General features: G+C 56.9%; 92 protein-coding genes, 5 tRNA genes, 1 other RNA gene and 3 pseudogenes (1 of these 101 running past the window's edge). 44 read left to right on the top strand and 57 right to left on the bottom strand.

Annotation, left to right across the window (positions count from 1 at the left end; all coding sequences use genetic code 11):
* The 4 genes from glmM to rlmE all read right to left on the bottom strand — a co-directional run.
* A protein-coding gene (glmM, locus tag IFT47_RS16800; protein WP_192173467.1) for a phosphoglucosamine mutase crosses the window boundary here: on the bottom strand, positions 1-627 show its beginning. Its footprint begins 717 nt before the window's first position; only the first 627 of its 1,344 coding nucleotides appear in the window; its start codon is at positions 625-627; its stop codon lies beyond the left edge, outside the window.
* Between the two features lie 16 nt (positions 628-643).
* Positions 644-1,495, bottom strand: a complete 852-nt coding sequence (gene folP / locus IFT47_RS16795) for a dihydropteroate synthase (protein ID WP_192173308.1) — start codon at positions 1,493-1,495, stop codon at positions 644-646.
* A gap of 8 nt (positions 1,496-1,503) precedes the next feature.
* Positions 1,504-3,414, bottom strand: a complete 1,911-nt coding sequence (gene ftsH / locus IFT47_RS16790; protein WP_192173309.1) for an ATP-dependent zinc metalloprotease FtsH — start codon at positions 3,412-3,414, stop codon at positions 1,504-1,506.
* 189 nt (positions 3,415-3,603) lie between these two features.
* Positions 3,604-4,254 (bottom strand): 23S rRNA (uridine(2552)-2'-O)-methyltransferase RlmE, encoded by a 651-nt coding sequence (rlmE, locus tag IFT47_RS16785; RefSeq protein WP_065987607.1) that lies wholly within the window; start codon positions 4,252-4,254, stop codon positions 3,604-3,606.
* Between the two features lie 107 nt (positions 4,255-4,361).
* Between rlmE and IFT47_RS16780 the strand changes: the two genes are divergently transcribed.
* Positions 4,362-4,670, top strand: a complete 309-nt coding sequence (locus IFT47_RS16780; protein WP_074888472.1) for a YhbY family RNA-binding protein — start codon at positions 4,362-4,364, stop codon at positions 4,668-4,670.
* A 169-nt stretch (positions 4,671-4,839) separates the two neighbouring features.
* Here the strand turns inward: IFT47_RS16780 and greA are convergent, their stop codons facing one another.
* The 7 genes from greA to grpE all read right to left on the bottom strand — a co-directional run bounded on the left by greA (position 4,840) and on the right by grpE (position 14,952).
* Entirely contained in the window at positions 4,840-5,316 is a 477-nt protein-coding gene (greA, locus tag IFT47_RS16775) for a transcription elongation factor GreA (RefSeq protein ID WP_122535420.1), read from the bottom strand.
* Positions 5,313-8,534 (bottom strand): carbamoyl-phosphate synthase large subunit, encoded by a 3,222-nt coding sequence (gene carB / locus IFT47_RS16770; protein WP_192173310.1) that lies wholly within the window; start codon positions 8,532-8,534, stop codon positions 5,313-5,315. The genes greA and carB overlap by 4 nt, the downstream gene beginning before the upstream one ends.
* A 122-nt stretch (positions 8,535-8,656) precedes the next feature.
* Positions 8,657-9,793, bottom strand: a complete 1,137-nt coding sequence (gene carA / locus IFT47_RS16765) for a glutamine-hydrolyzing carbamoyl-phosphate synthase small subunit (RefSeq protein WP_192173311.1) — start codon at positions 9,791-9,793, stop codon at positions 8,657-8,659.
* 300 nt (positions 9,794-10,093) lie between these two features.
* Positions 10,094-10,900: a 4-hydroxy-tetrahydrodipicolinate reductase gene (gene dapB, locus IFT47_RS16760; RefSeq protein WP_192173312.1), complete on the bottom strand. Its 807-nt coding sequence runs from the start codon at positions 10,898-10,900 to the stop codon at positions 10,094-10,096.
* 10 nt (positions 10,901-10,910) lie between these two features.
* The gene (dnaJ, locus tag IFT47_RS16755; RefSeq protein WP_192173313.1) at positions 10,911-12,041 is read right to left on the bottom strand and encodes a molecular chaperone DnaJ; all 1,131 of its coding nucleotides are present in this window, start codon (positions 12,039-12,041) and stop codon (positions 10,911-10,913) included.
* A 322-nt stretch (positions 12,042-12,363) separates the two neighbouring features.
* Complete coding sequence (gene dnaK / locus IFT47_RS16750; RefSeq protein WP_192173314.1) at positions 12,364-14,283, bottom strand: molecular chaperone DnaK; 1,920 nt, start codon at positions 14,281-14,283, stop codon at positions 12,364-12,366.
* A gap of 102 nt (positions 14,284-14,385) precedes the next feature.
* The gene (grpE, locus tag IFT47_RS16745) at positions 14,386-14,952 is read right to left on the bottom strand and encodes a nucleotide exchange factor GrpE (protein ID WP_065987614.1); all 567 of its coding nucleotides are present in this window, start codon (positions 14,950-14,952) and stop codon (positions 14,386-14,388) included.
* A 276-nt stretch (positions 14,953-15,228) separates the two neighbouring features.
* Between grpE and recN the strand changes: the two genes are divergently transcribed.
* Positions 15,229-16,902, top strand: a complete 1,674-nt coding sequence (recN, locus tag IFT47_RS16740) for a DNA repair protein RecN (RefSeq protein WP_192173315.1) — start codon at positions 15,229-15,231, stop codon at positions 16,900-16,902.
* A gap of 113 nt (positions 16,903-17,015) precedes the next feature.
* On the opposite strand, the gene fur is transcribed toward recN, so the two are convergent.
* Entirely contained in the window at positions 17,016-17,423 is a 408-nt protein-coding gene (gene fur, locus IFT47_RS16735; protein WP_065987616.1) for a ferric iron uptake transcriptional regulator, read from the bottom strand.
* A gap of 98 nt (positions 17,424-17,521) precedes the next feature.
* On the opposite strand from fur, the gene IFT47_RS16730 reads away from it, so the two are divergent.
* Positions 17,522-18,046, top strand: a complete 525-nt coding sequence (locus IFT47_RS16730; RefSeq protein ID WP_074888447.1) for an outer membrane protein assembly factor BamE — start codon at positions 17,522-17,524, stop codon at positions 18,044-18,046.
* An 87-nt stretch (positions 18,047-18,133) separates the two neighbouring features.
* Here IFT47_RS16730 and IFT47_RS16725 read toward each other — a convergent pair whose 3' ends face one another.
* From IFT47_RS16725 to IFT47_RS16715, 3 genes are read right to left on the bottom strand one after another with little or no spacing between them, the layout of a single operon-like run.
* On the bottom strand, positions 18,134-18,454 hold the full coding sequence (locus tag IFT47_RS16725; RefSeq protein ID WP_192173316.1) for an RnfH family protein: 321 nt from the start codon (positions 18,452-18,454) through the stop codon (positions 18,134-18,136).
* Positions 18,447-18,881, bottom strand: coding sequence for a type II toxin-antitoxin system RatA family toxin (locus IFT47_RS16720; protein ID WP_133776812.1), 435 nt, complete (start codon positions 18,879-18,881; stop codon positions 18,447-18,449). The genes IFT47_RS16725 and IFT47_RS16720 overlap by 8 nt, the downstream gene beginning before the upstream one ends.
* Positions 18,882-18,888: 7 nt before the next feature.
* Entirely contained in the window at positions 18,889-20,283 is a 1,395-nt protein-coding gene (locus IFT47_RS16715) for a sodium-dependent transporter (RefSeq protein WP_192173317.1), read from the bottom strand.
* Between the two features lie 127 nt (positions 20,284-20,410).
* Between IFT47_RS16715 and smpB the strand changes: the two genes are divergently transcribed.
* Positions 20,411-20,893: an SsrA-binding protein SmpB gene (gene smpB / locus IFT47_RS16710; protein WP_065987620.1), complete on the top strand. Its 483-nt coding sequence runs from the start codon at positions 20,411-20,413 to the stop codon at positions 20,891-20,893.
* Positions 20,894-20,974: 81 nt separating this feature from the next.
* Here smpB and IFT47_RS16705 read toward each other — a convergent pair whose 3' ends face one another.
* Positions 20,975-21,742 carry a GntR family transcriptional regulator gene (locus tag IFT47_RS16705; RefSeq protein WP_192173318.1) on the bottom strand — a complete coding sequence of 256 codons (768 nt, stop codon included), beginning with the start codon at positions 21,740-21,742 and terminating at the stop codon, positions 20,975-20,977.
* A gap of 428 nt (positions 21,743-22,170) precedes the next feature.
* On the opposite strand from IFT47_RS16705, the gene IFT47_RS16700 reads away from it, so the two are divergent.
* From IFT47_RS16700 to IFT47_RS16675, 6 genes are all read left to right on the top strand, one after another.
* Positions 22,171-23,877, top strand: a complete 1,707-nt coding sequence (locus IFT47_RS16700; RefSeq protein WP_192173319.1) for a lactate permease LctP family transporter — start codon at positions 22,171-22,173, stop codon at positions 23,875-23,877.
* A 68-nt stretch (positions 23,878-23,945) separates the two neighbouring features.
* On the top strand, positions 23,946-25,091 hold the full coding sequence (lldD, locus tag IFT47_RS16695) for an FMN-dependent L-lactate dehydrogenase LldD (protein WP_192173320.1): 1,146 nt from the start codon (positions 23,946-23,948) through the stop codon (positions 25,089-25,091).
* Positions 25,092-25,164: 73 nt separating this feature from the next.
* Positions 25,165-27,975 carry an FAD-binding and (Fe-S)-binding domain-containing protein gene (locus IFT47_RS16690; RefSeq protein WP_192173321.1) on the top strand — a complete coding sequence of 937 codons (2,811 nt, stop codon included), beginning with the start codon at positions 25,165-25,167 and terminating at the stop codon, positions 27,973-27,975.
* 211 nt (positions 27,976-28,186) lie between these two features.
* Entirely contained in the window at positions 28,187-28,477 is a 291-nt protein-coding gene (locus tag IFT47_RS16685) for a hypothetical protein (RefSeq protein WP_192173322.1), read from the top strand.
* A gap of 113 nt (positions 28,478-28,590) precedes the next feature.
* Positions 28,591-28,982, top strand: a transfer-messenger RNA (tmRNA) gene (gene ssrA, locus IFT47_RS16680).
* A gap of 185 nt (positions 28,983-29,167) precedes the next feature.
* Complete coding sequence (locus tag IFT47_RS16675; protein ID WP_192173323.1) at positions 29,168-30,424, top strand: integrase domain-containing protein; 1,257 nt, start codon at positions 29,168-29,170, stop codon at positions 30,422-30,424.
* A 424-nt stretch (positions 30,425-30,848) separates the two neighbouring features.
* Here IFT47_RS16675 and IFT47_RS16670 read toward each other — a convergent pair whose 3' ends face one another.
* Together IFT47_RS16670 and IFT47_RS16665 are read right to left on the bottom strand one after the other, a co-directional pair.
* Positions 30,849-31,901 carry a hypothetical protein gene (locus IFT47_RS16670; RefSeq protein WP_192173324.1) on the bottom strand — a complete coding sequence of 351 codons (1,053 nt, stop codon included), beginning with the start codon at positions 31,899-31,901 and terminating at the stop codon, positions 30,849-30,851.
* Positions 31,902-31,979: 78 nt separating this feature from the next.
* The gene (locus IFT47_RS16665) at positions 31,980-32,180 is read right to left on the bottom strand and encodes a DUF7740 domain-containing protein (protein ID WP_192173325.1); all 201 of its coding nucleotides are present in this window, start codon (positions 32,178-32,180) and stop codon (positions 31,980-31,982) included.
* 975 nt (positions 32,181-33,155) lie between these two features.
* Between IFT47_RS16665 and IFT47_RS16660 the strand changes: the two genes are divergently transcribed.
* A complete protein-coding gene (locus IFT47_RS16660) occupies positions 33,156-34,124 on the top strand; it encodes a DUF932 domain-containing protein (RefSeq protein WP_192173326.1) in 969 nt (322 codons plus the stop codon).
* Between the two features lie 110 nt (positions 34,125-34,234).
* Here the strand turns inward: IFT47_RS16660 and IFT47_RS16655 are convergent, their stop codons facing one another.
* Both IFT47_RS16655 and IFT47_RS16650 read right to left on the bottom strand, forming a co-directional pair.
* Positions 34,235-34,480 (bottom strand): hypothetical protein, encoded by a 246-nt coding sequence (locus IFT47_RS16655; RefSeq protein WP_192173327.1) that lies wholly within the window; start codon positions 34,478-34,480, stop codon positions 34,235-34,237.
* An 88-nt stretch (positions 34,481-34,568) separates the two neighbouring features.
* Positions 34,569-34,916 carry a helix-turn-helix domain-containing protein gene (locus IFT47_RS16650; protein ID WP_192173328.1) on the bottom strand — a complete coding sequence of 116 codons (348 nt, stop codon included), beginning with the start codon at positions 34,914-34,916 and terminating at the stop codon, positions 34,569-34,571.
* A 275-nt stretch (positions 34,917-35,191) separates the two neighbouring features.
* Between IFT47_RS16650 and IFT47_RS16645 the strand changes: the two genes are divergently transcribed.
* From IFT47_RS16645 to IFT47_RS16615, 8 genes and pseudogenes are all read left to right on the top strand, one after another.
* Complete coding sequence (locus IFT47_RS16645; RefSeq protein WP_192173329.1) at positions 35,192-35,815, top strand: hypothetical protein; 624 nt, start codon at positions 35,192-35,194, stop codon at positions 35,813-35,815.
* 111 nt (positions 35,816-35,926) lie between these two features.
* Complete coding sequence (locus IFT47_RS16640; protein WP_192173330.1) at positions 35,927-36,517, top strand: hypothetical protein; 591 nt, start codon at positions 35,927-35,929, stop codon at positions 36,515-36,517.
* A 479-nt stretch (positions 36,518-36,996) separates the two neighbouring features.
* Positions 36,997-37,229 (top strand): annotated as a pseudogene (locus tag IFT47_RS27660) (transposase); the annotation flags it as partial.
* A 1-nt stretch (position 37,230) separates the two neighbouring features.
* A pseudogene (locus IFT47_RS16635) lies at positions 37,231-37,814 on the top strand (IS5 family transposase); the annotation flags it as partial.
* A 169-nt stretch (positions 37,815-37,983) separates the two neighbouring features.
* Entirely contained in the window at positions 37,984-38,907 is a 924-nt protein-coding gene (locus tag IFT47_RS16630; RefSeq protein WP_192173332.1) for a DUF4007 family protein, read from the top strand.
* Entirely contained in the window at positions 38,867-42,229 is a 3,363-nt protein-coding gene (locus tag IFT47_RS27655) for an ATP-binding protein (RefSeq protein ID WP_244655963.1), read from the top strand. Before IFT47_RS16630 ends, IFT47_RS27655 begins: the two co-directional genes overlap by 41 nt.
* Entirely contained in the window at positions 42,222-43,064 is an 843-nt protein-coding gene (locus tag IFT47_RS16620) for a phosphoadenosine phosphosulfate reductase domain-containing protein (protein ID WP_192173333.1), read from the top strand. The genes IFT47_RS27655 and IFT47_RS16620 overlap by 8 nt, the downstream gene beginning before the upstream one ends.
* 168 nt (positions 43,065-43,232) lie before the next feature.
* Positions 43,233-44,069 carry a hypothetical protein gene (locus IFT47_RS16615; protein ID WP_192173334.1) on the top strand — a complete coding sequence of 279 codons (837 nt, stop codon included), beginning with the start codon at positions 43,233-43,235 and terminating at the stop codon, positions 44,067-44,069.
* Between the two features lie 163 nt (positions 44,070-44,232).
* On the opposite strand, the gene tnpC is transcribed toward IFT47_RS16615, so the two are convergent.
* The 12 genes from tnpC to IFT47_RS16555 all read right to left on the bottom strand — a co-directional run bounded on the left by tnpC (position 44,233) and on the right by IFT47_RS16555 (position 64,691).
* Positions 44,233-45,759: an IS66 family transposase gene (gene tnpC / locus IFT47_RS16610; protein WP_192173335.1), complete on the bottom strand. Its 1,527-nt coding sequence runs from the start codon at positions 45,757-45,759 to the stop codon at positions 44,233-44,235.
* Between the two features lie 61 nt (positions 45,760-45,820).
* Positions 45,821-46,156 (bottom strand): IS66 family insertion sequence element accessory protein TnpB, encoded by a 336-nt coding sequence (gene tnpB / locus IFT47_RS27650; protein ID WP_192173336.1) that lies wholly within the window; start codon positions 46,154-46,156, stop codon positions 45,821-45,823.
* A complete protein-coding gene (gene tnpA / locus IFT47_RS16600; RefSeq protein ID WP_197983943.1) occupies positions 46,153-46,485 on the bottom strand; it encodes an IS66-like element accessory protein TnpA in 333 nt (110 codons plus the stop codon). Before tnpA ends, tnpB begins: the two co-directional genes overlap by 4 nt.
* Before the next feature lie 199 nt (positions 46,486-46,684).
* Positions 46,685-52,096, bottom strand: a complete 5,412-nt coding sequence (locus IFT47_RS16595; RefSeq protein WP_192173337.1) for an FtsK/SpoIIIE domain-containing protein — start codon at positions 52,094-52,096, stop codon at positions 46,685-46,687.
* Positions 52,090-53,643, bottom strand: coding sequence for a hypothetical protein (locus IFT47_RS16590; protein ID WP_192173338.1), 1,554 nt, complete (start codon positions 53,641-53,643; stop codon positions 52,090-52,092). The genes IFT47_RS16595 and IFT47_RS16590 overlap by 7 nt, the downstream gene beginning before the upstream one ends.
* Positions 53,640-55,715: a hypothetical protein gene (locus tag IFT47_RS16585; RefSeq protein ID WP_192173339.1), complete on the bottom strand. Its 2,076-nt coding sequence runs from the start codon at positions 55,713-55,715 to the stop codon at positions 53,640-53,642. The genes IFT47_RS16590 and IFT47_RS16585 overlap by 4 nt, the downstream gene beginning before the upstream one ends.
* Positions 55,716-56,463: 748 nt before the next feature.
* On the bottom strand, positions 56,464-58,137 hold the full coding sequence (locus tag IFT47_RS16580; protein WP_192173340.1) for a DUF262 domain-containing protein: 1,674 nt from the start codon (positions 58,135-58,137) through the stop codon (positions 56,464-56,466).
* 272 nt (positions 58,138-58,409) lie between these two features.
* Positions 58,410-61,085: an ATP-binding domain-containing protein gene (locus IFT47_RS16575; RefSeq protein WP_192173341.1), complete on the bottom strand. Its 2,676-nt coding sequence runs from the start codon at positions 61,083-61,085 to the stop codon at positions 58,410-58,412.
* 350 nt (positions 61,086-61,435) lie between these two features.
* Positions 61,436-61,885, bottom strand: a complete 450-nt coding sequence (locus IFT47_RS16570) for a hypothetical protein (RefSeq protein WP_192173342.1) — start codon at positions 61,883-61,885, stop codon at positions 61,436-61,438.
* Between the two features lie 85 nt (positions 61,886-61,970).
* Positions 61,971-62,633: an inovirus Gp2 family protein gene (locus tag IFT47_RS16565; RefSeq protein ID WP_192173343.1), complete on the bottom strand. Its 663-nt coding sequence runs from the start codon at positions 62,631-62,633 to the stop codon at positions 61,971-61,973.
* Positions 62,634-63,040: 407 nt separating this feature from the next.
* A complete protein-coding gene (locus IFT47_RS16560; RefSeq protein WP_192173344.1) occupies positions 63,041-63,262 on the bottom strand; it encodes a helix-turn-helix transcriptional regulator in 222 nt (73 codons plus the stop codon).
* A gap of 52 nt (positions 63,263-63,314) precedes the next feature.
* On the bottom strand, positions 63,315-64,691 hold the full coding sequence (locus tag IFT47_RS16555) for a hypothetical protein (RefSeq protein ID WP_192173345.1): 1,377 nt from the start codon (positions 64,689-64,691) through the stop codon (positions 63,315-63,317).
* 244 nt (positions 64,692-64,935) lie between these two features.
* On the opposite strand from IFT47_RS16555, the gene IFT47_RS16550 reads away from it, so the two are divergent.
* Positions 64,936-65,739: a hypothetical protein gene (locus tag IFT47_RS16550; protein WP_192173346.1), complete on the top strand. Its 804-nt coding sequence runs from the start codon at positions 64,936-64,938 to the stop codon at positions 65,737-65,739.
* Positions 65,740-66,196: 457 nt separating this feature from the next.
* Positions 66,197-66,541: a hypothetical protein gene (locus IFT47_RS16545; protein ID WP_192173347.1), complete on the top strand. Its 345-nt coding sequence runs from the start codon at positions 66,197-66,199 to the stop codon at positions 66,539-66,541.
* Positions 66,542-66,640: 99 nt separating this feature from the next.
* Here IFT47_RS16545 and IFT47_RS16540 read toward each other — a convergent pair.
* Positions 66,641-68,127: pseudogene (locus tag IFT47_RS16540) on the bottom strand (MFS transporter).
* A gap of 142 nt (positions 68,128-68,269) precedes the next feature.
* On the opposite strand from IFT47_RS16540, the gene IFT47_RS16535 reads away from it, so the two are divergent.
* Complete coding sequence (locus tag IFT47_RS16535) at positions 68,270-69,190, top strand: LysR substrate-binding domain-containing protein (protein WP_192173348.1); 921 nt, start codon at positions 68,270-68,272, stop codon at positions 69,188-69,190.
* Positions 69,191-69,295: 105 nt separating this feature from the next.
* On the opposite strand, the gene IFT47_RS16530 is transcribed toward IFT47_RS16535, so the two are convergent.
* On the bottom strand, positions 69,296-69,499 hold the full coding sequence (locus tag IFT47_RS16530; protein ID WP_192173349.1) for a DUF6021 family protein: 204 nt from the start codon (positions 69,497-69,499) through the stop codon (positions 69,296-69,298).
* Positions 69,500-69,891: 392 nt separating this feature from the next.
* On the opposite strand from IFT47_RS16530, the gene IFT47_RS16525 reads away from it, so the two are divergent.
* From IFT47_RS16525 to IFT47_RS16510, 4 genes are all read left to right on the top strand, one after another.
* Positions 69,892-71,070 carry a sugar transporter gene (locus IFT47_RS16525; protein ID WP_192173350.1) on the top strand — a complete coding sequence of 393 codons (1,179 nt, stop codon included), beginning with the start codon at positions 69,892-69,894 and terminating at the stop codon, positions 71,068-71,070.
* Positions 71,071-71,103: 33 nt separating this feature from the next.
* On the top strand, positions 71,104-71,379 hold the full coding sequence (locus IFT47_RS16520; RefSeq protein WP_192173351.1) for a hypothetical protein: 276 nt from the start codon (positions 71,104-71,106) through the stop codon (positions 71,377-71,379).
* Between the two features lie 69 nt (positions 71,380-71,448).
* Positions 71,449-71,730 carry a hypothetical protein gene (locus IFT47_RS16515; RefSeq protein ID WP_192173352.1) on the top strand — a complete coding sequence of 94 codons (282 nt, stop codon included), beginning with the start codon at positions 71,449-71,451 and terminating at the stop codon, positions 71,728-71,730.
* A gap of 238 nt (positions 71,731-71,968) precedes the next feature.
* Positions 71,969-72,241, top strand: coding sequence for a hypothetical protein (locus tag IFT47_RS16510; protein WP_192173353.1), 273 nt, complete (start codon positions 71,969-71,971; stop codon positions 72,239-72,241).
* Positions 72,242-72,283: 42 nt separating this feature from the next.
* Here the strand turns inward: IFT47_RS16510 and IFT47_RS16505 are convergent, their stop codons facing one another.
* The 5 genes from IFT47_RS16505 to IFT47_RS16485 all read right to left on the bottom strand — a co-directional run bounded on the left by IFT47_RS16505 (position 72,284) and on the right by IFT47_RS16485 (position 80,161).
* Complete coding sequence (locus IFT47_RS16505) at positions 72,284-74,569, bottom strand: Orn/Lys/Arg family decarboxylase (protein ID WP_192173354.1); 2,286 nt, start codon at positions 74,567-74,569, stop codon at positions 72,284-72,286.
* Complete coding sequence (potE, locus tag IFT47_RS16500) at positions 74,566-75,975, bottom strand: putrescine-ornithine antiporter (protein WP_192173355.1); 1,410 nt, start codon at positions 75,973-75,975, stop codon at positions 74,566-74,568. Before potE ends, IFT47_RS16505 begins: the two co-directional genes overlap by 4 nt.
* A gap of 420 nt (positions 75,976-76,395) precedes the next feature.
* Complete coding sequence (ampE, locus tag IFT47_RS16495) at positions 76,396-77,232, bottom strand: regulatory signaling modulator protein AmpE (RefSeq protein WP_192173356.1); 837 nt, start codon at positions 77,230-77,232, stop codon at positions 76,396-76,398.
* 15 nt (positions 77,233-77,247) lie between these two features.
* Positions 77,248-77,796, bottom strand: a complete 549-nt coding sequence (gene ampD, locus IFT47_RS16490) for a 1,6-anhydro-N-acetylmuramyl-L-alanine amidase AmpD (protein ID WP_192173357.1) — start codon at positions 77,794-77,796, stop codon at positions 77,248-77,250.
* 124 nt (positions 77,797-77,920) lie between these two features.
* Positions 77,921-80,161 carry a DUF1631 domain-containing protein gene (locus IFT47_RS16485; RefSeq protein ID WP_192173358.1) on the bottom strand — a complete coding sequence of 747 codons (2,241 nt, stop codon included), beginning with the start codon at positions 80,159-80,161 and terminating at the stop codon, positions 77,921-77,923.
* A gap of 384 nt (positions 80,162-80,545) precedes the next feature.
* Between IFT47_RS16485 and nadC the strand changes: the two genes are divergently transcribed.
* Complete coding sequence (gene nadC / locus IFT47_RS16480) at positions 80,546-81,394, top strand: carboxylating nicotinate-nucleotide diphosphorylase (protein WP_192173359.1); 849 nt, start codon at positions 80,546-80,548, stop codon at positions 81,392-81,394.
* Positions 81,395-81,701: 307 nt separating this feature from the next.
* Here the strand turns inward: nadC and IFT47_RS16475 are convergent, their stop codons facing one another.
* The 4 genes from IFT47_RS16475 to IFT47_RS16460 form a co-directional block, all read right to left on the bottom strand.
* The gene (locus IFT47_RS16475) at positions 81,702-82,886 is read right to left on the bottom strand and encodes an oligosaccharide flippase family protein (protein WP_244655969.1); all 1,185 of its coding nucleotides are present in this window, start codon (positions 82,884-82,886) and stop codon (positions 81,702-81,704) included.
* Positions 82,887-83,129: 243 nt separating this feature from the next.
* Positions 83,130-83,205: transfer RNA gene (locus IFT47_RS16470), tRNA-Thr, on the bottom strand.
* The gene (locus IFT47_RS16465) at positions 83,196-84,656 is read right to left on the bottom strand and encodes an O-antigen ligase family protein (protein ID WP_192173361.1); all 1,461 of its coding nucleotides are present in this window, start codon (positions 84,654-84,656) and stop codon (positions 83,196-83,198) included. The genes IFT47_RS16470 and IFT47_RS16465 overlap by 10 nt, the downstream gene beginning before the upstream one ends.
* Before the next feature lie 125 nt (positions 84,657-84,781).
* Positions 84,782-85,192 (bottom strand): pilin, encoded by a 411-nt coding sequence (locus tag IFT47_RS16460; RefSeq protein WP_192173362.1) that lies wholly within the window; start codon positions 85,190-85,192, stop codon positions 84,782-84,784.
* A 220-nt stretch (positions 85,193-85,412) separates the two neighbouring features.
* Here IFT47_RS16460 and pilB point away from each other — a divergent pair, with 220 nt between their 5' ends.
* Genes pilB through yacG form a run of 5 tightly spaced genes read left to right on the top strand, consistent with a single transcriptional unit; the run spans position 85,413 to position 90,022 of the window.
* A complete protein-coding gene (pilB, locus tag IFT47_RS16455; protein WP_192173363.1) occupies positions 85,413-87,107 on the top strand; it encodes a type IV-A pilus assembly ATPase PilB in 1,695 nt (564 codons plus the stop codon).
* Positions 87,108-87,109: 2 nt separating this feature from the next.
* On the top strand, positions 87,110-88,327 hold the full coding sequence (locus IFT47_RS16450) for a type II secretion system F family protein (RefSeq protein ID WP_192173364.1): 1,218 nt from the start codon (positions 87,110-87,112) through the stop codon (positions 88,325-88,327).
* A gap of 2 nt (positions 88,328-88,329) precedes the next feature.
* Positions 88,330-89,202 (top strand): prepilin peptidase, encoded by an 873-nt coding sequence (locus tag IFT47_RS16445; RefSeq protein ID WP_192173365.1) that lies wholly within the window; start codon positions 88,330-88,332, stop codon positions 89,200-89,202.
* Positions 89,199-89,819, top strand: a complete 621-nt coding sequence (gene coaE, locus IFT47_RS16440) for a dephospho-CoA kinase (protein ID WP_192173366.1) — start codon at positions 89,199-89,201, stop codon at positions 89,817-89,819. The genes IFT47_RS16445 and coaE overlap by 4 nt, the downstream gene beginning before the upstream one ends.
* On the top strand, positions 89,819-90,022 hold the full coding sequence (yacG, locus tag IFT47_RS16435) for a DNA gyrase inhibitor YacG (RefSeq protein ID WP_074888353.1): 204 nt from the start codon (positions 89,819-89,821) through the stop codon (positions 90,020-90,022). Before coaE ends, yacG begins: the two co-directional genes overlap by 1 nt.
* A 100-nt stretch (positions 90,023-90,122) precedes the next feature.
* Here yacG and IFT47_RS16430 read toward each other — a convergent pair whose 3' ends face one another.
* Positions 90,123-90,767, bottom strand: coding sequence for a hydrolase (locus tag IFT47_RS16430; RefSeq protein WP_122535388.1), 645 nt, complete (start codon positions 90,765-90,767; stop codon positions 90,123-90,125).
* Between the two features lie 153 nt (positions 90,768-90,920).
* Here IFT47_RS16430 and IFT47_RS16425 point away from each other — a divergent pair, with 153 nt between their 5' ends.
* Positions 90,921-91,820, top strand: a complete 900-nt coding sequence (locus IFT47_RS16425) for a LysR family transcriptional regulator (protein ID WP_192173367.1) — start codon at positions 90,921-90,923, stop codon at positions 91,818-91,820.
* Positions 91,821-92,337: 517 nt separating this feature from the next.
* On the opposite strand, the gene IFT47_RS16420 is transcribed toward IFT47_RS16425, so the two are convergent.
* The 4 genes from IFT47_RS16420 to IFT47_RS16405 all read right to left on the bottom strand — a co-directional run bounded on the left by IFT47_RS16420 (position 92,338) and on the right by IFT47_RS16405 (position 96,337).
* The gene (locus IFT47_RS16420; RefSeq protein WP_192173368.1) at positions 92,338-93,291 is read right to left on the bottom strand and encodes a 2-hydroxyacid dehydrogenase; all 954 of its coding nucleotides are present in this window, start codon (positions 93,289-93,291) and stop codon (positions 92,338-92,340) included.
* A gap of 31 nt (positions 93,292-93,322) precedes the next feature.
* Positions 93,323-94,087 (bottom strand): SDR family oxidoreductase, encoded by a 765-nt coding sequence (locus IFT47_RS16415; RefSeq protein WP_192173369.1) that lies wholly within the window; start codon positions 94,085-94,087, stop codon positions 93,323-93,325.
* 50 nt (positions 94,088-94,137) lie between these two features.
* On the bottom strand, positions 94,138-94,827 hold the full coding sequence (locus tag IFT47_RS16410; RefSeq protein WP_192173370.1) for a fumarylacetoacetate hydrolase family protein: 690 nt from the start codon (positions 94,825-94,827) through the stop codon (positions 94,138-94,140).
* A 193-nt stretch (positions 94,828-95,020) separates the two neighbouring features.
* Positions 95,021-96,337: an MFS transporter gene (locus tag IFT47_RS16405; protein WP_244655970.1), complete on the bottom strand. Its 1,317-nt coding sequence runs from the start codon at positions 96,335-96,337 to the stop codon at positions 95,021-95,023.
* Positions 96,338-96,685: 348 nt separating this feature from the next.
* On the opposite strand from IFT47_RS16405, the gene IFT47_RS16400 reads away from it, so the two are divergent.
* The 4 genes from IFT47_RS16400 to IFT47_RS16385 all read left to right on the top strand — a co-directional run bounded on the left by IFT47_RS16400 (position 96,686) and on the right by IFT47_RS16385 (position 100,423).
* Complete coding sequence (locus IFT47_RS16400) at positions 96,686-97,588, top strand: helix-turn-helix transcriptional regulator (RefSeq protein ID WP_192173372.1); 903 nt, start codon at positions 96,686-96,688, stop codon at positions 97,586-97,588.
* A 116-nt stretch (positions 97,589-97,704) separates the two neighbouring features.
* The gene (locus IFT47_RS16395; RefSeq protein ID WP_074888345.1) at positions 97,705-98,334 is read left to right on the top strand and encodes a DUF1780 domain-containing protein; all 630 of its coding nucleotides are present in this window, start codon (positions 97,705-97,707) and stop codon (positions 98,332-98,334) included.
* Complete coding sequence (locus tag IFT47_RS16390; protein WP_192173373.1) at positions 98,331-98,870, top strand: MOSC domain-containing protein; 540 nt, start codon at positions 98,331-98,333, stop codon at positions 98,868-98,870. Before IFT47_RS16395 ends, IFT47_RS16390 begins: the two co-directional genes overlap by 4 nt.
* A gap of 254 nt (positions 98,871-99,124) precedes the next feature.
* The gene (locus IFT47_RS16385; protein WP_192173374.1) at positions 99,125-100,423 is read left to right on the top strand and encodes an NAD(P)/FAD-dependent oxidoreductase; all 1,299 of its coding nucleotides are present in this window, start codon (positions 99,125-99,127) and stop codon (positions 100,421-100,423) included.
* A 98-nt stretch (positions 100,424-100,521) separates the two neighbouring features.
* On the opposite strand, the gene IFT47_RS16380 is transcribed toward IFT47_RS16385, so the two are convergent.
* On the bottom strand, positions 100,522-101,922 hold the full coding sequence (locus IFT47_RS16380) for a diguanylate cyclase domain-containing protein (protein ID WP_192173375.1): 1,401 nt from the start codon (positions 101,920-101,922) through the stop codon (positions 100,522-100,524).
* A gap of 212 nt (positions 101,923-102,134) precedes the next feature.
* Here IFT47_RS16380 and pstS point away from each other — a divergent pair, with 212 nt between their 5' ends.
* On the top strand, positions 102,135-103,169 hold the full coding sequence (gene pstS, locus IFT47_RS16375) for a phosphate ABC transporter substrate-binding protein PstS (RefSeq protein WP_192173376.1): 1,035 nt from the start codon (positions 102,135-102,137) through the stop codon (positions 103,167-103,169).
* Positions 103,170-103,271: 102 nt separating this feature from the next.
* Here pstS and IFT47_RS16370 read toward each other — a convergent pair.
* From IFT47_RS16370 to rluD, 7 genes are all read right to left on the bottom strand, one after another.
* A tRNA-Pro gene (locus IFT47_RS16370) sits at positions 103,272-103,348 on the bottom strand.
* Positions 103,349-103,442: 94 nt separating this feature from the next.
* Positions 103,443-103,518, bottom strand: a tRNA-Lys gene (locus IFT47_RS16365).
* 6 nt (positions 103,519-103,524) lie between these two features.
* Positions 103,525-103,601: transfer RNA gene (locus tag IFT47_RS16360), tRNA-Pro, on the bottom strand.
* 20 nt (positions 103,602-103,621) lie between these two features.
* Positions 103,622-103,697 (bottom strand) — tRNA-Asn (locus IFT47_RS16355).
* A gap of 350 nt (positions 103,698-104,047) precedes the next feature.
* Positions 104,048-106,612, bottom strand: coding sequence for an ATP-dependent chaperone ClpB (clpB, locus tag IFT47_RS16350; protein ID WP_192173377.1), 2,565 nt, complete (start codon positions 106,610-106,612; stop codon positions 104,048-104,050).
* A gap of 176 nt (positions 106,613-106,788) precedes the next feature.
* Positions 106,789-107,517: a peptidoglycan editing factor PgeF gene (gene pgeF, locus IFT47_RS16345; protein WP_192173469.1), complete on the bottom strand. Its 729-nt coding sequence runs from the start codon at positions 107,515-107,517 to the stop codon at positions 106,789-106,791.
* 8 nt (positions 107,518-107,525) lie between these two features.
* Complete coding sequence (gene rluD, locus IFT47_RS16340; RefSeq protein WP_065987655.1) at positions 107,526-108,488, bottom strand: 23S rRNA pseudouridine(1911/1915/1917) synthase RluD; 963 nt, start codon at positions 108,486-108,488, stop codon at positions 107,526-107,528.
* A 151-nt stretch (positions 108,489-108,639) separates the two neighbouring features.
* Here rluD and IFT47_RS16335 point away from each other — a divergent pair, with 151 nt between their 5' ends.
* The 6 genes from IFT47_RS16335 (at position 108,640) to IFT47_RS16310 (ending at position 114,086) form a co-directional block, all read left to right on the top strand.
* Complete coding sequence (locus IFT47_RS16335; RefSeq protein ID WP_192173378.1) at positions 108,640-109,662, top strand: outer membrane protein assembly factor BamD; 1,023 nt, start codon at positions 108,640-108,642, stop codon at positions 109,660-109,662.
* Between the two features lie 148 nt (positions 109,663-109,810).
* Positions 109,811-110,050: a PP0621 family protein gene (locus tag IFT47_RS16330; RefSeq protein ID WP_274598112.1), complete on the top strand. Its 240-nt coding sequence runs from the start codon at positions 109,811-109,813 to the stop codon at positions 110,048-110,050.
* Positions 110,040-111,632 (top strand): ATP-binding protein, encoded by a 1,593-nt coding sequence (locus tag IFT47_RS16325; RefSeq protein ID WP_192173379.1) that lies wholly within the window; start codon positions 110,040-110,042, stop codon positions 111,630-111,632. Before IFT47_RS16330 ends, IFT47_RS16325 begins: the two co-directional genes overlap by 11 nt.
* Before the next feature lie 2 nt (positions 111,633-111,634).
* Positions 111,635-112,975, top strand: coding sequence for a sigma-54-dependent transcriptional regulator (locus IFT47_RS16320; protein WP_192173380.1), 1,341 nt, complete (start codon positions 111,635-111,637; stop codon positions 112,973-112,975).
* Positions 112,976-113,055: 80 nt separating this feature from the next.
* Positions 113,056-113,625, top strand: a complete 570-nt coding sequence (locus IFT47_RS16315; RefSeq protein WP_192173381.1) for a nucleotidyltransferase domain-containing protein — start codon at positions 113,056-113,058, stop codon at positions 113,623-113,625.
* Positions 113,626-113,639: 14 nt separating this feature from the next.
* Positions 113,640-114,086: a hypothetical protein gene (locus IFT47_RS16310; RefSeq protein WP_192173382.1), complete on the top strand. Its 447-nt coding sequence runs from the start codon at positions 113,640-113,642 to the stop codon at positions 114,084-114,086.
* Here IFT47_RS16310 and thiO read toward each other — a convergent pair.
* Positions 114,056-115,159, bottom strand: coding sequence for a glycine oxidase ThiO (gene thiO / locus IFT47_RS16305; RefSeq protein ID WP_192173383.1), 1,104 nt, complete (start codon positions 115,157-115,159; stop codon positions 114,056-114,058). The two genes, IFT47_RS16310 and thiO, sit on opposite strands and share 31 nt — an antisense overlap.
* Positions 115,160-115,343: the final 184 nt, after the last annotated feature.

Genomic DNA, 115,343 nt, shown 5'->3' with positions numbered 1-115,343 from the left:
GTTGGGGGCCGCCGACAGCACGGTCACCTCGGCGCCAAGCTCACGGAACACGTTTGGCGCCACTTTGTACGTGGCGCCATGGGCGCAATCGACAACGAGCTTCAACCCGTCAAAATCAGTACTGGTCGGAACACTGCTCTTACAGAATTCGATGTAACGGCCCGCGGCGTCATTGATTCGCGACACCTTGCCAAGCTTTTCGGACTCCTCGACGGTCATCGGTGAATCAAGCAGTTCCTCGATCATCAGTTCGATTTCATCAGGCAGCTTGGTGCCCTGCCCGGAGAAAAACTTGATGCCGTTATCGTAGTGCGGATTGTGCGACGCGCTGATCACGATGCCCGCCTCGGCATGAAACGTACGCGTGAGGTAGGCAATCGCAGGTGTCGGCATCGGGCCGAGCAGCATCACATCCGCACCCGCAGCGGATAACCCGGCTTCAAGCGCCGACTCGAACATGTAGCCCGAAATGCGAGTGTCCTTGCCAACCAGGATTCGGCACGCGCCCATTTTCCGGAACGCCATCCCTGCTGCCCATCCCAACTTCAGCATGAAATCAGGGGTGATAGGGAATTGGCCGACACGTCCGCGGATACCGTCGGTACCGAAGTATTTTTTAGAGGTCATGGGTGCTCCAGATTTCTTATTTTGCTGATTCAACAGCAGCAATCATACGCACTACGTCAACCGTCTCCGAGACGTCGTGCACACGTAGAATTTTTGCGCCTTTGACCATGGCCATGGCGGCAAGCGCGAGGGCGCCATGCAGACGCTGATCAACAGGCTTGTCGAGCACCTTGCCAATCATGCTCTTGCGAGAGACACCGACCAACAGCGGACGGCCCAGCGCATGAAGTGCTTCCATGTGCTTGAACAGACTTAGATTGTGCTCGAGGGTCTTGGCAAAGCCGAATCCTGGATCGAGGATGATCATCTCGGGCGGAATTCCCGCCGCGACGCATTGCTCAAGGCGCTCGCGCAAGAAGGCACTGACCTCACCGATCAGGTCAGTGTAGTGGGGATCATTCTGCATGTCCGTAGGCTCGCCGCGCATGTGCATGAGGCAGACCGGCAAACCCGTCGCCACAGCGGCGTCCAGTGCACCGTCACGACGCAGCGAGCGAACATCATTAATGAGCCCTGCCCCCAGGCGCGCAGTCTCACGAATGACGGCCGGCGTGGAGGTATCCACCGAAATGATCACGTCCAGCTCGGCGCTGATCGCCTCGACGACAGGCGCCACACGCTCCAGCTCTTCGACAGGAGAAACAGATCGCGCACCGGGACGCGTTGACTCGCCCCCTACATCGATCAAGGTCGCACCCGCCAGCATCATCGCTTCGGCATGACGCAGCGCCAGGTCGCGCTGCGCGAAACGGCCGCCGTCCGAGAACGAATCGGGGGTGATATTGAGGATCCCCATCACGTGCGTGCGGGATAAATCAAGAACCCGGTTGCCGCAAGGCAACCGGGTCGGGTGAAGCGCAGAAGTCATGTCAGACCTTAGTGTTCAGCAGCTGGGCCGCCAATTGGCGATTCCGGACGCGGACCTACAGGTGCGATCGGGGTGCCGGAATCTCCGGAACCGCCTTCCCAATCGCGGGGCTCGCGGGGTGTGCGGCCTGCCATGATGTCATCGATTTGCTCGGCGTCGATGGTTTCGTACTTCATCAGCGCGTCGGCCATCGCTTCCAGCTTGTCACGATTATCCGTGAGGATCTGTCTGGCCGTGCCGTAGCACTGATCGATGATGCTGCGCACTTCAGAGTCGATGAGACGTGCCGTGTCACCCGACAGGCTGGAGCTTTGACCGCCACCGCCACGACCGAGGTACCCGCCGTCGTCTTCGTCCGAATACATCAACGGACCCAGCTTCTCGGACAGGCCCCACTTGGTGACCATGTTTCGAGCGATCTGGCTGGCCCGCATGATGTCGTTAGAGGCGCCGGTGGTCACGCCATCGAAGCCCAATGTCATTTCTTCCGCAATTCGACCGCCGTACAGCGAGCAGATCTGACTGATCAATGCACGCTTGGAAAGGCTGTAGCGATCTTCCTCGGGAAGGAACATGGTGACACCCAACGCACGACCGCGCGGGATGATCGACACTTTGTAGACCGGATCATGCTCAGGTACGACGCGACCAACAATTGCATGACCGGCTTCGTGATAAGCGGTGTTGCGCTTCTCTTTGTCGGACATGACCATCGATTTGCGCTCGGCGCCCATCATGATTTTGTCTTTCGCCAATTCGAATTCTTTCATCTCGACGATGCGCTTACCGGTGCGAGCCGCGAACAGCGACGCCTCGTTGACCAGGTTTGCAAGATCAGCACCAGAGAAACCCGGAGTACCACGCGCAATCACGCCTGGCTGAACGTCGTCACCCATTGGCACTTTGCGCATGTGTACTTTGAGAATCTGTTCACGACCGCGGATGTCGGGCAAGCCCACGACCACCTGACGGTCGAAACGGCCCGGACGCAGCAGCGCAGGGTCAAGGACGTCTGGACGGTTAGTAGCGGCAATGACGATGATGCCGTCGTTCATTTCAAAGCCGTCCATCTCAACCAGCAACTGGTTGAGCGTCTGCTCACGCTCATCGTGACCGCCGCCCATGCCGGCGCCACGGTGGCGACCTACAGCATCGATCTCGTCGATGAAGATGATGCAAGGCGCATGCTTCTTGGCCTGCTCAAACATGTCACGGACACGGCTTGCACCAACACCGACGAACATTTCAACGAAGTCGGAACCGGAAATCGTGAAGAACGGCACCTTGGCTTCACCCGCGATGGCCTTCGCCAACAAGGTTTTACCGGTACCCGGAGGGCCTACCATCAGCACGCCGCGAGGAATACGACCACCCAGCCGCTGGAACTTGCCCGGATCGCGGAGGAACTCGACGAGCTCGCCGACTTCCTCTTTGGCTTCGTCGCAACCGGCAACGTCAGCCAGTGTTGTTTTCACCTGATCTTCGGACAGCAGACGCGCTTTGCTTTTGCCAAAGCTCATCGGGCCGCCCTTGCCGCCTGCGCCACCTTGCATCTGGCGCATGAAGAACATGAAGACGGCAATGATCACGAGGATGGGGAAGCTGGCGACCAGAAGCTGAGTCCAGATGCTTTGCTGCTCAGGTTGCTTGCCTTCGATCACGACGTTGTTATCGACGAGATCGCCAATAAGGCCGTTATCCTGGATAGCCGGTCGGATGGTCTTGAAAGAGTCGCCATCGCTGCGTTTGCCGGTAATGACGTATCCGTCAACGGCAACTTTCTCGACCTTGCCGTCCTTCACCTGCTGGATGAATTCGGAATAGTTGAGGGTCTGCGGCTCGTTAGGACTGGAGAAGTTGTTCATCACGGTCACGAGAACCGCCGCGATGATCAACCACAGGATCAAATTCTTTGCCATATCGTTCAATTAGCTACCCTCTGAAGCAAGCTCCACGCTGGAGCGTGCCTCGCATGATATTTACCGGCCTAACGTACTACAGATCCTACAGGCGTGGCAGGCGGCGTCTGTAACCCTTTGTGAAACTTTGACTACGCGATGTTGGTTACGCTCCCTTGATTAAGCTATTTGAAAAAAGCTATCGCTTGATCAAAGGCGCTCATCGCTCGCCGATCCTTCTATGCCGCGAAACCCGCGACCCAACAAATACTGCTCCCTGGAACGGTCTCGTGACGACAACGGTTTGCGCATCTGCACCTTGTCGAACAGCTTGCGGATGTCCTTGTGGTACACATCGAAGCCCTCACCCTGGAAGACCTTGATCAGGAAATCGCCACCAGGACGCAGCACGCGGCCGGCCAGATCCAGCGCCAGCTCACAAAGGAACATTGCGCGCGGCATGTCCACGGCGCTCAATCCACTCATATTGGGGGCCATATCGGAAATCACAAGGTCGACCTGCGTATTACCAACAGCTTCGAGGATCTGAGCGAGCACTTCGTCCTGGGTGAAATCACCCTGGATGAAGGTCACGTCGGGGATGCTGTCCATTTCCAGGATGTCCGATGCAATCAAACGGCCCTGACCACCAATCAGACGACTGGTCACCTGCGACCAGCCACCTGGCGCTGCACCCAGGTCGATCACCGTCATGCCAGGACGGATGATCTTGTCCTTCTCCTGAATCTCGAGAAGCTTGTAACTGGCGCGGGAACGGTAACCGTCCCGCTGCGCCATTTTGACGTACTTGTCGTCGAAGTGTTCTTTAAGCCAGTTATGGCTGGTTTTGGAACGTGCCACGGAGCACCTCAAAAAATTAGGACGAGTCGCGATTAACCGGGCGGTCCCGGACTCGCTCGGGTAAACTGGCCGCCGCTTTTTACAAGATCAGACGCAGAGGTCAGATTATGCCGCTCACTCAAGAGCAGAAGAAACAATACAAATCCATTGGTCACCATCTGAAACCGGTGTTGATGGTGGCGGACAATGGTCTGACTGAAGGTGTGTTGGCCGAACTGGAGCGCGCGTTGGGCGATCACGAGTTGATCAAGATCAAACTCAACATCCTCGACCGCGAGAGCCGCCTGGCAGCCATCGCTGAACTGTGCAAAGTCGGTAAGGCCGATCTGGTGCAGGTGATCGGCAAAATGGCGCTGATTTACCGCAAGAACCCGAAGGTAAACAAGCAGCTTTCCAACGTCCACCGCTTCAACTGATCCTGTCGGGTCAGGGCGAATAAGCGCTGACCTTCCGACTCGGCGCTCACCTGGAAAGATGAGCGCAGACTCGGTCAGACCGGACATGCGACCGCCGGTTCGAAAGGTCAGTCAATGACCTTCGAACCCGCTGGCTGAATCACCACCCGCGCAAAGCGGGTGTCGATCATCAAACGTGACGCACTTCCACGATTTCGTACTCGATCACACCGCTCGGTGTTTTCACAGCGACGACATCGCCTTCTTCCTTGCCAATCAACGCGCGAGCAAGCGGCGAACCCACCGAGATCTTGCCCAATTTGAAGTCAGCTTCGTCCTCACCCACGATGTGGTAGGTGACGCGCTCGTCCGTCTCAACGTTCGCGATTTCGACAGTGGTGCCGAAGATCACTTTGCCGGTGTGAGGGATCGTAGTGACGTCGATGATCACCTGATTCTGGATTCGGCCTTCGATGTCGCGAATGCGCGCTTCGACCATCCCCTGCTGTTCGCGGGCGGCATGGTATTCCGCGTTTTCCTTGAGATCGCCCAGCTCACGCGCAGTCCCGATGTCCTGGCTGAGTTTGGGACGAACGACCTTGGTCAGGTGTGCGTGTTCTTCTTCCAGGGCGCGAGCGCCCTGAACGGTCATTGGGTACTTGATCATGCTTTGAGTCCTGCGTGTAGATCCTGCAAGCGGCGCACGGTTTTTTCAGGGCCGAACTTCAGCGCTTCACAGATGGCCTCGCCCGCGGCAATGGTCGTGGTGCAGTAAATCTTGTGCTGCAGGGCATTGCGGCGAATAGAGTAGGAGTCGGCGATCGACTGACGACCTTCAGTGGTGTTGATGATCAGCGTGACTTCGTCATTCTTGATCATGTCGACCACGTGTGGACGGCCCTCGGTCACCTTGTTGACGCGGCGAACTTTCAGACCAGCCTCTTCGATCAGACGTGCAGTGCCGGCGGTTGCAACGATGTCGAAGCCCAGCTCGATCAAGCTGCGTGCAACACCTGCCACCAGGGGCTTGTCGTCATCACGCACGCTGATGAACGCCGTGCCGCCAGTTGGCAGCACTTCGCTGGCGCCCATCTGGGCTTTCGCGAAAGCTTCGCCGAAGGTGTCGCCAACCCCCATGACTTCGCCCGTCGACTTCATCTCTGGGCCGAGGATCGGGTCTACACCCGGGAATTTGGCGAATGGGAACACTGCCTCTTTCACGCTGTAGAAGTTCGGGATGATCTCTTTGGTGAAGCCGAGTTCTTTCAGGGTTTTGCCGGCCATGACACGAGCCGCAATCATCGCCAGCGAGACACCAATGCACTTCGAAACGAACGGTACCGTACGCGAGGCGCGCGGGTTCACTTCGATAACATAGATGTCTTCACCCTGCAATGCCAACTGCACGTTCATCAAACCGACAACGCCGAGCTCGAGGGCCATTTTCTTGACCTGCTCACGCATTTCGTCCTGGATGTGGGCAGGCAGCGAATACGGTGGCAGCGAGCATGCCGAGTCACCCGAGTGAACGCCGGCCTGTTCGATGTGCTGCATGATTGCGCCGATTACCACGTCGGTACCGTCGCAGACCGCATCGACGTCCATCTCGATGGCGCAGTTGAGGAAGTGGTCCAGCAGCACCGGGCTGTCGTTGGACACTTGAACCGCTTCACGCAGGTAGCGCTTGAGTTCGTCTTCTTCGTAGACGATCTCCATCGCACGGCCGCCCAGTACGTAGGACGGACGAACCACCAGCGGGTAGCCGATCTTCGCCGCGGCCCGAATGGCTTCGTCTTCGCTGCGCACGGTAGCGTTTGGCGGCTGACGCAGGTTCAGTCGCTCGACCATTTGCTGGAAGCGCTCGCGGTCTTCTGCACGGTCAATGGCGTCCGGGCTGGTGCCGATGATCGGCACGCCTGCGGCTTCCAGTGCGCGCGCCAGTTTCAAAGGCGTCTGGCCCCCGTACTGGACGATCACGCCTTTCGGCTTCTCGACGCGGACGATTTCCAGCACGTCTTCCAGGGTCACCGGCTCGAAGTACAGACGGTCGGAGGTGTCGTAGTCGGTCGATACGGTTTCCGGGTTGCAGTTGACCATGATGGTCTCGTACCCGTCTTCACGCAGCGCCAGTGCAGCGTGGACGCAGCAGTAGTCGAACTCGATGCCCTGGCCAATGCGGTTCGGACCGCCACCCAGAATCATGATCTTGTCGCGATTCGTCGGGTTGGCTTCGCACTCTTCCTCGTACGTGGAGTACATGTACGCGGTGTCGGTCGCGAACTCGGCAGCGCAGGTGTCGACGCGCTTGTAGACCGGCAGCACGTCCAGCTTGTGACGGTGCGTGCGCAGGTTTTTCTCGGTCACACCGACCAGCTTGGCCAGGCGTGCATCGGAGAAGCCCTTGCGCTTGAGGCGATACATCAGATCGCGATCAATTGCCGACAGACCGAGGGTCTTGACCTTCTCTTCGTCCTTGATCAGATCTTCGATCTGCACCAGGAACCAAGGGTCGATCATGTTCATGCCGAAAATTTGTTCAACTGTCATGCCGGCACGGAAAGCGTCGGCGACGTACCAGATGCGCTCGGCACCCGGAACCGTCAGTTCGCGCTTGAGAATGCTCATGCTTTCCGGATTGCTCAGGTCCAGCTTCGGATCGAGACCGCTGACACCCACTTCAAGGCCGCGCAGTGCTTTCTGCAAGGATTCCTGGAAGGTCCGGCCGATGGCCATGACTTCGCCGACCGACTTCATTTGTGTGGTCAGACGCGCATCGGCCTTGGCAAACTTCTCGAACGCAAACCGTGGCAGCTTGGTGACAACGTAGTCGATCGATGGCTCGAACGACGCCGGGGTCTTGCCGCCGGTGATTTCGTTCTGCAACTCGTCCAGCGTGTAGCCGACAGCCAGCTTGGCTGCCACTCGCGCGATCGGGAAGCCGGTAGCCTTGGAGGCCAGCGCAGAAGAACGAGAGACACGTGGGTTCATCTCGATCACGACCATGCGGCCAGTGTCCGGGCAGATACCGAACTGAACGTTCGAGCCGCCTGTTTCGACGCCGATCTCGCGCAGGACCGCCAGCGAGGCATTACGCAGAATCTGGTATTCCTTGTCGGTGAGCGTCTGCGCCGGCGCGACCGTGATGGAGTCGCCGGTGTGGACACCCATCGGGTCGAAGTTTTCGATGGAGCAGACGATGATGCAGTTGTCCTTTTTGTCGCGGACAACTTCCATTTCGTATTCTTTCCAACCGATCAGCGACTCGTCGATCAGCAACTCTTTGGTCGGCGACAGGTCGAGACCGCGGGCGCAGATTTCTTCGAACTCTTCACGGTTGTACGCGATGCCACCACCGGTGCCGCCCATGGTGAAGGACGGACGAATGATGCAGGGGAAGCCCAGCTTTTCGAGGACCGCATTGGCCTCTTCCATGCTGTGGGCGATACCGGAACGCGGGCACGCCAGGCCGATGGACTTCATGGCCTTGTCGAAACGCGAGCGATCTTCAGCCTTGTCGATGGTGTCGGCATTGGCGCCGATCATTTCAACGCCGAACTTCTCCAGAACGCCTTCGCGCTCCAGATCCAGTGCGCAGTTCAGTGCGGTCTGGCCGCCCATGGTTGGCAGCAGCGCATCAGGGCGTTCTTTTTCGATGATCTTGGCGACGGTCGCCCATTTGATCGGCTCGATGTAGGTCGCGTCCGCCATGGCCGGGTCGGTCATGATGGTAGCCGGGTTCGAGTTGACCAGAATGACGCGGTAACCCTCTTCGCGCAGGGCCTTGCAGGCCTGGGCGCCGGAGTAGTCGAATTCGCAGGCCTGGCCGATCACGATCGGGCCAGCACCAAGAATCAGGATGCTTTTAATGTCTGTACGTTTTGGCATGGGTTGTCACTCGAATCCTGTGTCAGTCGGCAAGCCGTCTTGAACATCTCAGGTGCCGGGCGGGCTGTCGGATCTGATCCGGCCCGCCGCGGTCACCTGCTCGCTACAGTCGCAAGGCAGCCTTAGCGGCGCTTGTCCATGGCTGTGATGAAGCGATCGAACAGAGGCGCGACGTCAGTCGGGCCCGGGCTCGCTTCAGGGTGACCCTGGAAGCTGAACGCGTCTTTGTCGGTGCGCTCGATGCCCTGCAGGCTGCCATCGAACAGCGACTTGTGAATCGCGCGAACGTTGCTTGGCAAGGTCGCTTCGTCCACCGCAAAACCGTGGTTCTGGCTGGTGATCATGACCACTCCGGTGTCCAGGTCCTGGACCGGGTGGTTGGCGCCATGGTGGCCCAGATCCATCTTGATGGTCCGAGCGCCGGAAGCGAGCGCCAACAGCTGGTGGCCCAGGCAGATACCGAACACCGGAATGTCGGTCTCGAGCACATCCTTGATCGCTTGAATGGCGTAGTCGCAGGGTTCCGGATCGCCAGGGCCGTTGGAGAGGAAGATGCCGTCAGGCTTGAGCGCCAGCACTTCACTGGCAGGGGTTTGCGCAGGTACGACCGTCACACGGCAACCGCGCTCGACCAGCATGCGCAGGATGTTCAGTTTGACGCCGTAGTCCCAGGCAACCACGTGGTACTTCAAGTCCGCTGCGGCGACTTCGGGACTGCTGTCGGACTGCAGGTTCCAGACCGTGGAGCGCCATTCGTAGGTCTCTTTGGTGCTGACTTCCTTGGCGAGGTCCATGCCCTTCAGGCCAGGGAATGCTCGCGCTGCTGCAATAGCGGCTTCTTCGGAGATGTTGTCGCCGGCCATGATGCAGCCGTTCTGAGCGCCCTTCTCGCGAAGAATGCGCGTCAGGCGGCGGGTATCGATGCCCGCGATCGCAACGGTTTTATTGGCCTTCAGATACTCGGCCAGTGGCATCTTGTTGCGCCAGTTGCTGGCAACCAGCGGCAGGTCGCGAATCACCAGGCCTGCCGACCAGACGCGGTCAGACTCGGCATCTTCCGGCGTTGTGCCGGTGTTGCCGATGTGCGGGTAAGTCAGGGTGACGATTTGCTGGGCATAGGAAGGATCGGTAAGAATTTCCTGATAGCCGGTCATTGCGGTGTTAAACACCACTTCACCAACGGTTTGACCGTCGGCACCAATGGCTTCGCCGCGAAAAATGCTGCCATCAGCAAGGGCGAGTATGGCTGGCTTAGTCAAGAAGACCTCCCGTAATAAAGCCTGAAAGGGCGATCGCAGGTTGTAAAAAAGCGGAATGACGTATAGACACGTCACCCCGCTTTTTTCGTAGAATTATCTGCGCGCTTTTAGTGGACACACTAAAGCTGTAGCTTACAGAAAGAGGTCTTTTTAATCCACCGCTAAAATTGCCCTGAGGGCTGGGGAGTGCGACGGACGTCGCGTAGCGGGTGCGTAACGGCTAATAACTGCGGGCAGGATACAGGTAAAGCCCTTCTCCTGCCCGCATTGGCGCTTGTCACATCTCGGACGCCGAAAGACTCAGCGCAGATCAAGTACATCCTGCATGTCGTAAAGACCCGGCGCCTTGCCATCTAGCCACAGCGCGGCACGCACTGCGCCCTTGGCGAAGGTCATGCGACTGGACGCCTTGTGCGTAATCTCCAGACGCTCACCCTCGGCGGCGAACAGCACAGTGTGATCACCTACGACGTCACCGCCGCGGACCGTGGCGAAGCCGATCGTCTCGCGCTCACGAACACCTGTGTACCCCTCACGACCGTAGACGGCAACCTTGCTCAAATCACGCCCAAGGGCATTGGCAACCACCTCACCCATGCTGACCGCCGTACCCGACGGCGCGTCGACCTTGTTGCGGTGATGAGCTTCGATGATCTCGATGTCCGAATCTTCACCCATCACTCGCGCCGCCAGATCCAGCAGCTTGAACGACAGGTTCACACCCACACTGAAGTTGGACGCGAAAACCACGGGAATTTCCCGACTCGCTTCCACCAGCAGATGCTTTTGTTCGACGCTCAAGCCGGTGGTACCAATGACCATCGCCTTGCCCGCCTTACGGCAGAACGCCAGGTTTTTCAGCATGACGTCCGGCAATGTGAAGTCGATCAAGACGTCGAACTCGTCGGCAACCTGCTCCAAATTACCGGTCAACTGAACACCGATGCGCCCCAGCGACGCGAGTTCGCCGGCGTCGGCACCAATCATCGTGCTGCCGGGACGAACGATTGCCGCTGTCAGTCCGGTGAGCGGCGCACGGTCCTGCACCGCCTCGATCAGGTTCTTGCCCATGCGCCCGGCGGCGCCCATCACAGCAATGCGTCGCATGCCCTGCCCCTTAGAGATCGCCGAAGAAGCGCTTCACGCCTTCGAACCAGCCGCTGGCCTTGGGCGAATGAGAACTGTCGCCTTCAAGGGTGGCGCGGAACTCTTCGAGCAGCTCGCGCTGGCGACGCCCCAGGTTCACCGGAGTCTCAACGGCCACACGGCACATCAGGTCGCCGGCGCCGCCACCACGCACAGGGGCTACACCCTTGCCGCGCAGACGGAACTGCTTACCGGTTTGCGTGCCTTCCGGGATCTTCAGCTTGACGCGACCGTCCAGCGTCGGCACTTCCAGCTCGCCGCCCAGTGCAGCGTCGGTGAAGCTGATCGGCACTTCGCAATACAGATGCTTGCCGTCGCGCTGGAAAATCGCGTGTTCGCGTACATTGATGACAACGTACAGGTCGCCCGTTGGACCACCTTGCGTCCCTGCCTCGCCTTCACCCGACAGACGAATACGGTCGCCGGTATCGACACCTGGCGGCACCTTGACCGACAGCGTCTTGGACTCTTCGACACGGCCTTCGCCATGGCAGGAGTCACAAGGGTCGGAAATGATCTTGCCGTTGCCGTGGCAACGCGGGCAGGTCTGCTGAACAGAGAAGAAACCCTGCTGCATGCGCACCTGGCCGATGCCGCCGCATGTCGGGCAGGTCACCGGGGACGAGCCCTTTTTAGCGCCGCTGCCATCGCAAGGCTTGCAGTTGACCAGTGTCGGTACACGGATGCTGACAGTCGTGCCGCGCACTGCTTCTTCAAGATTCAATTCGAGGGTATAGCGAAGGTCGCTGCCACGCTGGGCACCACCGCGACCACCGCCGCCGGCGCGACCGCCGCCGAAGAAGTCGCTGAAAACATCACCGAAGATGTCGGAGAAGTTGGCGCCACCGCCGCCGAAACCGCCGCCGCCCATGCCCTGATCGACACCGGCATGGCCGTATTGGTCGTAGGCCGCGCGCTTGCTGGCATCGGAAAGCACTTCGTACGCTTCGTTGGCTTCTTTGAAGGCGTCTTCCGAAGCCTTGTCACCCGGGTTGCGGTCAGGGTGATATTTCATGGCGAGACGGCGATACGCCTTTTTCAGGTCCGCTTCGCTGGAGCCACGCTCCACGCCCAGTACTTCGTAATAATCACGCTTTGACATAAATTTTCCGCACTCTTGAGGACGTCCGGCATGACCCTCCTGAGTCTGCCGAACTCGTTGAGCCCCTTTCAGGCCCGGACCCAACTCACGTCAATTCAACGATCCTGGTCTTGGTTCAACGGCCTTTGATCGACCGAGGAAAGCGGCTGAACAAGCCGGAGTGCAGGAGCATCCGGCTTTGCCACAAAGCCCGCGATACGGGATCGCGCGCTTGAAATTTTGGGTGTTCCAGACACGCCAACGCGGGAGCAAGCTCCCGCGCGGCGACATCCTACCAGCGACCACCAGAAAGCGGTCAACCGGCGATCAAGTGAGCCTGCGCTTACTTGTGGTCTTTTACTTCTTCGAACTCGGCGTCAACGACGTCGTCAGCAGGCTTGCTTTCTTCCTGAGCGGCCTGAGCACCGCCTTCAGGTTTTTCGGCCTGCTCGGCGTACATCTTCTGAGCAACCGGCGCGGAGACCTTCGACAGCTCTTCGATCTTGGCGTCGATGGCAGCCTTGTCGTCGCCTTTAACAGCGGCTTCAAGAGCAACCAGTGCAGCTTCGATAGCGGTCTTCTCTTCCGCGGTGACTTTGTCGCCAGCGTCGGAGATCATTTTGCGAGTCGAGTGAACCAGCGCATCGCCCTGGTTGCGGGCAGAGGCCAGCTCTTCAAACTTGCGGTCTTCGTCCGAGTTCGCTTCAGCATCGCGAATCATCTGCTGGATTTCTTCGTCCGACAGACCAGAGTTGGCCTTGATCACGATCGACTGAGTCTTGCCCGTCGCCTTGTCTTTCGCGCCGACATGCAGAATGCCGTTGGCGTCGATGTCGAAGGTCACTTCGATCTGAGGCACGCCGCGTGGTGCTGGTGGAATCTCGGCCAGGTCGAACTTGCCCAGGGACTTGTTCTGAGCCGCTTGCTTACGCTCGCCCTGCAGCACGTGAATGGTCACTGCGCCCTGATTGTCGTCGGCAGTCGAGAACACCTGCGATTTCTTGGTAGGAATCGTGGTGTTTTTCTCGATCAGCGCGGTCATCACGCCACCCATGGTTTCGATACCCAGCGTCAGCGGGCTGACGTCCAGCAGCAGAACGTCTTTCACGTCGCCCGCCAGTACTGCACCCTGGATAGCTGCACCCATGGCAACGGCTTCGTCAGGGTTGACGTCTTTACGCGCTTCTTTACCGAAGAACTCGGTGACCTTCTGCTGAACCAGCGGCATGCGGGTCTGACCGCCGACCAGGATCACGTCGTTGATCGCGCCGATGTCGATACCGGAGTCTTTCAGCGCAATGCGGCAAGGCTCGATGGTGCGCTGAACCAGGTCTTCAACCAGCGATTCCAGCTTGGCGCGCGAGATCTTCACGTTCAAGTGCTTAGGACCGGTGGCATCTGCAGTGATGTAAGGCAGGTTCACGTCGGTCGAATTGCTCGAAGACAGCTCGATCTTCGCTTTCTCGGCAGCTTCTTTAAGACGCTGCATCGCCAGCGGATCACCTTTCAGGTTCATGCCGGATTCTTTCTTGAATTCGTCAACCAGGTAATCGATCAGGCGGATGTCGAAGTCTTCACCACCCAGGAAGGTGTCGCCGTTGGTGGCCAACACTTCGAACTGGTGCTCGCCGTCAACTTCGGCGATTTCGATGACCGAAACGTCGAAAGTACCGCCACCCAGGTCATAAACGATGACGGTGTGATCGCCCTTCGCTTTGTCCATACCGTAAGCCAGCGCAGCTGCGGTTGGTTCGTTGATGATGCGCTTCACATCCAGACCGGCAATACGACCGGCGTCTTTGGTGGCTTGACGCTGGCTGTCGTTGAAGTAAGCCGGAACGGTGATGACCGCCTCTGTAACAGCCTCGCCGAGATAGTCTTCGGCGGTTTTCTTCATCTTCTTCAGGATTTCAGCCGAAATCTGAGGAGGGGACATTTTCTTGTCGTTGACTTCAACCCATGCATCGCCGTTGTCAGCCTTGGCGATTTTGTAAGGCACCATCTTGATGTCTTTCTGCACGACTTCTTCGTCGAACTTACGGCCGATCAGACGCTTAACCGCGTACAGGGTGTTGTGCGGGTTGGTCACTGCCTGACGCTTGGCCGATTGACCTACAAGGATCTCGCCATCGTTGGCATACGCGATGATCGAAGGGGTGGTACGAGCGCCTTCGGCGTTCTCGATCACCTTGGCTTTACCGTTTTCCAGAACCGAGACGCAGGAGTTGGTGGTCCCCAGGTCGATACCGATAATCTTGCCCATTTTTGACTCTCCCGAAACTTAAATTTGGTTGCCGCAACTGCATTTACAAATTGCGGTAATTCTTAAACGCTTGGCCTGTAAATGGGGGCCGCTCAGCTAATTTCAAGCCTGCTCGTCAATAGACGGCGAAACAGGCGATGGCGCCTTGCTGACCACGACCATGGCCGGGCGCAGCAAGCGGCCATTGAGCTGATATCCCTTCTGGAACACCTTGAGTACGCTATTCGGCTCCACGTCAGCGCTTTCCTGCATCGCCATCGCCTGATGGTGCTCGGCGTTGAACGGCTGGCCATGAGGGTCAATGGCTTCAAGGTTGTAGCGTTTGAGCGTGTCGTAGAACATTTTCAGCGTCAGTTCGATGCCTTCACGCATCGGCCGTATGCTCTCGTCATCCGAGTTGGACAAGTCCAGACCACGCTCAAGGCTGTCAACGATCGGCAGCAGATCGCTGGCAAACTTCTCAAGCGCAAATTTGTGCGCCTTCTCGACGTCTTGCTCGGCACGGCGGCGGACGTTCTGCAGATCCGCAGCCACACGCAGAGACTGGTCCTGCGCCGCTTTCAGCTGCTCTTCAAGCACTTGCACACGCGTTGCCAGATCATCTTGAGAAGTCGCCGTGTCGGCAGCCTGATCCTGAGCCTGCATGTCCGGGTTCTGTTCGTCAGCCATAAATTCTCTCCTTCTAATTACATCCGTGAGCTCAACTCACGCCTCTGCCCGGCTATATGGGGTCGTAATTCTCGGGTTCAAGGGTTTAGGTGCAGGATCGGCTGAATAACCCTACAAATGTTCTGACATGGGTTCGGTGGCCACGCGCGATGGCGAAAAGCAGGATTGATGCTAAAAATGGGCGATGACCTTTCAAATCGAGCTAAGGCCGGGCATTGTCAGCCCAAAGCAAAACACTGTATAAATAACCAGACAAATTGTTTGGGAGCCGCTCTGATGCTGGTCCACCTGTCCATACATAACTACGCCATCGTTGAACATCTCGATCTCGAACTTGATCGCGGCATGAGTGTGATCACCGGGGAAACCGGGGCCGGCAAGTCGATCATGCTCGACGCGCTCGGCCTCACGCTGGGCGATCGCGCCGACAGTGGCGTGGTAAGGCCAGGTGCCGACAAGGCAGACATTCTGGCGACCTTCGACGTGTCGGATATCCCTGAAGCCAGCGCATGGCTGAAGGAGCGAGACCTCGAAACCGACGGTCCCTGCATTCTGCGCCGCGTCATTACTGCCGAAGGCCGATCACGCGCCTATATAAACGGGACGCCTTGCCCCCAGGGGGACCTGAAAGCCCTTGGCGAGCTGGTGATCGATATTCACAGCCAGCACGAGCATCAGTCGCTGCTGAAGACCGATACCCATCGGCGCTTGCTGGACGAATACGCGGGCGCCACCGACCTTGCACGTCAAGTGCAACTGGCCTCCCAGCGCTGGCGGCAAACGCGCCAGGAGCTTGAGCGCCTTTCCAACTCCGGCGACGAGCAGCGTGCCAAGCATCAGTTGCTGAGCTACCAACTTGAAGAGCTGGAAAGCCTGAGCCTCGGCGAAAACGAGCTCGAACGGCTGGAACAGGAACACACCACGCTGACCAATGCCGAAAGCTTGCTGGGCATCTGCCGGCAAGTTGTGGAGCTGTGCAGTGAAAGTGACTCCGGCAATGCGCTGAACGCATTGACCGCCAGCCTTAATCGACTCAGCAGCGTGAACAACACGCCAGATGCGTTGAATGAAGCGACCAACCTGCTCTCCAGTGCGCAGATTCAGGTTGAAGAGGCTGTCGGCGAGATCAATCGTTTCCTCGATCGCTTCGAAGCGGACCCCGCCCGCCTGCAGCAAATTGAAGAACGCCTCGACACCATCTATACGCTGGCACGCAAACACCGCGTGCAGCCTACTGAAGTTGCAGCGCTGCACCAGAAGTTGCTCGACGAGATCGAAACCCTCAACGCCAACGACGAAGCGATCGAGAGACTGGAACACGAGGTAGGTTCCTATGCGCGGCATTATCAAGAGAAGGCGCGCGAGCTGAGCGACCTGCGTCACCGTGCTGCGCCGGAACTGGCCCACAAGGTCGAGCACGAAATTCAGCGGCTGGGTATGCCGGGCGGACGCTTCAATATCGAGCTGCGCGAGAACGTAGACAAAGAGCTGTCACCCAACGGGCTGGAGCAGGTTGAGCTGCTGGTCAGCGCCAACCCGGGTCAGCCGCTCAAGGCGCTGGCGAAGGTGGCGTCGGGTGGGGAACTCTCTCGGATCAGTCTGGCGATTCAAGTGATCACCGCACAGACATCTCGGGTTCCGACGCTGGTGTTTGACGAAGTGGACGTCGGTATCGGCGGCCCTACCGCTGAAATCGTCGGCCAATTGCTGCGTCGTCTTGGCGAACGCGGCCAGGTCATGACCGTTACGCACTTGCCGCAAGTCGCCGCTCAAGGGCATCAACACCTTTTTGTACATAAAGTCCGGGAAGCAGACGTGACGCGTACAGCGGTGTCCAAGCTGAGCAAGAACGAGCGAGTGGAGGAAGTGGCGCGAATGCTGGGCGGTATCGATCTGACCAAAGAGTCGCTCGCACACGCCAAGAAGATGGTGGTCGCGTCCAAATCTTGATGATCTTTACGGCTTAACCCGGGCGGCGCGGATCTGGCAGCATCCCCTGATCGCAAACTGCAGAAACAACAAAGGCGACCCGAGGGTCGCCTTTGTCGTACTTCACAAAAGGCTTACACCTTTTGCTTGCGTACGTAGAGCACCAGATTGTGGTCAACCAGCTCGAAGCCGTGCTTGCTCACAATGGCTTTTTGCAGCTTTTCGATTTCCTCGTCGAAGAACTCGATGACCTCACCGGATTCCACGTTGACCATGTGGTCGTGGTGGCCTCCGTCAGCCAGTTCGAATACCGCGTGGCCGCCGTCGAAATTGTGGCGAACCACCAACCCGGCTGCTTCGAACTGAGTCAGAACTCGGTAAACCGTTGCCAGACCGACGTCTTCGTTGGCCTCCATCAGCGCCTTGTAGACGTCCTCCGCGCTCATGTGACGCTGCTGCGCAGAATCGAGCATTTGAAGGATCTTGACCCGCGGCAGGGTCACTTTAAGTCCGGCTTTGCGTAGTTCGCTATTTTCAACCATGGTCAGCTTTCTCGCAGACGCTGCTTCGCAGCTTCTCTTAATGCAGGTATGATCGGGGTTTACGTTGTCCCAGCCAAGATAGTGGAAGTCGCCCACCGATGCAAAACACCAAGCTCTTGCTAACCAGTTTCACCTTCGTGGGACTGCTCGCACTCGCCGGTTGTTCATTCCCCGGGGTTTATAAAATCGACATCCAACAGGGCAATGTCGTCACGCAGGACATGATAGACCAGTTGCGCCCGGGAATGACCCGTCGGCAAGTAAGGTTTATCATGGGCAACCCCTTGCTGACCGACACCTTCCACCCTGAACGCTGGGACTATCTGTACAGCCTGCAGCCTGGTGGTGGCGAACGCCAGCAGGAACGCGTCAGCCTGATCTTCAATGGCAATGACCAGCTGGCGAGCCTGTCCGGTGACTTCAAGCCGGGTGTCAGCCGCGACGAGGCCATTCTCGGGAAGAGCAGCGACACGACTGTCACCCCCGAAAACCAAGGGACGCAGCCGCCGAAGGAAGAGCCACCGAAGCCTGGCTCATTGCTTGAGCAGATTCAGAACGACGTCGACAAGGTCGAAACCGTGCCCGTTCCTTCCCAGGAACCACTGGACACAAACCCGCGCTGATTCACCGCTTCCTTCTGAAATCAGCCTTATAAAAAAGCCCGGAAATTCCGGGCTTTTTTACGTCTCTCAATCAAGCCGATGAGAAAATTAAATCGGTTTTTGCGCCTTTCTCGCCTCCGCTGCTTTTAAAGCACGCAGACGGCGCACCTCTTTCGGATCAGCCAGCAACGGGCGATAGATCTCAACCCTGTCGCCGGCTTCCACCTCACGTTGCTCCGAATCGCCCACGAGCTTGCCGAAGATGCCCAACGGGCACTGCACGATGTCCAGCTCAGGAAAGTGCTCGGCCATGCCCGATGCAATAGCCGCAGCGCGTACCGATGTTCCGACGGGCACGTCCAGCGCCAGCAACTCCTGGCGGTCGACGGCGGCATAGACCACCTCGACACGAATCGTCGGCTCAGCCATGCAGCTCTTTGGCTCGCTGGCAGAAAGCATCAACCAAGGTGTTGGCGGCCTGATTGAACAGCGGACCCAGGGTCGCGCGGACAATCGAACCGCTGTAGTCGAACGACAGGTCGAGGCTGATCTTGCAGGCCTTTTCATTCAGGGCCTTGAAGGTCCAGACGCCGTGAAGCTGACTGAAAGGCCCCTCCTCCAGATTCATCTCGATGGTTTGCCCCGGCGTCAGCGTGTTGCGAGTAACGAAGTGCTGGCTCAGGCCGCCCTTTGCAATCTCGACACGCGCACGCATTGAGGTATCACTCTGCTCAAGCACGGTGCCGGCGGAACACCACGGCAGAAACTCGGAGTAGCGACTCACGTCGTTGACCAGGTCGTACAGCGCCTGGGCGGGATATGGCAAAAGGGCGGAACGTTGAATATGCGTAGTCATGTCAGCGTCATTTCCAAAGCTGAGCGGCAAAGACAACCACAATGCCGATCGGCGCCACATAGCGCATCAAAAAGAACGTTAAAGCGAACAGAACCGGGCTGCGTACCGACAACTCGTCGCGCACCGCACCGCGTCCCATCACCCAACCTGCGAATACCACAAAGCACAATCCACCCAGCGGAAGCATGATCCGCGAGGTGAAGAAATCGATGACGCCGAAGAAATCCAGCCCCGACGACGCTCCCCACTGATAGAGGTGGAAGCCGCCGCCTTCGTTCACGAAGAATTTGGCCTGCTTCCAGATGTTGAACGAGAAAACCGTCCCGAGGCCGACGAACCAGCAGATGAACGATAGCCAGAACGTCACCCAGCCGCGGCGAACTTTTGTGCGCTCGACCAGATACGCGACCATGGGTTCGAGCAAGGAAATGGCCGAGCTCCAGGCCGCGACCGCGACAAGGATAAAGAACACCACGCCCATGACCGTACCGAAGGCGACGTTACCAAATGCATACGGCAGCGTAACGAACATCAGGCCCGGCCCTTCGCTTGGGTTCAGACCCGCCGCGAACACAATCGGAAACAAGGCGAGGCCCGCCAGCAGCGACACGAAGGTGTCGAGCAATGCCACGCCCACCACCGTCGCGCTGATCGAGGCCTCTTTGGTCATGTAGGCGCCATAAATCATGATCGAACCGACGCCCACACTCAGCGAGAAAAACGCATGACCCATGGCCGGGAGCAGGCCATCAAGGAGCTTCTCGGGGGTGAAGTCGAACATGAAATGCACGCCTTCCATGAAGTGCCCGGTGGTCAGGCTATAGCCCAACAGAATCACCATCAGCACAAACAGCAACGGCATCAGGCTGCGCTCGAGGCCGGCGTTCACGCCCTTGGCGATGGTGATTGCCGACAGCAACATGAATAACGTATGCCAGCCGACCAGACGCCAGGGATCGGCAATCATCTCGCCAAAATAGGCACCGACACCGTCAGGCGTTACGCCTCTGAAGTCGCCCTTGCCGACATCGATGATGTACTCGAGCGACCAGCCACCAACGACGCTATAAAAAGAAAGGATCAATAGCGCGGTGACCATGCCGGCGAAAGCGCCCCATGACCACTTTGACGAATGCCCCGCTTCCAGGGCCAGCGTACGCAGCGCGTTGGCCGGACTCTGCCGTGCGCGTCGCCCGATAAGCGTCTCGGCGATCATCACCGGAATCCCGATCAGGGCGATGCACGCCAGAAACACCAGCACAAACGCGCCGCCGCCGTAGACGCCGACCATGTAGGGGAATTTCCAGATGCTGCCCAACCCTACGGCAGAGCCGGTGGCCGCCAGGATAAACACCCAGCGACTGGCCCAACTCCCGTGAACCGAAACCTTGTCCGTCGACATCGTTGACACGTCCAACACGCAAAAAAGATCGCGCATTGTCCGGGATTCACTCCACCTGCTCAAGCACACAGCTTCAGCGCGCGAGCCCATAGCCGAGACGCCCGTTGATCCCTATAATGCGTCGCCTATGGCTAAGCTCAAGAAACATCCCACAGGGACCATCGCGCAAAATAAAAAGGCGCGTCACGATTACTTCATCGAACACAAGTTCGAGGCCGGTCTGGTCCTGGCTGGCTGGGAAGTAAAAAGCCTGCGTGCCAACAAGGTGCAGCTGGTTGACAGTTACGTGTTGCTCAAAGACGGTGAGGCCTGGCTGATGGGTAGCCATATCTCGCCACTGACGACAGCCAGTACCCACGTCATCGCTGACCCGACACGCACCCGTAAACTGTTGCTCAACAAGCGCGAGCTGGAAAAGCTGACGTCGTCTGTTCAGCAAAAAGGCTATGCCTGCGTGGCCCTTGCCCTTTACTGGAAGCAGCACTTGATCAAGTGCGAGATTGCTCTGGGCAAAGGCAAGAAGGAATACGACAAGCGCGATACCGAGCGCGAACGCGACTCCAATCGCGAGCTGCAACGCGCAGTGCGGAACAAGGGCAAGGAAGACTGATTCAGTCTCTCCGGCCGCTTAGAAACGCCGCTCTAACCGGTGGCGCACGGTCCGCGATGGGTCGGGCGCCGTGCAGCGTCTTTAAATCCGGTTGCGCCGTTCAGCCCGCGCAGTGCGCTGCACTTGCTGGCGCACTTCCTCCAGCACCTCCTGCACGTATAGCAAATGACGGCTCGACACTTCTCGAGCATCGTCTGCCCGCCCTTCGATAATCGCCAGGTACAACTCACGATGCTGATCAATCAGCATGTCGCGGGTTTCTGCGCGCTGTTTGTACATGCCGCCGATGTTGGTGACCACGCTGCGCCGCAGCAGATCGAACAGGCCGCGAATGGTGTGCAGCAACACAGCGTTATGGCTGGCTTCGGCGATGGCGAGGTGGAAACTGGCGTCTGCTGCGCCCTCCTCCGCACGACTCACTTCCTCCGCGCGGCTGTAGCAGTCCTGCAGAGCATCGAACGCCTCGCGCAGCCGCAGCCGATCAACATCCGTCGCGCGTATGGCTGCGTAGTAGGCGCAGGAGGCTTCCAGGGTATGGCGGAACTCAAGCAGGTCGCGCTGGGCGTCCGGGCTGCTTTCCAACAGATGAAGCAGTGGATCGCTGAACGTGGACCCAAGACTGTCGACCACGTAATTGCCGCCGCCTTGACGGCTGATCAACAGCCCTTTGGCCGTCAGCTTTTGTATAGCCTCACGCAGCGAGGGGCGCGATACGCCGAACTGCTCGGCCAGCGCTCGCTCAGCCGGCAGACGACCGCCAGAGCGCAACGTGCCCTCCAGAATCATCCTTTCCAACTGCTCGACAATATCGTCGGACAAGCGGCGCTGACGCACCTGATCAAAGCCCATAACCCTTCACTCCACAACCCGGCTGCCCCGCCTGACTTGGCCGCGGGGCGCATATTCTCGCTGATCGCGATCAGACATTCACCCGGCAGATGTAGGAGAAATCTCCCTCTCAGGCGAAGTGCAGATGAAATCCGGGCGAGCTGCTACGAAAGTTTACGCGTCATAAATTGACACACCGTCAGCAAGGCTTCTAACCTAGCGCCAAGACATTGTAAATTGGTATTACCAATTTACAATGCCGGCGAGGGACGGCTTATCGCTGTCCCACGTTGCAGGCACTTCCCGACGGCGGAACGCTTGAGCTGGTGAGCTGTGCGACTCGTTCGTCAGCGCCGGCAGGCCGACAGATACGTAGTTGTCACCTGCAGGAGCCGCGCACGTAAGACATGGACACCGGGCCTAACCAAAAACAATTAGGGGCCTCATACATGCAAACCTGGCAACAGCTCTACACACCTCTCGGCGGCTTGGGCCTTTCGGCGCTGGTGGCTGTCATTCCGATCGTTTTCTTCTTTCTGGCGCTGGCGATCTTCCGGCTCAAGGGGCACGTCGCGGGGGCCATCACGCTGCTGCTCGCCGTACTGATCGCTATCTTCGCGTTCCAGATGCCTGCCGACATGGCCGTCGCGTCCGCCGGCTACGGTTTCCTCTACGGCTTGTGGCCCATCGCGTGGATCATCATTGCGGCCGTGTTTCTCTACAAACTGACGGTCAAAAGCGGCCAGTTCGAGATCATTCGCAGCTCGGTCATGTCGATCACCGATGACCAGCGCCTGCAGGTCTTGCTGATCGGATTCTGCTTCGGCGCCTTCCTGGAAGGCGCGGCAGGCTTCGGCGCACCGGTGGCGATCACCGCAGCGTTACTCGTAGGTCTGGGATTGAACCCGCTGTATGCCGCCGGCCTCTGCCTGATCGCCAACACCGCACCGGTGGCGTTTGGCGCATTGGGCATCCCGATCATCGTGGCCGGTCAGGTGTCCGGTCTCGACCCGTTCAAGATCGGCGCCATGGCCGGTCGTCAATTGCCACTGTTGTCGGTGTTCGTGCCGTTCTGGCTGATGTTCATGATGGACGGTGTGAAAGGCGTCAAGGAGACCTGGCCAGCGGCTCTGGTCGCGGGCGGCAGCTTCGCCATCGTGCAATTTCTGACCTCTAATTTCATTGGCCCGGAACTGCCCGACATTACCTCGGCGCTGGTCAGCCTCGTGTCCCTGACCTTCTTCCTGAAAGTCTGGCAGCCAGCCCGCGCGGCCGATGCAAAAATCGTCGGTGCGTCCGGCGGTGCTGCGGTCATGGGCGGCGGCGCCGGTAATGCGGGCGGTTTTGGTCAGCCGCGCACCACCAAAAAATCGCCGTACTCGGCAGGCACCATCATCAAGGCATGGTCGCCGTTCCTGATCCTGACTGTCGTCGTGACGATCTGGACGCTGAAGCCGTTCAAGGCGCTGTTCGCCGCGGGCGGTCCATTGCAGGCACTGACCATGAACTTCCCGGTGCCGCACCTGGATCAACTGGTCATGAAGATGGCGCCGATTGTCGCCAACCCGACGGCCATGCCGGCGGTGTACAAGTTCGACCTGCTCGCGGCATCGGGCAGCGCGATTCTGATCTCGGCGATTCTGGCGATGATCGTGCTGCGCATTACACCTAAAACAGGTTTGGTCACGTTCAAAGAAACGCTGATCGAATTGCGCTGGGCCATCGTGTCCATCGGCATGGTGCTGGCCTTCGCCTTCGTCATGAACTACTCCGGCATGTCCTCGACGCTCGCATTGGTCCTCGCCGGGACTGGCAGCGCCTTCCCGTTCTTCTCGCCATTCCTCGGCTGGCTCGGGGTGTTCCTGACAGGCTCCGACACCTCGTCGAACGCCCTGTTTGGCTCGTTGCAGGCCACCACGGCACACCAGTTGGGCGTCAGTGACGTGCTGATGGTTGCGGCGAACTCCAGCGGCGGCGTGACCGGCAAGATGATTTCCCCGCAGTCGATCGCGGTGGCCTGCGCGGCGACCGGGTTGGTGGGTAAGGAATCCGACCTGTTCCGCTTCACCCTCAAGCACAGCATTTTCTTCGCCACGATCGTTGGCTGCATCACTTATGCCCAGGCGTACTGGTTCACCGGCATGCTGGTTCATTAATCAGACGAGCGCCGGGCGTGCTGCTTGCGCGCCCGGCTGTGGCCCCGCTCACTCATCTGCGAGATCCCATGATCATTTCTGCCTCCACCGACTACCGCGCCGCCGCCCAGCGCAAGCTCCCGCCCTTCCTGTTCCACTACGCGGACGGTGGCGCTTACGCCGAGCACACCCTGCGCCACAACGTTTCCGACCTGGCCAGCATTGCGCTGCGCCAGCGCATCCTGAAGAACATGTCCGAGCTGAGTCTGGAGACGACGCTGTTCGGTGAAACCCTGAGCATGCCGATGGCACTGGCTCCGGTTGGCCTGTGCGGCATGTATGCCCGCCGTGGCGAAGTACAGGCCGCCCGCGCCGCAGATGCCAAGGGCATTCCGTTCACGCTCTCGACCGTGTCGTTGTGCCCGATTGAAGAAGTCGCGCCGGCGATCAAGCGGCCGATGTGGTTTCAGCTGTATGTGCTGAAGGATCGCGGTTTCATGCGCAACGCGCTGGAGCGAGCCAAAGCCGCCGGTGTGAAAACACTGGTGTTCACCGTCGACATGCCCGTCCCCGGCGCCCGCTACCGTGACGCGCACTCCGGTATGAGCGGCAAAAGCGGGCCGATGCGCCGGGTCTTGCAAGCCATGACCCACCCGCAATGGGCGTGGGACGTGGGCATCAACGGCCGGCCCCACGACTTGGGCAACGTGTCGGCCTATCGCGGCAACCCTACTGGTCTCACCGATTACATCGCCTGGCTGGGCAACAATTTCGACCCGTCGATCTCATGGAAAGACCTGGAATGGATACGCGATTCCTGGGACGGCCCGATGATCATCAAGGGCATCCTCGATCCTGACGACGCACGGGATGCGGTGAAATTCGGTGCCGACGGCATCGTTGTGTCCAACCATGGCGGCCGCCAGCTTGATGGCGTGTTGTCCAGTGCCCGTGCGCTGCCCGCCATTGCCGACGCGGTAAAAGGCGATCTGAAGATTCTCGCCGACTCCGGCATTCGCAGCGGGCTGGATGTGGTGCGCATGATTGCCCTCGGCGCAGACACCGTGCTGATCGGCCGTGCGTTCATCTACGCCTTGGCCACCCACGGCGAGGCCGGGGTGAAGAATCTGCTGGATCTGTTCGAGAAGGAGATGCGCGTGGCGATGGTCTTGACCGGCGCCAAGTCGATCAGCGAGATCACCCGCGATTCGCTGGTCCGCGAACTGGGCGCCTGACCCGCACTGATCCCGACCCATGCGGCCTGACAGAGGCCGCAGCGCCACCGAGATGCACCCACGAGGAAATCGCATGACCTTGCCCGCCGCATTTCTGGCCGGTGTGAACAGCCTCATTCCTGCCGGAAGACGCTTCGACGACCCGCTCTCGACCTTGGCCTTCGGCACCGACGCCAGCTTTTATCGGCTGATCCCCAAGCTGGTCATCCGCGTCGAATCAGAAGACGAAGTCGTGGCGCTGTTGAAACTGGCGCAGGCCGATAAAGTCCCGGTGACCTTCCGTGCGGCCGGCACCAGCCTCTCGGGCCAAGCCATCAGCGACTCAGTGTTGATCGTGCTCGGCGACAACTGGAACGGCCGTGAAATACGCGAGCAAGGCGCGCAGATCCGTTTGCAACCCGGCGTTATCGGCGCACAGGCCAACGTCTGGCTTGCGCCATTTGGACGCAAGATCGGTCCAGATCCGGCGTCCATGCACGCGGCAAAAATCGGCGGCATCGTCGCCAACAATTCCAGCGGCATGTGCTGCGGCACGGCCCAGAACACCTATCACACCCTTGCTGGCATCCGCTTGGTGCTCGCCGATGGCGCCCGCCTGGACACGGAAGATGCCGCCAGCGTCGCTGCATTTAAAGTCAGCCACGCCAAGCTGCTCGACCGCCTCGCGCAACTGGGCCGTGAGACGCGCGCAAACACCGAACTCGCCGCGAAGATTCGCCACAAGTATCGCCTGAAGAACACCTGCGGCCTGTCGCTGAACGCCTTGGTGGATTTCGACGAGCCGCTCGACATCCTCAGTCACCTGCTGGTGGGTTCGGAGGGCACGCTGGGTTTCATCAGCGCGGTGACGTACGACACGGTGCCCGATCACCCGAGCAAGGCGACGGCGCTGATTGTTTTTCCCGACATCGAAACCTGCTGCAACGCCGTGGCGGTGCTGAAAACCCAGCCGGTCGCTGCCGTCGAACTGCTTGACCGGCGCAGCATGCGCTCGGTGCAGGACAAGCCGGGCATGCCGGCCTTCGTTCGTGAACTGTCGGACGGCGCCTGTGCACTGTTGATCGAAGCCCGCGCTGCGACGCAGCCGTTGTTGCACGAGCAACTGGCGCAGATCATGGCGTCCATCGCGCACTTTCCGGTCGAGAAGCAGGTTGATTTCACCGAAGACGCGGCCGAGAACGCACGGCTCTGGGCCATTCGCAAGGACACCTTTCCTGCCGTCGGCGCGGTGCGTGAGACGGGTACGACGGTGATCATCGAGGACGTGACCTTCCCCGTCGAGCAACTGGCCATCGGGGTTCGGCGATTGATCGAACTGTTCGAAGAGCACCGCTACGACGAGGCGATCCTGTTCGGCCATGCGCTGGAGGGCAACCTGCACTTCGTCTTCACCCAAGGCTTCAACGATCCGCAGGAGATTGCGCGTTATTCCGCGTTCATGGATGACGTCACGCAACTGGTGGCCGTGGAGTTCAACGGTTCCCTGAAAGCCGAACACGGGACTGGCCGCAACATGGCGCCGTTCGTGGAGCTTGAATGGGGCAGCGAGGCGTACGCGCTGATGTGGCAACTCAAACGGCTGCTCGACCCCACCGGCATTCTCAATCCGGATGTCGTGCTCAGTGACGATCCGCGGGTGCACCTCAAGCACCTAAAACCCATGCCGGCCGCAGATGGGATGATCGACAAATGCATCGAGTGTGGTTTCTGCGAACCGGTGTGTCCATCGAAGGGCCTGACCCTGAGCCCACGGCAACGCATCGTCATGTGGCGTGACATTCAGGCCAAAAAACGCGCAGGCACCGACACCACTCAGCTGGAGCGCGACTATCAGTACCACGGCATCGACACCTGCGCGGCCACCGGCTTGTGCGCGCAACGTTGCCCGGTCGGCATCAACACGGGCGAGCTGGTGAAGAAGCTTCGCGGGGAGCAAGCGCATCACGACAAGGCCGCTAGCTGGATCAGTCAGCACTTTGCGACGGCGTTGAAGGGCGCGCGATTTACGCTGCATGCCGCCAATGGCGCCCGCATGCTGTTGGGCGCACCGAGGCTGGAGAAGATTTCCGGCGCGCTGAGCAAAGCGTCTTCAGGCCGCGTGCCTCAGTGGACGCCAGCCATGCCGCAGCCCGAGAACGCTATTCGGTTCATGCCGCTGGTTGAAGATCAGCGCCCTCGCGTGGTCTATCTGGCGGCCTGCGTGTCCCGCGTCATGGGGCCTGCGGCGGGCGATCGCGAACAGATGTCGCTGATGGACAAGACCCGAGGGCTGCTGGAGAAAGCCGGTTATCAGGTGGTATTTCCGGAGGACCAGGACAGTCTGTGCTGTGGCCAGCCTTTCTCCTCCAAGGGCTACGCCGAGCAGGCGGAAGGCAAGCGCCAGCAGATGCTTGCTGCGCTGACCAAGGCCAGTCGCGGCGGGCTCGATCCGATCTATTGCGACACCAGTCCCTGCACGTTGCGCCTGGTTCAGGACCTCAAGGAGACCCGGCTCGAACTGTATGACCCGGTACGTTTCATCCGAACCCATCTGCTGGACAAACTGGTGTTCACCCCGCAGCAGGCGCCCATCGCGGTTCACGTCACTTGCAGCACGCAACACCTGGGCGAGAGCCAGGCGCTGATCGACCTTGCACGAATGTGCAGCGTGAATGTGGTCGTTCCCGAAGGCATTCATTGCTGCGGCTTTGCGGGGGACAAAGGCTTTACGACACCCGAACTGAATGCCCACGCGCTACGCTCGCTGAAAGAGGCGGTCCAGTACTGTGATGAGGGGATTTCTACCAGCCGGACCTGCGAGATCGGGCTCACGCAACACGGTGGTATCGACTACCACGGCCTGGTCTATCTCGTGGATCGAGTGACTCAACCAAGAACCGCTTGATGCACACAAATGGGGCGGAGATCGCCCCATAATCCCGAAACATCCAGCGACGTGGCTTTTTCACAGCATTGTGAAAAAAATATAGAACCCCTGCGATGAGCGGCAGTCCATCTCTTTAAGCGCCACAACTCATTCGGCGCTTTTTTCCTCTATCTCGGGCACCGGCAAAATCGGCCGGCGATACCGAGTCAACAGGCTCAAGGAGATACACATGAAGCGCACTGCACTGACTGGACTGTTTCTTACCGCTGCACTGTTGGGTTCCCCGGTTTTCGCTGCTGATGACCTGTGCGGCGCGAACATCGCAGCGCTGAAAAATGCTGAGGCGTCGACCGTTACCAACCTGACCGGCGACAGCAAAACTGACCTTGAAAAAACCGTCGCTGACGCTACTGCCGCGCAGAAACGTGGCGATGACAAGGAGTGCATCTCCATCACTACCAAGAAAATCACCGAGCTGAAAACCGGCGGTGACGGCAGCGACGGCGGTGCCGCGAAGTAATTGCCGGATCGCGACTGGTCCAAGCCCGTCGCGAGCGGAATGTCAGGCGGACGGTCGACGTATCTCATTGATTCGGGTAGACTCCGCCGCCTGACTGCTAGAGCAGCAGAATTGGGGCCGATTAGGATTCGACGCCGGTGATGAAACTCTAGGGGCATGCCGACTTGGTAACAGAAGTCGTAAATCCACTGTTGCAACTTTCTATAGTTGCCAATGACGAAACCTACGGGGAACAAGCTCTCGCCGCGTAAGCGGTGCTAGCCTTCCTTCTGGTAGCTTCGGCTCCAGCAATCACCAGGGGATGCCTGTAAACCCAAAGTGATTGTCATATAGAACAGGATCGCCGTGCAGTACGCTGTGGACGAATCGGCTAAAACTTACACAGCTCGCCCAAAGCACCCTGCCCGTCGGGTCGCTGAGGGTTAACTTAATAGACACGGCTAAGCATGTAGGCCCGAAAGCGGAGTACTGGCGGACGGGGGTTCAAATCCCCCCGGCTCCACCAAATTTACATCTAAAGACGTCCGCGGACGTCTTTTTTTGTGCCTGAAATCCAGCAAAATCAAGGCTTTAGGGTCTATTAGCGTCCAAATACGTCCGGCACAATCCAGGACATCGGGTATTCCAGATGGTATTCCAAGCCCTTCGGTGGTAATTTTTGGAATACCAATTGATGTCATGGAATACCTTATGTGCGCTCAAGCCACCCGCCTCTCTGACCGCCAGCTCAAAGCGGTAAAGCCGAAAGACAAAGACTATGTCCTCAGCGATGGAGACGGCTTACAGCTGCGCGTGAGGGTCAATGGCTCTACGCTCTGGAACTTCAACTACCGGCAGCCGATCACCAAAAACCGCATCAACATGGGACTCGGCACCTACCCAGAACTTTCACTCGCGCAAGCCAGGAAAAAAACGGTCGAAGCCAGAGAGCTTCTCGCCCAAGGCATCGACCCGAAAGAACAACGTAGCGCGTTGGAGCAGACAAAAAAGCAGGCAACCGAGCACACGTTCGAGAACGTGGCCTCTGCCTGGTTTGAACTGAAAAAGGATTCTGTGACCACGGCTTATGCCGAGGACATCTGGCGATCGCTCACGCTGCATGTTTTTCCATCTCTGGGAACAACACCTATCTCGCAGATCAATGCCCCAAGGGTCATCGAGCTGCTGCGCCCTTTGGAAACGAAGGGCAGTCTGGAGACAGTGAAGCGACTGACACAACGACTCAACGAGATCATGACCTACGGCGTGAACTCGGGGATGATCTTCGCCAATCCGCTCAGTGGCATCCGGGCTGTTTTCAAGAAACCGAAAAAGCAGAATATGGCAGCCCTTCGCCCTGAGGAGCTGCCAGAACTGATGATCGCCATCGCCAATGCAAGTATTAAAAGAACAACGCGCTGCTTGATCGAATGGCAGCTCCACACCATGACCCGCCCCGCTGAGGCCGCCACGACCTCTTGGGCTGACATCGACCTAGACAAGAAAACCTGGACGATCCCAGCGGAGCGTATGAAAAAGCGCCGTGCTCACGTCATACCGCTGACCGAACACGCACTTGCGCTGTTGGAGACGATCAAACCTTACAGTGGACACAGAGAATATGTGTTCCCGGCCGACAGAGACACTCGGGATCATTGCAACAGCCAGACAGCAAACATGGCGTTGAAACGTATGGGCTTTGAAGGGCGATTGGTAAGTCATGGCATGCGCTCCATGGCGAGCACCATCCTGAACGAGCAGGGATGGGACCCGGAGCTGATTGAGGTCGCACTAGCGCACGTAGACAAAGATGAGGTGCGCAGCGCCTACAATCGTGCGGATTACATTGAGAGAAGACGCCCGATGATGATCTGGTGGAGCGAACACATCCAGCACGCCTCTACAGGCAGCTTGTCGGTCTCCGCCATTCAGGGAACGAGGGGCCTGAAAATAGTATCGATGCGCTGAACCACACCTCAATTAATTTAGTGCAACAGAAGCGCGTGGAATGGGTGACCGGATAGCGTGGAATACGCACATGTGCGGCAAGGCAAGGCAAGGCAAGGTTGAGTCGGTCTATATTTGCGGAGATCTGTTTGAGAAGCGTCAGACCATGATGTCGCATTGGACTGCATTCGTGACTAAGCCTTCTGGGTGAGTAAATTGCCCCACTCCAAGCGATCTCCTGCATCGACACGTAATGCAGGAGATGTTTTTTGCCCGAGCGATATTTCGCGCAGGGAGCAAGCCCGATGCAACTCCCCTCCTAATGGAACGCAGTCGTTGTTCTCGGCACGCTTTAAGTGGCGACGACTTCGCATACCTTAGCCTGCAGTCGTAAAGGAGCGCGAAACATCGCGCTTTTTTGAAAGCCGTTAAGTTAAAAATTCAATCAAACAAGCTCAATTGCTAATCCGAGACCGGGCAAGCACCACTGCTGCCATGCTTCATCCAAGACCAAGCGCTCCTCTGGTTTAGCACAAAACTCCTTAGCCAACTCGAACAACGTAAACGCTCGTTGCGCAATCTCCTTCTTCGTGCCACGGCTCCGGATCTCAACCGACTTCACTACTTGCTCGATTTTAGTGCCCAAGGACTCCTCTAACCCTTCCGAATAAATGGTGAAGCAGGTTCTCTGGCTCTCATGAAGCAAGGGCGGCAGGACACGCAAGATCAACCGGTGTAATGCTTTATCGCCCGTCACCACCGCTGGCGTTCCCACAAACGAATACCTCTGCTCGCGTAATGCAGGAAGCGTTAACCACAAATTTAGATCACCAGCGCGATTGCGCAGATAAGGTATCGTCATACGGTCGATTTCATCCTTTTTTCCAGGCTGAAAAGCCAAAAAGGACTCCATGTACGAGTACGCCGGCTTCGTATCACCGTCTAGCTTCAGAGCCTGTCGACTCTTCAGGACAACGCCAAGCGCTGTCAACATCAGGCAGGATGTGAAACGAGGAATATCGGCCTGTCCAAGACTGTCAAGCTGCGCAATTGCCACATCAACTGGCGTTTTTTTTGAGAGCAGTGACTTCATGATCGCGACATAGGGAAATATCAGACTGAACTGCGTTCTCAAAGCAGCCTCATTCTTTTCCAACAGCGCAACCTGATCCCGGACAAAATTTCGACGAAAAATGAACCCCAGCTTGGCCAGTTTCTGGACCATTTCCTCTATCTGCGGGATAGGGTTTTTGCGGAGCTCCGGGTTAGACAACCATTGCTCCAACAAAGCAGGCAGCGGATTGAGAATGGACTGCCGACGTATCTCCATCGGTAGCTGGCAAGCCCAGTCCACATTGATGAGAGCATTGGTATCTAGGAAGAGCTCGTAAGGCCCGCTATCTTTTTCCGCATTCAAAAACGGCCATACCACACTGGTACCACTTGGAGTGCTCACACAACGCTCTACGTACGGAACAGCAAAACCAAGTTGTTGCATAGAAAAGCCACCTCGTCGTTATGTCTCATACCTTTTTAGAATTCAAATCAAGCGTCCAGACAAGTCACCTTCCGAACTCTAGTCATCCAGGTCCAGATTCTCGGCCATCAATGCCACCAGTTCCATTGGGCTTCGACTGTTGATCACGCTGTAGACTAGGTCGCGTTTGCCACGCGGTAATTTCTTCACGCAGCTCTTCGCCGACGCCCGCACAGCTTCGTCTGTACCATGTATACGAGCGGCCAGCAGCAGGATGAGGACAACGTCGGAGAGATTCATCAGAAACGGACTCGAACAATTTAGACAGAAATTTATCGGCGGAGCCTGGGTTTTCTCCACTGCGGCTTCACCGCTGGCCTGAAGTATTCCCCAACTGCAGGAACTGACCTTCTCACCTATCCCTCCGCGGTACTCCTAGAACACCATGTCCTAGGTCGCGAAGAGGTCGAACCCAAAATGGGACTCAAGCGCGTATCTATGCGTTGATGCGTGCCTTCCTATCGGCTCATCGCCTGCGGCCCAAGGCGACGGCAATACCACAACTCCCGCCCCCAAGTTTGTTGCGATTTCAAATATCGGTGCCAATCGAATTGCACTCGACGAATTCGCAGTCATACATCACTAACCTGCACCCATCCGCATTAGGCATAGCTTCACAGTTTCCGCAGCCCCCCCATAAAGCAGATCGCCTAAGCGACCTGCTTTATGGGTCTATGCCTGTGCAATGACCACTTCTCGACTATCTCTTTATAGGAAACCTCTCATGATCCCTCAGTGTCCCCGCTGCCGTTCCACTTCAATATCAACCAAAGACACCGCAAGGAAAATCGGTGCCCTCATCGGCACTGTTGGTGGCGCCGCCCAAGGGGTCACCGGAGCCGTGGCCGGGGCCGAGGTTGGTGCTGTTATCGGTGTCATCGCTGGCCCCCCAGGGGCCGCCATTGGTGGGATGGCAGGCGCCATTCTCGGTGGTTTAGCCGGAGCCGCAACCGGATGTATCGCAGGTGCAAAACTCGGTGAGGTCATCGATGAGCGAGTTTTGGACAATTACCGTTGTCTCGACTGTGGATTGTCTTTCAGCGGACGTCATCACGCTTGATCCCCCCGTTTCAGCCAACCTACCTAGCTTGAAGCAACTGCATTTTCACGTCTGATCCACCACTAACCCCCCTCGTCTATCCAACCGAGCACGCCGGCCGATCCCTGCTGAACACTCAGCGGCTTCGTCGTGCGCGAATGAAAAGGAAGCTCTCCATGGCACACCTCATCGAACAAATGGCTTACGTTGGCGCTACTCCCTGGCATGGCCTGGGAAGTCAGCTCTCTCCCAAACAACCGCTGGAAGTATGGCAGCAAGAAGCGGGCATGAGCTGGCAGATCCAAGAATCGCCGGTACATTTCATGGCTGACGCCGCCGGCCATCTAGGCACCATCCATACCTTTCCCGAACAAAAAGTGCTGTATCGCTCAGATACAAAAGCCGCGTTATCCGTAGTCTCGCAACGCTACCAGGTAGTCCAGCCGCGTGATGTCCTGGAGTTCTATCGGGACCTGACCGAGCGTTCGGGCTATGAGCTGGAAACTGCTGGCGTGCTGAAAGGCGGGCGCAAGCTCTGGGCACTTGCGCGGACTGGGCAATCCGCCGTGCTCAAGGGCAATGACGTGGTTAATGGCTATCTGCTGTTGGCGACTTCTTGCGACGGCACGCTGGCCACTACCGCGACGCCGACCACCATCCGCGTCGTCTGCAATAACACCCTGACGATTGCAGTCAATGGCGCCAGTCAGGCGATCAAGGTGCCGCACAGCACGCGCTTCGATCCACGTGCTGTTAAACAGCAGTTGGGCATTACCGTTTCTCAGTGGGACGACTTCATGTATCGCATGCGCACGCTCGCCGCCCGCCCCGTCAAGACCCATGAAGCCAAGGACTATCTGCGTAGCGTGCTTTGTGAAGCCTTGGCAGCTAACCCAGAGCGGCCCGGCATTTCGAATGAAAGGGCCTTAACCAAAGTGCTGAGTATGTATGAAGGGCATGGCCGAGGGGCTGAACTGGAAGCAGCCAAAGGCACCGCCTGGGGCTTGCTCAACGCGGTCACCGAGTATGTCGATCACGAACGCCGCGCTCGCAGCAACGAGTACCGGATGGACACAGCATGGTTCGGCAAAGGTGCCGCCATCAAACAACGAGCGCTTAACACCGCCCTGCAACTGGTGGCCTGAGGAGTTCACAGCATAAAGGGAGGCTCATGCCTCCCTCATGCGACGCATTATCTCAGTGGTTAACCCTTTTACGGAGCTACACCATGCCCCTACGCTGCCTGATCTGCGAGTCAAAGGCTGTACTGTCCAAGGAGGCCGACAACACAGCCGTCCAGCTCATCGGAACCATTGATAACTTTCTGCTCGGCGTTCGCCAGGTATACATCCAAGCTTAAGGAATCGACTCGGAAATCAAATACAAAAGCCTGCTCATGCAATTGCTCGACCTGATCGGTGAGAGCGCCTCCAGTGCGACATCTGGCTACACCGCCATGGCAACCTTTACCAGGGACGTGCAGAGATATCAGTTCGGCCATTATGACTATCTCTGCTTACGCTGCGGTGCCAAGTTCGATCAGAACGCTGGTGCCTGAAAGCACAGAGCTAAACTAGTCGCCTCGACGATCAAGCTTTCCCTAGCCGTTTCGTCAGGTGTTCAACCAGGTCCACGATCAGCTGCCGATCCTCCTGACTCAGTGGTTTCAATAACTGACTAATACGGATCGCCTGATCGTCCGGGCGTGAACTCGCCTCGGTCAACAGTTCTGCCGCCTCACAGTTAAAAATTGCCGCAAACTCAATCAGACGCGAAATGTTGGGAATCACCACGCCTCGCTCGATACGCGAAACCGCTTCATTGCCCACGCCCAGCCGCTCGGCGACCTCCTCCTGAGTCAGTCCGCAACGTATGCGCTGCTTAGAAATGGCACGCCCTACCCGGCCTGCTAGATGCTGCTGATGGATCTCTGTCACGACGCCCTCCCAATCCGACCTAAATGGTTGGGCATCACCTCATTGACATGAAGAACTCAATAGGTTGAGAATCAACCTTTAGGGTTGCTTTCCAAGCATTTATATCCGCAGCACAAAAAGAGATTTCTCATGCAAAAAAATGACAGGCTGCTAGCAATGATCTACGACGATAAAGAAGGTGGATGGCGAGATAGATCTGCAGCAGTTCATCGCCAAACACAGTTTGGCTTACGTCAGCCCGACCTTTCCCGTAACTCGTCATGTTAAGGGTGAATATGTTTCCCTACATTTTGAAACAGCTTGAGGATGCAGAATCACTGCTAATCGAGCTTGGGGCTACGGGGTCCGACCTGAGCGCAAAGATCGAATCGATAAAGCATGCCCTAGATCCAGACACAGCTAACAAGCTAATGGAAGCAAGCCATGCAGTTAAGCTGTCTCCGGAATTCTTTTCAGAAAGCGACATTGACGATTTGGAAGCGGCCATCGGCCAAGCGTCCAACGCATTAAACAAATACGTACTCGATAAAAACACCAAGGAGCTTAAAGAGCAACTTGAAAAAAACAACTTCCCTGGGCCAAATATGCTCGAACGAATAAAAAAGATTTTTGTCATCGACCCGTTGGCGCAAAGTAGGAAAATGGAGCCATCAAAATTAATCCTGATAAACTTACTGAAACGATATTCGCTTTCTTGCGACAGATGTAACAGCCTATCCGCACCTATTCTCGATACAGCAGACCGTTACAGATGCGTTAAATGCGCAAGGCAATTCATCAGCGCAAAACACCATATTCGACAAGTAGCCCTAGACCATTTTAAAAAAGATTTTGCGGCGCAGCGTTTTATTTTAAAATATTACGACGAATGTATTGATCGAGTTAGCCACCAAGCGTAGATAGCCATCGGCCGTGCTATCTAAATAATACCGCTGTCCGCGCAACTAAGTGCATAATTTATATTGACTTCAGCCTCAACAACCCCAAACTTACAGCTTAGCGAGACTGCAATGAAAATCAAATATTGGATTTTAGCTATGATGCTGTTCGGAAATTTTTTTTGCGCGACAGCCGCCTATTCCTGGCAATTAAAAGAAGTACAAGATTGTCCGATTAGCCAACGGAATAAAAATTGGTTGGACTGTACGGTGGCAGACGTTCCTTCTCGACTGCCTTACAAGATGGATGACGGCAGCACGAAGCTTCTGGATAGCCGAGCAACTGTTATATGCCGCCAAGGCATGTGCGACTTTGAGACACAAAGCGCGAGCGGCCTCTGGAATTCAACTGGAGAGTATGCGGGACAAATTCAGCAGATGGATTCAACGCCTGTGGTTATACACCGGGGCTACTATCTAGGTAATGCCGCAGATGGGAGAGTGGTTGCGTATCTTAAGGGGACGGGGCCAGAAAATGGCGGACCTATTGCTCCCGCCAAGACCTCCACCTCTTCCAACTCAATAGATTCAAAGGTTGACCAATGTGTTGACGATTGGGTCAAGGCATATCGAAAGGATGCCGGCGAAGACCCCTTAATATCTAATGATCAACTCGATGAATGGGAAAGCCGGTGTAGAGAAGCGCGCCGACCTATCGAATGACATTACCACCTGGAAAGCATTCTGTACCAACCCATGTCAAATTGGGCTGGGATAGAATGAGAATTATTTATCTATTTTTTAAATTACCAATATGCTTAACCCAATACTATTTGTCGCTTCGATTGATTTTTACCAGATAACATGCAACGCGGCTTCGATCATGAGGCATGTCCTGTTACGCCCGAGACGAACCGCTTTAAAGAGAGCCGAATTGGTCACGCCCACACCGAACTCTTTAATATAACTGCAGTGACGCAGTGTACCTCCATTTGCCAAAATTCTATTATCAAGCTATCACCTTCCAAAGCGCACCTAGCGCTACCTTAAGAGTTCTATATCGTGACGGCAGCATGGCGCGGGCGACTGAGTCAATCCCGTGACTGCGGTAAAAGGCATCCCTTCTATGCAGTGAAATCTAGGGTTTGTCTGAAAAGTCGCTTTCGCTAGAATGATGCCCTCTGGTTGCCAGGAGAGCCGTCATGACAGGCCGTTATGAAATTTCATCTGAGCATTGGGCGATCATTGAAGCCATTGTTTCCCCTCCTCAACGCATGGGGCGGCCAAGGCGCGATGATCGTCAAATGCTTGATGGAATCTTCTGGATTTTGTGCTCTGGCGCCAAATGGCGGGATCTTCCAGAACGTTTTGGGCCTTGGAAGACCGTTTACCAGCGCTTCAGGCAATGGCGTGACAACGGTACGTTCGAGCAGGTNTTCATCGATCTGGATACCTGGATGGTCGATTCCACGTCAATCCGGGCCACCCGGGCTGCCAGCGGTGCTGGAAAAAAAGGGGCCCTCAGGAACCGCAACACCACTGTCTCGGCCGAAGCAGGGGCGGACTGAGCACCAAAATACACCTCGCCTGCGACAGTCATGGCTTCCCGCTGGCCATCATGCTGTCGCCCGGCGAGCAGGCTGACTCGCGCCACTTCATGCCGTTGCTGGATCAGATCAGCCTTCCTGGCAGCAGGGGTCGCCCGCGCAAGCGTTGCCGTTACGTGCTTGCCGACAAGGGTTATGACAGCCAAGTTATACGTCAGTACTGCGATCGCTACGGCATGCAGCCGGTGATTCCGCTGCGCAAGATGCATCGCAAGCCTCGACCCGGCTTGCCTCGGCTATTTGACAGGCCTCAGTACAAAAAACGCAACGTTATTGAGCGGGTGTTCAGCTGGCTTAAGGAAAAACGTCGGATCTGTACGCGTTACGACAAACTGGCCAGCAGCTTTAAAGCCATGGTCACACTGGCCTGCATCGAAAGATGCTTGCGGGCTGACTTTTCAGACAAACCCTAGGTGCAGGGGCCTACTGCTTTTTGCAGCGTGCTCTGCCTATCCAAAATTAGCACCCCACTGAGGCTTTGAGCCGGTTGCGGACATCAGATCAAAACTGTATAAATATACAGCCCCACATGACAGAGTCTCCAACTGGAGTAATCCACCAGTTCGCGGTAAGCTTGATTCCATGAAAAATACAAACCCCAAACCAAGCCGAATAGCATCCGTTCAGCTCTCCGGACATGAGACGTTTCCTCTTCGCCAAATGTGGCTTAAGAAAGCGTTCGATCAAGCGAGCAATGACGGGTTGATTCCCAAATCAACGTTCACCGATGAGTCTGCAATCGCAGCCTTCGGCGTTGGTAAAAACATGGTCTCATCAATTCGGCATTGGGCATTGTCATGCGGAATCATGGCCGAAGAGGGAGATGCGTTCCGCGTAAACAGCTTGGCAATGGAGATACTGCAAAATGGAGGTCTTGACCCCTATGCGGAAAACCCGTCTACGGCATGGCTTGTACATTGGCGCCTCGCCGGGAGGCACCACCGATCGACCACATGGTATTGGCTTTTCAACCACGTGACAGCGCCGACTTTTACACGCCAAGAGCTCGAAGAACCTTTGGCCCTGTATGCCCGAAGCCTAGATCCCAAGCACCGACTTTCCACCGCAACTATTTCGCGTGATTTGGAGACATGTCTGCGTAGTTACGCGCCACGCGCAGCAACCGGCTCACCTGAGGACTTTGCCGAGCCTTTACTCGGGGAGTTGGGGCTCCTGCAAGAAGTACACAAAGGCCAATATGCATTCCGACGTGGTCCCAAGGCTGCACTTCATGATGGCGTCTTCACTTATGCACTCATGGATTTTTGGCGCAGAACTGCGGACAACCAAAGTTCGCTAGCTTTCGAAACCATCGCGTACGCAGAAGGTTCCCCAGGTCGAGTCTTTAAACTCGATGAAGAATCGATAGCACAGCGTTTGATCTCTTTGGCAGATCTGACCGGCGGTCGGTTGGCGTGGTCCGACTCTGCTGGGCTTCGCCAGGTCCACAAAAAAAACCTCTCTGATGAAGATCGACAAGAAATGGTTAGGCGCTCATATGACTGAGGCAAGAGAGGCAATGCTCGCAGACATCGTCCAGATTTCGCACCAATACCAACGCTCAATCCGTATTGATGCAGACATCGGCCGATCCGACGCACTCGACGGGTATATCTTCCATACGACCGCAGCGACCGTGATAGATGGCGTGAGTAGGCAGCTTGCCGCAACCAATCAGCGCAGCTTTACTTGGACAGGTCCCTTCGGTGGAGGCAAATCATCTCTGGCAGTAGCGTTGGCGAGCGCCCTTCATACTGATAAGAACATTCGCACGAAAGCTCGAGCCACACTCGACCTGGACTCGAAACCAAACTTTGATAGCGCTTTTCCAGTTCAGAATGGGTGGCTAGTCATCCCAGTGGTTGGCCGGCGTGGAAGTGTCGTCAAGGAATTGGACCTGTCCCTTCGCAAGGCTCTAGGCAAAAGTTTTGATGGTCGCAACAAACCCAATGCACAGGGCGTCATCAATGAACTGATCGCCGAAGCCAAAAACCGCCCGAACGATGGCGTCTTGGTGTTCATTGATGAGATGGGCAAGTTCCTTGAAGCCTCAGCCTTAGGCGTGGGCGACGATGTCTACTTCTTCCAAGAGCTCGCGGAAGCATCTGCTCGTGCTGAAGGTAGACTTGTTGTGATTGGAGTCCTGCATCAGTCTTTCGCGCAGTACGCCAACCGTCTTGGCATCGACACTCGTGACGACTGGAGCAAGATTCAAGGCCGTTACTTGGACCTCCCTTTCGTGGCTGCAAGCGATGAGGTTGTCGAGCTTATCGGCCGTGCAATTGATGCAAATGGGCGCCCCGAATGGATACGGGGAGCCTCTGATTCTGTTGCCGATGCCGTCAGGTCACGTCGCCCAGCAGTCGGCAACGATTTCGCTGTTGCTTTGGAACGCTGCTGGCCGCTGCATCCAACCATGGCTGCATTGTTAGGCCCAATATCAAAGCGACAGTTCGGTCAAAATGAACGCAGCACCTTTGGTTTCCTATCTTCAATCGAGCCGCATGGGTTTCGCGCCTACCTACAATCGACTCCGCTGAGCCAATCGACCTGGTATCGCCCTAGCGACTATTGGGAATATCTGCGTGCGAACCTAGAGCCCGCTATCCTAGCCTCTGCAGATGGGCACCGCTGGTCCCAGGCTGTCGAAGCCGTGGAGCGCGCTGAGGCCAAATCTGGTGACTCGCTGCAGGTGGCCCTGATTAAAAACATCGCCGTCATAGACCTGTTCCGCACCGGCTCAGGGCTTTCCGCCGATTTACCAGTCTTGTCGACCCTTTTTCACAGCGTGCCACAGGATCAGATAGAGGCTGCACTGAAGAAACTGGCCTCGCTCAAAGTGGCACTGTACAAGAGCTATACCGGAGCTTGGTCAGTTTTTGAAGGTAGCGACTTTGATATCGATGCAGCTATCGCCCAAGCTGTAGCCTCATCACCAGGCATTGACTATGCCAAACTATCCCAGCTTATGGGGATGCATCCAGTAGTCGCCAAGCGGCACTACCACGAAACGGGATCAATGCGCTGGATGGAAATCTCTCTGCGAAGCATTGAGCAAGCGGAAAAGATCACAAGTACTTACGAACCCCAACGGGGAGAGTTCGGCCAGTTCATCCTTGCTCTTCCCAGCAGAGATATGCCTCTTCGTGAGGCTCGAAAGCGAGCGCAGGCCTGCGCTTACGAAGAACCTTGGCCAATGCTAGTGGGCATCCCAGATAATTATGCCCGAATTGCGGAACTGTCGACCGAATTGGTTGCATTAGAGCAGGTAAAGGAACGCCACGAGCTCGGAGGAGACCCAGTCGCCCGCCGCGAAGTATTCGCGCGCTTGGCCGCTACGCGGTCCGACCTTGAGGACCAACTTCAAGCTGCTGTTTCACTGTGTAAATGGCATGACGGTAGTGACCAGGTTATTGAACTTGGTGCGAAACTATCACCTATAGCTTCAGACCTCGCCGATGACCTCTATGAGCATTGTCCACGAGTGTGGAGTGAGCTAGTTAATCGCGATAGTGTGTCGAGTAATAGCGTCAAAGCCCGCCGTGATCTGCTACACGCGATGATCAACGCCGAAGGCCAAGAGCGGTTAGGCATTGAGGGCTTCCCTGCCGAGCGCGGCCTTTTCGAAACTTTGCTCGTAGCATCACACTTATACCGTGAAGAGGGAGAGGCATGGCACTTCTGCGAGCCATGCGAAGCCTCTCCCAAAGGCTTTTCAGAGTTCTGGACGTTTACCCAACAACTCTTTGCCGATACCGGTGCCCGCGTAAGCGTTAGCACCATCTATGACCATTGGAGCCTACCGCCGTACGGCTTGAAGCGGGGCATACAGCCAGTTTTTCTGACAGCATTCTTGTTGGTGCACAAAACCAACATCGCCGTATACAAGGAAGGGATGTTCATCTCTCGGCTCAGCGATGCTGACATCGACGAATGCCTCCAAGATCCGACACGCTTTACGCTCCGCTGGATCGCAATTGATGAGGATAAGAGCCGAATACTAGATGGCATCTCCCATCTCCTTGAGGAAGTTGGCGAAATAGGAGGTGCTTCTGATCCTCTAGAGGCGGCACGTAGCCTTGTGGCGTTAATTTTTAATTTGCCGGAGTGGTCTCGGCGCACGCAGCGGCTGGGTGAAACTGCGAAAGCAATACGTGACATGCTGCTCAAGGCGAGCGACCCACACAAAGTACTGTTCGTCGACTTACCAACGCTGTTGGAAGTAGCGGATGGCAAAGCCTACGTCAATGCTCTACGCGCCCCCCTGAAAGAAATCGCAACAGCTTATGCGAAGATGCTCTCCGAAGTAGAAGCCAAGATGCTTGAAGCGCTCGATGCGCCTTTCGACAACTTGGAATCACTCCGTGAAAGAGCGCGAGCTGTAGCAGGCGTTTCAGGAAACTTCAGGCTCGATGCATTCTCCACAAGACTAACGTCTTACGATGGCAGCCGTTCCGTCTTGGAAGGTATTCTGAGCTTAGCTGCGGATAAGCCGCCGCGCGATTGGGTTGATCGCCATATCGATGCTGCGGTGCTCGAACTTGTCCAGTTTGCAAGACGCTTCCGTGAGGCGGAGGCCTTCGTCGCTGTCAAAAATCGTCCAGCACAAAGTGAAGCAATTGCAGTTGTCATTGGCGCAGGAGCGGAAACAACGACGATTTCTAGATCATTTTCGATTTCAGAGCGTCATCGTAAAACAGTAGAAGAAAAGGCGAATGAAGTCGCCAAAATGCTGCAGGATCAAGGTCTTGATACTGACATCTTACTTGCCATCTTGGCCAAAGTCGGAATGAATCTGGTTATCGAAAAGGAACAGATGGATGGCTGAGCGACACGTACTGGGCTTATCTGGAGGAAAAGATAGCGCTGCTTTGGCAGTGTGGATGCGTGACCACCATCCCGAGCTGAATATCGACTACTTTTTTACGGATACAGGCGAGGAGCTTCCCGAGGTCTATGAGTTCCTGGGACGACTCGAAGGCTATCTAGGCAAGCCCATTGAGCGACTCAATCCTCGTCGGGACTTCCGCTTTTGGCTGCGAGAATACAATCATTTTCTTCCCAGCGCACAGACTCGCTGGTGTACGCGTCAACTCAAACTGGCACCGTTCGAACAGTGGGTCAAACCATGGCTGGTCGCAGGAGATAAAGTTTTCTCCTATGTAGCGATTCGGGCTGATGAAGAGTACCGCGAGGGTTACTCAGCAAAAGCCGAAAACATGCTTGTGAAATTTCCCTTTCGTGAGGCCGGCGTTGATAAAGCTAGTGTCGTCGATATTCTCGAGTCCTCTGGATTGGGTTATCCAAAGTACTACGAATGGCGCTCTCGCAGTGGGTGCACATTTTGCTTCTTCCAACAGAAGATCGAATGGGTTCGCCTCAAAGAGCGCCACCCCGAGGATTACGAAAAGGCAAAGGAACTAGAAAAAGATGCATTGGAGCATGGTTCTCCGTTTACCTGGTCTAAGGGGGAGTCACTTTGGGATCTAGAGAAGCCCGCTCGGATTATCGAGATAAAAGCTGAATATGAAGTCCGCCGCGCGCGCCTTCGCAAAAATCTCCCCGTAAACCCACTACGCCCAGTGAAAGCCTGCCCTGAAGATATCGATGACGTTTACGGGGCGGACGAAGGTAATAGCTCGTGTCTCATCTGCCACAAGTAATGCTTGGAGAACAGCGATATGAGCGCAGATGATCCTACCCTCAATGCTCCGCAGCCCTGCTCAATCTGCTCCGAGGTTCGAGCACTATCCGAGCAGCTAATTGAACTAGGACTCGCGGCCAACTACCTAGGGAATAGGTCCACTTACACAAGTGAACACGGCACAGCGATGATTCAGACAACGACGATCGGAGATTGGCTCCAGCTAGCCGCACAACTAGAAAACGTTGAAGTCAATACATGGAAGTTTGAATCTCCCGATGCCGCCATTTACTGTGGAACTTGGGCAGATAACATCGACGACCATTCGAAGCACTATACGAAGCACGCTACAGCACTCACGCGCTTTATCTTTGTTTGCAATGCACTGGAAGAGGCTTATCGCTTCATTGACTACCTCTATAGCCCAATGGCAGCCCTTAAGGGTATAGCCAAAGGCCGGCTCAAGAAAACAAGCAGCTTGCGGGCGGTGGTGCTGCTGGATGATCTGGTTGGAAGAATCGGCGCCGCAGCGGTCCCTCGGAACTTCGAGCACCATTGCGAAAACTTTATCAAGCTCTTCAATCAATACAAAGCGGAGCACAGCGGCACTGTAAGCGGAATCGATGCAGGTGCGGAAAATCTCCCGACTTACGCACTCCAACTCGTGCGCAACCTTCGAAACCATGTCGCGCATGGCACCTTTCCCCTTGGCCCCCCTCAGGACTACGGGGGTTATGAGGACAGCGAAGAACTAGTGCTTATGCTCAGGCATGCGTGTCGAGTATCGGCTCTCTATATACAGATTATACTCAGGTGGTTCAGCACAGGATTTGAGTCCTGCGACTACAACTCCATCCGGAATGCCCACAGCAAAGCATTCGATCGTTTTCTAGAACAGTGCACTCTAGAATATATTTTGGATCTACATCTGAAAAGCGATTTCGCCCTTCACCAGGACCCTTATGTTTACGACGAGGAAGAGGAAGATGACGACATCGGTATTGTCTTATATCGGCCTGATTAAAATCAGACTTAGCGCGACTTATCCGACCACGATCACGCTCAACCTCTTCCAATTGCCGCAACCAGGCATTAGTCCTCGATTAACTTGGCGGCGGCCTCTCCGTCCAACGAATAGTTGCGCTGGTAGTAGGGGAGTAAGCGTCCGGGCATCACGCCTTGCGTGATTAAATCGGTCGCCACTTATGCGGCAGCAACTGATCGATTTCACTCGCCCGCTGCGTCGGCAGCCGCGTAAGAACATCCTTCAGATATGCATACGGATCATGGCCATTCAGGCGCGCAGACTGGATCAAACTCATGATCGCTGCCGCTCGTTTGCCGCTGCGTAACGATCCTGCAAAGAGCCAGTTCTTACGCCCAAGAGCCCATGGTCGTATCTGGTTTTCCGCCCAGTTGTTGTCTATGGGTACAGCCCCGTCATCGAGGTAGCGCGACAGCGCTGCCCAGCGTTTCAAGCTGTAATCGAGTGCTTTGCTGATGGCTGAGCCTTCGGGCACAAGATCGCGCTGGGCGCTCATCCAGGCGTGCAGCATGTTCATTATAGGGACGGCCTTTTCTTGCCGTATTCGACGCCGTAAATCCGGTTCCAGGTCGCGGACTTCACTTTCGATTTCGTACAGCAACTGGATATAACGCAGGGCTTGCTCTGCAAGCGTGCTTTTATTCGTAGCGTGCAGTTCGAAGAATTTGCGCCGTGCATGGGCCATGCAGCCAATCTCGGTCACGCCAAGTTCGAAGCTGGCTTTGTAACCGCCAAAATCATCGCAGACCAGCTTGCCCCTCCAGTCTTGCAGGAAGTTGCGAGCATGCTCTCCGGCGCGGCTGGGGCTGAAGTCATAAACCACCGCTGCCACGTCCGAAAACTGGCTGGTGGCGTAGGCCCACACGTAGGAACGGTGAGTCTTCTTCGTTCCTGGCATGAGCATCTGTACTGGAGTTTCATCAGCATGAATAACCTGCTGCCCGAACACCACGTCGCGCAGCGCATCGACCAGCGGCTGCAACTGAACACCAGTCACACCCAGCCATTGAGCCAGGGTTGAGCGTGGAATCGCCAAGCCCGCTCGACCAAAGATCGATTCCTGACGATAAAGCGGCAGATGGTCAGCAAACTTGGCGATCATGACGTGGGCCAGCAGGCCGGCGGTTGGGATGCCCTTATCAATAATCTGTGCCGGAACCGGAGCCTGGATCAGCGTTTCGCAGTCGTCGCAAACCCATTTGCCACGTACATGGCGTTCAACGGTAAATACGCCTGGCGTGTAGTCCAGCTTCTCGCTGACGTCCTCGCCGATGCGCTTGAGGGCACAGCCACATGAACAGTGAGTGTTGTCAGGTTCGTGATGGATCAGCGTGCGTGGAAACTCAGCCGGTAATGCAGTGCGCTTGGGCTTCTGCTTTTTCTCGGTCGCCGCTGGCATTGTTTGCAAGGCCTGAAGCTCTGCTTCAATCGCTGCGATATCGGTATCGATCAGGTCATCGAGCAAACTGGCTTGCTCGGGATTCATGTGCTCGCTGCGTTTGGCAAACTTCAAACGCTTGAGCTGGGCGATCTCGAAGGTCAGTTTCTCGATGACTGTTTGATCACGGGTGATTTTCTTGCCCATCGTGTCGACTTGCGACAGCAACTGCGCTGCCAAAGCACGCAGTTGGTCGGGGGACATTTGGTCGAGATTGGGAGAAGAAGTCATGCGCCGGATTTTGCCAGAGCAGGCGCTTCGCGGCGATAAACCGATAGGCTAATGGCAGCCGTTAAAGCAGTGTGATCGAGCCTCTAGAACCTGCGCGCTGCCATGGCAGACCCAGCACCAATGCCTGAAGTTGCTCGGGATCCAGTTCCATTTCAGAACCATGGCGAATGCAAGGCCAGTGGAACTTGCCTTGGTTTAACCGGCGCGCCGCCAACCATATCCCGAAGCCGTCATGTACCAGCACTTTCATGCGATTGGCGCGGCGGTTGGCGAACAGATAAGCACAGTGCGGCTGCGCCGCACCGAACACCGCGATCACCTTGGCCAATGCCGTCTCGGTACCGGCGCGCATGTCCATCGGCTCGGTGGCGAGCCAGATGGCGTCGATGCGAATCATCGCAAAAGGTCTCGAAGAAAGGTCGCGCAGGCAGCAGCATTTTCAGTGGGCCAGTTCACTTTGACGGTGCCTCGCGGGTGCTGTATTTCAACGCAGATGTTCGATGATGACAGGTGGGATTTCGCCCCAGCCAGCGACACGGGCAACGGAATAAAGGCAGGTTGCAGCGCTGTGCTTTTCTGCGCTTGCAGCCGAATCCATTTGTGGACGAGATTTGCATTGAGGTTATGGCTGAGTGCGACGCTGGCAATCGAAGCACCGGGCTGGGCACACTCTTGAATGACTTGGGCTTTGAAGGACTTGGAGTAGGAACGGCGTGTTGGCTGCATGAAATACCCGCTTAAAAGGCTAGAACTGGTGCCCACTTAAATTTAAGTGCACACCATGTCTTGGCTTTGCGGGGCTGGGTAGATGACTTGGCCGGACGCTTACGTAGGGGACGTAAAAGCCGCACCAGCTTTGGGAAAAAAGGTCGAGCAGGCTTGCTGCATCGTGTTTGAATGGCTGAGCCACGAATATCCCCCTGAATTAATTATTTGAGTTTTCCAAACAAATAGCGGCTACTGCAGCCTCGATATCTTGGTCGGAAAGGAATGGGGCTTGGGCGAATACCAGTCCCTGCTCGCCATTGAGCTTTGCTGCAAGATGCCCCCTACCTAGCAGGAGTTCCGCGCCGGGTCTATCGAGAGCGATCTTCGAAGTGGCTTCGCTGGAGACTTTCAGGATCAAACGATTACCCAAGTTTTCTCTAAGCTGCATCGGCATCACGTCTTTGTCTGGGCGCTGCGCGGCGAAAATTAGGTGAATTCCCGCCGCACGCGCCTTTACACCCAGTCGCTGAACTGCGGTACCGACTGCTGACTTATAAGCATCATCAAGCATCCAGTCAGCAAATTCGTCGTGGACCAGAAAGACCATCGGCAACCGCTCTTCGGTCGATACTTTCGAATTATAGGTCGGTAAATCACGAGCTCTGGCTTTGGCAAATGCACGGTAGCGGCCCTCCATCTCTTCAACTAAAGCGTCGAGAACCTCAGCGGCTTTTTCCTTGGTGGTCACGATTTCCTCCCGCATATGCGGTAGATCGGCCAATGGGGCGTAGTCCACCCCCATCTTAGGATCGATCAAGATGACTTGGGCCAGCTCCTTAGGATTGGTCGCAGCGATGTCTAAAATAAGAGCCTGGATGAGCACCGATTTGCCACTACCCGTACCGCCAGCCACCAATGAGTGAGGTTCATGCGATGAAAGCCCACCAAACTCTGCACCCAGATTCAGATATAGCAACGCGCCATTAATCTCCTGGAGCCCCAGAAGGAATGAGGTGTTGATACCCGCAACATTTCTATTGAGCTCTCTGCGCGACCAAAGCTCCCAAAGCGATACAGCCTGCCTCTTTGCACCAGCGACCGTAACCACGATCTCGCCTGGTTTAGGTTGGACGGTTACGAGGTTGATGGCGTGAGTCGTGAGGAGTTGTGTTCGTTTGTTTTCGATGTCCTCGACACGCAAGCGATCTGACCCTGCCAGACGGACGAGACAGCCGTTTGGAGTCAATCGAGTGCCTAGAATAGCCGCTTGAAGACCGTAGCTATTGAGCGCAGATTTAAGCTTCTTTGTGACCTCTTGAGCCCATTCCTCCCGTTCGACATCGGCTTGCGCACTACCGGAGAACTTTGACGCGACCAGATCAGAGAGGCCGCCTCCGAAGCTGGATTTAGTAACTGAAAGCTGATCTGAAGTTGAATCTGCAATAGCTTCGGATGCAAGAACCGGCTCTTCTGTCAGTACTGGAGGCGCAACCACTGGGCAACTCGGCGCAGTCATTTCGTCATCTTCGCCTAACGAGGCGGCCTCTTCAGCAAAAGTATCGATCGGCCCACTTGATAGCTGACCTATTGCGGCCAACCATGGCACTCGCGGGGCGGGCAATTTAAAACAGTGCCCCTCCCAAGGCTGCTGTGCGCCAATCCCTGATCGAATCTCGTGACCTCCGGAGCCTTTAGCATAAGCTTCGGCGAGTTTTCGCAAATCCGGCCGATCGAAAACCTCCTGCCAAGCCATCACTCCCTCTGACTCATCAAGAAGCTTCTGCTCAGATGCCGAGGCAGACCCTGCGTCCGAAGTGTGAACATAAACGTGCGAGTACCCGCGCAGGGAAATCTCTACATCGCCCTCTCGTAACTTGGCGCGAGCACGCTCCATCAAACCCGTCATACCGGGCGGGATGTCAGCATCTATAAGCATATCGGCCAAACGGGCCAACCAAATATCCCTATCAAGACGACCAGGATCACCGAAGAGCGCCTCACGGAACATACCTAATGTTGCTAGCAGCTGATCCTTGGAGCCTCGCTGCGCTTGAGCCACCCCATCGGCTCCAACATATTTCGCCTCAACAACCGAAATGACGACGCGGACAGTTTCCTCGTGCTCCTCAACGTTGAGTGCCAAAATATCCGCGATGCGGCTTTCCGGTTGAGATAGCCAACTCGCGTAATCGTCGAGCAAGAAATAGGCGGTCAATATCTGCCTACCATTCGCTGAGGCCTGGAACTCCTCGGCGAGCAAGTAACGACTTAGCACAAGGCCCAGCATCTCTCCGGCAGATACACCCCGCTTTGCTGCACGCAGTACGATATCTCCGGATATTGAAAGTGCGTCGCGCTTAGCCTTGTCGACAGCGACTTGGATCTCATCAGATCCAAGCTGAAGATTCAATTCATCCAAGCGTCTACGAACCAACACGCTCAACAACCGAAGCTCCGAGGTGGAGCTGACAATCATATTGCGGCCATTGGTAGAGCCCCTCCGGTAGCGCACCACCGTGATGTTGTTATGCTGAAGCTGGCGCTTATCGAGAAGCTCGTCGTAGGTGGCTACCCATTCAGCCAGCTCGTGAGCGTCCTTAATTATTGCAGCCAGAGCTGGGCTTTGTAAGGAAATGCGGCGTGCAGGTAGGAATCGCTCACCTGGCATAGCGTCCGTCTGCCGGCAAACCGCGGCTACAGCCGATACGTACGCCCAGCCTGATGCCGTTTGCCATGGGCAAACTAGGAACGTGGTCGACTTCAGCTCGTTTTCACCTGACATGCTTCGATAAGACCAGCGCGAAGGGGCATGATCCAAGTTCGGCCGGTCGTTGGTCCACTGTACTGGGAGCCATTCTGTTTGGGCCTCTCGGGCGACCACGTCATGCAGGAAAGCCACATCGAAAGCCTTGAAACCTAGCGCACTCTCTCTTGGAGTCGCCGAGAGGGGCATCACAGAAATACGTAGCTTCGAGATGAAGTTGTCGCTCGTCTCGCTGACTACTGGCAGATCAGGATCGTCACCAGCCTTGTTGACCAGCTCACCATAGACTCGTCGTAGCTTTCCTGGATCTGAGTGGCGTACCGAAACGCTGCATTGGAGCTTGCCATCCTCTTGTATCGAGGAAAGCTCGCGCACTGTGGCCAGCGGAAGCTCAGCTGCATCAGCATTATAAAGCACGACACTAAGGTTGTTTGCCTCATGAGGCTGCAGCCCAACATAACGCTCCAAAAGCTCGCGCGCCTGTTTAGCTGCAGCCGTAGGGTCGACATCGGTCATGGCTTCCTCAGCGCCACGCGTCGGTGATTCCAAAAGGCTATAACCGTTAACCGTGCTGCTCTCAGAGACAAGCGCCAAAGCGCCGCCCCGATTGAGAACTGCAATCTCTGGATAGAACGGGTGAGCAATCTCGTCGGCAAGTTCCCGCATAAAAATCTCGCGGTCGCCATAGAGAATGTTAGTGCTGGAAAGTAAGTGGGTAGCGAAACCGGCAACGCGTCGCGTTTTTACCGCAAGAGCCTTCATTCTTTCTGGATGCCAAGGCGGGATGATCACTGCAGGGTTTTCGCCGGCAACACGTACCGTTCCGACCGATAGTATTTCAGCGACCAGTCGCGAGCGACACACGTCACCACGAGCATTTACCATCAGGGTGTTCAAAAGTTCGGCGTAAGACTCCGCTTGACGCATAACGGCATCGCCATGTAGCCCAGTCGTAACGAAGTCCTCCATCGCCTTGATGTAATCCTCCTCGAACTTATCCCAAGATAGCTTTACCTCGTTCTGCTGATGGGCCGTCAGCCTACCCTGCTCGGCTAGCTCTTTGATCCGGGTCTTAATCACATGGCGCAAGCTTTGGAGCTTGCTAGCCGAAGAAACCAGCGATCCCGCATCGGTCGAGTAAGTCGCCTCCAACGTCCCGGTGTCGAGCAATGAGACATTTTGTACTCCACCCTTCTTGCTCACTAACTTGCGGGGAACTTCGGTACAACCTACCGCACCCTTCTCCAAGAGACGCCCCATGTCAGCGACCATCGTCAGACCAATCGACGTGGGTTTGTAGCTCCAGAGGAGCTGCGTCTTAGCTAGCACTGTCTCTTTGTCTCTAGCGATTTGGATCAAGGCAACATCAAATTTGATCTGCAAGGCTAAGCGCGATAGCGACGGGTTCGGACGAACCTTGCTCTTCTTATCATTGCGAAGCTCCTTCTCCTTAGCGAAGAAGGCCTCATAGTCGAAGAGGGGATCGGGTAAGTTTGCATTGCCCAACCGCTCGACCTTCCATTCTACCTTGGAGCCCATGAGCTCCTTTAAGCCGCGATACATAGCCGAGAAGTAGCTGCCGGCGTCGTAGTTAAATCGCTCGCGCCACTCCTTACGACCTTTGGTCACCGTGAACCGTAGGATCCGCTCTCCTTCCGAATCACGCAGGCCGGCATGGAGGCTGTTAACCACCCGAGCGAACCCTTCGAAGAAATCATTGCAGTCAATGGGCTTGCCATAGAGAGCTTTTTCCCAGCGCGAGCAAAGTTTGCTGTCTTGCTCCAATAGCCTTCGCTGCTTAACGAAAAATTCTTCGTCCTCCTCCGTGAAGTCAGAGCGACGCTCACGCCCCTTCAGGTCCTCCAATAGCTTGCGGCCCTCCGTATCGAGTGAGTCCTCCTGGTCACACTCATGATCGAAGAAACGGATCGTGGACTCCACTAAGCCAAGTTGCTTTTCTTTTGGTTTGTCAAAGGCAAGATATACGCCATCGCTTTCCCACTCGAATTGGGCGAGGGCATCTGATGCCTCTTGATCTCCAGCAGGCGCTGCTGCGAAGGCATCAAGAGCTTGGCGGGCGCCGTCTGAAATTTCTGCAGCATTAGCCTCGACCCGCTCAGTGATCTCCTCAGAGTCAAGAGGCTGGCCATTCTGGCGCAGTTTTTTGAGTAGCGGTGCACGCTGAGCAAAGAGCTTAGCGAAAGCTTTGTGCCATGGTTTACGCAACGCTGAGAAAGTTTTGGCATTCGAGAAGAAGGCGCTGTCTCTAGGGAGTCCCGCGCATGGTAAAGCGTAACCAACCGCATCACGGATGGGCAGCCCGCGCGTGGCGATAGCCTCGACAATTGCAGAACAAAACTCGCCAAGCTGCACTAACGAAAGTTCCGAGGATGCTAACAACCCGGCTAGGGCTGAATAGAATACTAACCGGTCGTCAGGGACTGGTGAAATGCCGCCCGAGTGAAGCGTGGCATCAACCCACGGATCAGGGTCAGCCCGCATCTCCTTGGCGCCTATGGCCATGACGTGACCCAATGTGTCCGCGAGGTTGTGCTCGTTGCCATTGGCAGTAAGGATCGCCGCCTTGGCGGTCAAAGCGTTATTGCGCACATAGCCAGCGTTATGTGGAATCAGAATGTCAGGCGGTAGGCCTTGGCCTTCTACCAAAGTCTCAGGAATCATGAGATCTACGCGGGCAAGCAGATCCGGATTGGCAAGGATAGCTCGTGCGACTGCCGCGATCTGGTTGGACGAAAGCTTGTCTAACCTGAAGAGCGCTGCCAAATCACCAGACTGGCCAGGATTAGATATGCGCTGGGCGATAATATTCGCGCCGACACGCCCAATAATGCGATCAGTCAGCATGCGGCATCTCCCTGAAATGCAAACGGGTTTTCTACAAATGAGCAGGAGTCGGAAAGCCTACGAACCAAGCCCAAACTGACGAGACGGGCCTCAAGATTGTTTCGGTTCTCGCTGAGTTCTTCTTGGTCAACTAACTTGGCGCCGACTAGGCGCGCACCCTCTGCGTCACCAATTACCAGGCCATATCGGCACTTGGCTTCTGCGAGAAACTCATCGAACTGCATCCTGTCTTCCACGATGGAAACCACAATCGACTTGAGTAACCTATCGTTCGGCGCATAGCGGGTACGTCTAGATAATCTGCGTGAGCTGAGCCCGATGGCACGCGACCATGACGCATGAATCTTGCCGACATGCTGCTGATGGCGTGCCAAAGCATTCTCAGCCAGTTTGGTAACCAACTCATCGGGACTCTTATCAGCGGAGTCCTCGTCGTCGCCACCATCAGTCGGCGGCCACTGGAAGCGGTCACGCATGAGTTTTACACGCTCAGCATCCGGGAACTCTGCAGATTCAGCTGCAGCCCATTCAACATTCAAACGGATCGACTCAACATGAGCCCGCACTGCCTTTGCTGACAGCCCTTGATTGAATTGATAGCTATCGCCGGAAAGCGCTCGCACTTTCGTACGCTCTTTGGATACGATTTCGCAGATAATCTCGACCGGATCGTCATCACCTGCAACCCGCTTAGCTCGCTCCAAGAAATAGAGCAGCATGTTCAGGCCAGTGATCGCGATCAAATGCTCCAAGGCATCATAGATCGGCATATCCCTGTCCAAGATCGACAACCAGTCGTCGCAGATCTGATCGAAACGATCATTGGAGATTTGGGGTAGATAACCCGACAGCCGGGGCTCTTCGACACCCTGTGGCGCACCTTGCAGAGCCCTAACCAAACGATTCATCGTTGCTTCGTTATCGAATAGGCGCTTCACGAGGCTGTCACCGAGCTCCGCTCCACGCTTAGCCCGTGTGAGCATGAGGTAGAGCAGCTCGCCCGTACGAGCAAAGAAGCGACGATCGTTGCTCATATTTCCTTTTGCATTGATCGCCAAGTCCTCATAGAGAGCGTCGGGACCAAAAGGAAAGACGAACTTGGAACTCCAGCGCTTGTTACTTCGAGACTCGAATGACGAGGAGCGCAGCAGTTCGATAGCCTTTGCGAAGTCATCAAAGCTAGTGAATGAGCGCCGCAGATAGGTCATGTCTTTATCACCATTACCTGTGGCTCCCTGTTTAAAGCGCTCAAACCACTGCTTCCACTTCTCTTCATCAGAAGCGGCGCTCTCCGCAATTGATTCGACGTATGGGTTGTTGAAGAGCAGCCCACGCAAACGGACTTGCCGCTGCGGTTTGAACAGAACTGAGCCACCCTGATCCTGGTGAGGCCTAAGCGGCTGATCCAAGTTCGAACCAAGTACGCCCAAGAACTCCAGAACAGTCAGGTGAGGAAGCTGCTCGTCATAAAGGCGATGCCCCCAAATGTTCTCGTCGACGCAAAAGTCGACGCTTTTAATCTCAGGCCTCTTGTTGATTCCACTCATTCCGAGACCCTCACCGTCACAGGACGTGAAAAGCCGCGACCACCTGGCTCAATATCGATGAAGTTGAGTGTCAGCATAGCGCTCTCACCACCTACTTCATCATCATCTTCTGCTAGGCTGGCTTTTTTGACGATCTCTGCCTTCCGCAAGAGCTTCGCCTTGAAAGCCAGCAGATCTTCGAGGCACTCATTGGAGAAGCTCGCTGGCAAAGCCCCCTCAGCCACACGCGATAGAAACTCATGACGGATAGGGGTCAAGTCGAAAGCAACCGAATTACCCGGGCCCGCAGCGAGCGAAACGTCGAGCCGAGGGCGGCCCGTATCCCCTACAAGCTTGATCGCCATGCCTACGCCGCCCTGCCTGCGGGATAAGGTCTCGAAGTCACAAAGCACGCTGACTCTGCTTTGAGTGAACCCGCCCGAACTAGCGATGAAGATGCGATCTTCGTTTCCGAGAAGGAGGCCTGTTAATACTCGGTTTAGGCCCTTAGCAAGACGACCGCGGACTATCTCGCTTACGGGCTTCAGTGCCTTGAGCGCTTCGATGATTTCCAAGTAGTCACCAGCAAAGCAGAATGCTGTCATCGACCAATGCGGATAACCCCCCTCCCCATCCGGAAGCGTGAAGAAAAGCCTGCGTCGCTGGTCTTCAAGCATCGAAAGGAACTCGGTCGCTCCTCCTTCCAAACGGGCCCCCTCATACCCTTCCAAATAGGCATCTTGGGCAGCGCGGAAGGCAGTCGTGGCCCCATAGATTGGGTCGCTCGCGACCAAGCGGCCGAAGTCAGCTTGCAGTCGCAAGTCATCCTTCCCATAAACCAGCAACCCATCTGCGGCATTGGTGGACTCATCGCCCACGCCAAAGCTGGACATCGCTTTGAAGATGGGGCGGTCAGAGGTCCTTCGCTTAAGGAGATTAGCTCCGAACGCGTTGGCATAGACACTTGCCGTTCCAAGATTGCCTCCTTCCTGGATCTTCACGACATCGGCACAGGTCAGCAGGTTGTCCTTTGCCTGCTTTGCATCGGAGCAACCGAGGACCATATTCGAACAAAGCGCAAGTAAGTCGCGTATAGGTAGATGCAGCCCATTGTGCCTGGCGATTTCAACCAAATCGCCCAAGCGACGAGAGAGCTGGCCGCCATCCGCCCCACCCAGAAGCCTGCGGCGATTCTCGTCGATGGGACAAACTTTACCGTCGGCTTGAAGTGCGCACCGTTTGCAGTTGTCCCACTCGGGATGGCCCGCCACAGCCATAGCCACCTCATTTAACGTTTTGCGGCTAGTCGAGCGACTGAGATCGAAGACCCTAAGTCGCTCAGGCGCTGGCCCAGCCTGCAAGAACCGTTCTTGAAGCGGCTTGCGAAGTGGGTGATCACGCTCTTGGCGGCGGCCTAAATCACGCAAACGATCCAGAATTTGGCCATGGTTTGCGGCAAGGATCACTACTTCGGAGTCATCGCCATCTAGCACCGATCTTTCCAGTCGCAGCAATGGCAGATCACTCTCCTCGCCATTTAGCTCAGAAAGATCCTTGATAAAGACAGCCAAGCGTCCATCTGCAATACGTAACTCTTTCACGTTACCTTTGACGGCCCAAGCATTAGGATCCCCCCCAATCCGCTCCCACAGGGCACGGCAATGGTACGTCTTACCATCACCCGCTGTTCCCGCGATCAAGATAGACCCTGATGCCTTCGATTCAATGTGCCGCACCATGTCCTCCAATAGAGGTGTTGAAAGGGTAATCGGCTTGACTCCCGCCTGCGCCAAAGCCCTCGACACATACTCGTCGAACATCGCCAGATTGCTCGACGACGGCCCATAGCTACGCAGGAATTGAACCCAAGCGCTTGCCGGTGGAACGTCAACGTCAATACGGCGCACAGAGCCGCCACGACCTTTACCGGCCTGCAGCACCCCTTGCCCAATAAGTGCGTCACGCGTCTGCCAATAAAACTCATCTCCCAGATGTGGAAACTGAATCCTGAGTTGCTCTAGCAACGACTGGTTCCCAATACTGGAGCCATCGGAGGGAACGGCGGCCAGCAAGGCCTCAACCAACTCATTCATGCACCAAACTCCCTCTGGCACCTGTCTTGACAGGGCACCATCCAAATCAAACATCGACTGTGAATAATCTATCGGGGATCAGAGGGTAGGTGCACTGTAAGTCTGCGGTAGCAGCGCACATTGAGGACCATCCCTGCGATATCGCGACCTTCCATTTGCTATGCCCGTCACCTTATCTACTGACCGAGCGCGGGTAAAGACACGCCCTGTGTTTTTGGCGGTCTACTCAGGTAGCTGGCACGCAGTTAAACCTATGGCGTGCTCTGCCGCTAGCAAATGTCTCACTATCTAAAAATGTGCTGATGCGGCTGCCGACGCGACGAGCCAGTGAAATTGAACAATTAAGGCTCTCTTCGCGATCAACAGCCTATGCGATAATCGCTCCATGACTCAGCGCCGACCAATGACAATACCGTTGTCGATACGACTCTTCGATGACTCAATGCCATTCCCAATTGTTGGGAGGTAGTGCCCGGCATGACGACCTGGCCATCGGCCGTTTGCCTGCAATACCGCGTTCCAAAGTGAAACCTGGAGCGCTTCGCTTGCTGGCGACCAATGTTGGTTGATGGGCATTCTTTTTTGGCCAGTCTCCTGCAGGGGTCGCGGTAGGGATGGTTATTACCTTCCCCCTGCAAAGAATCATGCGCGACTACCGCATACGGCCCCTAAGTTAGGTACTTGCCCCACCAATGATCCCTAAGGTTGTGCCTGATTTTTTATGGATTGATACTCATCGAATATCGACTCACGCCAGCCTCCAACTGCGCTGAAGCACATCCAGCAGCGCGTCCTGTCGCGCAGCCACTACCGTCGGTGTCCAGCCATCCGTATGCAGCACCTGACTAGTTAGCGCATATGAGCAAACCCCACTGGTACCCACGAAATACGCTGACTTCTTCCTATCGAAGTCATAGTTCAATGCTTTGGAATTGCGCGCTCGGTTGAGCGGCACTAGGTTGGCCAAGCGATGTAGCCAGAGTGCGCGCTCGTCGACATCCGGCCAGTTCTGTGCCCACTCGCTGGCTGCGTCCACGGTCTGCGGCAGGACATGCTCTATAGTCAGCACATTGGGCATGTAGTTGGCCGCTTGATCAGAAACGTAGGAGTCCAGACGCAGAATCAAATAGTTACGCCGACGTGCGGTCATTTCATAGACGTTGCCGTTCAATGCCCTGAGCATCTCGTCACATTCTGCCGGTGTCAGTTCGATATGGTCGACTAGAACACTGTTTTGGAGATCCTCTAGGGCCAGGGCGTAGCGCTCAATCCGCTGGTTTACGTTCTTGGCGGTGACATGCAGATAGGCCGCCAAACGCTCCAAGCGAGTGAGGAAGTCCAGCACTACATAAGCAGCGCCACCATGACGGGCAAGAAACGCAATCGCGACCGGCAACCAGTCAGAGTTGTCGATCCTATTTAGCCAAGTGAACAAATCGTTGATTTTCCCAGCATCTGAGGAAGACACGTATTGTGCATTCTTTGCTACCAAGTAAGCCTCGGCATACGGAGCAACAACCTGCTCAACCAGCGCCTCGGATGAACTCACTTTGTTCAACACATGGTCACGGAACTCCTCCAGCAGCATCCGCCTCGCTTTGAAGCGGGCGTAGATCATGCGGATATGACTGAACAGCTCACTGAAGCCATCACGCCCAGTAGCAACCTCAAGATCCTCCCAGCGATCATTGAAGGCCTCTCGCTTGTCCTCAGGCAACTTGCCGATCACTTCCGCCTTGATGATGTCTGTGGGCAGAAGATCGAGACCGCGATTGTTTAACACGGAAAAAACCCGAAATGCCGACTGCTGGCTTGGCGTCGTTACCACAACTAAAAAACAACGCATTAGCAAGAAAGAACCGAAATCGACGATGCTCGCCTCGTCGCTGGCGAACTTCGCTGCGAGTCGCTCCAGCAGCAGCCGAGCATTACCCTGGATATTACGTTGCGACTCATTCTCCAGTTGCGCCGGATCAATCAGCGCAAGACTCTCAAACTTGAGCCCTTGCACAAATTGCGTAAAGAAGACCCGGTCCCGTTCACGCAGCGCCAGGCGCGGCTTGGAATTCAGCTTCAAAGCTACGTTTCCAGGCTCGCGGATGAAGCTGTAAAAAGCTGAGTGATTTTCTCCTGTCAGCAACGATGTAATCGTTGCCAGCAGGATAGTCAAAGTGGTCAAACGCTGCTGGCCGTCAATCACCTCAGCCAGGGGCTTGCCCTCGTCCTTGATCAATACAATGGAACCCAGGAAATAACTGTCCTCCGCCTCCTTCTCGAAGAAGTCGTATAGATCGTCGAACAGTTCACCCGCCTGGTCTCGTGTCCAAGCATAAGGTCGCTGATACGGGGGAATCACATAGTCGAACTCGGAACTAAAGATTTTCGCAAGCTGGTACTCGGCGCCACTGATTTTCTTGCTCATCCTGAATAACTCACTCATCACTTCCCGCAGCCTGCAGGAACCAGATTAAAAATCGACACTACGCACCAAGTATTTCCCGCTTTATGGAGCTCTATGTCTGGATTGTTCCGTCGCTCACGCTTAGGGCCATCATGCCCTAGTGCGGCCGTATCCCGGCGGGGTAGGAATGGCAGTTACCCCCAACGCCAGCCCAACCCAGCGAACTCTGGCCGCCAGAATGGGGTGGGTATTTACCCTATCGCTATTGCGGGATATCAGTAGTAGCTTAAAAATCAGGTCCAGGTTTGCGCGAAACGCTCGCGGAGACTTTCAAGGGGAGCGGGCAACTGCCCGCTGCAAGTCAGGCCCAGGTAAGTTGCCGCACGAGTGAAGCCGACATAAAGAAATCTCTCGAACAGCTCCGGCATGCGCTGCGCCAGAGTATCGACATCGACGAAGAACACAGCCTCAAACTCCAATCCCTTGATATGCTCAACAGCAAATACCCGCACATTGTTCTCCCCGCCCAGGGCCTGCCCACCCAGACAGGCATCGACCTTAATGCCATAATCCTCCAGATCCTGATTGAGCAACCTGGCCAGCGCTGTCACCTGCTCATCGTCATGTACCAGCACCGCGATTGTTGGCAATGCCTTGAGCTGCAGTTCGATTGCAACAACTGCCTTCGCCAACCAGGCACTTACAACCCCAAGATCACCAGCTTGCTCCAGTAGGATCGGCGCAACATCTTCGTGCGCCATGGCATTGGGCAGCTCAGCGGTGGATTCCTGATCACTACCGCTTAGATGCAACAACTCACCGGCCAGATCATTAAGCAAACGACTTTGGCGATATACGGTGTTGATAGGCCGAATCTCCAAACCGTTGGCCGCCCACTGCAACTGTTCTTTGTTACGAATACCGATGCCGGTGATGCGCTGATTGAAATCACCGCAAGCAAAGAAGGAGTGGGTATTGAGCGAAGTTAGGCTGTACATGGCTGCCAGCTGCAAGGGGGAAAAGTCGGTGGCCTCATCCACCAACACTTGATTGCAGAAATTGGAGGCAATAGTGGCCAAATATTCCGGCAGATTGCCTTGGCGGCTGAGGGTGAGTGAGCGGTTTCCAAGAAGCTCGCGGGCATTGCGCAGACTGAGCAGCACCAGCGCATCCAGTTCGAAACTCGATAGGTGCCTTACATTGATACCGTTTACGCGGTACAGCGTCTGTTCGGCCTGGTACAACTTGCGGAAGGCTTTGTAGCTTGCAGCTACATCCGTTACATAACGCCGGTGGGCGTTTAGGAAGCGCCGCAAGGCGTTCTGCAGAGCCGCACGCTGGCCTATTTCCAATAAGGCTTCCTCATCAGGCAAGCGTTCCCCCAGCCAAGCGACGATAGTGTGCGCTCGCCCGGTAACGGATAGGCGCTTCTTCTGAAAACGTGAACGCGCCAAGGCCACAATTGCTTTCTGATACTCCTTGAGCGCCTCCGGATTTGAGACTTTACCCGTGGAAAGAGGGGACGGCTGCAGATCCTCCTCTTCGGCATCAAAGACTTCGTCCTCATCCTGCTCATCGGCAGCGCCAAGCCCTGTCAAAAAATCGACCAACAGGACGAAAAACGTCTTGTCCTTGTTGTACTCAGCTTTGACCAACGCTTTTGCACTGCGATCGGTTTGCTGCTTTAAACCATCGAGAGTGTCTTTAATGGCGAGCTCTATGGGGGCAAGCTCGGTATAGAGTGGTACCAGCGCCTCAGGCCTGGCTTGCGCCATAATTGCAACAAGTTTCTGTATCACCACGCCACCGGTAGTATCACCCAGCTTGCTCAGTTGCTCAGCACCGACCTGTAGTTGACTGAACAGTCGCTGACGATGGAAAGCTGACACTTGCTCGTACCAGGTCTGCGGTGAGGTCAGCACACCATCGCTGAGCACCTCAAGATCTTGCTTGAGCACAAAAGCACCACGCCCATCCCCGGTTTGCAGCAGATTCAGCACATTACGCGCCAGCGCGCGACGACGGTTTTCCCAGGTCAGAATGCGCTCATCCGATGCAGGTACATCCTCTCGACTGAACGCTTCCTTAAGGTAGTGTTTCAGCAGTTCTGTAGGAGTGAACATCACCCAGCTATGGACGTGAGTCTTGCCGGCAGCATCATCCACGGCCAGACGTTTCTCTCGTTCGTCAAGAAACTCAATTTCAAGCTTTTGGCTCAGCCGCTTGATCAACGTAGTGGTCTTACCAGTGCCCGGTGGTCCCATGATCATCAATTGGCTGTCGAGAGGTAGACGGAAAATCTCGTCCTGAAACTTGTCGAGGATCGGCTGATCGCGTAGAGCCATGGATTGACGGATACGATGCATCAGCCCTTGATGGATATGCTGCTCTGTAGCTCCAACCTCCAGCATTGCATCAAAGTCATCCGCCACCTCCGCGTCCAATGCACGCAACAAGGCCCGAAGCGAATCGATGGTGCAGGCACTCAATTCCTCATGATCGAAGCGGGTATCCAGCGCATCCCAACCCACCTCATCCAGCTTGGGCTTGAAATACGCGGATTCGATCACTGTGTACTCATGGCCGTTGACCTCTAGCGCATCGCCCACCGGCAAAGAAGCCAGCCGGCCCTTAGCTGAGTGATAACTGGCTAGCTGCGCATCGTTTTGTAGAGATACCTGGAACTTACGCGTCACGTAAAGCAGCTGTTGATCGCCCTGCTCATCTTCCAGTAACAATCTCGCAATAGCAGGCTCTCTGATCAGCGACGCATAACCGTCGTGGTTCTCGCGGTTGATAATCGCAAGGGTTCGTGACGCGCCTGTATCAGTGAATGTGTTGGCGTTGGCAAAGGCACCAGCATCGATACCGTGCACCGCCCTCTGTTTTTGCTGAGCCAGTTCGACAATATGCGTAAAGGTGGCCAACGTTTCTTGAGCCAGCTCTACCAGATGTTGATCCCGTTTCATCAGTGCAGCACTCCCTGTCCTGTTTGCCCAAAGCCTCTAACGCTACATTCTGGGTAGGGTAGATAACTGGTTTGTTTTGGTCGTAGCTTTGAAAATAATTATCCAACCCCTTCAGCTACGAACTCACCAAGGCGCTCACTGGATGGTTTCTCCGCCATCTTCACGATGTTTATCGCCTCGGCCATAAATCCCTCGGGCTGTTCGTATCGAACAAAATGGCGCTAGTGCGATGACGGAGCGGCTGATGGCACAGTAGACACGATGGCTGAACTGGCTACAAGGTGGTCACTCTTCCGACATTGCTGGCTATCGCAAACTGGCACACCGCGTGCGCAAGACAAGTCTGTGGGCTATCTGTGCATAGTCCGACGCTGAGTCGGACCGGCGATCATCTCGTTTTGTTCTGTGGCCTCATCCACTTCCTGACAGCTGATCCGCAGCCGAATCCTATCGACCAGCGCATTCATCGCTTGAGCGTTGGTCAAGTAGCCTGTTTCCATACTGTTCATGCAGATCAGCCCCAATGGGCTGTCTTCGAGCCCAATCTCTCGGTAAGCCATCCAGAACAAGTCTTGGTGTTCATCGTCGCAGTGGTCCGCGTACGCCTCATTAATCCGTGGCACGTTTTGGCAGAACTGAGAGAGCGATGTCAGCGTCACCTGCTCACCACCTACCGCATCCAGGGTCACACAGTAGGCCGGACTGTCCGTGTGGGCGACAGCTCGCACCAGTCGACCAATAACGATTGCAGCGTGTGATTTAGATAAAGGAAGTCGTGCATTGATGTATGGAAGGAGCATGACCGTGCCTGCTGGGTGATGGATTAATTGAGGACGGGATGAGCTAAGCCGCCCATCCTTGAATGCGAAGTTCAGTCGAGCTGCTTCAGCCTCTGCTGCAACCAAACGCCCGGCATCGACTGCCGTAGTCCTTGGTAGCTGCCTTGCAGAGGTAACTGGCCCGATGGAAGTAATCCTCCATCTCCACATGGTCATCTTGAGAAAGGTGGTATTGAGGATTGATAGGAACATGCACCAGCCCGCCAGCGTCTTCGAAAGGAAATCTCAGTGCGCTCGCCCATGCAGATTGAAGGCGGCTGTACAGATTCTCCCTTCCTGAGTGGAAGCGCCCCGCGGTGTGGTACGCATCCTTGTTGAGCAGTAACACGAAGTGATAATGCGGTCGTCCCTCCTGACCTATCTCCCTTACCCAACACCATCGCACCCGTGTCTGATGTGCAGCGCCATTCAGGCGCCTGGAGCGTTCCCGTGCGGAGTCAATCCTGGCGGTCAAGGAATCGACAAACCTGGATACGACAGCGTTCCCTGATGAAGGTTGCAGATAGTCATCTGGAAAACGTAGGTCGAAACGTAGCGCGAACACTCTGCGGTGATCGCTCAGCGCCAACTGAGTGGTTTCATAAAGCCGCTCTAGGTATTCAGTAATGAGGGGGCCGCGAAACGTCATCACGGGCAAACCTTTAAAGGTGCTCTCGCGATGCAGGTGGAGGTTGCTGTTGCCGGAGTGACGCTTGGATAGGTGGGCCATGGGGACGATCCGCTGAGTGAGTTCATAAACTCAGTGGACTGGGTATTTATTTACGATTCGATCTGCATCCGAGATGCGGACCTTGGCTCAGCGTATGGCGCTGATCTTGTCACCCATGTAGCGCCAGCGCAGTCGGTGATGGCACCTTGCTTTTTGAGAGGGTAAGCATTCTGGGTTTTATGAGTTAACAGATGAGATAGCTAGACTGTATAAATAATACTAATACCGAAGCCTGCCACCCCACTCCCTCGCAGGAGTGGGGTGGCAAACTGCCAGAGAACACGGGAAGAATAGGACCGGTTCGATGACTTGAATACTCTGGAAATAAATCACTGCTTGGAGCCACCCAGTCAGCACCGGCACCGGCACCGACCGCATACTGGGAGCGAGCTCAATCCATCAGCTGATCACGCTGCCTTTAGCTGTGACACCGCAGTTAGAGACTCGTGTATATCACGCGCCTCAATCCTGGCCATGACCCAGCTGGTCACTTCGCTTTCAACCCAGCCAACAGCCCGGTCGCCCAACGACACGGGCTTCGGAAAGCTCCCCTCGCTGATGTATTTGTAGATCGTGGACCGACCGAGACCGGTGACGTGCTTAACGTCTTTCAGGCGAATAATCCTCATGAACTGACTCCTTTATCTGTTCAGAGGATGGGCAAGCTCTGTAAGAAAATACCTACGTGCTCTTCACCTTGCTGCCTGTCTGGGTCAGCAACCCGACTCGGGATCGATCCTTAAAAGGGATCTCAGCCTCGCAGGAAAAGGCCTGCGGTTCGGCATATGGTTCAACGTACAGATAGCCACGCCAGCTACCCGAATCATGGGGCCGAGCAAGCAAAGTGACGCTGCGACAACCACGCATCAGGGGTTGAGGCATGATGACGAAATCCATCGTATCAAACGAAATCTCAGAAGCTTGGCAAAGCAGATTTTTGATCTTTTTTGCCAATGCGTAAGCCCCATAATGTAGGTCACTTATCAATGCAGCGTATCGGTCTTCGTCGATTTTCTGCAGATGATCACCGCCCACGCTGGGCAGCAGCTTGGGGAACCGAAAGTCTTTGCGGATGAGCGCCTTCCACTCTTGAACATGAGTCCATTTACTTGAAGCGCTTTGATCCAGATCAGACCAATGCCTGGATAGCATGTCAGCAGCGTATTTTTCCAGCATGACCTGTAGCAGGTGAAAGAATGAGAGAGGCTGACTCTCAAAGAATCTAAGACGCTGTTCTTTTTCATCCCCAAAAACCGTGGGATTACGCTTGAGAATGACGATATCGCTATAGATCTGGTGCGCATGCGGCACGGACTCTGAGGGATCGGCGGACATTGCGCAGACCAGAACTGAAGTAGTACCGCCTTCGACCGATAGCTCAGGATGATTCAGGTTGAGAAAGTAGGTACTTTTCATTTTGGCGGAAAGAACCGTACTGGTTGCACCTGGCACATAAGCCCTAATAGTCCCCAGATCAATGAGACGCTGCACCCTGTGCTTCAACCCTTCCTTACTGAGGCCCGTGACCTTGCACAGCGCTGACGAGCCCAGATCTCTAACCACGCCGATACGGTCGGCATGGCACAACAGCACGCTCAACAACAGACGATTCACTGCGCTCAACTGATCGGGCTGCCTTCTGCCCCGCAGACTGGCTAACGGAGCCAAATCCTCCTTTGTCTTTTTAGATTTATCGCTTCTTACGCCAGCCTTCCGATTTTCGTGCATCAGCAGACTGTGCACAATTTCATCGTGCTGCGTCGCGGGCTGCGCGAATGCTTTATTGAGATTCTTGAGAAAGCTATCCGTCAATTGATAGCACCTCTTCGGTCGTCCCCTACCCTCAGGGATAGATGAAAAATTCAATACATCGCATGCAACCAGCGCTGCTAATACTTCTGACACTTGCGGATCAGAAATCCCGAACCGCTTCGCCAGATCTTTCACTTTTAGTCCCGTCACCGCCGTGCTTCCAAAGCACTGGACGAAACGCACCAAGAAATATTTTCCCAGCGGTTCAAGTCCTTTCACCTCACTAAACAAAGCAGCTAAAAACACCTGGAAAACCCACAGTCGAAGAATGATACGCCTTATTATATCTCAATAAAAATAGCCTGTATTTTTATCGAATCTATTACGCATAATTTATTAAATATGAATCAATTATTCATAACGAATTAAAAAATAGCAAAAACCTATCGATCGCTAGAAATCAATTATAAATTCAAAATATTACGCATAATTTTTATGATCCATTTACGCTCCTTGGCAAGCACCAAGAAGACAAGAGAGGGTCACGGAAATGCGCCAGAGATTGCGAGGGCTAACATGGCTCGACGGCCACAATTCCCGGCAGCGAGAATGGGCTCACAATTACTTGAGAGAGAGAGGGCTGATCGTCGGAAATCGTCAATTCTCAACACGTGACGAGCTTCTGGCTGTCGGCGAGACCCTGGAGGCACCCGAGCGACAGCCGAATGGGCAAAAGACCATTCAGAGAATGAGAAATGCCTGGCAGCAGGCGAAATTTAGAGCTCCGGACAAGGACCGGAAGGCATGTACCTTCAAACTCAAAACCAAGGTAAAAAAAGACCTTGCGGTGCTAGCCAAAGCTAACAACACCAATGAAACCGACATGCTAAATAGGTTGATCGCTGAGGGCGTGGCAGCCAGGACAGAGCTGGGCGAAAAGCTCAGGGACGCAAAGGAGGCAGCGCGAGAAACGAAAGAACGGCATACGAAGGAGATAGATAAGCTTAAAAGGGCGATCAAAAACTCCGATTGGCACAGTGATGATTTAATGAAGTTTTTAGAAGTCAGCGTGGAATTGCTGTGTCGAGACGAAGTCCTGCTGCAAAGCGCTTCGATTTCGACGAGGTACATTCCCGACGCTCAGCAGCGCGAGATTGAAAGGCTGCGCAAGCAAACAATGAAAGAAACCAAGAGAGCACTAGCAGGCAAGATGAACCTCCGCCCTACAGGACTCCTTGAGCTCGCCATAGCAGAGAAAATATCCGCCAGTCGCAAGAAGGAGGCGGTAACGAAAGAGGCAGCGATTGGGCGTAACCTACGCTCAACGAGAGCCCACATTCCAGCAAGCCGATAATCAATGTTCACCCGTGGGCGATAAGTCGTTCAGGCTCGAATCCTACAAGGGGCACCACGGGCGTAATCAAATCAATTGAGCCGACACGCCAACGACTAGGACATGATAGGAATAATGGTATTCCAAATAGTATTCCAAGACGAAAAACAAACTGACAATACCTATTAAAATCAAACCCTTATTAAATTGGTTCAGATTACCCCGGCCCACCAAACACGCAATACAAATCAAGCACTTAGCGTTTATCGCAAGTGCTTTTTTTTGTGCCTGAATGGGCGGTTTGGTCTGCTCCCGGTGTGACATCGGGCAGTAATGAGCGTGCAAGACCACGCTCATCGACTCATTAGTGAGGAACTGCGCCCTCCCTGTGAGACTTTGCTGTCTGACGCACCGTGTGTTGAAACACTGGCTGATTGCCGGTATTTATCAGATCTATAGCAGCACAGGGAGTAGAGGCGTGGATTATGGATCGGGCATTTTTGCGGTAGTAAGCATCTCGCTGACCTTGCTGATCAGACTCCTGTTCAGTCTGCGCAGTACCAAGCAATGGGAGTCTGACGTCAGTGCAGACTTCGAGGCGGCGCTTAGCGGTATGGGCATCAGTAGCCATACCTTTCTCGTGGATCGAACAGTCGTCCCAAGCTATGACGCATCGGGAGGTGTCTACCGGATTCTGCTCGATCAGGAAGGTCGGTACTTTCTGTACATGTCGGCGGATGGCACTACAGGATTGATCACATCGCTCTCCAAAGAGCGCGCACTGATAGCCGCCAAGATGAACGGATACCAGACAGAGAGCTAATCAAGTCACCAGCGTGGCTGGAGGCCCGGGCGATGCCCGCCAGGATCAGCGCCGTAAAGTGTGTGTTAGCCGACATCAAGCATGGCTCCAGAACAGCTTTCAGGCATCCGATGAGAAGCGAACGGCATCGGGCGCGGGCTCAGCGCTGACTTCGCTTTGTCGTCCCAAGAACAGAAAGACCACGGCGGCTGTGACTAGCGTGAACATCGCCAGCAGTTGCAACAACGTGCTGAACCCTGCGGTATAAGCCGAGCGCAACAGTGTCATCGAAATTTGGCTGGCCTCGGTACTCGCGTGCTGGATATCACCCATGACCAGGCGCTGCGCGATAGTTGAATAATCAACAGGGGACAGTTTGACCGAGTCACTGATGCTCAGATGGTGAGCGACCAGCGCCGTCAGCACAGCAACCGTGATTGCCAGGGCGACCCCTTCGCTGGCCACCCGTGTTGTGTTGAAGATGCCAGCGGCCATCCCTGCCCGCTCTTTTGGAATCACGCTGATCGACAAACCATCCATCAGGCCCCAGGGCAGGCCTGTACCAATGCCGGTCAGCAGCATGGCTGCGATAATCTGCGCGTGTCCACCGACCGGGATCGTGCTCAGCCAGTACAGACCGGCCGCTGCGATCACGAAGCCGATGGCGCAGAGCACGCCCGCCGATAACCAGCGAGTCAGCGATGCGGCAATGATCGGGACAATCAGCATCGGAGCGGAGAGTGCCAGCATCATCAGCCCCGCTTCAAAGGCACTGGCTCCTTCCACGCCGACAAAGCGCGGAAACAGAAACAGTCGCAGTTCCAGCATGGGCTGTTTCGCCCGATTTTCAACAGTGATGAACAGCAGTAGAAACACCACCGACGCACCCAGTAGCACATGGATAACCGGTGAGTTCCAGCCTTGCTCAGGTGCCAGAATCACCGCAGTGGTAAACATAATCAGCAGGCCGGAGAACGTCATCACGCCAGGCGTGTCCAGACGTCGTGCGTGCGGGTCGCGGCTCTCGCGCATTTTCGGCACGGCAAATATCAAAGAAAGGATGGCAATCAGGGCGGTGCAAAGAAAAATGGCGCGCCAGCCCATGTACTCGATCAACAATCCCGATAACAAAGGACCGAAGGCCAGGCCAACCCCGAAAGTGGTGCCCAGAAGACTGAAAGCACGTGTCCTGGCATGTCCATCGAACTCTTGCGCAAGTGCCGCTGACCCGCTGACCCGCTGGCCAGGGCCGCTGCCGCAGCAATGCCCTGCACACCCCGCAACAGGTCCAGCCAGATAATATTGGGGACCGCTGCCAGCAGGACTGACACCAGCGCGAACAACGCCATGCCGCACATGAATAACCGCTTGCGTCCGTAAAGGTCGGCAAGGGTGCCGGCCGCCATCAGCAGGCTGCCGAAGCTGAGCATGAAGGCATTAGTGATCCAGGCCAACTCCATGGGATGGGCATTAAACGTTTGACCAATGAATGGGGTGGCCACTGCCCCGCCGGTAAAACTCATGGGCAACACCAGGGCTGCCAGGCAAATTGCAGCCAGGATGGAATGCCGGCCATGGGCCGGGTGCAGTTGGGTGTCTGGGTTCATTAAGTCATTCCCTGCATGTCGTAAGGTATCCGTGCTGCCCTGGCCAAGGCGCGTGAACGTTTGCACACTCTAGTTAGGATACAATCGAAGATAAACGGGCTTTTATTCCACTTATAGCGAACCAAAAGGATGTAATCGATTTGTGGACAGTCTTAGTGGTGTGCCCTCATTCGTGAAAACTGCGGAGGCGCTCAGCTTCATCAGCGCCGCCAGAGCATTAGGGATATCTGCTTCGGCAGTGGGCAAAAACGTCGCAAAACTCGAAGCATCGTTGAATGTGCGTCTATTGCACCGCAGCACCCGCAAAGTCAGCCTGACGGCGGAGGGACAGTTGTTTTATGAACGCTGCCGAAAGATCCTCGACGATCTTCAAGATGCCCGGGCGATGCTTTCCCATGCCACACAGGAGCCCCGTGGAAAGTTGCGCGTGAGCTTGCCCACCATCGGTTATCGCTTTCTCTTGCCTCATATGACGCGGTTCCGCAAAACCTATCCGGAGATTGAGCTGGAACTGGACTTCAACGACCAGTTGGTCGATGTGATCGATGAAGGCTTTGACGTGGTGATTCGCAGCGGCGGCCAGGCCGACTCCAAGTTGATGGCGCGAAAACTGGGGCCTTTCAAGTTCGTCCTGTGCGCATCGCCTGACTATCTGCAGCGTAAGGGACGACCCGTCACTATCAGTGACCTCGAACATCACGAGTGCCTGCGTTACCGATTTGTCACGACGGGTAAAATAATGGACTGGAATATGTCTTCGGACCCACAGTTCACGCAGTTGCGCCTGCCAACCGCCCTGACATTGAACAATATGGAAGCCATGCTGATGGCGGTGGTGGATGGGCACGGTATCGCATTTGTCCCGGACTTCCTGGCGCGCGAAGCTGTCGCTCAAAGGCGGCTGGAAACGGTGCTCGACGGCCACAGCGAAGACCAAGGGCAGTTCTGGGCGCTATGGCCCTCAAGCCGCCATCTTTCACCGAAAATCCGCGTCTTCGTGGACTTCGCTGCCGAGCATCTATTTGCTGTTTCACAGGTAGGCATCGAATCCTTTAACACCTGAGAACCCACGACGACCTGCAAGCACAGCGTCTCAGCATCTCGCCAACATTCAGCATTAAAAAGCCCCGCTTAAGTCAGCAGGGCTTCTGGATTCAGCGCGAGTCGGTCAGACCCCGCCCTTCCCCGGCAGCGGCTCGTCATTACCGCGGCGAGTGGTTGGCTCTTCAGTCACCGGATCGTTCTCGGTCCGCGCGGGTTCGGTCGGGTCTACCTGCGGATCGGAAACATCGGGCGACTCTTCATTGAAGCCAAGCTCTTTGTCCGGATCCGTGTGCGTGGAGGTCCCTGTAAGCGAAGTGTCGTTAGCCATGATTCAATCTCCTCGTTTACGTGCGAGTTATCCGCACCATGACCATCAGAATCCCCTGAGCCCGCCAAGTGCCCCGGATTAGACGGGCGGTTTCGTTCGCGGCGCCTCAGGTTGAAAGCGGATCTCATCACGCCCCACTTCTGTCGCCGCTGCTCAACGCAAGCGCTGCACCACGACTGCGACAAATGAACGCCCCTCTCAACCCGGGCCTGCGTTGTGACAACGTTTACAACGGCGTAGAATCCGCAACATCTCGTCGCATCTCCCCATACTCATAATATTCAGCTGACCGCATGCACCGCCCAGGCAAACGCCTCGAGCGGTCTTCCTGCTTGTCGGCGTTTTTGTTGGGGACGCGGCCAACCGAATTCTTCAGGAGGGCATTCGTTTTAATGAATACCACTAACGCACACACCGGAAGTTGGCTAAGCGTCATCGCGCTGGCCCTGGCGGCCTTCATTTTCAACACCACCGAATTCGTGCCGGTGGGTTTGTTGAGTGCCATCGGCCACAGCTTCGACATGACCACCGCGCAGGTTGGCCTGATGCTAACGGTGTACGCGTGGATCGTGTCCCTGACCTCGCTGCCGATGATGCTGCTGACCCGCAACATCGAGCGGCGCAAGTTGCTGTTGTTTGTGTTTCTGACGTTCATCGCCGCTCATGTGATGTCGAGCCTGTCGTCGAGCTTCGGCATGCTGCTGGTCAGTCGCGTCGGTATCGCAGTGGCCCACGCTGTGTTCTGGTCGGTCACCGCATCGCTGGCTGTGCGAGTGGCGCCGGAAGGCAAGCAGGTTCAGGCCCTCGGCCTCCTTGCAACTGGCACCGCCCTGGCGATGGTGCTCGGCATTCCGCTGGGGCGCATGCTGGGCGAAGCGCTGGGGTGGCGCGCAACGTTCCTGGCGATTGCCATTGCCTCGGGCCTTACGGTTCTGGTGCTGATGAAATCGCTTCCGCTGCTGCCGAGCCAGAACTCGGGTTCGTTGCGCAGCCTGCCAATGCTGTTCAAGCGCCCGGCCTTGATGTCGCTTTATCTGTTGACCGCTCTGGTGGTCACGGCGCAGTTCACGGCCTACAGCTACATCGAACCGTTCGCACAGATCGTGGCGAAGATGAATGGCGACATGACCACCGTGATCCTGTTGCTATTCGGCGGTGCCGGGATCGTGGGGTCGGTGATCTTCAGCCGTTACAACAACCGTTACCCGCGCGGCCTGCTGATCACCGCGATCGGCGCGCTGGCGGCGTGTCTGATTCTGCTGCTGCCGCTGTCTGGCAATGCCTCGTCAATGGGTACGTTGAGCGTGGTCTGGGGCATGGCGATCATGTGCTTTGGTCTGGTGATGCAGTCCAAGGTGCTGGCGATGGCGCCGGATGCCACGGACGTGGCAATGGCACTGCATTCGGGCATCTACAACATTGGGATCGGCGGCGGCGCACTGCTGGGCAGTGTGGTCATCAGCCAGCTCGGCGTGGCCAACATCGGCCTGGTGGGCGGGATGGTCGCGATCAGTGGCTTGCTGCTGGCGTGCCTGGCGACGCATCGGTATGGCGAAACCATCCGGGCGTAGTGACAAACCGCAGGATTAAAGCAGCAGACACACTTGAGTGCGTTTGCTGCGTCCACCGCGCTCCCCTCCATCATTCCCATCGATAACCAACATTCCCGCGAATGCCTTCCGCTCAAAGCTCATGGGCGTACCATCGCCCTCACACCCAAACACGAACCGAGGGCAGGAAAAATGATCGTTCATCTCCTTACTTGCTTGACGCTCGCAGCGCTCACCAGCTACGTCGTCGCCCTCAAACTCTTCGATCTGGGATCGGTCGTCATGACCGCGGACGAAGAGGATCATCGTGTTGTGGCACAGGCCAACTAAGGCCAAGTAGCTGACACTTATCAGCACCTTTCACGCTTTCAACTTTCTGTTAGATGCGGAGCAATCGACATGACCCGAGACGTCACTTTGCACGTTAGCTTTCCCAAGTTCGGGAAGAACTATTACTCACAACATGTCATCGCCCTCAAGAACAGCCACGGTCTCGTTGAGGACAATCGCTTCGGCGGCTTCATGATGCCTTCGGCCGAGAACCACTTCAGCAATGAGGTGGTGGGCTTCAACGATCAGTTCCGGTTTTTGACTGACGTACTGGCCATGCACTTGCTGGAAGTTGAACAGGCCCGACCTGCACGCCAAGCTCGACAGTCAGCTCAGTCGCGCAGCTTGTAAATAGAGTTTTTTGCACATTGCCACCCCTGCAGCCAGGTAACCCCGACCTTGGCGACACGGGTGGCTTTTCTTTTTGGGCATCTGCCTGATCCCTGCCGCGGACGCCAATCGGAGCTTATGTCGGCAATCGATAGTCGCGTTTGCTTCGGCACCCACTGGCGGAAATCCGGAATCTGAGGTCTGATGCGGAAAGCTCGTACAGATAACGAGCCACACACTTACCTCTGCGGAAGCCAACATGAAACACGCCCTGCTCGCCGGCTTGCTCCTGACTGCCTGTGCCCTGCCCTTCGCGGCAACTGCCAACGACGACAACAATCAGTGCCAGATGAACCTGAGCAAGGTTCGTGACGCGAAAGTCGCCAACCCCAATCTCAGCGACGCGGTCAAAAGCGATATCGACACCACCGTGCACCGCGCCGAAGCAGCCTTGGCGCGGCACAACGACGATGGCGGGCGTGAGTGTGTGGCGCTAACGCAGCAAGCGCTGCAAAAGGCGCAGAGCAACTGAGCCGGAGGTGCGCCAGCCGGCCCACCTCCTTCAGCGCTGAAGCTATTTCAACACCAGCATTCGATAAACCCCCGCTTCGCTTTCAATCCCGTGGGTGTCATGGGTGAAGCCGGGGAACGACCGATCGAAGCTTTCCAGCGCCCGAAGATAGGCCAGCAACGGCCCGTCCGCAGGCCCTGCGTTTTCCCCAGGCATCAGCAGCGGGATGCCTGGCGGATAAGGCACGATGCCCGTCGCGGCAATACGCCCGGCGGCCTCCTCCAAAGTGACCTGCTCCACCTCGTTCTTGACCAATTTCTCGTACGCTTCCACCGGGCTGAATTCCGCCTTGGGTAACGTGCCGAACGCCTTCGACATGGCCGCCGTGGTCTTGGTCTCTTTCATCGCGGCAAAGATGTCTTCCGCCAGATCCTTCAGCCCCATGCCGGCATAGCGCTGCTGATTCGCGGCCAGCAACTCGGGCAGGCAAAGCTCCAGTTCCAGGTTGTTGTCGTAGTCGCGTTTGAAGTCGAGCAACGCGTTTACCAGCGTGCCCCACTTGCCCTTGGTGATGCCGATGGAGAACAGGAAAAGGATGGTGAAGTCCGTAGTCTTCTCGACGACGATGCCCTGATGACCCAAATAAGCGCTGAGCACGCAGGCCGGAATGCCGAAGTCCATCAGGTTGCCGTCATCGCCCATGCCCGGGCTGAGGATGGACACCTTGATCGGGTCGAGCATGCAGTAGCCGTCTTCGATGTCGCCGAAGCCGTGCCATACCTCGTTGGGGTGAAGGACCCAGCAATTCGGATCGGTCTTGAGCCGCACCGGATCGACTTCGTGAAACGGAATCGCCGTAGCCCCGACCTGCACTGAGGGCGGCTGCCAGCAGGAAAAAAACCAGTCGTCCTGGCTCAGCATGTCGGTTTGCATGCGTGAAATAACCTGACGGAACGCCACCGCTTCTTCGATGGATTCGTTGGTCAGAATCTGTCCACTTGGCGCTTCCATCATCGCCGAGCTGACATCGCAGGACGCCATGATCGCGTAATTGGGCGAGGTCGACGCGTGCATCATGTAGGACTCGTTGAACCGCCCGTGGGGAATCGGGTTGCGGCCGTTACGGACATGAATCATCGACGCCTGAGACAGCGCCGCGAGCAGCTTGTGGGTCGACTGCGTGGCGAACACGGTGGGCTTGGACGGATCGTGATCCTCCGGGCGGCCGTGCATGGCGAAGCGGTCCTTGTACAGCGGGTTGAACCGCGCATAGCCGTACCAGGCTTCGTCAAAATGCAGCCGGTCAACGCTCTGCCCCAGCAGCTCTTCGACGCGGGTGACGTTATAGGTCAGGCCGTCGTACGTGGAGTTGGTGACGATGGCATGCACCGGCGTCGGGTCGATGTGGCTTTTGACCAGCGGGTTGCTGGCGATGGCGGCTTTGACGCTCTCGGCGCTCAAGGTCCGCGGCAGGATCGGGCCGATGATGCCGAAGCGGTTGCGCGTCGGAACCAGGTAGGTCGGGATCGCACCGGACAGCGTCATCGCGTGCTCGGCGGACTTGTGACAGTTGCGGTCGCACAAGGCGATCTGGTCGCGGGTCACGCTGGCCATCAGGATCACGCGATTGGACATTGAGGAGCCGTTGGTCACGTAGTACGTGCGGTGGGCGCCGAACACCTTTGCCGCATAACGCTCGCCTTGGCCGATCGGGCCGCTGTGGTCGAGCAACGAGCCCAGTTCGCCGACGGAAATCGACAGGTCCGAGCGCAGCAGGTTCTCGCCGAAAAACTCGTAAAACGCGCGGCCTGCGGTGCTCTTCAGAAACGCCGTGCCGCCAGCGTGGCCCGGGGTGTGCCAGGAATATTCGTAGCTGCGGGCGAACTTCAGCAGCGCGCCGAACATCGGTGGCAACACCGCCTGACGATAGCGTTCGATGGCCGCCATGATGCGTCCGCTGAGGAAGCGGCTGGTGTCTTCGGGCAGCCAGATGAAGTCATCGGCGTGCTGCATGACGATCAACGGCACACTCGACGCCGTGCTGCGATCGCTGATCAGAAACACCGGCACACGGGTGTTGCGCTCACGCAAGGTGGTGAGCAGATCGATGCATTCCTTGTGGTCGTCGCTGCTGTCCATTTCCCAACTGAGCAACACACACTGGATCGCCGGATCGGAGCTGAGGATCGACTTCGCATCGCTCAGGCTTTCGGAGGTCAGCACGCTGATGGCGCGGTCTTCCACGTCGCTGATCAACTGGATCAGGGCCCGGCCGAACACGCTGCGTTTGTCGGGCTGGCTGCTGACCAGCAGCGCCAGCATGCCCAGCAAGTGTCTGTTGTCGCTCATGGTCGAGTCTCCAGGTTGGCCATCTTCAGGTTATTGACGGGGATCGGCTCGCCGACGATGTGCTGCGCCGCGACGGTCTGGGTGGGTACGCTGTTGTTCAGCGCTTCGAGCCGGATCAGGCGGGTGTTGACGTAACCGAACAGGGTGTAGCCGACGATGGTCGCCACCCCGCCAAGCATCAACGCTTCGGCGCCGGAGCTGTACAGCGCCAGATAGCTGTACGCGGTCGCGATGCCGGCCACGATGTTTGTGATGAGGGCTTTTTGCGGCGGCACGTTGGAGACCTTTTGCAGGGTCATCAGCGTCGCCATCGACAGGATGTACGGCACCAGATTGGTGACCACTGCAAGATTGACCAGGGTGTCGAATTGCTTGGCCAGGTCGGGGCTGATGGTCAACAGCGCCAGAGCGGTCTGGATCGCCAGCAGGATCAACATGCTGATGATCGGCACTCCGTACTTGTTGGCTTTGGCGAAGATCGGCAGGAAGTATCCGGTGTCCGCCGAGCTTTTGAACACCTGTGCCACCGTGAACTGCCAGCCCAAGAGCGAGCCGATGCACGCGAGGACCATGAGCCCCATGATGATGTCGCCGACCATGGGGTTAAACATCTTGGCGAACACCAGCCCGAACGGCGCGGTTGAAGAAACCAGTTCCGCGTTGTCGACGATGCCGGCGATGACGTTGGTCGACACGATGTAGATCACCGCTGCGCCGAGGGTCCCACCGAGCACTGCGATGGGCACGTTCTTCTCGGGGTTTTCCACTGCATCACCGTTGGCGCACGCCGACTCCAGACCGAGGAACGCCCACAAGGTAATCGCCACCGAAGCGCCCGCGGCCTCGTACCAGGTCTTGTCGTGGGGGTTCCATCCTGCCGCATAGGTGCTGCTCTCAAACCAGAACCAGCCAATGGTCGAAACCAGCACGACGGGCGCAATAACGCCCCATACGGTTACTGCGCCAATCTTGCCGGTAATACTCGCGCCGCCGAAGTTGGCGAACGTGGTGATCCATAACAGCGCGATGGTGGCGAGACCGACTTCAAGCGAACCCAACTTGATATCGAACAGCGTCTGAATATATCCAACTGCGGTGATACTGATGGCCACGTTGGCAATCAACAAAGACAAACCGTAGGTGTAGTTGGTGATGTAGTTACCCGACTTGCCGAACGTATATTCCGCGTAACCGCCCATGCCGCCGGTCTTGCGACTGAGCATGCCGCACCGCGCGAAAGCGTAGGCCAGAGCCAGCGACCCGGTGGCCGTGATTAGCCACGAAAGAATGGAAATGCCGCCGACCTCGGCGAGTTTGGTGGGCAACAACACAATGCCGGATCCCAGCATGTTGACCGCAGTCAACATCGTGAGCTGACCCACGCTCATTTTCTTAGCGACTGACATTCCGTTGCCCTATTTGGAAGAAGTGAGAGGGTTTAGCTATAGCAAAGGATTCTTGTTAATCAAGAAACAGCCGGCCGCTAGTTGCTGGCGACAAGCCATCTTTGCTTGGGCTAGTTATGGTTTTGGAAGGTTGAATAACGTTGGAAAGAACTGTTAGTTCAGAGGGATGGCGGCGTCTGACCGGAGGCAAAAGAGGATAGCGTCAGAAACAAGAGGGGCATTGATCTATATCAATCGGATGACGAATAACATCTAGGTCATGAATATCATTTTTCATGATCAGGGATTGAATGGCCTCACTTTGCAGACGCTAATTTGGAGGCCAATCGAACCATGGGAGCCAGCTTGCTCAATCCCCCCTAAGAGGCGTTGGCTGCGCGACTGCGCAGCTGCCGGGTAAACGGAGAATCTGGCACGGCTTTAAACAAACAACGTGATCAGCGCAAAGCCGACGTACCAGACGATGGCCGAGCGGATGAGCAATTCCCACAATACATCCAGGCTGTTGACGCCCTCGACGCCCACCACTGGCGCGGGGACCTCACCGGCGACGCAGCCGACTTTGCTGATCAGGTGAGAAGCGCTGATGTTCCAGTTGAGCAGTTCACTGAGCATCACCCGGCTGACCGCGACGAAGTTTCCGACCAGCGCAAAGCTGGCCGCCAGCAAGCGCACCGGCACCCAGTCAAATGCGTGCCTTGCCTGAGTCGCACGTTCGACCAGCGCCGGGGTTTTGCCGTGTTCCGAAGCAAGGGCCAGCAGGCGGTACGCCAACGCGGCAACCGGGCCGAGCACGAAATACCAGAAAATCACTGCGAAGAAGCCTTGGTAGATCTGCCACAGCAAATACGTTTGAGCGCCGCCCAATAGCTGCTCTTCGTTCTCGGCCAGGACACCCAGGTCACGTTCGGCAACCAGCACCGCTGCTTCCTGATCGCCCCGACGGCAGGCGTCTCGAAATGAGCCGAGGGTGGCTTTCACGTCGCCACGGCCCAGGCTGTAAATCAGCACCAGCAAATGGATCGGCAGCGCGAGCCAGCCATAGGCCACCGAGCCGACAATCAACAATACCAGGGCGAGGACCACCAAAGGCAGCACAACCGTCACCATCAAAATCCACCACGGCCGTTTGGCCGAGCGTGGGTTGGATTCCAGCCGGCTCAATTGAGTGAGCCATGGCCCGTCGCGCTGAATACGCTGGCGCAGGGCCGAGAACTTCTCGACCCAGACCGCCAGCAGCAAAACCAGAAAACTCATTAGCTGTTCCTCACTTCAAACGTCCAGGGCGGCACGAAACCGCGCCCAGTCAAAACACGGACCCGGATCGGTCTTGCGCCCCGGCGCGATGTCGCTGTGACCGCATATGCGTTGCGTCGTAATCGCCGGCCAAGCCGTCTGCAATTGGCGGGTCAGCTCGATCAACGCCTCATATTGCACGTCGGTGAAGGATTGATCATCAGTGCCTTCAAGCTCGATGCCAATGGAAAAATCATTGCACGTCTCGCGCCCCTCAAACACCGACACACCCGCATGCCAGGCACGATCCAGACACGACACGAATTGCGTCACCTCGCCGTCGCGCTCAATCAGGAAATGCGCAGAGACCCGCAGCTCGGCGATGCCTTCAAAGTAAGGGTGTTCTGTGACGTCCAGCCGGTTCTGGAAGAACGCCTGGACCTTGCCGGTCTTGAACTGCGCGGGCGGCAGACTGATGTTGTGGATCACCAGCAACGAGATTTCGTTTTCCGGCCGGGCATTGAAATTGGGTGAAGGGCAATGCTGCGCGCCGTGGCACCAGCCGGTGGCAGGGTCCAGATGCATGGGAAGTCCTTAGGGCGTGAAACGACAGCGCGCAGTATGCCCGCGACTGGAGAGGATGTGGATGGCGAATCAGCCTGGAGGTCACGCAGATTCGCAGGCAGAAGTCGTAGGACCGATCTGGCGCTTAGCCCTTGAGCTTGCGCAGATTACCCAGTACCGACTCCAGCGCGCGGTCGAACAGCAGTGCGTCGTCGAGAACACGAATCGTGCCGCGACGGAATTCCACCGCAAGGCCCATACGGGTTTTCTCAAGGACCTTCATGCCGGTGCGATTGACGAACACGTAGCGCCCGCTCGGCTCGACGATCGCAGCCAGCTTGCAACGCAGCTTATGGGATTCGTCTTCCTGGATCTCTACCCAACTGCCCAGACGAAGCTTTTCGACCTGCAACAAACCTTCGTCGTCAGCAGGCAGCTGCGTCGACGGTTCGCTCTGAATTTGCTCGCCCGGCCCAACCAGCACGATCTCCTCCACCACCGCCATCATCGTGGGGCCGTTAGCGGACTGCGGCTGATCGCCTTCCGCATCACCTTTTGGCGTCCGCGCTACATGGCTGAACGCCTGTACGTGCAACACTTCGAGCTGACTGAAGAATTCGCTGGTGGCAAACGGATCAAAAGCAGCGCTGCTCAAGCCGTCGCGCAGGGACTTCAGCAGCCCCGGCACCAGCTCGAGCAAACGCTGTCGCGCTTCCGGCTCATCATGGGGCTCGACGCTCCAGATCAGATCGTCCATGGCCTGGAGGCCTGAAGCCCACTCGCTCGACTGATCACCGTGCTTCAGGCACGTCAGCAACAGGACCTTGCTCCAGGCCTCCTGCAACAGGCGAACAACTACCTGCGGCAGGGTCTTGCCGAGCAGGCGATCGTTCAACGCCTGCTGCACGCGCTGCCGGGCCAACTCGGCCAATGCGCGACCTTGTTCGGCGTCGCGGGTGCGCTGTTCAAGGAGTTCGCTACGACGACGTTCGTCACTGGTAAAGGCCAGGAAATCCACCAGCAGTTCAGTGAAGATCGCCGGGTCATCGACAAAGTCGTGGAGCAGGCGCTGGACGATCTGATCGATGCGGGCGTAGAGCGAGTCGCGCTGGGTGTCATCGCGACCACCCCAGCCAAGCGCTGCAGAGGCGATTTCGTTCAGCAGCCGGCGCGCAGGGTGGCTGCCACGGCTGAAGAAACTCTTGTCGATGACCGCAACCTTGAGCATCGGAATCTGCAAACGACCGATCAACGCACGCAGCGAACTCGGCAGGTTGCGGTCGTCGAGGATGAACTCAAACAGCATCGAGATGAGGTTGATAACGTCCTCATCCATTGTGCCGACGACGCGAAACTTACCGCTTCTCGCGCTGACCCGGCTGATCAACTGCTCAAGCTGAGCGCGCAGATCGAAATCGTCGCTCTCCTCAACTTTCGGGACGTACTGTTGCAAGTGGGACAGTAGACGCAGCAAGTCCTGGCTGGAAATTGGGCGCGCATCGGTCACCGAATCAGGGCGCGGCGTCAGATGACCACGCACGTGCACCAGTAACTCCTGCAGCGCGGAAAACACGTCCTGCACGCTTTTATCGAGGCTTTCGGTCGCCTGCAGGATGGCGGCGTTGTCGGCACGCACGGCTTCGCTCGAAAGCGGCACGCTGGCAATACGATCAGTCGAGCGGCGGGACGGCAATGCCTTCAATTCCGGCAATACACCTGCGGAAATTAACAACTGGTTGGCTTCCTCATAAAGCTGATCGGCGTTGCTCAAGGCGTACTTCTCAAACAGCTTGAGAATGATCAGCTTCACCTTGATTTCAACGCCCAGACTGCGCCCGGCTTGCAGGAAATAGTCGCACAGCAGCGTCGGGCCCAACGGATTGGTCTCGTCGGTCAACGGCTGGGGGATGAGTACGTTCAAACGTGTGGTCAATTGACCGAGGGCGATACCGTCGCGACTCATGACCTTGACCACCATCGCGTCAACCGCAACGGTGCGTTCGAGATCATCGTTATGGACCAGCGCGAGCTTGTCGTAGGAAACGGGCTCGGGCATTGGAGGCTCGGCCACTTCGTATTGGCCCAGGCGCAGGAATGCTTCAAAGAACTTGTCGAGGAAATTGCGCTCGATGCTTTTGCGCTTCAGACGCAAGTCGCGCATGGCTTCAAAAAAAATGTTCTGCTCAGCGTTGTTGTGAGCACGGTCGGCCATTTCGAAGAGCGTGTCGTCGGCATTGTCGAACAGCGTCTGCAGGCTTTCCTTCAGTTGCTGGGCGGCCCGGTCACGAACCTGAAGCAGAACGACGGGCAGCCGAGCGACAGGCGAAGAACCGGGATGATCCGCACCTGCCTTCAAGGGCACCACTTTGTTACCGTCGTTCTGCATCAAGGACTCCTTCACACCGTCGACACAACTGCTTTAACAACAGCTACACCCCGCGGCGAACGAAGACTCGACTCCATTCGGACGGATCTCAAAATTTTATCCCTGGGGATGTCGCAGGCTAACGTCAACGCTATGACGTCAAATACAAGGCGAAAGTATCAGGTAAATCAGGGCCGCTCGCCAGCGGACTCTTCGCCTTAATTGGAATAATAGAAGGCGGCGAAGGGACATGTGCAGCGATAGACCATCAAAATCACAATCTGTCGCATAATCGAGGAAAAAACCGACAAAGTGCAGGTTATGCATTCGAGTGGACACCTGGCGTACGTAGGTTGGTACACGCGTCTGCCATATACTCTGCGCACTTAGTCCGTGGAGCCTGATATGCCAAACCTACGTCTTGACGCCCTCACTGCCGAAATCGAAGCCAACGTGCGCCGTGCGTTGCTGGAGGATGTGGGCAGTGGCGACATCACCGCGCAGCTGATTCCGGCGGAGCGACTGGCCAAAGCCACCGTCATTTCCCGGGACGCTGCAGTGATTGCAGGCACGGCGTGGGTCGATGCTGTTTTCCGTCAGCTTGATCCGCGCGTCGCCGTGCATTGGCAGATTGTTGACGGCGATCGCGTGCAGCCCAATCAAGCGCTGTTCCACCTGGAAGGTCCCGCCCGTTCCCTGCTGACGGGCGAACGCAGCGCTCTCAACTTTCTGCAGCTGCTGTCAGGCGTTGCCACCCGCGCGCAGCGCTACGCCGACATGGTTGCCGACACTCAGGTCAAACTGCTCGACACTCGCAAAACCCTCCCGGGCCTGAGAATGGCGCAGAAATATGCCGTCACCTGCGGCGGCTGTCATAACCACCGCATCGGCTTGTTCGACGCCTTCCTGATCAAGGAAAACCACATCGCCGCGTGTGGCGGTATTGCCGAAGCCATTACCGCCGCGCACAAGATCGCGCCGGGCAAGCCCGTGGAAATCGAAGTGGAGAGCCTCGACGAACTCAAACAGGCCCTCGATGGCGGCGCTGACATCATCATGCTTGATGAACTGAGCCTGGACGACATGCGCGAAGCCGTGCGCCTCACGGCGGGTCGCGCCAAGCTGGAGGCCAGCGGGGGTGTGACTGACGCGACGTTGCGCACCATTGCCGAGACTGGCGTTGATTACATTTCTATTGGGACGCTGACTAAGGATGTGAAGGCTGTGGATTTGTCGATGCGACTGAGCCTCTGAGGTTGTGGCAGCGTCTTAAAGGTTGAACTGCGCCGGTTTCTCGGGCTCTGCTTGTTATGGGCTCGAGATCCCTAAGATCGAATTGGTGATTAGACGAATGAGGAGATGACTATGGCTGACGAGAAGCAACCTGTCGAACCTGAAGAGGATGTCCCGGCTCATTCGACTGAAGAGGAGAAGGAGCGATTGAAGGATTTCAATAAGGACGGGATACCACCGGGGATTTGTTGATCGCTTTTTGACCCTCAGCGCCCTATTCCCCTGGGCGCTGTGCATTTTAAGGCATGACTCCGTCGGCCTTAAATAATCAACTAAACAAGGTCCGGCGCAGCTTCAAGCAAAGCGCAGAACATAGGCATATCTCAGTCAGCACAGTCGCAAGCGCCGCGCCATCAACGCCCATGACCGGAATCAATATCAAGTTCAGTGCGACGTTCACTGTAACGGCAATAATTAAGCTCTTCGCAAACCATCGTTCCTGCTGGGTGGCGATGGCATGCTGCTCCATCACATAGTTTGGAAGCGCAAAAATCAGTCCGGCGAACAGCAGACGAATGATGGTGTGGGCCCCATCCGAGTAATCGCTTCCGAACAAGAGGCCTACTACCCAAGGGCCAAGTACCCATCCGCCCACCGCCAAAAGCAAACCAACGAACGCCGCTCCAACTACTGAGTTGCGGCTGAATCGGCTTCCCTCGTCGCCATCCACTGCCAGTATTCTCATCCTCCGAAATAGCATCAGAGCCACCGGCGTAGCCAGCGCCATCAGGCCGTCCTGGATCCGCGTCGCTACCGCATACTGACCAATCGCAGGCACTTCTCCCAACAGGTGCCGGAGAATGATGATGTCAATGTGGTGATAGAGAGTGGAAGCAAGGCCGACCGCGAAGAAACTCAACGAACTGCGGTAGGCCCAAACCGGCACCTTCCACTCGATTCGGCGCAGCGCTGGGAAGTGCTTGAAGTGACACGCGAGTGTCAGCCCGAGGCCAAGCCCCCAAGCAAGAAAAATCGACACCGGGGCAGCGCCAGCGATGAGCACCGATCCAAGTACAAGCAAGGCGCTTACGGTTCTGCCATAGAAAAGAAACTGGGCATCTCGTTCAAAATTTCCGGCGCCCTTAAACCAAGAGGACTGCCATTGAGTGAGAGTTATCATGGCGAAGCAGAAGATGCCGGCCATGAGAGCAGGCCCGTCTACCCAAAGGTGCAATGCGCCAGCCAGCAACAGAAAAACTGAAGTTGTTAGCAGCAGGTGCATCAGCGCAGTGCTTGGTAGTTCTGAGTAACGTGTGCTTAGAGCAGCGGATGGCGACGCACGCTCCCGCATCAAGAGCGTGTTGAAACCTGCATCCTGCATAAGCACAAGAACGCTCACCAGCACATAGATGTAGGTGTAATGCCCAAACGAGCTTGAACCCATACTGCGCGCGAACAGGACCGAAAGGCCCAACGAGACTGCAGCGGAGTAAGCCGTCACGCCCCACTGCATTGCCAAGGGAGCCAACTGCTTGATGAGTGATGCTCTCGGCGCTAGCTCCATTGCAAATACACCTTCTGGCAGGAACCGTGATGCTGGCGAGTCGGGCAGATTGGAGAGATGGAGCTATTCGATGGAGGTAACACGAACCGACCTTTTTATAACTACGGAGGAAGGTCGCGAGACCGGAGTGATGCTCGGGTTGACGCTTATGCTCGTTGAGCTTTGGGCTTCTATGTGAACGCTGATGAGAAATGGTGCCGAAAATAGGAATCGAACCTACGACCTTCGCGTTACGAGTGCGCTGCTCTACCGACTGAGCTATTTCGGCGTTATTAATGGTGCGAAATTAGCAGTATTTGTTTGCTCCAACAAGCGGCCACCGGGCTGCGCAATGACTCCCTGCATCCAGAACCGAGGTTGGAATCGCCCTCCATGCTCCTGGATGTAAACCTGCTCGCGCTGCTCAAGATTTGGGGCATCGCGAACGGCTATATAGCCCAGATATGCGACCGCCAATGTCAATATGGCAACCCATCCTCTTTGCCCAATTGTCCGAACCGCCGTGGGCGCAGGCGAAAATTCATGGATGCCGATCAGCCAGCCCACGACAATGGCGAGCCACAGCTGCGAGTAAGGCATTACGATAACGCCATCGACCATTGACTGAGTCAACGCGCCAATCAAACTCGCGAACAGACAGACTCGCAATAAGTCCACAGACTCAGTCGACCTGTGGTTCGCGCGAATCAAACGGAACGTAGCCCATAATCCTTTAGAGACGAGCCACATTACCAAAAGTGTAGAAGGGATCCCCCATTCGCAGGCCCACTGCAAGATAGCTTGATGGGGATGTGCCGCTACGGGATTAGGGATGTCAGCGAAGTGCATAGGGCCGAACCCTAGGAGCGGCCGCTCCTTAATCATTTCCCACGCTTGGTGCCAAATAATTTCACGGGCGGAGAGCGATGTGCTTAGCCTGTCGCCTGCGAAATTCACAACTTCAATATCCAACTTGCTCGGCAAAATGTTGAAGAGCAACCAGAATAATGTCAGGCCGGCAAGCATCGCGAGCACCTGCCAGCCGACCCAGCGCCGACCTTGAATACCACAAAGCGCTAGCACTGCAGCGGCGCCCGCCATGCCCATCCACGTGCCCCGCGTCCCGCCCGAGATGGCGACCACCCACCAGCAAGTGAGCAAGATAAAAGCCCACTTTTTTTCCGCCGGCCTAGTAATAGCTAATAACGAAAACGCTAGTAGAGGAAGCGTAAACGTCTGAAACTGCCCATAAAAACGTTTGTTTGAGAAGCCTTCCAGCAGAATATCGGTATCCAAAGTTTTGAAACCGCTTGTGAATGCTGCTAGCAACCCCGCACCGAACTGAACGCACTTGACGGTACAGAGGATGATTACAAGAATCCAAAGTAGCCGATCTAATCGATGCCCCAGGTCACGCCGTCTTTCGGCGATTATCAAGCTCGACCCAATACAACTCGCAATCAAAGCTAACTCTGTTAAAGCCCACTCCGGTTGGTGCGCAAGTATTACCGAGTTTGAAGCCAGCACGAACAACGTAATACTGACTACTTGGACGGATCGCAAAGAGAGAAGTTGCTGGGGACGGACCAAAGTACCGAAAAGAGTAATCACCAACAAAACCAGAACAGTAGCAATCTGGAAAACGCGTTGCGAATCATGCCCCACGAATGCATGCAGAGTAACGGGTGCAATTAATAGAAAAAAAAACAAGCTCACAAAAAAAACAAATCCTCTATTCATTGCGTCTCGCATCGCAACCTCAACCCAACAAGTACCCTAACAAGCATTAAAAACCCGGCGTATAAAGGCCGGGTTCATTTGACGCACCGACCGCTATAGTAACAGGTCGTAAATTGCAGAGTTTATCAGGTACCAGTGCCCGCGCAGCCCGACACAGAGTACTTAGTGGTGTTTGTACAGCTCCAGACGCCAGCAGTGGTGCGCGAAAGTGTTACTGCCTTGTTGTTCACTGCCGGGTTCCCCTTAATTGCGCAAGAAATGCTGGCGGTGCCGTCGACAGCAACCGATGCAGTGGTTGCGCAGCGGGTAGTCGAAGCGGTGAGGCCGATATCAGTGACAGATGTAGTCGCCGCAGCGCCTTCGTTGATTCTTGTCTCAGCCAATGTTTTGCCCGGATTGATCTCAGCAAGCGCCGCCCCTAACTGCGATTTACCTGTGTAATCCTGATAAGCAGGCAGCGCGATTGCCGCCAAGATGCCGATGATCGCGACCACGATCATCAGTTCGATCAAAGTAAAACCTTTCTGTGAGTTCATCACGACTTCTCCACCGTCAATTATTAGATCACGCTTAGGGATCAAGCATTTGCCGTGCCAACAAACGCTATAGCAAAGATTGAGCCGTTGCTATGAATGAAAAGTACGTAGGGTCTGGATTCTGGGCAGAATGTGACATTTATTGTCACTAGCAGGAGGTTGATTGGCAGCCTTGCCTGACTGCGCTATAAACAAGCCTTGTCCGTATCTGGTGGCTGTAATGACTGATGTCGTCCTAACCGGTTTAGCTAAACAGCTCGTCGTCGCTGAATTACTCGACGAAAAAACAGCTCAGCAGGCGTACCAGCAAGCACGAAAAGACCGGCTTTCGCTGGTGAGCTACCTCGTACAAAGTAAGCTCGTCAATAGCCTGGTTCTTGCGGAAATGGCCTCCGACCAATTCGGCCTGCCTTTCTTGGATTTGACCAACCTCGACAAAGATAGTCAGCCTAGAGGATTGGTTAGCGAGAAGCTGATCCGCCAGCATCATGCTCTGCCACTGTGGCGGCGCGGTAACAAGCTATTCGTAGGGGTTTCGGACCCTACCAACCACCAAGCGATCACCGACATTCAGTTCAGTACCGGCCTGACCACTGAAGCTATCCTGATTGAAGACGATAAGCTGACGGCGGGCATTGACAAGTTTTTCGATACTAGCACCGGCCTCGGCGAGATGGCCGATGTTGATCTGAGTCTAGAGATTGAGACTACCTCCGATAGCAAGGAGACGATGCTCAGTGAAGTCGACGCTGAGGATGCGCCAGTCGTACGCTTCGTGAACAAAATGTTAATGGACGCTATCCGGCTAGGTTCGTCGGACCTACATTTTGAGCCATACGAGAAGATCTTTAGAGTACGTCTACGTACTGACGGTATTCTGCATGAGGTGGCAAAACCACCGACCCAGCTGGCAGGTCGCATCGCCGCGCGGCTCAAAGTAATGGCGGGATTGGATATCTCAGAGCGCCGCAGACCACAAGATGGCAGAATAAAGCTCCGTATATCAAAAAACCGAGCCATCGACTTTCGAGTAAATACCCTGCCTACGCTATGGGGCGAGAAAATCGTAATGAGGATCCTAGATCCCACCAGCGCGCAAATGGGAATTGATGCGCTTGGCTATGAACCAGAACAAAAGGCGCTGTATCTGGAGGCGTTGAGCAAGCCGCAGGGAATGATCTTGGTAACGGGGCCGACGGGTTCTGGCAAAACCGTATCGCTCTACACAGGGCTTAACATCCTTAACACCACAGATATCAATATTTCCACCGCAGAAGACCCAGTGGAAATCAACCTGGAAGGTATTAATCAGGTCAACGTCAACCCCAGACAAGGAATGGATTTCTCTCAAGCACTCCGAGCATTTTTACGTCAGGATCCTGACGTCATCATGGTGGGCGAAATCCGTGATTTGGAGACTGCCGAGATAGCGATAAAAGCGTCGCAAACCGGCCACATGGTCCTATCCACGCTGCATACCAACAGTGCAGCCGAGACCCTGACCCGCCTGCATCATATGGGCGTTGCGGCATTTAACATAGCCACCGCCATTAACCTAATCATTGCCCAGCGCCTTGCTCGAAAGTTATGCCCTCACTGCAAGAAGGAAATTTCGGTACCGCGGGATACTTTGCTATCTGAGGGATTCCCCGAGGACCGTATCGGCAGCTTCAAGCTTTACTCCCCGGTAGGCTGTGAGCATTGCAACGCAGGATACAAGGGGCGAGTCGGCATATATGAAGTCGTGAAAAACACTCCTGCACTGGAACGCATCATTATGGAGGAAGGTAACTCGATTGATATCGCGACACAAATGCGCAAAGACGGTTACAACGACCTGCGTACCTCCGGGCTTCTAAAGGCCATGCATGGGCTGACCAGCCTGGAAGAAATCAATAGGGTAACCAAGGACTAACGATGGCGATCAAAGCAGTAAAAGTCAGCGTCTTTACTTGGGAAGGGCTCGATAAAAAAGGCAACAAGGTCAATGGCGAGCTCAACGGACATAACCCTGCGCTCGTCAAGGCCCAGCTGCGAAAACAAGGAATTAACCCTACAAAGGTTCGAAAGAAATCTATTTCAATACTTGGCGGCGGGAAAAGAATAAAACCGTTGGATATCGCGTTTTTCACGCGTCAAATGGCAACCATGATGAAAGCCGGGGTACCCCTATTACAGTCGTTTGAAATCATCGGAGAGGGTTCGGAAAACCCGAAAATGCGAAAATTGCTGGACGACATCAAACAGAGCGTCGCCTCCGGCCACAGCTTAGCGACATCGCTTCGTCAAAAGCCCGAATACTTTGATGATTTATATTGCAATCTTGTGGACGCGGGTGAACAGGCTGGCGCACTGGAGACGCTGCTCGATCGCGTAGCAACGTATAAAGAAAAAACAGAATCTCTTAAGTCAAAAATCAAAAAAGCAATGAGTTACCCCATTGCGGTTGTTGTGGTCGCTTTCGTCGTAACCGCTATACTTCTCGTAAAAGTTGTACCGCAATTTCAGTCTATATTTGAAGGCTTTGGCGCCGAACTTCCCGCATTCACATTGATGGTTGTTCACCTTTCAGAGTTCGTACAGGGCTACTGGTATATAATACTCGCCGCTTTAGTAGCACTTTATCTAGGTTTGAAGCGAATTCATAAAAGCTCAGAAAAATTTCGGAATTGGGTCGATCGTGCCGTACTCAAAATTCCAGTGATCGGTCCGCTACTCTATAAGTCTGCAGTAGCTCGCTATGCAAGAACCCTTTCCACGACCTTTTCCGCCGGCGTGCCGCTCGTAGAGGCCTTGGATTCCGTATCAGGGGCCACGGGCAATATCGTATTTAAAAACGCAGTTAATAAGATCAAGCAAGATGTGTCCACCGGCATGCAGCTAAATTTTTCTATGCGTAGTACTGGGGTGTTTCCCATGCTTGCGGTGCAAATGACTGCTATTGGTGAGGAGTCCGGGGCTTTGGACTCAATGCTAGATAAGGTTGCCACTTACTATGAGGAAGAAGTCGATAATATGGTCGATAGTCTTACCAGCCTCATGGAACCCCTGATCATGGCTTTTCTTGGTGTCATAGTCGGTGGGCTTGTTATCGCTATGTACCTCCCAATCTTCAAACTCGGCAGCGTCGTCTAACCATGCCCCTCCTCGACCTCCTGGCCAGTTCCCCGCTGGCCTTTGTTTTATGCGCACTCGTCTTGGGCCTGCTCGTCGGCAGTTTCCTCAACGTCGTCGTCTATCGCCTGCCCAAAATGATGATCCGCGACTGGAAAACCCAGTCCCGGGAAATGCTCGACCTCCCCCCCGAGCCGCAACTACAAACCTTCAACCTCATCCTCCCCCACTCCCGCTGCCCGCATTGCTCACACAAAATCCGCGCATGGGAGAACATCCCCGTCGTGAGCTACCTGCTTCTAGGCGGCAAGTGTTCCCAGTGCAAAGCCCCCATCAGCAAGCGCTACCCCCTCGTTGAATTGGCGTGTGGCTTACTCTCGGCCTTTATTGCCTGGCATTTCGGTTTCGGCTGGCAGGCAGGGGCAATGCTGGTACTTACGTGGGGACTGTTGTCGATGAGCCTGATCGATGCCGACCACCAGCTTCTGCCGGACGCAATCGTGTTGCCGCTGTTGTGGCTGGGCCTGATCGTCAACGCGCTCGGGCTGTTCACGTCGCTGACCGACGCACTGTGGGGCGCGGTCGCCGGGTATCTGGTGTTGTGGTGTGTGTTCTGGCTGTTCAAGCTGATCACCGGCAAGGAAGGCATGGGTTACGGCGACTTCAAGTTGCTGGCCATGCTCGGCGCGTGGGGCGGGTGGCAGATTCTGCCGTTGACGATTCTGCTGTCGTCGATTGTCGGGGCGGTGTTGGGCCTGATTCTGCTGCGTTTGCGCAATGTCGAAACCAGCACGCCGATCCCCTTCGGTCCTTATCTGGCGCTCGCGGGGTGGATCGCTTTGCTCTGGGGTGATCAAATAACGACTTCGTATTTGCAGATCGCCGGTTTCAGATGACTTCTCCTGCGTCAAAACCCTGGATTCTCGGCCTCACCGGTGGCATCGGCAGCGGCAAGAGTGCGGCGGCTCAGAGCTTCATGGAGCTGGGCGTGCACTTGGTGGACGCCGATAACGCTGCCCGTTGGGTCGTCGAACCCGGGCGCCCTGCCCTGACGCAGATTGCCGAGCACTTCGGCGCGAGCGTGTTGCAGGCCGATGGCGCGCTGAATCGCTCGGCGCTGCGCGAGCTGATTTTCAAGGATCCGCAGCAGCGGGTCTGGCTCGAAGGTCTTCTGCATCCACTGATCCGCGAAGAAATCCGTCAGTACTTCGCACGCGCTGAGTCGGCTTACGCGATTCTGGTGTCGCCGCTGCTGCTGGAGACTTCTCAGCACCAGATGGTGCAGCGGGTGTTGGTCATTGATGTGCCGGAGTCGGTGCAGATAGAGCGCACCGTGCTGCGCGACAAGACCAACGAGGAACAGGTGCGGGCGATTCTCAAGGCGCAGGCCAGTCGCGAGGAGCGCTTGAGCCGGGCCGATGATGTGATCGTCAATGACCGTGACCCAGCCTGGCTGAAAAGCGAAGTCGAGCGTCTGCATCACTTTTATTTAACTTTGCGTGGAGGCCAATGATGAGCCAACCAATGACCGTCGATTGCCCAACCTGCGGAGCGCCCGTTGAATGGACGCCGGAGAGTAAATTTCGGCCGTTCTGTTCGGACCGTTGCAAGCTGATCGACCTGGGCGCCTGGGCGTCGGAAGAACATGCGATTCCGGTTGCGCCGGACGCTGAAGACGAGCTGTTCTCCGGTGACCTTGACCCTCGTCAGCATTGATACAACCGAGTGGCCGAATGGCCAGCAACCTGCAACAAATCGCAAAAAACAAAAAAGCTTCGCGACCTTAATCGCGAAGCTTTTTTTGTGGCCGAGGGTTTTAGCCCAACTTACGCTGCGGCGCGCCGTGAACCATGGTGTAGGCGTAGTCGACGCCCATGCCGTAGGCCCCGCTGTGTTCCAGGACCAGTTCCATGACCGCTTCGTAGGTTTCCTTGTGAGCCCAGTCGCGCTGGAATTCGAGCAGCACCTGCTGCCAGGTCACCGGCACTGCGCCTGCCTGAATCATTCGCTGCACCGACATGTCGTGGGCTTCTTTGGTCGTGCCGCCGGAAGCGTCAGTGACGATGTACACCTCGTAGCCTTCAGCCAATGCGTCCAGCGTCGGGAAGTTCAGGCAGACCTCGGTCCAGAGCGCGGCGATGATCAGCTTCTTGCGGCCGGTCGCCTTGACCGCTTCCACCAGCTTCTTGTCTTCCCACGAGTTCATCGAGGTGCGCTCGATCGGCTGCTGATCCGGGAACACCGCCAGCAGTTCAGGCCAGATGAAACCGCTGAAGCTCTTGGTTTCGACCGAGGTGTAGATGGTCGGCACGTTGAAGATCTTGGCGGCTTTGGCCAAGCCGACGGTGTTGTTCTTCAGCGTCTGGCGGTCGATCGACTGAACGCCGAAAGCCATCTGCGGCTGGTGGTCGATCAGGATCAGAGCAGCGTTGGTTGGGTTCAGCAGCTCGCGAATGGACATGGGTAGATTCCTTAGTAGTCAGCAGTGAGTTCGATATGGGTTAGCCGCTGCGCTGGTTGTTTGGCGGCTGGCTTGGGAGTGAATTTACGGACTGGCTGCTTAAGGAACAATCCCATAAAATCGGGACTCATTGTTTCCAATTCAGGGACGGTCATGGATCGCATCGAATGCATGCGCGCTTTTGTTGCCACGGTGGGTGCCAATGGCTTTGCCGCCGCGGCCCGCGCGCTCGACGTACCGCGCTCGAAAATCAGTAAGCAGATTCAGGCGCTGGAAGAGGCCATCGGCGTGCAGTTGCTGCAGCGCACCACGCGCAGCCTGCATCTGACGGAAGCGGGCGCTGAGTACTACGACGCGTGTCGGGATGTCATCGCTTCGCTGGACGAAGCCGAGCAACGGGCGCGGACCGGCATGGATGAGATACGCGGCGTGTTGCGGGTCAACGCGCCGATGTCGTTTGGGCTGAGACGTCTGGGGCCGCTGATTCCGCGCTTCAACGAATTGCATCCGAACGTCGAGCTGCAAGTGGTGTTGAGCGATCAGCAGGTGGATCCGGTCAAGGGCGGTTTTGACGTGACGATTCGTATCGCCAGCCTGCCGGATTCGTCGATGATCGCGCGCTCACTGGCCCCGGCGCCGAGGATCATGGTGGCCTCGCCCGATTACCTGGCGCGCGAAGGCACGCCGCAAACGCCGAAGGATCTGGCACACCACAAGTGCCTGAGCTACGGCTATCTGCAGAGCGGCGTGAGTTTGCAGTTGTGCAACGGCAAGGAAACCCAGCGGGTGACGGTGAGCGGGCCATTACACGCGAACAACGGTGACATCCTGGCGCAGGCGGCCGTGGCGGGAATGGGCATCGCGCTGCTGCCCAACTTTATCGTCGAGCGCGCGGTGGCGGATGGACGCTTGGTGCCGGTGCTGTGCGATTGGGAAGCGCCGGCGATTACGGTGAACGCGGTGTATCCCTCGTCCCGGCGCGTGCCGATGAAGACCCGGGCGTTTATTGATTTTCTGGTGGCTGAGCTGTCGGTTGAGTCGGGGGCGTTTTGACACTACCCCTTCGGGAGCTCGCTGGCGAAGAAGCGGGTACAACCGCTGATTTTTCAGCGGCTGAAATGCCATCTTCGTGAGCAAGCCCACTCCCACAAGTCCGTGATCTAACCCAGAATTCTCGGGTATGGCGCCGATCCTGTGGGAGCGAGCGTGCTCGCGAAGAGGAAGGACCATCCGCTGATTTTTCAGCGGCTGAAATGCCATCTTCGTGAGCAAGTTCACTCCCACAAGGCCGTGATCTAACCCAGGATTCTTGGGTATGACGCACATCATGTGGGAGCGAGCTTGCTCGCGAAGAGAGAGGACCATCCGCTGAATATCCAGCGGCTGGAAAGCCATCTTCGTGAGCAAGCTCACTCCCACAAGCCCGTGATCTAACCCAGGATTCTTGGGTATGACGCACATCATGTGGGAGCGAGCTTGCTCGCGAAGAGGCAGGAACATCTGCTGCATCTATGGCAGCTGGAATACCGGCTTCGCGAGGAACGCGCTTCAGCTTAGTCAATCACGCCCTTCAAACCACACTCCCCACCGGCACTTTCCCCGCCAGGCCATCCGCCAGACTCGCCAACACCATCTCGCCCATCCGCGTCCGCGTTTGAACGGTGGCGCTGGCGCGATGGGGTTGCAGGACGACGGTTTCCAGAGCGAACAAGGCATCCGGCACATGGGGCTCGTCAGCGAACACATCCAGCCCCGCGCCAGCAATTGACCCTGCCCCCAGCGCTGCAACAAGGTCCGGCTCATTGACCAGGCTGCCCCGCGCCACGTTGATCAAAAAACCCTGCGCGCCCAGCGCTTCCAGCACCTTGGCGTTGATAATGCCTTTGGCTTTGTCCGCGGCTGCAGCAACGATCAGAGCGTCACTTTGCGCCGCTAATTCGACCAAATCGCCGACGAAGGTGTAAGGCACGTCGCCCATGGCGCTGAGGTCGGTGTAGCTGATGGGGCAGCCGAACGCAGCAGCGCGCGTGGCGACGGCCCGCCCTACCCGGCCCATGCCGACGATGCCGATGCGCATGCCGCTGAATTGACGCGCCAGTGGCAGCGGCACCAGCGGCGTCGCGGTCTTGGCCCATGCGCCGGCGCGCACATAACGGTCGCCTGTGCACAGCCCGCGACAGGCCGAAATCAGCAAGCCGATGGCGAGGTCGGCAACGTCTTCGGTCAGCGCGCCGATGGTGGCCGAGACACGAATGCCACGGTCCCGCGCGTAGGCCAGATCAATCGCGTCGGTGCCGACGCCATTGACCGCGATGACTTCCACATTCGGCAACTGCTCCATCACTTCGCGGGTGATGCCGGTGTGGCCGCCAGTCACCACGCCGCGAATGTTGGCGCCGTGCTCGCGCAGATAAGCAACCTTGTCGGCCTGCTGGAAGTACGGGCGAACGGTGTACAGCTCGTTCAGCCGCGCGTTGATGTCAGGAATCAGGATCGGGCTCAGCTGGAGGATTTCAGGTTTCATCGGTATCTCGCTCATCTCGAATTCGGACGGATCAACCACGGCCCACGAAGGGCATGTTGGTGGCCATGACGGTCATGTTCAGCACGTTGGCCGAGAGCGGCAGCGCGGCGATGTAACGCACGGCATCGGCGATGTGTTTGACGTCGATCATCGGCTCGATGGCGGTTGAACCATTGGCCTGACGCACGCCTTTGGTCATGCGCACCGACAGCTCGGTCAGCGCGTTGCCGATGTCGATCTGGCTGCAGGCGATATTGAATTCGCGACCGTCCAGGGCCAGGCTTTTGGTCAGGCCCAGTACTGCGTGCTTGCTGGCGGTGTACGGCCCGGTGAACGGGCGTGGCACATGGGCGGAGATCGAACCGTTGTTAATGATCCGGCCTCCTTGGGGCGACTGTTTGCGCATGAGGCCAAACGCGCCTCGGCTGCACAGGAAAACACCCGTCACGTTGGTGTCGATCACGCTCAGCCACTTCTCGATCGGCAACTCGTCCATCGGCACGGCAGGGGCGTTGACGCCAGCATTGTTGAACACCAGGTCGAGGCGGCCATACACCTCCTCGATGGTCGCGAACAGATGGTCGACACTGGCCGGATCACGCACGTCGCACGACACCGCCAACGCTTCTCGGCCTTGCTCGCGCGCCTGCGCCACCAGTTCTTCGAGGGGTTCCAGACGACGCCCGGTCACCACCACTTTGTAGCCGTCTTCAAGCAGGCCGAACGCGACGGAGCGGCCGATGCCACTGCCCGCGCCGGTGACCAGGGCAATTTTCGAAACGGATTGATCAGTCATTATTGTTCTCCTTGTTGCTCATCAAAATGCTGCGGTTCTGGGTGAGTCGCTCAGCGGCGCTCGCCCACTCTCACTTCAAATTCGCCGACGCCGTCGATGCCGCCGTTGATCACGTCGCCCGGTTGGAGCGCAGCAACGCCGGGCGGCGTGCCGGTCATGATCAGATCGCCGGCGCGCAACGTGACGGAATGGGAAAGCTGGCTGATGACTTCGCTCACCGACCAGATCTGGCTATCGAGATCGGCACGCTGACGCTCAACACCGTTGACCCTCAGCCAGATGGCGCCCTGTCGCCCGTGACCGTCGCGGCCTGCGGGGCGAATGGGCGTGATCGGCGCGGAACCGTCGAACGCCTTCGCCGGCTCCCATGGATTGCCCACCGCCTTGGCGGCCATTTGCAGATCGCGGCGGGTCAAATCAAGGCCTGCGGCGTATCCCCACACGTGATCCAGCGCGTCTTCGGCGTCGATCTCATAGCCGTCCTTGCCGATGGCGACGACCAGTTCGATCTCGTGGCAAAACTGTTCGGTCTGGGTCGGAAACGCGATCTCGCCCACCGCGTCCACAACCGATGTCGCCGGCTTCATAAAGAACGCCGGGACCTCGCGCTCGGCACTGGCTACATCGCCCCACTGGTAATTACGGCCCAGGCAAAACACCCGGCCAATGGGGAATCGCCCGTCACTGTCATGCACCGGCAGACTGCTGACTCGGGGCGGTTCAAATACAAAGTTGCTCATGGAATTCCTTATCACCGAAAGATGCTCGACCCCGTCAGATGCATTTGAGACTACGGGATCACACGGCGGGAAAGTTGGATAAAACTGTGTTTGCGCTGGACTAAAAAACTCAATATCGACGGCATTAAAAAAGGCGTATTTGCATACGCCTCTGCCCAGTACGGCATAAGTTCACACACACATTCTTGAGCGGTTACCGAGCCTTGAGCTCAATGCGATAAATGCGGCCGAGCAACAGTGAATAAGACAGCGTGCCGATACACGCCACCCCGCCGATGAACCAGAACGCCCAGGCGAAGTTGCCGGTGACGTGCAGGATTTGCCCGATGACAATGGGCGTGACGATGCCGCCGATATTGGCCGCCAGGCTGGTGATGCCCCCGGTCAGACCGATCAGCTCTTTGGGTGCGATCTCCGACACGGCCGCCCAGGAGGATGACGCGATGCCCTGTGCGAAAAAGGCGATTGTGAGCAGCGCGATGCAGACTTCATTGGAGTCGGTGAAGTTGACCAGCATGATCGACATGCCCAGCGCCGAACCCACCACCAGTGGCAGCTTGCGAGAGAAGGACAGCGAGTACCCGCGACGGATCATCCAGTCGGCGATGAACCCGGCCAGCAGTACGCCGACGGTGGCGCCAATGAACGGCAGCACTGCGAAGATGCCGACTTTGACCATGGTCAAATGCCGCTCTTCAATCAGATAGGTCGGGAACCAGGTCAGGAAAAAGTACAGCGCCGAAGTGCTGGCAAACTTGCCCAGGCAAATGGCCCAGACCTGGCGATATTTCAGCAGCTCGGCGATTTGCGCCCACTTGAATTTGTTTCTTTCCTGACTGCTTTTGACCAGGCCGCCGCCGTCTTCAATGTAAGCCAGCTCTTCCTTGCTGACCTTCTTGCAGTTCATCGGATCGCGGTACAAGTAGAGCCAGGCGATCCCGAAAACAATGCCGATAATGCCAGTGCTGTAAAAGACGTGGCGCCAGTCATAGGTCGTCGCGAGCCAGAGCAACAAACCGGTGAACAGCGCCGTGCCCAGATACTGCCCGCACACATAGATGCTGCTGGCCATGCCCCGCTCCCGCGCCGGAAACCAGACCGTGACCGCGCGGCTGTTGGCCGGGAACGCCGGGGCTTCCATCGCGCCGATCGCCAGGCGCAAACCGAACAATGAAGCGAAACCGCCAACCATGCCTTGGCACACCGTGACGGCCGACCACGAGATCAGTGAGGCACCGTAGGTGAAGCGCGAACCGAACCGGTCGGCGATGAAGCCGGCGGGCACCAAAGCGAAGGCGTAGGTCCAGGCGAAAGCGGAGAAGATCAGGCCCATTTCGACCTTGTCCAGACCGAGGTCTTTGGCCATGAAAGGCGCAGCGATGGAGATGTTGACGCGGTCGACGTAGTTGATGATCGTGGCGATCAGCAACAGCGACAGCATGAACCAGCGACGGTGGGTCATAGGTCGGGCGGGAGCGGCAGTGACTGGTGCGGCCACGACAGCATCCATCGCCTGAATATCAGGGTTGCTCGACATGAGAAGTCCTCATTGTTTTTATTGGTATCGAGTGATGACGTGCACCCCCAAGTTATCGTACGACCGGTTTTAAACAAGACGATGCTTAGAACGTTTTTGGATTTCAACAGGTGCCCGTAATGAATTGTCCAAAAAACAGCGCGCGTGCTAAAACAGCAATTAGCAACCAAAAGGGGGCGAAAATGCCTGCGCTAGAGCGGTCTGTATAAGGAGACCAGTCAGACCATTCTTGGACAAATCGACTCGCCACCACGCTGATGAAATTTTTGGATTTGGTCATACGACGACCGACAATAAGAAATACACGACGAGGAGCACTCGATGGATTCCGTCAATCGCGTACCCACCTACGGCATGCAGCAGCGCAGTGAGCGGCCGGACTTTTACATCCGCGGCAAAACCGAGGGCAAACCGGAGACCGCGCCCCATCGGCACGAATATTTTCAGATTCAAATCAACCTCGGCGGCGACACCGTGCAGCACATTGGCGGCGTGGTCCGGCCCTTCCCGCGCAACACGCTGGCGTTCATCCTCCCGCACAAATTGCATCTGATCCCGCATCCGCCGGAAGGCAATTTTCTGCTGATCAACTTTGCCCAGACCTTCCTGCTGCCCCAGTTGCAATGCGACCCGCTGGACCTCGAAGACGTGGCCATCGCCCTCGCCCCGGAGCTGTCGCCGTTCCGTTTTCAGGAGCATCTGGATTTCACGCTGGACGCCGACGACTTCGCCGAGATCGAGCATTTGCTGGGCCGGATGCGCGAGCTGGATGCGAACCGGCAGTTCGGCACGCGGGAGGTGCTCAAAGGGTGCCTGCTGCAACTGATCGGCACGGTCTGCCAGCTGTACGCCGAGCCGATCAAGCGGCTGGCCGATGACAACGCCGCCGAGCGCAGCCGCCGCGATGCATTGGCGCGGATGTCGGAGTACGTACGCAAGAACCTGGACGACCCGGACCTGAGCCTGAAAAAAGCCGCTTCAGCCGCGTTTCTGTCGCCCAACTACCTGACCCACTGGCTGCGCAAGGAAGTCGGCAAGACCTTCAGCGAACTGGTGCTGGAGCGGCGCATGCACCTGGCGCGCACGCTGCTGCTCAACGGCAGCAAACCGGTGGGGGAAGTGGCGCGGTTGTGTGGGTTTGCCGACGAGGCCTACTTCTCGCGGCGCTTCCGCCACGCCCACGGCATGCCGCCGGGGCAGTTCAGGAAACAGCGGGATTTGTAGCCTGCCAGACCCCGCTCATGCGCCGGGCAGCTTCTTAAATGGATCAGCGCCTCCCCGGCCAACTTTATCTCGGCCCCAGTGTTTCTTCTCCCCTCCAGAGCGTTAAGCTTGGCGGCATGGATGACTCCGATTATCTGCGTCTTTTGACGAGCCAGGCCGAGCAAGCCAATGCGTTTCTGTCCAATGCGCGCAAATGGGAGCGCGAGCGTTGGGTGTGCGAACGGTTGCTGCAGGGCCTGAACATTCCCCATCGCACCGACGACTTCCTGCCTGCCGGGCAAGAGCCGCCGGACGTGCTGTTTCGCGATGCGTGTTTTGAAGTGTTCTTCGTTCTGGACGAAGGCCGTCGGTTGAACGATGAATGGCGCGAAGAACTGCAACGTCGACGCAGTGCATTTTCCCTCAGCCAACTGGTGCGCCGGGAAGCCAAACCCAAACGCATCCCCGCCGCCGAATTGCTGCGGCGCCTGGCGCCAACCCTGCGCAAAAAAGCTCACAACTACAAAGAACGCGGGCTGGATCTGGGCGAACTCGACATCATCGCCTTCGCCAGCCTCAAGCGCGAGGTGCTCGACCTGAACAGCCACTTTCCGCCGCCTACCGAATATCTGCGCCAGGGCTGGCGATCACTCTCGCTGGTCGGGCCGACCTTCGCCCGGGTATTGTTCGCCCATCCGGATGCCCCGGATTTCCTGCGGACCAATTTGGGCCGCAGCGTGGTTTTTGATGTGGGAATCAGTTTATGAGTCCGTTGCAGGAATTGATCGCCGATGTACCCCAGCGTGGACGCGTGCGCTGGATCGGCGTGCGCCCGGAATCCCGTGGCGAGATGGTTGAGCTGGACGCCGTGGAAGCCCGTCGCGAAGCAGGCCTGACGGGTGATCACGCACGCCCTGGCCCGCGCAACGCCCGACAGGTGACGCTGATCCAGTGGGAGCATTTCGCCGTGGTCAGCTCGCTGATGGGCCGGGCCGAGGACAACCCGGTGTTGCCCCAGGATCTACGACGAAACATCGTGATCAGCGGCATCAACCTGTTCAGCCTGAAAAACCGACGTTTCCGCATCGGTCAGGCGATCTTCGAAACCACTGGCTGGTGCCAACCCTGCGCGCGCCTTGAGCAACGTCTCGGCCACGGCATCTTCCAGGCCGTTCGCGGCCATGGCGGAATCACCGCGCGGGTGATACAAAGCGGCATCGTGCGTCTGGATGATGTTTTGTGTATCGAGCCAATCGAACCGAGCGTCCAGGACTTTAACGCAGCCAACAGCGCCGTTTCCTGATCCGGGTCAATAGTGATAAAGAGCCTCAAATGATCAGCCGCCTGAAACCTGCCGACACCGCGCGTGTCGAAGCGTACGTTCGAGCCCCCCGCCCAAGTCGAGCGCCGGCCTTTTTGGCGTTGGCGGCTCCTTGTGGTGGTGCTTGGACCGGGCCCTTTTTGAGCCATTTACAGAGCAATCTGACGCTATGAGCTGCCTTGCGCTCGCGCGGATTGCGCTGACACAGAATTCCTTAAACCTTATGAGATATCCCCATGACCCATCGTATTGTGATTGTCGGCGGAGGCGCTGGCGGTCTGGAGCTGGCTACCCGTCTGGGTAAAACCCTGGGCAAGAAAGGCACCGCCAGCGTCACGCTGGTCGACGCCAACCTGACCCACATCTGGAAACCGCTGCTGCACGAGGTGGCCGCCGGGTCGCTCAACTCCTATGAGGACGAGCTGAACTACGTGGCGCAAGCCAAGTGGAACCACTTTCAGTTCCAGATGGGTCGCATGACCGGTCTGGATCGGGAGAACAAGCAGATCCACCTGGCCGAAACCCTCGACGAAAACGGCAATGAGCTGGTCCCGGCGCGCAGCCTGGATTACGACTCACTGGTGATTTCCGTGGGCAGTACGACCAATGATTTCGGCACCAAAGGCGCGGCAGAACACTGCCTGTTCCTTGACACCCGCAAGCAGGCCGAGCGCTTCCATCAGCAATTGCTCAATCGCTATCTGCGTGCCCACGCCAGCCAGAATGATGCGGCCGAAGAGATCAACGTCGCCATCGTCGGTGCCGGGGCCACGGGTGTCGAGCTGGCTGCGGAACTGCACAACGCGGCCCACGAACTGGCGGCCTACGGGCTGGGCCAGATCAAGCCGGAAAATCTGCGTATCACGGTGATCGAGGCCGGCCCGCGCGTCTTGCCGGCATTGCCGGAACGCATTGGCGGACCGGTGCACAAGACGCTGGAAAAACTGGGCGTCACGGTGCTGACCAATTCGGCGGTCAGCGAGGTGACGGCTGACAGCCTGGTGACTGCGACCGGTCAGGTGATTCCTGCAACGCTGAAGGTCTGGGCGGCGGGCATCCGCGCTCCGGCATTTCTGGAAGGCATCGCCGGCCTTGAGACCAATCGCATCAACCAGCTGCAAGTGCGTCCGACGCTGCAGACCTCCCGCGACGACAATATCTTCGCTTTTGGTGACTGCGCGGCCTGCCCGCAAAAAGGCACTGACCGCAACGTCCCGCCCCGTGCGCAAGCGGCGCATCAACAGGCATCGTTGCTGGTGAAGTCGCTGAAGCTGCGCATCGAGGGCGGCACGCTGCCCGAGTATCGCTACAAGGACTATGGCTCGCTGATTTCGCTGTCGAAGTTCTCGGCAGTCGGCAATCTGATGGGCAACCTGACCGGTAGCGTCATGCTTGAAGGCTGGCTGGCACGCATGTTCTACGTTTCGCTGTACCGCATGCACCAGATGGCGCTTTACGGCATGTTCCGCACGCTGATGCTCATGCTGGGCAGCCGAATCGGTCGCGGCACCGAGCCACGGATGAAGCTGCACTAAGGCTGAGTCCTGCAGGTCCGCCGCGCCAATGCGGCGGGCCTCATTCCCCCCCATTCCACACGCCCGGCTTACCGGGCGGGCGCGAGAGTGCGCGCCCGTTACGGCATCACCCGCCCTTTGCCCAAATGCTTAGCCTTGTACATCCAGCGGTCGGCCTCGCGCATGAGTTCGTCCGGGGCTTTGCCGGAGCCGGGTTCGTACATGGAAAAGCCGATGCTGGCGTTGCTGCAAATGACATCGCCTTTGATCGTGAGGGGCTGTGCAATCGCGACGAGGAGTTTCTGACCCACTTCGCGCGCTTCTTCCACGCCCGGCGTGATGCCTTCGAGAATCACGATAAATTCGTCACCGGCCAGCCGCACCAGGCTGTCGGTCCTGCGGATGCAGCTCTGCAAACGTGTGGCGATAGCGCGCAGCAGATCATCACCGGCATCGTGCCCGTAACTGTCGTTGATGACTTTGAATCCATCCAGGTCAATGAACATCAGCGCCATTTGCAATCTGGAGCGATCCGCCCGCGCCTGAGCGATCGGCAACAGCGAGTCCAGCGCGCGGCGATTGTGCAGACCGGTCAGGGAGTCATGTCGGGCCTCCTGCTCTAGCTCCTTGCGCGCCTGAATGTTCTGGATGATCGAAATGAAATATTCCAGCTCTCCTGCTTCGGACAGCTTTTTCGTGACGCTCAGATTGACCCAAACCGCTCTGCCGTCTTTGCGCAGGTAACGCTTCTCCATCTGGTAGCTGTTGATTTCACCGACGCTCAGCTGATGCAGCATCTCAAGATCACTGCCCAGATCGTCGGGGTGGGTGATGTCCTGAAACGTCAGGTGCTTGAGCTCATCGGGCGCGTAGCCAAGGACATCGCACAGCGCGGCGTTGACGCTGATCCAGCCACCGTCCGGCGCGACCAGCGCAATGCCTACCGACGCCAGCTCGAACATCGAGCGATAGCCCGCCTCACTGGCCTGAAACAAGGCCTCGGAGCGATTCTTCTGAATCCGCGTCAGCATCAGGTTTTCCCGCAGCTGCATTTCCCGGCTGACGATCTCGGCCAGGTCGTGGAGGATGGACAGCTCGTCTGGGGTGAGGATTCTGGGCTGCGCGTCAATGGCGCAAAGCGTGCCCACGGCAAAGCCCTGGCTGGTGCGTATGGGTACGCCAGCATAAAAACGGATATGGGGATCGCCTGTGACCAGTTGGTTGTCGCAGAAACGCGCGTCTTCGACCGCATCGGGCACCACAAGCTCGGTGGCCTCAAGGATGGCGTGCGTACAGAACGCGAGCTCCCGCGGCAACTCTGTCGCTTCAAGCCCTACTCGGGACTTGAACCACTGACGGTCCTGATCCACCAGCGATATCAGAGCGATCGGCACGTTCAGCACTTGCGCCACCAGACGAGTGATCCGGTCTAGGGCGACCTCGGGGGGAGTGTCGAGAACTTCGAGAAGATGCAGCGCTTCAAGTCGCTGTTGCTCGAATGGAGGAGTTGGCGACTTCATATAACGGCCGATCCTGAAAAGACTGCCTGAAGTTTATACCGGGCCTCATGAGTCCGCACCCGGAGCGACGTGTAAATAACGGGCTTGGCCGCCGCGATTGATCAACCTGCCGATGAAGAAAATCTGTCACGTCTTGTCATAAAAACGTGCTGTTTGCTGTGATCCCATCAACGCATCTCACCCCGATGTCGCTTGATTACAGGAAGTCATCCATGTTGCAGCTCTCACGACTGATGCTGGCCGCAGGCCTCGGCATCGCGCTCAATCTATCCATGGCCGCCACGGCAGGCGCAGCGTCCGAGGTCACCGGCGCCGGCTCCACGTTCATTTATCCGGTGCTGTACAAATGGGCGACCGACTACAACCAGAAGACTCAGATCAAGGTCAATTATCAGTACATCGGCTCTGGCGCGGGCATTGCCCTGATAAAGGAAGGCGCCGTGGATTTCGGCGCGACTGACCGCCCGATGAACTCGGCAGACCTCCAAACTTTCGGCCTGCAGCAGTTCCCTTCTGTGATCGGCGGCATTGTTCCTGTCATCAACGTCGCCTCGGTCAAACCGGGGACCCTGAAATTCACAGGCCCGGTGCTTGCCGACATCTACCTGGGCAAAATCAGCAAATGGAATGACCCTGCCCTCGCCGCCCTGAACCCGGGCGTGAAATTGCCTGACGCGAAAATCAGCGTGGTGTATCGCTCGGATGATTCCGGCACCACGTTCAACTGGGTCAGTTACCTGGCGAAGGTCAGCCCGCAATGGAAGAACCAGCTTGGCGCAGGCGCGTCGGTGAAGTGGCCGGTGGGCATGGGCAGCAAAGGCAGCGAAGGCGTGGCGACGTACGTGAAGCAGGTGCCAAACTCGATCGGCTACGTCGAGTACGCCTACGTCAAACAGCAGAAGTTGAATTATGGGCTGCTGCAGAATGCTGCCGGCACGTTCGTGACGCCGAGCACCGAAAGCTTTCAGGCGGCAGCGGCCACAGCAGACTGGAAAAACGCGAAGGATTTCGACCTGTCGATGCTCGACGCGCCGGGGGAAAACGCTTATCCGATTACCGCCGCGACGTTCATCGTGATGTACAAGCAGCCCAAGGACGTTGATCGTCAGAAGACCGTTCAGGATTTTTTTCGCTGGACGCTGGAGAGCGGGCAGGAACACGCACGCTCGCTCGACTTCGCACCGATCCCCGATGACCTGAAAAATCAGATCGAAGCTTATTGGGCTAACCCGCCCAAGGCTCAGTAAATGCCAGAAACGAAAAAAGCGTCCCGAAGGACGCTTTTTTGTGGCTTCAGCGCGGGTGGCGCTTCAGCGGTATTTTCTGCCCGGATACAGCTGGGGCGAAAATGGTCGGGGTAAGGGGATTCGAACTCCTGACATCCTGCTCCCAAAGCAGGCGCGCTACCGGACTGCGCTATACCCCGTTGAAACATTGAAAACACCCTAAGGTATTTTCAGAGCGGGTGACGCGAATGGCGTCACTCCCTAAGATCCAACCCGATGAAGCCAGGTCAAAAATGGTGGGTCGTGTGGGATTCGAACCTACGACCAATTGGTTAAAAGCCAACTGCTCTACCAACTGAGCTAACGACCCAAATAATGGTCGGGGTAAGGGGATTCGAACTCCTGACATCCTGCTCCCAAAGCAGGCGCGCTACCGGACTGCGCTATACCCCGACGGTACTACCTCTTGAAATTGGCTCCGTGACCAGGACTCGAACCTGGGACCCAATGATTAACAGTCATTTGCTCTACCGACTGAGCTATCACGGAACGATCTTTTCAAATCTATCAATTTCAGATGCAGCGTTTGACGCGCTTCAACACAACAAATTCAGTAAATCTTCACCAGACGAATCTGGCACTTACCTCACTGAACCTACTGCATTTTCAGCCTCTTCGACCTGTTTGCATCGCTGCGTTCACGTCTCTGAGGCGCGCTATTCTACATTTCCAGAAACACCTGTCAACCCTCTAAATTGCTTTCAAGACAATGATTTGCGATTTTTTTGTGGATCGTCCTCAAGCCCCCGAAAATCCTGCGGTTCAGTGAATAAATCACGGCGCATAAAAAAGGGCTCCCACCAGGAGAGCCCTTCTGCGCCTCTATATAGAAGCGGAGATCAGCCGAAGACGATCTCGTCGTCCTGCACCGTGCCTCTGATGCTGGTGCCGGGCATGAAGCCACCCGACAGGATCAACTGAGCCAGCGGGTTTTCGATCCAGCGCTGGATCGCTCGTTTGAGCGGACGCGCGCCGTACACAGGGTCGTAGCCGACGGCGATCAGCTTGTCCATCGCCTCGGTGGACAGTTCCAGGCGCAGATCGCGCTCCGCCAGACGCTGACGCAGACGGCCCAACTGGATCTCGGTGATGCCGGCGATCTGGTCGCGAGCCAGCGGTTCGAAGATCACCACTTCGTCGACCCGGTTGATGAACTCCGGACGGAAGTGCGTGGTGAGCGCATCCATGACCGCTGCGCGCTGCCCTTCCCGATCGCCCACCAGCTCCTGAATGCGAGCCGAGCCCAGGTTGGAGGTCATGACGATCACGGTATTACGGAAATCCACCGTACGCCCGTGACTGTCGGTCAAACGCCCGTCTTCGAGCACTTGCAGCAGGACGTTGAAGACGTCCGGGTGCGCTTTCTCGACTTCGTCCAGCAGGATGACCGAGTAAGGCTTGCGGCGTACCGCTTCGGTCAGATAGCCACCCTCTTCGTAACCGACATAGCCAGGGGGCGCGCCGATCAGACGAGCCACGGAATGCTTCTCCATGAACTCGGACATATCGATCCGCACCATCGCCTCTTCGGTGTCGAACAGGAACTCCGCCAGCCCCTTGCACAGCTCGGTCTTACCCACACCGGTTGGGCCGAGGAACATGAACGAGCCGCTCGGGCGGTTAGGGTCCGACAGCCCGGCACGCGACCGGCGCACAGCGTTGGCCACCGCGACGACCGCTTCGTTCTGCCCGATCACGCGCTGGTGCAGCAGCTCTTCCATTTTCAGCAGCTTGTCACGCTCGCCTTCGAGCATCTTCGACACCGGAATGCCCGTCCACTTGGACACGACTTCGGCAATCTCTTCCTCGGTCACCTTGCTGCGCAGCAGCTGGTTCTCCGGCTTGCCGTGCTGGTCGACCATCTGCAGGCTGCGCTCCAGATCGGGAATCACGCCGTACTGCAATTCAGCCATGCGGTTGAGGTCACCCTTACGCCGCGCCGCTTCCAGTTCCTGGCGAGACTGCTCGATCTTCTGCTGAATCTGCGCAGAGCCGGTCACTTCAGCTTTTTCGGAAGTCCAGATTTCTTCGAGGTCGGCGTACTCCCGCTCAAGGCGCTGGATCTCTTCCTGGAGTTTTTCCAGGCGCTTGATCGCGGCCTCGTCGTCTTCCTTCTTCAGCGCCTGCGCTTCTACCTTCAACTGGATCAGGCGACGCTCAAGACGGTCGAGCACTTCCGGCTTGGAGTCGATCTCCATACGAATGCGGCTGGCCGCTTCGTCGATCAGGTCGATAGCCTTGTCCGGCAGCTGCCGATCGGTGATGTAGCGATGGCTGAGTTTGGCCGCCGCAATGATCGCGCCGTCGGTGATCGCCACCTTGTGGTGAACCTCATAGCGCTCTTTCAAGCCGCGCAGGATGGCGATGGTGTCTTCTTCACTCGGTTCATCCACCAGCACTTTCTGGAAGCGACGTTCGAGAGCGGCGTCCTTCTCTATATATTGGCGGTACTCATTGAGCGTCGTGGCGCCCACGCAATGCAGCTCGCCACGGGCCAGCGCCGGCTTGAGCATGTTGCCGGCGTCCATCGAGCCTTCGGCCTTGCCGGCACCGACCATGGTGTGCAGTTCGTCGATGAACAGAATGATCTGCCCTTCCTGCTTCGATAGTTCATTGAGCAGGCCTTTCAGGCGCTCTTCAAACTCGCCACGGAACTTGGCGCCCGCGATCAGCGCGCCCATGTCCAGGGACAGCAGACGCTTGCCACGCAAGCCGTCCGGCACTTCGCCGTTGATGATGCGCTGAGCAAGGCCTTCGGCGATGGCGGTTTTACCCACGCCAGGCTCACCGATCAATACCGGGTTGTTCTTGGTCCGGCGTTGCAGCACCTGGATGGTCCGACGGATCTCATCGTCTCGGCCAATCACCGGGTCAAGCTTGCCTTCCTCGGCGCGCTTGGTCAGGTCGACGGTGTACTTGTCCAGCGCCTGACGGGATTCTTCCGCGTTCGGGTCGTTGACAGCATCGCCGCCACGCAGGTTGCTGATGGCGTTTTCCAGGGCTTTCTTGCTGACACCCTGGCCGAGCAGCAGCTTGCCGAGCTTGCTGTTCTCGTCCATGGCGGCGAGCAACACCAGCTCGCTGGAGATGAACTGATCGCCTTTTTGCTGAGCCAGACGATCGGCCTGATTCAACAGGCGCGCCAGATCCTGCGACATGTTCACGTCGCCAGTCGGGTTCTGGATCTTCGGCAGTTGGTCAAGCTCTTTGGTCAGCGCGGTGCGCAGGCTATTGATGTCGAAGCCCACTTGCAGCAACAAAGGCTTGATCGAACCGCCCTGCTGTTCAAGCAGCGCCTGCATCAAGTGCGCAGGCTCGATGGCCGGATGGTCCAGGCCCACCGCCAGTGATTGAGAATCTGAAAGAGCGAGTTGCAATTTGCTGGTTAAACGGTCAATACGCATGGGTCACCTTCCTAAATGGGCAGGCCGGAGTAATGAACACACCTAATAAAGAAAACCTGCCAGATGGTTCTTTACATGCGGCCGATTAGGCAGGATTCAAGCGCTGACGGGTTGACATGGATCAACATTAGCTTGAAGGAAGGAATTCAGAAGGAATTAGTGCGGGAGCGCGGAGGCTACCGGGCTTCGAGCCAGACAAGCGAGGCGAACCGTCCGGTGCGTGCGCCACGGCGATAGGAGAAGAATCGCTCATCGTTGTAGGTTGAGAGGCCGCCGCCATACACCGCTGTCACGCCGTGGGCGGCCAGACGCAGGCGAGCCAACTGGTAGATATCGGCCATGAACTTGCCAGCGTTGGCGCTCGGCACGAACGCATCGGCCGTCTGGGGGTGCGTCGCCATGAAGGCTTCGCGCACTTCGGGACCGACTTCGAATGCCTGCGGCCCGATGGCAGGGCCAAGCCAGACCAGGATGTCGGAGGGCGCATCGGCAAAACTGTCCACCGTCGCCTCAAGCACGCCCGCCGCCAGACCGCGCCAGCCCGCATGGGCAGCGGCGACCTGAGTGCCCGCTTTGTTGCAGAACAGTGCCGGCAAGCAATCGGCCGTCATGATGGTGCAGGCCACCCCCGGGGTTTTGCTCCAACTTGCATCAGCCTCAAGCACTTCTGCCGGCGCGGCCTCGACCACGTTGACGCCATGAACCTGCTTCAACCATGCAGGCTGGATATTCAGGCGCGAGGTGAGTGCGGAACGGTTGTGCGCAACGGTCGCTGGATCGTCGTTAACGTGATCACCCAGATTGAAGCTGTCGAACGGCGTCGCGCTGACTCCGCCCGATCGCGTCGTGACGCACGCATCGACACCCGCCGGCGCAGGCCAGTCGGGAATCAGCCAGTCCGTCACGCTCTCAGTCATCCGATGAACGCTTCGCGGTCTTGCTTGAGCAGCGTCAGCAACCAGACAAAGTCGTCTGGCAGCGGCGATTCCCAGCTCATGCGCTTACCGGTCGTCGGATGATCCAGTTCAAGGAAACGCGCATGCAGCGCCTGACGCGGGAAATGTTTCAGCGATTCGACCATGGTGACACTGGCCGCAGGCGGGATCCGGAAACGACCGCCGTAGGCAGGGTCGCCGACCAGCGGGAAGTTGATGTGGGCCATGTGCACACGGATCTGGTGGGTACGCCCGGTTTCCAGCTTGACCCGCACGTGGGTGTGCGAACGGAAACGCTCCAGAACCCGGTAATGGCTGACGGCAGGCTTGCCGCCTTCCATGACCGCCATGCGCTGACGCTGCTGACCATGACGACCGATCGGTGCGTTGATCTTGCCGCCCGAGGTCACCACGCCGATGACGATGCACTCATAAATGCGGCTAACGCTGCGATTCTGAAGTTGGGTGACCAACTGCGTCTGCGCCTGAATGGTCTTGGCGACCACCATCAGGCCGGTGGTGTCCTTGTCCAGGCGGTGCACGATGCCGGCACGCGGGACATTGATGATGTCCGGCACATGGTGCAGCAAGGCATTGAGCAGGGTGCCGTCGGCGTGACCCGCTGCCGGATGCACAACCAGACCGGACGGCTTGTTGATCACCAGGATCTGGTCGTCTTCGTAGACGATGTCGAGCTCGATGTCCTGCGCGATCCACTCGCCCTGGGCTTCCTGCTCGGCTTTGAGGAGCAGAACGGCGCCACCATGCACGATGTCACGCGGGCGCAACGCGCCTCCGTCCACAGTCAGGCGACCGTCTTTGATCCAGGCGGAAAGGCGCGAGCGCGAGTGCTCTGCGAATAGTTGGGCGGCGACTTGGTCGAGGCGTTGACCGCCCAATTCGGACGGCACCTCTGCGCGGAGTTCTATGATCTCAGACATGCTCAAACTAGGAGGTGGCACTGGCCTTTGGTTTCGGCTGTGCGCTTGTGGTTAAATACGGCGTCTTTTGTCCCGGGGGTTCCACGGGGCGCCCATCATAACAGGACGGTCCTGCGCAAGACAGCAGGCCGTTATAGGGACGCAAGCCGCCATGCAAGTGAAACACCTGCTGCTGATAGCCATCCTCGGACTTACTGTTGCCTGTTCTTCGAAGAAAGAAGTCATCGACGAAAACCTCAGTGAAGTCGAGCTGTACCAGCAGGCGCAGGCCGATCTGGACAACAACAGCTATAACAGCGCCACCGAGAAGCTCAAGGCGCTGGAGTCGCGTTATCCGTTCGGTCGCTACGCTGACCAGGCGCAACTCGAGCTGATCTACGCCAACTACAAGAATGGCGAGCCGGAAGCTGCCAAATCGGCGGCCGAGCGTTTCATTCGTCTGCACCCGCAACACCCGAACGTCGACTACGCCTATTACCTCAAGGGCCTGACCTCGTTCGACCAGGACGTCGGCATCATCGCCCGCTTCCTGCCGCTGGATCAGACCAAGCGTGACCCGGGCGCCGCTCGCGATTCGTACAACGAGTTCGCTCAGCTGACCAGTCGTTACCCGAACAGCCGCTACGCCCCTGACGCCAAGCAGCGCATGATTTACCTGCGCAACCTGCTGGCGGCCTACGAGATACACGTTGCCGACTACTACCTGACCCGTCAGGCCTACGTCGCAGCCGCCAACCGCGGTCGTTACGTGGTTGAGAACTTCCAGGAAACCCCATCGGTCGGTGACGGCCTGGCGGTCATGGTCGAGGCCTATCAGCGCCTGCACCTGGACGACCTGGCTGACACCAGCCTGCAAGTCCTGAAAACCAACTACCCGGATCACCCGCAACTGGTCGACGGCAAGTTCGAAGCGCGCACGGCAGAAGCCGACAACCGCTCGTGGCTGTCCAAGGCGACGTTGGGCCTGATCGAAAGCCGTCCGCCGTTGCCGCCAGGACAAACCCGCGCCAACCAGGACGTGATCAAGCAGTACCAGGACGCCAAGGAAGCCATCCCTGCCGACCTGTTGCCTGAGAACCAGTCGGCTGACGAAGAGAAGAAAAACAATGACGACGACGGCACGCCGAAAAGCCGCTCGATCTTCAGCTACATGACCTTTGGCCTGTTCGACTGATTCCCTGCCAAGCGTCAGCTGAAAAAGGCCCTTCGGGGCCTTTTTTCATGCCTGACCGTTTTCCGACAGCATCCGGCGATGGAGATGACTGTGCGCCCGACACCCGCTTGGCTACACTGCGCGCTCTTCACTTCATAAGCTGACAGACATGATTCGCTTGATTATGTGGATCGCCCTGATCGTGGCGGCCATCTGGTTCTTCAAACGCCTGACCAAAGGCCCTGCCCCACGCCCGAAACCCGCAACGCCTGAACTCGACGCTGCGCCCATGGTGCGTTGCGCGCAATGTGGCGTGCACGTCCCTCAAGATCGCGCGCTGAGCCAGAACCAGAAATGGTATTGCACCGAAGCGCACCGTTTGCAGGGTCCCGCTGCACGTGACCGCTGACAGCCTTTCGCTGACGACACCTCAGGCACAACGCATCCTGCGGCTGTATCACCTCTATCGTCTGAGCATCGGCGTGCTGCTGGTGCTGCTGATCTCCAGCAGCCTGGATGCCGAACTGCTGGAGCTGGCCGATATCGAGCTGTTCCGGATCGGCTGTTGGCTGTATCTGGTGTTCAACATCCTCGTCGTGGTGCTGCTCGAACGCCCAAGCCGCCAGGGGCAACTGTTCTCCCTGGCCATGGCCGATACGCTGATGCTGGCGGCACTGTTCTATGCCGGGGGCGGGGCGCCGAGCGGCATTGGCAACCTGATCATTGCGTCGGTGGCGATCAGCAATGTGCTGCTGCGCAAACGAACCGGGCTGCTGATTGCCGCGCTGTCAGCCATCGGCATCATTTACCTGACCTTCTACATCAGCTATCACAAGCCCTCTGCCGCCAATCATTTCGTGCAGGCCGGCTCGCTGGGTGCCCTGTGCTTTGCGGCGGCCCTGCTGGTCCAGGCCCTCTCACGCCGGCTGCAGCTCAGCGAAGACATCGCCGAACGCCGCGCCGCTGACGTCGACAACCTTGAAGAGCTCAACGCATTGATCCTGCAGCGCATGCGGACCGGCATTTTGGTGCTCGACGAAGAACACAAGGTGCTGCTGGCCAACCAGAGCGCGCTGAATCTGCTGGGCCACGAGCGCCTGCTGGGCGAAATCATCGATGTTTACTCGCCGCAGTTGGTCGAGCGCCTGGGTCAGTGGATGGCCAACCCGTCCATGGCACCGCGCAGCATCACCACCTCGGCCATTGGCCCGGTGCTGCGTCCGGGGTTCATCGCCCTGGCGCGCGGCAGTCATCGCCATACGTTGGTATTTCTCGATGACCTGTCGCAGATTTCCCAACAGGCCCAGCAGCTCAAACTGGCCGCGCTGGGCAGACTGACCGCCGGTATCGCCCACGAGATCCGCAACCCGCTGGGCGCCATCAGTCACGCCGCCCAACTGCAGCTGGAATCCGAGGAACTGACCGTTCCGGACCGGCGTCTCAGTCAAATCATTCACGATCAATCGCGGCGGATGAATCTGGTGATCGAGAACGTTCTGCAGTTGTCTCGTCGACGTCAGACCGAGCCCCATCTGCTCGACCTCAAGCAGTGGCTCGAGGCGTTCGTCCGCAACCTTGGCGATGAGCTGACGGCGGGACAAAGCGTGCATCTGGACATCGGTGCAGGCGTGCTCAGTACGCAGATGGACGCGGAACAGTTGCAGCAAGTGATGAGCAATCTGGTGCAAAACGGTTTGCGCTATAGCGGCCAGCTGCACGAACACGCGCAAGTTTGGCTAAGGTTGTTTCAAGCACCGTTCAGCGAACTGCCGACGCTGGAAGTTCTTGACGACGGGCCGGGCGTTGCCGAAGAGCATCTCGCGAAAATCTTCGAGCCCTTCTTCACCACCGAAAGCAAAGGAACCGGCCTGGGCCTGTACCTGTCGCGCGAACTGTGCGAAAGCAATCAGGCGAGCCTCAATTACACACCACGGGAAGGTGGCGGAAGCTGCATGCGAATTACCTTCGCCCATCCGTTCAAGCTGAGCTGAACATGAGCCCACGGCAAAAAATTCTGATCGTCGACGATGAGCCGGACATTCGTGAGTTGCTGGAAATCACGCTCGGACGAATGAAGCTAGACACCCGCAGCGCGCGAAACGTCAAGGAAGCCCAAGAGTGGCTGGCCCGCGAAGCGTTCGACCTGTGCCTGACCGACATGCGCCTGCCCGATGGCAATGGCCTGGAGCTGGTGCAGCACATTCAAAAGCGCCACAACCAGGTGCCGGTGGCGATGATCACCGCCCACGGCAGCCTCGACACAGCGATCCATGCCCTGAAAGCCGGCGCGTTCGATTTTCTGACCAAGCCTGTCGACCTGACGCGATTGCGTGAGTTGGTGACGAGCGCTCTGCGCCTGCGTATTGCGCCTGCTGAAGACAACCGCATCGATAACCGCCTGCTCGGCAGCTCGCCACCGATGCAGGCGCTGCGCAAGCAAATCGCCAAACTGGCCCGCAGCCAGGCGCCGATTTACATCAGTGGCGAATCGGGCAGCGGCAAAGAATTGGTAGCCCGGTTGATTCATGAGCAAGGCCCGCGCGCCGAACAGCCGTTCGTGCCGGTCAACTGTGGCGCAATCCCGTCAGAGCTTATGGAAAGCGAATTCTTCGGGCACCGCAAAGGCAGCTTCACCGGCGCCCACGAAGACAAGCCCGGGCTGTTTCAGGTTGCGAACGGCGGGACCCTGTTTCTCGATGAAGTGGCTGACCTGCCGCTGGCGATGCAAGTGAAACTGCTCCGCGCGATCCAGGAAAAATCCGTTCGCGCCATCGGCGGCCAGCAGGAGCAAGTGGTGGACGTTCGCGTGCTGTGTGCCACCCACAAGGACCTCAATCAGGAAGTGGCGGCCGGGCGTTTCCGTCAGGATTTGTACTACCGGCTGAACGTCATCGAGCTCCGCGTACCGCCCTTGCGCGAGCGCCGCGAAGACATCGAAGAGATCGCCAACAGCGTGCTGCGTCGCCTGACTGAATCCGCCGGCGAGCCTGCCACCCTCCTCCCGCCCCATGCGCTGGCGGCGCTCAAGGGCTATCGTTTTCCTGGCAATGTGCGCGAGCTGGAAAACATGCTCGAACGGGCGTACACGCTGTGCGAAGACGATCAGATCAACACCGCAGACCTGCGCCTGGCCGAGCCGTCACGCCCCACCGAGCAAGACGGCCCGAGCCTGGCCGACATCGATAATCTGGAAGACTATCTGGAAAGCATCGAACGCAAGCTCATCCTGCAAGCGCTGGAAGAAACCCGCTGGAATCGCACGGCGGCCGCGCAGCGTTTGAATTTGACCTTCAGGTCGATGCGCTATCGGTTGAAGAAGTTGGGGTTGGAGTGATGAATTCGACGACGTAGGCTTGATAAGTCCCAAAAAGGGACCTATCGTTCCCTTTTTGAGACTTATCCAGACAAATCCCTATGAACATCGGCGATGCGCTCTTCACCACGACTCAGCAACGAGTGCTGGGCCTGCTCTTCGGCAATCCGGAGCGGAGTTTCTATACCAACGAAATCAGTCGCTGGGCCCAGGTCGGCAAAGGCAGCACAACTCGTGAGCTGGAGAAATTGCACTCAGCAGGTTTGCTGACCGCAACCCGCCAAGGCAACCAAATCCATTATCAGGCGAATTCTGAAAGTCCGGTGTACCCCGAACTGGTTGGCCTTGTGCGCAAAACATTCGGCATCGCCGATCACCTCCGAGTGGAGTTGTTGCCTTTCGCAGACCAGATTCAGCGAGCGTTTATTTACGGCTCGGTTGCGAAAGGGACCGCAAACACATCCAGCGACATAGATCTGATGCTGATCGGTGAAGGCGTCAGCTACAGCGAAGTGATGGAGCGTATGATCCCGCTCGAAGAGATGCTGGGCAGACCCATCAACCCGACGCTCTACACGCCATCGGACTGGAAAGCGAAGCTCGCCACAGGCAACAGCTTTGTGACCCGAGTGGCAGAGCAGGAGAAGATCGACATCATCGGAAGCGATTAGGGAGAACCCACGGAATGGGCAACGAGCCTTTGGCGAACTTGGTACGCACCGGGGGATTGAAAGCCGAGCCTGCTGACAAGAACGAATGTATCGGACTGGTCCGCTCGGCGCTTGATAGGCTGTTGGACGCTCATAATTCCGCGCTTTCATACGCCAGCCGTTTTGATCTGGCCTATAACGCTGCACACGCACTGGCGCTGGCGGCAATGCGCCTGAAAGGATACCGGTCAGACCGCCGCTATCTCGTGTTTCAGTGCCTTCCACACACGCTGAATCTGGATAAAGTGCGGGTAAGGCTCTTTGCGCTTTGCCACGAGCGCAGAAACCTCGCTGAATACGAAGGCTACATGGATATCGATGATGCGCTGCTCGCGGAGCTACTCACGAGTACCGAAGCACTTCGAGGCCTACTGGCGTCGGAGATGGCCGCTCATGGTTTCAGTCTCCCCTCTGGCGCATAAGGCGCCGCATCAATAATCGGCCTTTCCCCCACCAGCAAATCCGTCAGTAACTGACACGACGCCGGCGCCAGCACCAAGCCGTTGCGGTAGTGGCCGCAGTTGAGCCACAAGCCTTGATGATTCGGCACAGGGCCGATGAAAGGAATGCCGTCAGGCGATCCCGGCCGCAGCCCTGCCCAGTGCCCGACCACGTGCGCATCCGCCAGAGCCGGGATCAGTTCGATCGCCGAAGCTTTCAGGCTTTCCAGAGCATTTTCAGTGGGTGTCTTATCAAAACCTTCGTGTTCGAGCGTGCTGCCGATGAGGATATGTCCGTCACGCCGGGGGATGGCGTAACGGCCTTTGGCGAGGATCATGCTCGGCAGAAAGTCGGCGGCGCACTTGTAGAGGATCATCTGCCCTTTAACCGGTTCGACGGGCAGCGCCAGCCCCAGCTTGCCGAGCAGATCGCCGCTCCATGCGCCTGCCGCCAGCACAACGCTGTCGCCGAGCACATCGCCCTCGTCTGTCGTGACTCCCAGTACGCGATCACCTTCGCGCACAAAGTCGATGACCTGGCAGTGCTCGCGAATCACCACATTGGACAACGCCAGCAGTGCCGCCTTAAGCGACTTGACCAGGCGCGGGTTGCGCACGTTGGCGACGTCGGCCATGTGCACCGCACGTGAATATCCGCCGCCCATGACGGGAACGGCGTCGTACACCGCAGAAATATCCACCGATGTCAGCGGACGATTCATAAGCGCCGCCCACTTGAGGGCCTCGGCTTCGTCGTCCAGATCCAGCCAGTAAAGGCCAGTCTTGTGTACTTGCGGGTCGATGCCGGTCATTGCCAGCAAGCGCTCGGCGAGCTGTGGGTAAAAATCCTGGGACCAGTGCGAGAGTGCCGTTACGGCCGGGCTGTAGCGCCACGGGTAGAGCGGCGACACGATGCCGCCGCCGGCCCATGAGGATTCCTGACCGACTTCGGAACGGTCGATCAGCGTTACGCTTCGGACTTTGGAGGCGAGGTTGAAGGCGGTCAGGAGGCCGATGACGCCGCCGCCGATGATAATGATGTGTTGCCTGGACATGCTGAACCCAACCACCCACGGATAATATGCGCCGCAGTCCGCTCGTCAGATAGCAATCAACCTGACGCGAAAGCGGCCGAAGAAATACTGTATGCCACCGGTCCGCCGAAAATTCCCGGACATCTACTACTTAGCGACTTCGGAGCTGCGTAGTATCACCATATTTCAACGCAAAAAATGGAAT

This window comes from Pseudomonas sp. CFBP 13711, from assembly GCF_014842265.1.
Classification (GTDB): domain Bacteria; phylum Pseudomonadota; class Gammaproteobacteria; order Pseudomonadales; family Pseudomonadaceae; genus Aquipseudomonas.
This window is presented reverse-complemented; position numbering and strand designations above follow the sequence as displayed.

Bases quoted from the DNA above. Each gene is read 5' to 3' on its own strand.
- folP (WP_192173308.1), bottom strand. From the start codon at position 1,495: ATGACTTCTGCGCTTCACCCGACCCGGTTGCCTTGCGGCAACCGGGTT.
- ftsH (WP_192173309.1), bottom strand. From the start codon at position 3,414: ATGGCAAAGAATTTGATCCTGTGGTTGATCATCGCGGCGGTTCTCGTG.
- IFT47_RS16780 (WP_074888472.1), top strand. From the start codon at position 4,362: ATGCCGCTCACTCAAGAGCAGAAGAAACAATACAAATCCATTGGTCAC.
- greA (WP_122535420.1), bottom strand. From the start codon at position 5,316: ATGATCAAGTACCCAATGACCGTTCAGGGCGCTCGCGCCCTGGAAGAA.
- carB (WP_192173310.1), bottom strand. From the start codon at position 8,534: ATGCCAAAACGTACAGACATTAAAAGCATCCTGATTCTTGGTGCTGGC.
- dapB (WP_192173312.1), bottom strand. From the start codon at position 10,900: ATGCGACGCATTGCTGTGATGGGCGCCGCCGGGCGCATGGGCAAGAAC.
- dnaJ (WP_192173313.1), bottom strand. From the start codon at position 12,041: ATGTCAAAGCGTGATTATTACGAAGTACTGGGCGTGGAGCGTGGCTCC.
- dnaK (WP_192173314.1), bottom strand. From the start codon at position 14,283: ATGGGCAAGATTATCGGTATCGACCTGGGGACCACCAACTCCTGCGTC.
- grpE (WP_065987614.1), bottom strand. From the start codon at position 14,952: ATGGCTGACGAACAGAACCCGGACATGCAGGCTCAGGATCAGGCTGCC.
- recN (WP_192173315.1), top strand. From the start codon at position 15,229: ATGCTGGTCCACCTGTCCATACATAACTACGCCATCGTTGAACATCTC.
- fur (WP_065987616.1), bottom strand. From the start codon at position 17,423: ATGGTTGAAAATAGCGAACTACGCAAAGCCGGACTTAAAGTGACCCTG.
- IFT47_RS16730 (WP_074888447.1), top strand. From the start codon at position 17,522: ATGCAAAACACCAAGCTCTTGCTAACCAGTTTCACCTTCGTGGGACTG.
- IFT47_RS16725 (WP_192173316.1), bottom strand. From the start codon at position 18,454: ATGGCTGAGCCGACGATTCGTGTCGAGGTGGTCTATGCCGCCGTCGAC.
- IFT47_RS16720 (WP_133776812.1), bottom strand. From the start codon at position 18,881: ATGACTACGCATATTCAACGTTCCGCCCTTTTGCCATATCCCGCCCAG.
- IFT47_RS16715 (WP_192173317.1), bottom strand. From the start codon at position 20,283: ATGTCGACGGACAAGGTTTCGGTTCACGGGAGTTGGGCCAGTCGCTGG.
- smpB (WP_065987620.1), top strand. From the start codon at position 20,411: ATGGCTAAGCTCAAGAAACATCCCACAGGGACCATCGCGCAAAATAAA.
- IFT47_RS16705 (WP_192173318.1), bottom strand. From the start codon at position 21,742: ATGGGCTTTGATCAGGTGCGTCAGCGCCGCTTGTCCGACGATATTGTC.
- IFT47_RS16700 (WP_192173319.1), top strand. From the start codon at position 22,171: ATGCAAACCTGGCAACAGCTCTACACACCTCTCGGCGGCTTGGGCCTT.
- lldD (WP_192173320.1), top strand. From the start codon at position 23,946: ATGATCATTTCTGCCTCCACCGACTACCGCGCCGCCGCCCAGCGCAAG.
- IFT47_RS16690 (WP_192173321.1), top strand. From the start codon at position 25,165: ATGACCTTGCCCGCCGCATTTCTGGCCGGTGTGAACAGCCTCATTCCT.
- IFT47_RS16685 (WP_192173322.1), top strand. From the start codon at position 28,187: ATGAAGCGCACTGCACTGACTGGACTGTTTCTTACCGCTGCACTGTTG.
- IFT47_RS16675 (WP_192173323.1), top strand. From the start codon at position 29,168: ATGTGCGCTCAAGCCACCCGCCTCTCTGACCGCCAGCTCAAAGCGGTA.
- IFT47_RS16670 (WP_192173324.1), bottom strand. From the start codon at position 31,901: ATGCAACAACTTGGTTTTGCTGTTCCGTACGTAGAGCGTTGTGTGAGC.
- IFT47_RS16665 (WP_192173325.1), bottom strand. From the start codon at position 32,180: ATGAATCTCTCCGACGTTGTCCTCATCCTGCTGCTGGCCGCTCGTATA.
- IFT47_RS16660 (WP_192173326.1), top strand. From the start codon at position 33,156: ATGGCACACCTCATCGAACAAATGGCTTACGTTGGCGCTACTCCCTGG.
- IFT47_RS16655 (WP_192173327.1), bottom strand. From the start codon at position 34,480: ATGGCCGAACTGATATCTCTGCACGTCCCTGGTAAAGGTTGCCATGGC.
- IFT47_RS16645 (WP_192173329.1), top strand. From the start codon at position 35,192: ATGTTTCCCTACATTTTGAAACAGCTTGAGGATGCAGAATCACTGCTA.
- IFT47_RS16640 (WP_192173330.1), top strand. From the start codon at position 35,927: ATGAAAATCAAATATTGGATTTTAGCTATGATGCTGTTCGGAAATTTT.
- IFT47_RS16630 (WP_192173332.1), top strand. From the start codon at position 37,984: ATGAAAAATACAAACCCCAAACCAAGCCGAATAGCATCCGTTCAGCTC.
- IFT47_RS27655 (WP_244655963.1), top strand. From the start codon at position 38,867: ATGAAGATCGACAAGAAATGGTTAGGCGCTCATATGACTGAGGCAAGA.
- IFT47_RS16620 (WP_192173333.1), top strand. From the start codon at position 42,222: ATGGCTGAGCGACACGTACTGGGCTTATCTGGAGGAAAAGATAGCGCT.
- IFT47_RS16615 (WP_192173334.1), top strand. From the start codon at position 43,233: ATGATTCAGACAACGACGATCGGAGATTGGCTCCAGCTAGCCGCACAA.
- tnpC (WP_192173335.1), bottom strand. From the start codon at position 45,759: ATGACTTCTTCTCCCAATCTCGACCAAATGTCCCCCGACCAACTGCGT.
- tnpB (WP_192173336.1), bottom strand. From the start codon at position 46,156: ATGATTCGCATCGACGCCATCTGGCTCGCCACCGAGCCGATGGACATG.
- tnpA (WP_197983943.1), bottom strand. From the start codon at position 46,485: ATGCAGCCAACACGCCGTTCCTACTCCAAGTCCTTCAAAGCCCAAGTC.
- IFT47_RS16595 (WP_192173337.1), bottom strand. From the start codon at position 52,096: ATGCTGACTGATCGCATTATTGGGCGTGTCGGCGCGAATATTATCGCC.
- IFT47_RS16590 (WP_192173338.1), bottom strand. From the start codon at position 53,643: ATGAGTGGAATCAACAAGAGGCCTGAGATTAAAAGCGTCGACTTTTGC.
- IFT47_RS16585 (WP_192173339.1), bottom strand. From the start codon at position 55,715: ATGAATGAGTTGGTTGAGGCCTTGCTGGCCGCCGTTCCCTCCGATGGC.
- IFT47_RS16580 (WP_192173340.1), bottom strand. From the start codon at position 58,137: ATGAGCAAGAAAATCAGTGGCGCCGAGTACCAGCTTGCGAAAATCTTT.
- IFT47_RS16575 (WP_192173341.1), bottom strand. From the start codon at position 61,085: ATGAAACGGGATCAACATCTGGTAGAGCTGGCTCAAGAAACGTTGGCC.
- IFT47_RS16570 (WP_192173342.1), bottom strand. From the start codon at position 61,885: ATGCTCCTTCCATACATCAATGCACGACTTCCTTTATCTAAATCACAC.
- IFT47_RS16565 (WP_192173343.1), bottom strand. From the start codon at position 62,633: ATGGCCCACCTATCCAAGCGTCACTCCGGCAACAGCAACCTCCACCTG.
- IFT47_RS16560 (WP_192173344.1), bottom strand. From the start codon at position 63,262: ATGAGGATTATTCGCCTGAAAGACGTTAAGCACGTCACCGGTCTCGGT.
- IFT47_RS16550 (WP_192173346.1), top strand. From the start codon at position 64,936: ATGCGCCAGAGATTGCGAGGGCTAACATGGCTCGACGGCCACAATTCC.
- IFT47_RS16530 (WP_192173349.1), bottom strand. From the start codon at position 69,499: ATGGCTAACGACACTTCGCTTACAGGGACCTCCACGCACACGGATCCG.
- IFT47_RS16525 (WP_192173350.1), top strand. From the start codon at position 69,892: ATGAATACCACTAACGCACACACCGGAAGTTGGCTAAGCGTCATCGCG.
- IFT47_RS16515 (WP_192173352.1), top strand. From the start codon at position 71,449: ATGACCCGAGACGTCACTTTGCACGTTAGCTTTCCCAAGTTCGGGAAG.
- IFT47_RS16510 (WP_192173353.1), top strand. From the start codon at position 71,969: ATGAAACACGCCCTGCTCGCCGGCTTGCTCCTGACTGCCTGTGCCCTG.
- IFT47_RS16505 (WP_192173354.1), bottom strand. From the start codon at position 74,569: ATGAGCGACAACAGACACTTGCTGGGCATGCTGGCGCTGCTGGTCAGC.
- potE (WP_192173355.1), bottom strand. From the start codon at position 75,975: ATGTCAGTCGCTAAGAAAATGAGCGTGGGTCAGCTCACGATGTTGACT.
- ampE (WP_192173356.1), bottom strand. From the start codon at position 77,232: ATGAGTTTTCTGGTTTTGCTGCTGGCGGTCTGGGTCGAGAAGTTCTCG.
- ampD (WP_192173357.1), bottom strand. From the start codon at position 77,796: ATGCATCTGGACCCTGCCACCGGCTGGTGCCACGGCGCGCAGCATTGC.
- IFT47_RS16485 (WP_192173358.1), bottom strand. From the start codon at position 80,161: ATGCAGAACGACGGTAACAAAGTGGTGCCCTTGAAGGCAGGTGCGGAT.
- nadC (WP_192173359.1), top strand. From the start codon at position 80,546: ATGCCAAACCTACGTCTTGACGCCCTCACTGCCGAAATCGAAGCCAAC.
- IFT47_RS16475 (WP_244655969.1), bottom strand. From the start codon at position 82,886: ATGCAGTGGGGCGTGACGGCTTACTCCGCTGCAGTCTCGTTGGGCCTT.
- IFT47_RS16465 (WP_192173361.1), bottom strand. From the start codon at position 84,656: ATGAATAGAGGATTTGTTTTTTTTGTGAGCTTGTTTTTTTTTCTATTA.
- IFT47_RS16460 (WP_192173362.1), bottom strand. From the start codon at position 85,192: ATGAACTCACAGAAAGGTTTTACTTTGATCGAACTGATGATCGTGGTC.
- pilB (WP_192173363.1), top strand. From the start codon at position 85,413: ATGACTGATGTCGTCCTAACCGGTTTAGCTAAACAGCTCGTCGTCGCT.
- IFT47_RS16450 (WP_192173364.1), top strand. From the start codon at position 87,110: ATGGCGATCAAAGCAGTAAAAGTCAGCGTCTTTACTTGGGAAGGGCTC.
- IFT47_RS16445 (WP_192173365.1), top strand. From the start codon at position 88,330: ATGCCCCTCCTCGACCTCCTGGCCAGTTCCCCGCTGGCCTTTGTTTTA.
- coaE (WP_192173366.1), top strand. From the start codon at position 89,199: ATGACTTCTCCTGCGTCAAAACCCTGGATTCTCGGCCTCACCGGTGGC.
- yacG (WP_074888353.1), top strand. From the start codon at position 89,819: ATGAGCCAACCAATGACCGTCGATTGCCCAACCTGCGGAGCGCCCGTT.
- IFT47_RS16430 (WP_122535388.1), bottom strand. From the start codon at position 90,767: ATGTCCATTCGCGAGCTGCTGAACCCAACCAACGCTGCTCTGATCCTG.
- IFT47_RS16425 (WP_192173367.1), top strand. From the start codon at position 90,921: ATGGATCGCATCGAATGCATGCGCGCTTTTGTTGCCACGGTGGGTGCC.
- IFT47_RS16420 (WP_192173368.1), bottom strand. From the start codon at position 93,291: ATGAAACCTGAAATCCTCCAGCTGAGCCCGATCCTGATTCCTGACATC.
- IFT47_RS16415 (WP_192173369.1), bottom strand. From the start codon at position 94,087: ATGACTGATCAATCCGTTTCGAAAATTGCCCTGGTCACCGGCGCGGGC.
- IFT47_RS16410 (WP_192173370.1), bottom strand. From the start codon at position 94,827: ATGAGCAACTTTGTATTTGAACCGCCCCGAGTCAGCAGTCTGCCGGTG.
- IFT47_RS16405 (WP_244655970.1), bottom strand. From the start codon at position 96,337: ATGGATGCTGTCGTGGCCGCACCAGTCACTGCCGCTCCCGCCCGACCT.
- IFT47_RS16400 (WP_192173372.1), top strand. From the start codon at position 96,686: ATGGATTCCGTCAATCGCGTACCCACCTACGGCATGCAGCAGCGCAGT.
- IFT47_RS16395 (WP_074888345.1), top strand. From the start codon at position 97,705: ATGGATGACTCCGATTATCTGCGTCTTTTGACGAGCCAGGCCGAGCAA.
- IFT47_RS16390 (WP_192173373.1), top strand. From the start codon at position 98,331: ATGAGTCCGTTGCAGGAATTGATCGCCGATGTACCCCAGCGTGGACGC.
- IFT47_RS16385 (WP_192173374.1), top strand. From the start codon at position 99,125: ATGACCCATCGTATTGTGATTGTCGGCGGAGGCGCTGGCGGTCTGGAG.
- IFT47_RS16380 (WP_192173375.1), bottom strand. From the start codon at position 101,922: ATGAAGTCGCCAACTCCTCCATTCGAGCAACAGCGACTTGAAGCGCTG.
- pstS (WP_192173376.1), top strand. From the start codon at position 102,135: ATGTTGCAGCTCTCACGACTGATGCTGGCCGCAGGCCTCGGCATCGCG.
- clpB (WP_192173377.1), bottom strand. From the start codon at position 106,612: ATGCGTATTGACCGTTTAACCAGCAAATTGCAACTCGCTCTTTCAGAT.
- rluD (WP_065987655.1), bottom strand. From the start codon at position 108,488: ATGTCTGAGATCATAGAACTCCGCGCAGAGGTGCCGTCCGAATTGGGC.
- IFT47_RS16335 (WP_192173378.1), top strand. From the start codon at position 108,640: ATGCAAGTGAAACACCTGCTGCTGATAGCCATCCTCGGACTTACTGTT.
- IFT47_RS16330 (WP_274598112.1), top strand. From the start codon at position 109,811: ATGATTCGCTTGATTATGTGGATCGCCCTGATCGTGGCGGCCATCTGG.
- IFT47_RS16320 (WP_192173380.1), top strand. From the start codon at position 111,635: ATGAGCCCACGGCAAAAAATTCTGATCGTCGACGATGAGCCGGACATT.
- IFT47_RS16315 (WP_192173381.1), top strand. From the start codon at position 113,056: ATGAACATCGGCGATGCGCTCTTCACCACGACTCAGCAACGAGTGCTG.
- IFT47_RS16310 (WP_192173382.1), top strand. From the start codon at position 113,640: ATGGGCAACGAGCCTTTGGCGAACTTGGTACGCACCGGGGGATTGAAA.
- thiO (WP_192173383.1), bottom strand. From the start codon at position 115,159: ATGTCCAGGCAACACATCATTATCATCGGCGGCGGCGTCATCGGCCTC.